Origin of the sequence: Micromonospora sp. MH33, assembly GCF_003013775.1 — a bacterium.
Taxonomy (GTDB): domain Bacteria; phylum Actinomycetota; class Actinomycetes; order Mycobacteriales; family Micromonosporaceae; genus Micromonospora; species Micromonospora fulviviridis.
Map to the genome: position 1 here is coordinate 1 of NZ_MUYZ01000004.1, position 94778 is coordinate 94778.

At 68.8% G+C, this 94778-nt stretch carries 71 protein-coding genes and 10 pseudogenes; 23 read left to right on the forward strand and 58 right to left on the reverse strand.

All coding sequences use genetic code 11. From position 1 onward, the window contains the following. Positions 1 to 2826 (reverse strand): annotated as a pseudogene (locus tag B0E53_RS01480) (helicase-related protein); the annotation flags it as partial. A 13-nt stretch (positions 2827 to 2839) separates the two neighbouring features. Here B0E53_RS01480 and B0E53_RS36815 point away from each other — a divergent pair. From B0E53_RS36815 to B0E53_RS01495, 3 genes are all read left to right on the forward strand, one after another. Next, positions 2840 to 3724 (forward strand): hypothetical protein, encoded by an 885-nt coding sequence (locus B0E53_RS36815; protein ID WP_146167544.1) that lies wholly within the window; start codon positions 2840 to 2842, stop codon positions 3722 to 3724. 215 nt (positions 3725 to 3939) lie between these two features. Further along, the gene (locus B0E53_RS01490) at positions 3940 to 4932 is read left to right on the forward strand and encodes a hypothetical protein (RefSeq protein ID WP_107074279.1); all 993 of its coding nucleotides are present in this window, start codon (positions 3940 to 3942) and stop codon (positions 4930 to 4932) included. A gap of 139 nt (positions 4933 to 5071) precedes the next feature. Next, a complete protein-coding gene (locus tag B0E53_RS01495; protein ID WP_210405853.1) occupies positions 5072 to 5890 on the forward strand; it encodes an SAM-dependent methyltransferase in 819 nt (272 codons plus the stop codon). Positions 5891 to 6248: 358 nt separating this feature from the next. Here the strand turns inward: B0E53_RS01495 and B0E53_RS39985 are convergent, their stop codons facing one another. Both B0E53_RS39985 and B0E53_RS01510 read right to left on the reverse strand, forming a co-directional pair. Further along, complete coding sequence (locus B0E53_RS39985; protein ID WP_107074281.1) at positions 6249 to 9077, reverse strand: LuxR family transcriptional regulator; 2829 nt, start codon at positions 9075 to 9077, stop codon at positions 6249 to 6251. A gap of 290 nt (positions 9078 to 9367) precedes the next feature. Then, on the reverse strand, positions 9368 to 9577 hold the full coding sequence (locus B0E53_RS01510; RefSeq protein WP_107074282.1) for a zf-HC2 domain-containing protein: 210 nt from the start codon (positions 9575 to 9577) through the stop codon (positions 9368 to 9370). 751 nt (positions 9578 to 10328) lie between these two features. On the opposite strand from B0E53_RS01510, the gene B0E53_RS01515 reads away from it, so the two are divergent. Next, on the forward strand, positions 10329 to 10880 hold the full coding sequence (locus B0E53_RS01515; protein ID WP_107074283.1) for a sigma-70 family RNA polymerase sigma factor: 552 nt from the start codon (positions 10329 to 10331) through the stop codon (positions 10878 to 10880). A gap of 664 nt (positions 10881 to 11544) precedes the next feature. Here B0E53_RS01515 and B0E53_RS38385 read toward each other — a convergent pair. Next, the gene (locus B0E53_RS38385; RefSeq protein ID WP_210405854.1) at positions 11545 to 11700 is read right to left on the reverse strand and encodes a hypothetical protein; all 156 of its coding nucleotides are present in this window, start codon (positions 11698 to 11700) and stop codon (positions 11545 to 11547) included. Positions 11701 to 11818: 118 nt separating this feature from the next. Further along, the gene (locus B0E53_RS37265) at positions 11819 to 11989 is read right to left on the reverse strand and encodes a hypothetical protein (RefSeq protein ID WP_168215173.1); all 171 of its coding nucleotides are present in this window, start codon (positions 11987 to 11989) and stop codon (positions 11819 to 11821) included. A 226-nt stretch (positions 11990 to 12215) separates the two neighbouring features. On the opposite strand from B0E53_RS37265, the gene B0E53_RS01525 reads away from it, so the two are divergent. Then, complete coding sequence (locus B0E53_RS01525) at positions 12216 to 12872, forward strand: alpha/beta fold hydrolase (protein WP_246835170.1); 657 nt, start codon at positions 12216 to 12218, stop codon at positions 12870 to 12872. Positions 12873 to 12989: 117 nt separating this feature from the next. On the opposite strand, the pseudogene B0E53_RS40325 reads toward B0E53_RS01525, so the two are convergent. The 6 genes and pseudogenes from B0E53_RS40325 to B0E53_RS40330 all read right to left on the reverse strand — a co-directional run. Then, a pseudogene (locus B0E53_RS40325) lies at positions 12990 to 14108 on the reverse strand (cytochrome P450); the annotation flags it as partial. Continuing rightward, positions 14101 to 16509, reverse strand: coding sequence for an SDR family NAD(P)-dependent oxidoreductase (locus B0E53_RS01535; RefSeq protein WP_168215174.1), 2409 nt, complete (start codon positions 16507 to 16509; stop codon positions 14101 to 14103). The gene B0E53_RS01535 and the pseudogene B0E53_RS40325, both read right to left, overlap by 8 nt. A 25-nt stretch (positions 16510 to 16534) precedes the next feature. Continuing rightward, on the reverse strand, positions 16535 to 18661 hold the full coding sequence (locus B0E53_RS01540; protein ID WP_146167545.1) for a beta-ketoacyl synthase N-terminal-like domain-containing protein: 2127 nt from the start codon (positions 18659 to 18661) through the stop codon (positions 16535 to 16537). A 147-nt stretch (positions 18662 to 18808) separates the two neighbouring features. Further along, complete coding sequence (locus tag B0E53_RS01545; RefSeq protein ID WP_107074287.1) at positions 18809 to 19069, reverse strand: phosphopantetheine-binding protein; 261 nt, start codon at positions 19067 to 19069, stop codon at positions 18809 to 18811. Between the two features lie 2 nt (positions 19070 to 19071). Then, entirely contained in the window at positions 19072 to 19995 is a 924-nt protein-coding gene (locus B0E53_RS01550; RefSeq protein WP_146167546.1) for an acyltransferase domain-containing protein, read from the reverse strand. A 949-nt stretch (positions 19996 to 20944) separates the two neighbouring features. Next, positions 20945 to 21656 (reverse strand): annotated as a pseudogene (locus tag B0E53_RS40330) (nitric oxide synthase oxygenase); the annotation flags it as partial. A gap of 2247 nt (positions 21657 to 23903) precedes the next feature. On the opposite strand from B0E53_RS40330, the gene B0E53_RS01570 reads away from it, so the two are divergent. Continuing rightward, entirely contained in the window at positions 23904 to 24545 is a 642-nt protein-coding gene (locus B0E53_RS01570; protein ID WP_107074290.1) for an N-acetyltransferase, read from the forward strand. Here the strand turns inward: B0E53_RS01570 and B0E53_RS01575 are convergent. Together B0E53_RS01575 and B0E53_RS39995 are read right to left on the reverse strand one after the other, a co-directional pair. Then, the gene (locus tag B0E53_RS01575) at positions 24496 to 25719 is read right to left on the reverse strand and encodes a transposase (RefSeq protein WP_246835164.1); all 1224 of its coding nucleotides are present in this window, start codon (positions 25717 to 25719) and stop codon (positions 24496 to 24498) included. The two genes, B0E53_RS01570 and B0E53_RS01575, sit on opposite strands and share 50 nt — an antisense overlap. Beyond that, positions 25671 to 25835, reverse strand: a pseudogene (locus tag B0E53_RS39995) (helix-turn-helix domain-containing protein); the annotation flags it as partial. The gene B0E53_RS01575 and the pseudogene B0E53_RS39995, both read right to left, overlap by 49 nt. Between B0E53_RS39995 and tnpA the strand changes: the two are divergent. After that, positions 25816 to 26236 (forward strand): annotated as a pseudogene (tnpA, locus tag B0E53_RS01585) (IS200/IS605 family transposase). The pseudogenes B0E53_RS39995 and tnpA sit on opposite strands and share 20 nt — an antisense overlap. Here tnpA and B0E53_RS01590 read toward each other — a convergent pair. The 8 genes from B0E53_RS01590 to B0E53_RS01630 form a co-directional block, all read right to left on the reverse strand. Continuing rightward, positions 26188 to 27498, reverse strand: coding sequence for a histidine decarboxylase (locus B0E53_RS01590; RefSeq protein ID WP_107074291.1), 1311 nt, complete (start codon positions 27496 to 27498; stop codon positions 26188 to 26190). The pseudogene tnpA and the gene B0E53_RS01590 sit on opposite strands and share 49 nt — an antisense overlap. Next, positions 27495 to 28151, reverse strand: coding sequence for a hypothetical protein (locus B0E53_RS01595; protein WP_246835165.1), 657 nt, complete (start codon positions 28149 to 28151; stop codon positions 27495 to 27497). The genes B0E53_RS01590 and B0E53_RS01595 overlap by 4 nt, the downstream gene beginning before the upstream one ends. Positions 28152 to 28596: 445 nt before the next feature. Next, on the reverse strand, positions 28597 to 30042 hold the full coding sequence (locus B0E53_RS01600) for an APC family permease (protein WP_107074292.1): 1446 nt from the start codon (positions 30040 to 30042) through the stop codon (positions 28597 to 28599). Positions 30043 to 30053: 11 nt separating this feature from the next. Continuing rightward, on the reverse strand, positions 30054 to 30341 hold the full coding sequence (locus tag B0E53_RS36820) for a hypothetical protein (protein WP_146167547.1): 288 nt from the start codon (positions 30339 to 30341) through the stop codon (positions 30054 to 30056). Positions 30342 to 30550: 209 nt separating this feature from the next. Continuing rightward, complete coding sequence (locus tag B0E53_RS37270) at positions 30551 to 30706, reverse strand: hypothetical protein (RefSeq protein WP_168215176.1); 156 nt, start codon at positions 30704 to 30706, stop codon at positions 30551 to 30553. A gap of 594 nt (positions 30707 to 31300) precedes the next feature. Next, entirely contained in the window at positions 31301 to 32755 is a 1455-nt protein-coding gene (locus tag B0E53_RS01610; RefSeq protein ID WP_107074294.1) for a cell wall anchor protein, read from the reverse strand. A gap of 428 nt (positions 32756 to 33183) precedes the next feature. After that, on the reverse strand, positions 33184 to 33798 hold the full coding sequence (locus B0E53_RS01620) for a GNAT family N-acetyltransferase (protein ID WP_348639639.1): 615 nt from the start codon (positions 33796 to 33798) through the stop codon (positions 33184 to 33186). A gap of 358 nt (positions 33799 to 34156) precedes the next feature. Then, complete coding sequence (locus B0E53_RS01630) at positions 34157 to 34450, reverse strand: acetylxylan esterase (RefSeq protein ID WP_246835166.1); 294 nt, start codon at positions 34448 to 34450, stop codon at positions 34157 to 34159. On the opposite strand from B0E53_RS01630, the pseudogene B0E53_RS38965 reads away from it, so the two are divergent. Both B0E53_RS38965 and B0E53_RS38970 read left to right on the forward strand, forming a co-directional pair. Beyond that, positions 34413 to 34508 (forward strand): annotated as a pseudogene (locus tag B0E53_RS38965) (IS5/IS1182 family transposase); the annotation flags it as partial. The gene B0E53_RS01630 and the pseudogene B0E53_RS38965 overlap by 38 nt on opposite strands. Beyond that, positions 34508 to 34615 (forward strand): annotated as a pseudogene (locus B0E53_RS38970) (IS5/IS1182 family transposase); the annotation flags it as partial. The pseudogenes B0E53_RS38965 and B0E53_RS38970, both read left to right, overlap by 1 nt. 9 nt (positions 34616 to 34624) lie before the next feature. Here the strand turns inward: B0E53_RS38970 and B0E53_RS01640 are convergent. The 3 genes and pseudogenes from B0E53_RS01640 to B0E53_RS01650 all read right to left on the reverse strand — a co-directional run. Continuing rightward, positions 34625 to 37432 carry a LuxR C-terminal-related transcriptional regulator gene (locus B0E53_RS01640; protein WP_107074297.1) on the reverse strand — a complete coding sequence of 936 codons (2808 nt, stop codon included), beginning with the start codon at positions 37430 to 37432 and terminating at the stop codon, positions 34625 to 34627. 471 nt (positions 37433 to 37903) lie between these two features. After that, positions 37904 to 38329: pseudogene (locus tag B0E53_RS01645) on the reverse strand (transposase); the annotation flags it as partial. 79 nt (positions 38330 to 38408) lie between these two features. After that, positions 38409 to 38535: pseudogene (locus B0E53_RS01650) on the reverse strand (IS5/IS1182 family transposase); the annotation flags it as partial. 337 nt (positions 38536 to 38872) lie between these two features. On the opposite strand from B0E53_RS01650, the gene B0E53_RS01655 reads away from it, so the two are divergent. After that, the gene (locus B0E53_RS01655) at positions 38873 to 39559 is read left to right on the forward strand and encodes a hypothetical protein (protein WP_107074298.1); all 687 of its coding nucleotides are present in this window, start codon (positions 38873 to 38875) and stop codon (positions 39557 to 39559) included. A 940-nt stretch (positions 39560 to 40499) separates the two neighbouring features. On the opposite strand, the gene B0E53_RS01660 is transcribed toward B0E53_RS01655, so the two are convergent. Both B0E53_RS01660 and B0E53_RS01665 read right to left on the reverse strand, forming a co-directional pair. Next, positions 40500 to 41732: a cytochrome P450 gene (locus tag B0E53_RS01660; protein ID WP_107074299.1), complete on the reverse strand. Its 1233-nt coding sequence runs from the start codon at positions 41730 to 41732 to the stop codon at positions 40500 to 40502. Between the two features lie 75 nt (positions 41733 to 41807). Further along, positions 41808 to 43313, reverse strand: a complete 1506-nt coding sequence (locus B0E53_RS01665) for a cytosine permease (RefSeq protein ID WP_107074300.1) — start codon at positions 43311 to 43313, stop codon at positions 41808 to 41810. A gap of 1415 nt (positions 43314 to 44728) precedes the next feature. On the opposite strand from B0E53_RS01665, the gene B0E53_RS01670 reads away from it, so the two are divergent. Then, positions 44729 to 46237, forward strand: a complete 1509-nt coding sequence (locus B0E53_RS01670) for an amidase (protein WP_168215177.1) — start codon at positions 44729 to 44731, stop codon at positions 46235 to 46237. A gap of 85 nt (positions 46238 to 46322) precedes the next feature. Here B0E53_RS01670 and B0E53_RS01675 read toward each other — a convergent pair whose 3' ends face one another. The 3 genes from B0E53_RS01675 to B0E53_RS01685 form a co-directional block, all read right to left on the reverse strand. Continuing rightward, positions 46323 to 47177, reverse strand: a complete 855-nt coding sequence (locus B0E53_RS01675; RefSeq protein ID WP_168215178.1) for an alpha/beta hydrolase — start codon at positions 47175 to 47177, stop codon at positions 46323 to 46325. Next, a complete protein-coding gene (locus tag B0E53_RS01680) occupies positions 47167 to 48162 on the reverse strand; it encodes a hypothetical protein (protein WP_146167548.1) in 996 nt (331 codons plus the stop codon). Before B0E53_RS01680 ends, B0E53_RS01675 begins: the two co-directional genes overlap by 11 nt. A gap of 191 nt (positions 48163 to 48353) precedes the next feature. Continuing rightward, the gene (locus B0E53_RS01685; protein ID WP_168215179.1) at positions 48354 to 49583 is read right to left on the reverse strand and encodes a cytochrome P450; all 1230 of its coding nucleotides are present in this window, start codon (positions 49581 to 49583) and stop codon (positions 48354 to 48356) included. Between the two features lie 60 nt (positions 49584 to 49643). Between B0E53_RS01685 and B0E53_RS37275 the strand changes: the two genes are divergently transcribed. Genes B0E53_RS37275 through B0E53_RS01705 form a run of 5 tightly spaced genes read left to right on the forward strand, consistent with a single transcriptional unit; the run spans position 49644 to position 54854 of the window. Beyond that, positions 49644 to 49985, forward strand: coding sequence for an acyl carrier protein (locus B0E53_RS37275; protein WP_168215180.1), 342 nt, complete (start codon positions 49644 to 49646; stop codon positions 49983 to 49985). Beyond that, the gene (locus tag B0E53_RS01690) at positions 49960 to 50826 is read left to right on the forward strand and encodes a methyltransferase domain-containing protein (RefSeq protein ID WP_107074305.1); all 867 of its coding nucleotides are present in this window, start codon (positions 49960 to 49962) and stop codon (positions 50824 to 50826) included. The genes B0E53_RS37275 and B0E53_RS01690 overlap by 26 nt, the downstream gene beginning before the upstream one ends. A gap of 38 nt (positions 50827 to 50864) precedes the next feature. Continuing rightward, entirely contained in the window at positions 50865 to 52016 is a 1152-nt protein-coding gene (locus tag B0E53_RS01695) for an acyl-CoA dehydrogenase family protein (RefSeq protein ID WP_107074306.1), read from the forward strand. After that, complete coding sequence (locus tag B0E53_RS01700) at positions 52006 to 53496, forward strand: amino acid adenylation domain-containing protein (RefSeq protein ID WP_107074307.1); 1491 nt, start codon at positions 52006 to 52008, stop codon at positions 53494 to 53496. Before B0E53_RS01695 ends, B0E53_RS01700 begins: the two co-directional genes overlap by 11 nt. Beyond that, positions 53493 to 54854, forward strand: coding sequence for an NAD(P)/FAD-dependent oxidoreductase (locus B0E53_RS01705; RefSeq protein ID WP_107074308.1), 1362 nt, complete (start codon positions 53493 to 53495; stop codon positions 54852 to 54854). Before B0E53_RS01700 ends, B0E53_RS01705 begins: the two co-directional genes overlap by 4 nt. A 92-nt stretch (positions 54855 to 54946) precedes the next feature. Here the strand turns inward: B0E53_RS01705 and B0E53_RS01710 are convergent, their stop codons facing one another. The 5 genes from B0E53_RS01710 to B0E53_RS01735 all read right to left on the reverse strand — a co-directional run bounded on the left by B0E53_RS01710 (position 54947) and on the right by B0E53_RS01735 (position 60948). Then, complete coding sequence (locus B0E53_RS01710) at positions 54947 to 55252, reverse strand: hypothetical protein (RefSeq protein ID WP_107074309.1); 306 nt, start codon at positions 55250 to 55252, stop codon at positions 54947 to 54949. A 113-nt stretch (positions 55253 to 55365) separates the two neighbouring features. Next, positions 55366 to 57816 carry an ATP-binding cassette domain-containing protein gene (locus B0E53_RS01720; RefSeq protein ID WP_210405857.1) on the reverse strand — a complete coding sequence of 817 codons (2451 nt, stop codon included), beginning with the start codon at positions 57814 to 57816 and terminating at the stop codon, positions 55366 to 55368. Positions 57817 to 57920: 104 nt separating this feature from the next. Continuing rightward, positions 57921 to 59081 carry a substrate-binding domain-containing protein gene (locus B0E53_RS01725; protein WP_107074311.1) on the reverse strand — a complete coding sequence of 387 codons (1161 nt, stop codon included), beginning with the start codon at positions 59079 to 59081 and terminating at the stop codon, positions 57921 to 57923. Between the two features lie 57 nt (positions 59082 to 59138). Then, complete coding sequence (locus B0E53_RS01730; protein ID WP_168215181.1) at positions 59139 to 60155, reverse strand: ABC transporter permease; 1017 nt, start codon at positions 60153 to 60155, stop codon at positions 59139 to 59141. Between the two features lie 37 nt (positions 60156 to 60192). Beyond that, on the reverse strand, positions 60193 to 60948 hold the full coding sequence (locus tag B0E53_RS01735; protein WP_107074313.1) for an SDR family oxidoreductase: 756 nt from the start codon (positions 60946 to 60948) through the stop codon (positions 60193 to 60195). 364 nt (positions 60949 to 61312) lie between these two features. Here B0E53_RS01735 and B0E53_RS01740 point away from each other — a divergent pair, with 364 nt between their 5' ends. From B0E53_RS01740 to B0E53_RS01755, 4 genes are all read left to right on the forward strand, one after another. Then, positions 61313 to 62164, forward strand: a complete 852-nt coding sequence (locus B0E53_RS01740) for a carbon-nitrogen hydrolase family protein (protein WP_210405858.1) — start codon at positions 61313 to 61315, stop codon at positions 62162 to 62164. Between the two features lie 39 nt (positions 62165 to 62203). Further along, complete coding sequence (locus B0E53_RS01745) at positions 62204 to 63178, forward strand: cyclase family protein (protein ID WP_107074314.1); 975 nt, start codon at positions 62204 to 62206, stop codon at positions 63176 to 63178. Between the two features lie 53 nt (positions 63179 to 63231). Next, the gene (locus tag B0E53_RS01750; protein WP_107074315.1) at positions 63232 to 64926 is read left to right on the forward strand and encodes a dihydroxy-acid dehydratase; all 1695 of its coding nucleotides are present in this window, start codon (positions 63232 to 63234) and stop codon (positions 64924 to 64926) included. A 103-nt stretch (positions 64927 to 65029) separates the two neighbouring features. Then, the gene (locus B0E53_RS01755) at positions 65030 to 65737 is read left to right on the forward strand and encodes a GntR family transcriptional regulator (RefSeq protein ID WP_107074316.1); all 708 of its coding nucleotides are present in this window, start codon (positions 65030 to 65032) and stop codon (positions 65735 to 65737) included. A gap of 151 nt (positions 65738 to 65888) precedes the next feature. On the opposite strand, the pseudogene B0E53_RS01760 reads toward B0E53_RS01755, so the two are convergent. The 17 genes and pseudogenes from B0E53_RS01760 to B0E53_RS01840 form a co-directional block, all read right to left on the reverse strand. Beyond that, positions 65889 to 66614: pseudogene (locus tag B0E53_RS01760) on the reverse strand (NmrA family NAD(P)-binding protein). A gap of 179 nt (positions 66615 to 66793) precedes the next feature. Further along, the gene (locus B0E53_RS01765) at positions 66794 to 68326 is read right to left on the reverse strand and encodes a GMC family oxidoreductase N-terminal domain-containing protein (RefSeq protein ID WP_210405861.1); all 1533 of its coding nucleotides are present in this window, start codon (positions 68324 to 68326) and stop codon (positions 66794 to 66796) included. Continuing rightward, complete coding sequence (locus B0E53_RS01770) at positions 68323 to 69834, reverse strand: aldehyde dehydrogenase family protein (RefSeq protein WP_107074317.1); 1512 nt, start codon at positions 69832 to 69834, stop codon at positions 68323 to 68325. Before B0E53_RS01770 ends, B0E53_RS01765 begins: the two co-directional genes overlap by 4 nt. Positions 69835 to 69963: 129 nt before the next feature. Beyond that, positions 69964 to 71397 carry an aldehyde dehydrogenase family protein gene (locus B0E53_RS01775; RefSeq protein ID WP_210405862.1) on the reverse strand — a complete coding sequence of 478 codons (1434 nt, stop codon included), beginning with the start codon at positions 71395 to 71397 and terminating at the stop codon, positions 69964 to 69966. Continuing rightward, the gene (locus tag B0E53_RS01780) at positions 71394 to 72272 is read right to left on the reverse strand and encodes an NAD(P)-dependent oxidoreductase (protein WP_107074341.1); all 879 of its coding nucleotides are present in this window, start codon (positions 72270 to 72272) and stop codon (positions 71394 to 71396) included. The genes B0E53_RS01775 and B0E53_RS01780 overlap by 4 nt, the downstream gene beginning before the upstream one ends. 5 nt (positions 72273 to 72277) lie before the next feature. Further along, positions 72278 to 72658 carry a carboxymuconolactone decarboxylase family protein gene (locus B0E53_RS01785; protein WP_246835167.1) on the reverse strand — a complete coding sequence of 127 codons (381 nt, stop codon included), beginning with the start codon at positions 72656 to 72658 and terminating at the stop codon, positions 72278 to 72280. 24 nt (positions 72659 to 72682) lie between these two features. Beyond that, on the reverse strand, positions 72683 to 73591 hold the full coding sequence (locus B0E53_RS01790) for an MBL fold metallo-hydrolase (protein WP_210405863.1): 909 nt from the start codon (positions 73589 to 73591) through the stop codon (positions 72683 to 72685). Continuing rightward, on the reverse strand, positions 73588 to 74763 hold the full coding sequence (locus B0E53_RS01795; protein WP_107074319.1) for an NAD(P)/FAD-dependent oxidoreductase: 1176 nt from the start codon (positions 74761 to 74763) through the stop codon (positions 73588 to 73590). The genes B0E53_RS01790 and B0E53_RS01795 overlap by 4 nt, the downstream gene beginning before the upstream one ends. Then, a complete protein-coding gene (locus B0E53_RS01800) occupies positions 74760 to 75293 on the reverse strand; it encodes a YbhB/YbcL family Raf kinase inhibitor-like protein (RefSeq protein WP_210405864.1) in 534 nt (177 codons plus the stop codon). Before B0E53_RS01800 ends, B0E53_RS01795 begins: the two co-directional genes overlap by 4 nt. A gap of 17 nt (positions 75294 to 75310) precedes the next feature. Continuing rightward, complete coding sequence (locus tag B0E53_RS01805; protein ID WP_107074320.1) at positions 75311 to 76063, reverse strand: cupin domain-containing protein; 753 nt, start codon at positions 76061 to 76063, stop codon at positions 75311 to 75313. 19 nt (positions 76064 to 76082) lie between these two features. Beyond that, positions 76083 to 76982, reverse strand: a complete 900-nt coding sequence (locus B0E53_RS01810; protein WP_168215182.1) for an amidohydrolase family protein — start codon at positions 76980 to 76982, stop codon at positions 76083 to 76085. Between the two features lie 2 nt (positions 76983 to 76984). After that, positions 76985 to 78085: an ABC transporter permease gene (locus B0E53_RS01815; protein WP_107074322.1), complete on the reverse strand. Its 1101-nt coding sequence runs from the start codon at positions 78083 to 78085 to the stop codon at positions 76985 to 76987. 1 nt (position 78086) lies between these two features. Next, positions 78087 to 79199: an ABC transporter permease gene (locus B0E53_RS01820; RefSeq protein WP_246835171.1), complete on the reverse strand. Its 1113-nt coding sequence runs from the start codon at positions 79197 to 79199 to the stop codon at positions 78087 to 78089. Next, positions 79199 to 80695 carry an ABC transporter ATP-binding protein gene (locus B0E53_RS01825; RefSeq protein WP_168215183.1) on the reverse strand — a complete coding sequence of 499 codons (1497 nt, stop codon included), beginning with the start codon at positions 80693 to 80695 and terminating at the stop codon, positions 79199 to 79201. Before B0E53_RS01825 ends, B0E53_RS01820 begins: the two co-directional genes overlap by 1 nt. Positions 80696 to 80780: 85 nt before the next feature. Beyond that, positions 80781 to 81791 (reverse strand): BMP family ABC transporter substrate-binding protein, encoded by a 1011-nt coding sequence (locus B0E53_RS01830; protein ID WP_168215184.1) that lies wholly within the window; start codon positions 81789 to 81791, stop codon positions 80781 to 80783. 305 nt (positions 81792 to 82096) lie between these two features. Beyond that, complete coding sequence (locus B0E53_RS01835; RefSeq protein WP_107074326.1) at positions 82097 to 82792, reverse strand: GntR family transcriptional regulator; 696 nt, start codon at positions 82790 to 82792, stop codon at positions 82097 to 82099. Between the two features lie 116 nt (positions 82793 to 82908). Continuing rightward, on the reverse strand, positions 82909 to 84543 hold the full coding sequence (locus tag B0E53_RS01840; protein WP_107074327.1) for a hypothetical protein: 1635 nt from the start codon (positions 84541 to 84543) through the stop codon (positions 82909 to 82911). 417 nt (positions 84544 to 84960) lie between these two features. Here B0E53_RS01840 and B0E53_RS01845 point away from each other — a divergent pair, with 417 nt between their 5' ends. Both B0E53_RS01845 and B0E53_RS36825 read left to right on the forward strand, forming a co-directional pair. After that, on the forward strand, positions 84961 to 85173 hold the full coding sequence (locus tag B0E53_RS01845) for a hypothetical protein (RefSeq protein WP_210405865.1): 213 nt from the start codon (positions 84961 to 84963) through the stop codon (positions 85171 to 85173). A gap of 160 nt (positions 85174 to 85333) precedes the next feature. Next, the gene (locus B0E53_RS36825) at positions 85334 to 85639 is read left to right on the forward strand and encodes a hypothetical protein (protein ID WP_146167551.1); all 306 of its coding nucleotides are present in this window, start codon (positions 85334 to 85336) and stop codon (positions 85637 to 85639) included. Positions 85640 to 85740: 101 nt separating this feature from the next. On the opposite strand, the gene B0E53_RS01850 is transcribed toward B0E53_RS36825, so the two are convergent. The 7 genes from B0E53_RS01850 to hutH all read right to left on the reverse strand — a co-directional run bounded on the left by B0E53_RS01850 (position 85741) and on the right by hutH (position 93415). Beyond that, positions 85741 to 86805 carry an ABC transporter permease gene (locus B0E53_RS01850; RefSeq protein WP_107074328.1) on the reverse strand — a complete coding sequence of 355 codons (1065 nt, stop codon included), beginning with the start codon at positions 86803 to 86805 and terminating at the stop codon, positions 85741 to 85743. Then, entirely contained in the window at positions 86802 to 87722 is a 921-nt protein-coding gene (locus B0E53_RS01855; protein ID WP_107074329.1) for an ABC transporter ATP-binding protein, read from the reverse strand. Before B0E53_RS01855 ends, B0E53_RS01850 begins: the two co-directional genes overlap by 4 nt. Next, entirely contained in the window at positions 87719 to 88180 is a 462-nt protein-coding gene (locus B0E53_RS01860) for a GntR family transcriptional regulator (protein WP_107074330.1), read from the reverse strand. Before B0E53_RS01860 ends, B0E53_RS01855 begins: the two co-directional genes overlap by 4 nt. Positions 88181 to 88580: 400 nt before the next feature. Further along, positions 88581 to 88886: a hypothetical protein gene (locus tag B0E53_RS38975; RefSeq protein ID WP_246835168.1), complete on the reverse strand. Its 306-nt coding sequence runs from the start codon at positions 88884 to 88886 to the stop codon at positions 88581 to 88583. Beyond that, positions 88883 to 90082, reverse strand: coding sequence for an allantoate amidohydrolase (locus tag B0E53_RS01870; protein WP_107074331.1), 1200 nt, complete (start codon positions 90080 to 90082; stop codon positions 88883 to 88885). Before B0E53_RS01870 ends, B0E53_RS38975 begins: the two co-directional genes overlap by 4 nt. Positions 90083 to 90091: 9 nt before the next feature. Continuing rightward, positions 90092 to 91747 carry a urocanate hydratase gene (gene hutU / locus B0E53_RS01875; RefSeq protein ID WP_107074332.1) on the reverse strand — a complete coding sequence of 552 codons (1656 nt, stop codon included), beginning with the start codon at positions 91745 to 91747 and terminating at the stop codon, positions 90092 to 90094. A gap of 102 nt (positions 91748 to 91849) precedes the next feature. After that, a complete protein-coding gene (gene hutH / locus B0E53_RS01880) occupies positions 91850 to 93415 on the reverse strand; it encodes a histidine ammonia-lyase (RefSeq protein ID WP_210405866.1) in 1566 nt (521 codons plus the stop codon). A gap of 82 nt (positions 93416 to 93497) precedes the next feature. On the opposite strand from hutH, the gene B0E53_RS01885 reads away from it, so the two are divergent. Beyond that, positions 93498 to 94259 (forward strand): IclR family transcriptional regulator, encoded by a 762-nt coding sequence (locus tag B0E53_RS01885; RefSeq protein ID WP_107074334.1) that lies wholly within the window; start codon positions 93498 to 93500, stop codon positions 94257 to 94259. The last annotated feature ends 519 nt before the right edge of the window (positions 94260 to 94778 follow it).

The following is a 94778-nucleotide window of genomic DNA, read 5'->3' on the forward strand; positions in this document are numbered from 1 at the left end:
CAGCGCCACCCGGCCGGGGCGGCGGTAGCGGGTGCGCGGGGCGGTCGGCCGGGACCGGTGCGCCCCGCCGCCGCCGAGCGCCGCCCGCAGCGGTGCGAGGGTGTCGTTGGTGAGGTGACCGGCCCAGACCAGGTCCCACACCGCCGCGGCCAGGGCGGTGTCGTCGGTGGAGCCGACCCGGTCGGAGAGCAACCGGAAGAAGAGTGCCTGCCCGTCGGCGAGCGCGTCGAGCACCGCCTCGTGCAGCGGGGTGACGGCCAGCGCCTCGTCCGGCGGGGCCAGCAGCAGCGGCGCGACGTCGGCGTACGCCAGGGTGACCCAGCCGTCGCCGCCGGAGATCGCCCCGGACCCGGCCCACACCACCTCGCCGCTGGCGCAGAGCTCGTCGAGCTGGGCGGGGGAGTAGTCGGCGATGCGGGCGGGCAGCACGAGGCGTTCCAGCGCGGACGCCGGCACGGCTACCCCCTGCAACTGCTCGACGGTGGCGGCGACCGCCTCGACGCCGCGGGCCGACGAGCCGACCTGCTGCCAGCGGGGCAGGAACGCGGCGAGCGCGCGGGGCGGCACCGGCTCGATCTCCCGGCGCAGCGCGGCGAGCGAGCGGCGGCGCAGCAGCCGCAGCACCTCGGCGTCGCACCACTGGGTGCCGACGCTGTCGGGGGCGAACTCGCCGGAGACCACCCGCCCGGTGGCGGCGAGCCGGCGCAGCGCCTGCTCGACGACGAACACTCCGAGCCCGAACCGGGCGGCGCAGGTGGCCGCCGCGAACGGGCCGTGGGTGCGGGCGTAGCGGGCCACGAGGTCGCCGAGCGGGTCGGCCACCGGTGCGAGGTAGGCCTCGGCGACGCCGACGGGCAGCGCCACGCCGAGCGCGTCGCGCAGCCGGGCGGCGTCCTCGACGACCACCCAGCGGTCCTCGCCGGCGACCCGCACCCGCAGCACCCGCCGGGCCGCCTCCAGCTCGCCCAGCCACCCGGCCGGTGCGCCCCGCTCGGCCAGCTCGGCGTCGCTCAGGTCGCCGACCACCCGGAGCAGCTCGACCACGTCCTCCGCGTCGCGGGGGCGGCGCTGCTCGGTGCGCCAGCGCAGTTGCCGTTCGGTCTCGGCCAGCACCGCGGGGTCGAGCAGTTCCCGCAGGTCGACCCGGCCGAGCAGTTCGCCGAGGAGCCCGGAGTCGAGGGCCAGGGCGGCGGCCCGCCGCTCGGCCAGCGGCGCGTCGCCCTCGTAGAGGAACGCGCCGACGTAGCCGAAGAGCAGCGAGCGGGCGAACGGCGACGGGCGCTCGGACTCCACCTCGACCAGGCGGACCTTGCGGGCGCCGAGGTCGCGCATCAGCTGGGCCAGCGCGGGCTGGTCGAAGACGTCCTGGAGGCACTCCCGGGCGGCCTCCAGGGTGACCGGGAAGTCGGCGTACTCGCGGGCCACGTCGAGGAGCTGGGCGGCGCGCTGGCGCTGCTGCCAGAGCGGCTGCCGGCGGCGCGGATCGCGGCGGGGCAGCAGCAGGGACCGGGCCGCGCACTCGCGGAACCGGGCGGCGAACAGCGCCGAGGTGCCCACGGACTCCTCGACCAGCTGGGCGATCTCCTCGGGGTCGAAGACCACCACGTCGGCGCCGGGCGGCTCCTCGGCCGTGTCGGGCAGCCGGACCACGATGCCGTCGTCGGAGGGCATGACCTGGGCGTCCACCCCGTAGCGCTCGGCGAGCCGGCGGCCGATGGCGAGCGCCCACGGGCCGTTGACCCGGGCGCCGAGCACCGAGTGCACGGCGAGCCGCCAGTCGCCCAGCTCGTCGCGGAACCGCTCGACCACCACCGTGCGGTCGTCGGGCAGCGACCGGGTGGCCTCCTTCTGCTCGCGCAGGTAGCTCATGAGGTTGCCGGCGGCCCAGTCGTCCAGCCCGCCGGCCCGCAGCGCGGCCACGGCGTCGGCGTCGGACTGGCGCAGCAGCGCCCGGATCCGGGCGCCGATGGCCCGGCCCAGCTCGACCGGGCGACCGAGCTGGTCGCCCTTCCAGAACGGCATCCGGGCGGCCTGGCCGGGGGCGGGGGAGACCAGCACCCGGTCGGGGGTGATCTCCTCGATCCGCCAGGACGACGAGCCGAGCAGGAAGACGTCGCCGACCCGGGACTCGTAGACCATCTCCTCGTCCAGCTCGCCGACCCGGGCGGCCCGCTCGGCGCCGGCCAGGAAGACCCCGAACAGGCCCCGGTCGGGGATGGTGCCGCCGCTGGTCACGGCGAGCCGCTGCGCGCCGGGCCGGCCGGTGAGCACGTCGGCCGCCCGGTCCCACACCAGTCGGGGCCGCAGCTCGGCGAAGGCGGTCGACGGGTAGCGCCCGGAGAGCATGTCGAGCACCGCGTGCAGCGCCGAGTCGGGCAGCTCGGCGAAGGGAGCCGCGCGGCGGACCAGCACGGCGAGGTCGCCGAGCCGCCACGGCTCCAGGGCCACCATCGCCACGATCTGCTGGGCCAGCACGTCCAGTGGGTTGCGCGGGTAGTGCAGCTCCTCGATGGCGCCCGTGCCCATCCGCTCGGCGACCACGGTGCAGGAGAGCAGGTCGCCGCGGTGCTTCGGGAAGACCACGCCCCGGGAGACCGCGCCGACCTGGTGCCCGGCCCGGCCGACCCGTTGCAGGCCGGCGGCGACGCTCGGCGGGGCCTCGATCTGCACGACCAGGTCGACCGCGCCCATGTCGATGCCCAGCTCCAGGCTGGAGGTGGCGACCACGGCCGGGAGCTGCCCGGACTTGAGCGCCTCCTCGATGTGCTTGCGCTCCTCGCGGGAGACGCTGCCGTGGTGGGCCCGGGCGATCACCGGCGGCGCGCCGGCCGCCGCAGCCGTGAGCACGGCGGCACCCAAGCTGGGGCGCGGCGCGAAGCACCGGGCGCAGCCGCCACCCAAGCCGGTACACCCGGTTAGCGGCCCTGCTGGAGACACCGGCCAGGCAACCGAGCCGCCACCGACACGGCGGCGGTGGTCACGGCTCACGGACGCGCGCTTTGTCGTCGCGCTGATCGTGTCCTTCAGCCTGCTGGGCGTAGCCTTCGCGTTCGGGGACGCCCCGAGCGACCAGCCGCAGACGCGCAGCGCAAACTCCGGGACCAACGCCCCGAGCGACCAGCCTCAGCTACCCAGCGCAACGCCTGAGACCAAGACTCCGAGCAACCAGCCGCCGAAGCCCAGCGCAACGGCCGCGACCAAGACCCCGAGCAACCAGAAGCCCAGCGCAACACCCGGGACCAAGGCCCCGAGCGGCCAGCCCGACCGGGTGGTGATCACACCACAGGACGTCCAGGTGCGCACACCGTCGAAGCTGGCAGCGGTTCGCCTCGCGAAACAAGGCGCCAAACACTACGTCGACCGGGGGTTCACCATCGCCAGCCTTCCCGACCCGCTCACCGGAGCAGTGCTGATCCCCGGCGCCAGCAACGACAAGCGACTAGGCGCCCCGGCGGACTACCTGGTCTTCGACCTCGCACACGGCGCCACCGGGTACGTCGCCTTCGACAGACGCGGAGCACCAGAGATGGACAACTGGTGGCCGGCGTGGCTGAACCAGCAGGGCTTCAAACGCACTGACATGACCATCAAGACCACGGACAAGGACCAGGGCTACCTCGTCGTGTTCACCAAGAAGATGTCCGCAGGACGTGTCACGCTCGGACCGAACGCGGCAACGACCGAATCATCAACGAGCTACATCACGCTCATAACCGCTGGATGATCACTTTGTGACAACGCACCTGCCTCGCTAATTCGTATTAGCATCTTGACGCCGCTGTGACGGCGCGAGCAGACTCGACAATCAACAAACCTGTTCCGCGGCGAGCGTCCACACCGTACGGCCGCTCGGCGAAGTGAGTTATATCCGCTGACTCGTCACGGCCGGTTCCGCTCCCACTGCCCCGGTCGGCCCGCCTCACGAACGGAAGAAGCGCGATGACGCATACCCCTGAAGGCTCCATCTCCCGCCGCACGCTGCTGCGTGGTACAGCGGCCGCCGGCGTCGCGATCACCGGCGCCGGCCTTGCCGCCACACCCACACCGGCGCTCGCCGCACCAGCCGGCTTCCCCAACTACCAATACGTACGCGACGCGTTCGCCGGGCCGCTGCGTTACAACCCGACCGGCGAGTTCATCTTCCCGTGCGTGCGCGGCGTCTACGACAAGATCAGCGGCTACCTCGGCCGCTACTACCTCTACTACGCGCCGCACGACGCGCCCGGCGGGATCTGCCTCGCCTACGCCGACCGGCTCGAAGGCCCCTACACCGAATACCCCAACAACCCCATCATCGACCGGTATCTACCCACCACCACCGTCAGCCACGTGTCATCACCACACGTCGTCTGGGACGCCCCGACCGCCCAGTTCTACCTGTACTTCCACGGCGAGAACTACACCACCCGCGTCGCCCGCTCAACCGACGGCATCCACTTCACCGACGAGACGCCGATCCTGTCTACCAGGCTCGTGCCCAACACGACCGAGACCTCCTACGCGCGGGTCTTCGAGCACTCGGTATCCGGCAAGGGCAACCGCTACGTCATGGTGTTCATGGGCCTGCACACAGGCGCCCGCAAGATCTTCTGGGGCTGGTCGCCGAACGGTTGGAGCGGCTGGCAGTTCGACCCGAACCCGCTGGTCTCACCATCCGGCGACGGACTCACCGACATTTCCGGAGCACACCTGCTGAAGCGCAACGGCACCGCGTACCTCGCCTACCACGGCAACAGCGGCAACATGTACCTCACGGAAGTTGGCAACAACTTCGACCGGGAAGTCCACCTCGGAGTATTTCACCGGCCGATCGCATCAGACAACGGCCGCGTCGCAGCCCCGGCATTCGGCACCGACGGCGGCGTCTCATACATGCTCTACGAAGCCGGCCCCCGCCTCGACGCCAGAATCTGCGTAGCGCGCGCAGTCTAGCTTGTACCGCATCAGGGGACGTTCGCCCTGTTGACTACCGCGCCATGCGGATGCTGATCCCGACGGCGCGGTAGTCAACAGGGCCACGTTGCCTGACGCGGCACCATGTGAACGCTCTTCAGGAAGGATTCGGAGACAGGTGACCACGGACAGCTCAGCCCAGTCGGGCGGCTTCGACCCCTCCGTCCCCACTGCCGCCGGCATGTACGACTACTATTTGGGCGGCAAGAACAACTCCGCAGCCGATCGCCGAGCCGCTAACAAGGTACTCGCAGCGGCTCCCGAGGTGATCCTCATGGCACGGGAGAACCGTGCGTTCATCCAGCGCGCAGTGCGATTTCTAGCCCGCGACGCGGGCATTCGCCAATTCCTCGACATCGGCAGCGGCCTGCCCACCCAAGGCAGCGTCCACGAGATCGCCCAAGCTGAGGCGCCAGACGCACGCGTGATCTACGTCGACAATGATCCGAAGGTGCTGGCTCGGTCGCGCGCCCTCAAGATCACCGAAGCCAAGACCACGAGCGTGATCACGGCGGACCTGCGCGACCCGGATGCCATCCTCAACCACCCCGACGTCCGGGCACAGATTGACTTCGACCAGCCAGTGGCCATCCTGCTTGTGGCCGTCCTGCACTTCATCGACGACGAAGCTGACCCGTACGCGATCGTCGCCCACCTGCGCGACGCTATGGCCCCGGGTAGCTACCTTGTCATTAATCACGCCACCGCCGATCCCAGGCCGGACAATGCTGGTGGCGCCGCAGAGGTCTACAAGAACACCAAATATCCGTCCACACACCGCACGCGTAGTCAAGTCGAGCGCTTCTTCGACGGCGTAGACCTCGTCGACCCCGGCCTGGTGTTCGTTTCCGAATGGCGGCCCGACACCGAGAACGACATCAGTCCGGAGGAGGTCTGGATCCTCGGCGGCGTAGGCCGAAAGCCGGCTGTGGACTAATCTCGGTCGTTCACGGATTTGGCGGATCTGCCTGACCCATCGCACTGCATCATTTCTATCGATGCTTGTGCCTGATTGATGGCGAGGTCCCGTGATGGCTTGCACAGCGACAGTTGCGCGCCTGGGCACGGACGCGCCCTGCGGACGATGACCGGCATGCCGGCCTGCCAGCCGGACAGTTCCAGCAGGGGTTCGTGCCGGTTGGGCTGGTGCGCGCCGGCCACAGCGCCTGCGTTTCCCACGTGGAGTCAGCGGTAACTGAACCGTAGCTGCCTGGAGCGCCGGACTCGTTCGAGATCACGTTGACGCTGCCGGCGCCCGCCCTCCGCTTGACGCTATGGACGTCGCTTGAGGTGTCCTACTGCGAAGTTGCCAGCTCACGAGCGATGTCGACGCGCGAATGTGCCCCGAGCTTCGCCAGGATGTGGGAGACGTGGGTTTCCACGGTGCGGCGGGACAGGAACAGTTGGGCCGCAATGTCCGGGTTCGACTGTCCCGCCGTGACGAGGTCGGCGATTTTCCGTTCCGTGGCGGTGAGGGCTTCCCGGCCGGTGGTGGGCCGGCGGCGCGGTCCGCGGCGCCCGCGGCGGATCCCGTGCGGCCGTAGGCGGGCGTCAGCGCGCATGATGTCCCAGGCCGCGTCGAGCGACGTGTAGACCTCGACCGCCCGCGCGTACGTGGCCCGCGCGGCAAGCTGGTCGCCGCGTTCGGCGTACAGCACGGCAGCGTTCTCCAGTGCTTGCGCCCCGAACAGGGGATAGCCGATGCGATGGAAGGTATCGGCGGCGGCGAGGATGCCGGCGGGGTCGGCCGCCAGCAGGCCCGCGCAGTATCCGGCCGCAGCGGTGGTGGCGGGAGACGCCTGCCCTTGGGCGGCGGCGTTTGCCCGGGCTGCGGCGGTGGCGGTGGCACGGTCGCCGCAGACCAGCGCGAGGCGGACCACCTCGGCCAACCACATCGGCGTATCCGGGGTCAGTTGCGGGAACTCCCGGTCCCCCTCGGGATCGAACACGGCCAGAAGGCGAGCCAGCGCCTCGGCGGACCGACCCTCGCGCTCGGCCGCCAACGCCCAGGCAACCAGCAGGAGGTCGGCGTACAAGCGCAAGCCGTTCCCGGGGCTTGTCAGCTCCTCGACGCCGAAGAACTCCCGCTCGGCCGCCGGCAGGTCGTCGCGGTGAACCGCGATCAACGCCCGCACCCCGCGGCCGGCCAGCCGATACGTCATGTCGACCGGGAGGTCGGCGGCAGCTTGCAACTCCGCCAGCGCCTCGTCCCACCGCCCCCGGTAGAAGCTGTAGTCTGCGATCTTCGCCCGCAGATGCCCCAGCCGGGGCGGAGTGCCGGCACGTTCGGCGAACACCGTGGCCTGGCCGAAAGCGTGGTCGGCCTCGGCGGGCCGTCCCAGGTTGTCCAGGCCACCCGCCCGGTTGATCATCAATAGCAGCCGCAGGTCGGCGACCGAGGGCTCGTCCCCCAACACCGCCAACGCGCGATCAATGAGCGCCACCTGCGCCGCCACGTCCCGCCGCTGGTTGTGCTCGATCAGGGCCAGGGTGTGCAGGGCGTATCCGACCGCCAGCCGGTCACCGGCCTGGCGCCCCTCGGCCTCCGCTCGCGCGGCGGCCGCCCGCGCCTCATCGAAACGCCCGACGCCGATGAGCGCAAGGGCGCGCAGCGCGTACAGCCGGGCGGCCCAGATCGCCGGAAGTTCCGGCCGCTCCAGCGTGTGCTCGGCGGCCTCAACGGCCTGCTCGTACCGCCCCATGCGCATCAGCGCGTACCCAAGTGTCCAGGCCACCCGAGCGGCCACCACGGGGTCGCGGCTGAAGGCCAGCACCGGACGCGCCAGCCGCTCGACCTGCTCGTTGTCCCCTAGCTGTGACAGCGCGACCGTCAGGTCGGCATCCAGCCGTTCCCGGCGCGGATCGTCGTCAACCGCGCCGCGGACCCGGGTCAACAACTCGACGGCCACTCGCGGCGCCCGGTAGGTCAACGCCGCGGCTTCCCGGGCCACCCAATCGACCATCCACTCGTCGGCCGCCGCCGGTCCGGCGAGCAACTGCTCGGCCACCCGCTCCACCGGCGCCCCCGCGCCGGCCAGCGCCCGAGCCGCCTGCCGATGCAACGCCGCCCGCAGGCTCGCCGGCATCGCCTCGTACAGCGCCTGCCGGATCAGCCCGTGCCGGAACACCAGCCGATCCCCCGACGCCGCCAACACCCCGCCCGCCACCGCCTCATCCACCCCGACCATCAACGCGGTCGCCGGCTGCCCGGAGACCACCCCCAGGTCATCGACCGTGAACGCGCAGCCCAACACCGCCGCCAGCCCCAGCACCGACCGGGTCCGCTCCGGCAAGAAGCCCAGTCGCCGCCCGATCGCCTCCGGCAACGACCCCGGCCACTCCCCCGCACCCGTCAACTCCGCCACTCCCGCCACCACAGTGATCCGCGACTCCCGGACCAACGCGTCGACCGCCTCGCGGGCATAAAGCGGATTTCCCCCCGCCTGCCCCGCCAGTTCACCCAAGGCCCCGCTCGGCACCGCGCCCACCAATTCGCCGACCACCTCGATCACCTGAGGTGCCGACAAGGCTCCCAGCGGCAGCACCGTCGCCCCACGCTCCACGAGGTCCCGCCGCGTTGCGGCCACCTCCGGCCGACGTGGCAGCGGCCGGCACGCCGTCACCAGCAGCAACGGCACCTGGGCGGCGGCCCGACCCAACCGCGACCACACCGACAGGCTCGCCTCGTCCGCCCACTGCGCGTCGTCGAGCACCAGCACCACCGGCGTCACCGAACACAACCGGTCCACCAACGCAAGGACCTGCTCGGCCAACAACGCCGCCACATCCCGCGGCGTCAGCAGCTCCGACCTTCCCTCCCCCCGCAACAATCCCGCCAACGGCGCCCGCAACGGATCCACCGAATCCCGCCCGACGCGCAGCGCGTCCAGCAGCACCTGCAACGGAAACGGCGGCAGCAACTCGGGCGCAGACCCGCCGTACACCGCACACCCCAACCGCGCCGCGTCAGCTATCGCCGTTGAGATCAGGGCCGACTTCCCGATCCCAGGTTCGCCGTCCAGCCACACCATCCCGCCTCGGCCCTCGGTCACCCCCACAATCAGCTCGCGCAAGACCGTCAACTCGACATCCCGACCAACCAACGCCGAGGCAGGTGAACCCATGCCGCCACGATAAGACGACCACCAGCGCAACGGGGACCCCCGCTGACGCTGGTCGCCAAGATTCGGACGCAGGCATCAGGTACGTCACCCGGCAGCTGCCCGCTGGTGGTCCGCACCGGACGGATGGACCGGACCTGACGCTCGCCCGCCGGCCATGGCGGTCGGCGAACGCTAACCGCCATCGAGTCCCGGACCTTCTACCCGCCACGCTCGTTGGAGGCGGCGCCGCTGGACCGGGGATTCATCGGAAATGAGCCGGCGTAGCGGCGCGCCACCCAGCACGGCGCTGTCTACTCGCCACCAAGTTGGCGTATGTCGTCCTCGGAGAGCAAGGCCAAGCCAGCAAGCACCTCCCGGAACCCGTCGTACTCCGCGCGGCACCGTCGGCATCGCGCGACATGAGCTTCTATGGCCCGATCCTCGTCGTCGGGCAGAGCGTCCAACGCGAAGACGCCGAGCGCCAGCTTGAACGGGTCATCCGAGCGCTCGGGCTGGCTCATTCGATCTCTTTCTGGCCGTTGACACGTGCTGGCTTTCCTCGGTCAGATTTACGCGCCGTCGCCGCGGACGGTTCAGCCATAAATGGTTTTGCCGGTCGTCCGCCGACTGATCCACCCTCGCCAGGCTTTCGGCTCCCGTCGTGATGTCCATGGACCAGCGAGCCCGTCCTGGGCCGTTCCGACGAGCACAACGATGGGCGTGCTCGCCCACGAGATCGCGCGGCGTATCACCGGCAGGTCGGAGTGATGGGCCGCGTTCACGAAGATGACCTCGACCGGTCCCGGTGACCGATTGTCGGCCAAGTCGTCGTACGACCGGACCAGCCTGATGCCCACCAGGGCGGCGGGTTCGCCCCATCGCTCACGACGGTGACGCCTGCTGCCCGCCGCCGCAGCGCCCGCGCAGCGGCGGCGACCGCCCTCACCAGGAACCCCGCACGGCCGGGGCCGGCCACCGGTTACGGATGGATGCACCCACATCACCCCAGCCACCCGACCCGGATCCGGTTCATCAGCCGGGGGCCAGGCCGCGACCGGGACCTCGGCGATCACGTCCAGGGACAGCGGGCCGCCCGGAAACGGCGGCGTGACCGGGCGAGCGGACCTGCTCGACCGGATGTAGCACCCCCGCGCCAGCGATCCAGTGCGGTACGGGTGTGACCCCAAACATACGTGAGCTGCCCGATGTCTCTCAGTGCACAACGAACGAGCCTTGCCTCAAAGAGAGAACCAGGTATGGAGGAGGGCAGCCATGGCGCTTGCGACCGGAACCGTCGCAGTCGGGGACCTAACCGCCGAGGAGCGGATGCAAGCCCTGTATGACGCCCACGCCAAGCCGGTCTACTCATTCCTCCTGCGGCTCACCTTCGGCGAGCGCCAAGCGGCCGAGGACCTGCTGCAGGAGACGATGATGCGGGCCTGGCGCAAAATCGATGCGTTGAACGCGGACATCGCAGCCCTCCGCCCCTGGTTGCTCACCGTCGCCCGAAGAGTGGCCATCGACGCCGGTCGAGCGAAGCGGGCTCGGCCGGAGGAAGTCGGGCTGGTCGACATGACGCTCCTCTCATCCGGCGATGACGCCATCGAACGGATGCTCGCCGTTCAAACCATCAAGCGGGCGATGGCTCGGCTGACTCCAGAGCACCGGAACGTGATCATCGAAATCTACTGCCGCGAGCGGTCGGCCGCCGAGGCGGCCGTGGTGCTCGGCATTCCGGAGGGGACGGTCAAGTCGCGCACCTACCACGCGCTCCGCTACTTGCGCGCTGCCATGGGCACCGCCCCGAAGCGGCGGCCCGAATAGCCCGAGGATTGGGCAGCCCTGCGGTCGCCTCGCTGGTCCGGTGCTTGAGTCGCTCGGCCGGCCTCACCGCCCGCGCCGACGTCCCCACCCCAGCGACGACCGGCATCCTCGCCGGCCGCCTCCTACCGGCCGTACGTCGCCAGGCTGACCCCGGTAATGGGATTCCTCTTCAGATCTACAGATCCTCGTCAGCTTCTCGGCCCTGAAGGGGGCGAGGTTGCAGATCCTGCTCGAAGTCGGCTGCATCGGTCAGGCCACGATCGGCGGATGACGGCGCCCAATCCATAGCACCGCGGGTGGCGATGTTGTGGGCTGCGCTCACGTCGGCGTGCCCAGCGAAGCGGCACGGCGTACATCGGTTGGGTCGGCATTGGTGATGTGCCACCAGGCGGAGCAGCCCTGCAAGGTATACGCCTGATCGACATAGGCGAATGTTGCCCCGGACCGTGTCGCTTCGGCGGGGGTGCGGCCGACGCGGCGGCTGGGCGGCGAGGCGACGGTCGGCGTGGACAAGGGCTTGGACCAAAGCCCACCGACTCCGACGACCAGCCCCACGGCGAACAGTTCGGTGACCTGCCGACCTGCGAGTCGGATCGCCTGCAGGATGTTATCCGGGCAGCCCGGACGGCATGCTTGTACTCGGTGAGGCGCTCCGCCGCGGTGGTCACGCCGGTATCCAGTTAGGCGAGCCGGTCCGGGTCGGCGATCGGTTCGGCATCGATGCGACCGGTCGGGTGTCGGCGATGCCCTGGTACGGCCGGTGCTCGTTGTAGAGGATCTCGAACTCGCGTAGTACCTGCAGCAGGTGGCGCTGATTCAAGATCAGCGTCCGGTCGAGCAGTCATCTTTTATCGGCTCGGACCTGGCACCATACTGTCTTCGCCGAACGCTGGTCGACACGTCTGCCACCACCGTTCACCCCCGAGATCAGGCGGCCGCTACTGGTGGGACATCTCCATCCGCCAGATCGAGGCGCCACGACTATCGTGTTCACCGCATCCCGCCACCCCGCCCGCGCCATCTTCGAAGCCCTCGCCGCCGACAACCTCGACATCGGCCGCCCCAACACCATGAAGATCATCTTCAAACCGGCAGATCCGCTCAGCCACCAAAGGCATGTTCCCGCACCGCGATCGACCGTGACAACGACGGCGCCGCACCGAGAGGTGACGGCTCACTCCGCCATCGTCAACCGCAATGAGCATTGTGACTACGGAGGCTTGCATGAGCAGCGGCGACAGAGGTTGGCTCCGGAACTACTGCCCGGGTCCACAGCTGGCGAGTCAGTTGGTCTGCTTTCCACACGCCGGCGGATCGGCAAGTTTCTTTCTGCCGATGTCACGTGCCCTCAGCGATGGCCTCCAGGTGCTCGCGGTCCAGTATCCCGGCCGGGGAGACCGCCGCAGCGAGCCGTGTGTCCAGACGATCGAGGCACTCGCCGACGCGGTGGCCGACGAACTGGCTCGGTGCCTAGACCGGCCCATCGCGTTGTTCGGCCATAGTATGGGTGGACTGGTCGCCTTCGAGGTCGCACGACGCCTGGAGGTGCGGGGCCACACTCCACTGGGACTTTTCGTCTCCGGGTGTCGCCCGCCGTCGCGCCACCGCGTACAAGTCGTGCGGCTGCGCGATGAGGAGGACGTCTACGCCGAGTTGGAGCGGCTGGGCGGTACAGACCGGCGACTCCTCGACAACAGTCAGGCACTCCGCACGGCCCTACCGGCGATGCGCAACGACTATGAAGCCATCAACGCCTATCGGCTCTCGTCTCACGCCCCGCCGTTGAGCACCCCGATCCACGCCTACATCGGTGACAGCGACCCGGAGGTCCTACTGGACGAGGCCGTTGCGTGGCGGCGGCACACCACAGGCTCCTTCGACCTTCGTACGTACCCGGGCGGCCACTTCTATCTCAGCTCGCCCAACGTTGATCTGGCCTCCGTGATCCGCGCCGCCATGGCCACCAGCCCTGCCAGCGGCTACCGAACCTGAGGGCGTTGTTGATCCGCCGCGGGCGCCCCTGGACACTTGGACCTCAAGCTTGCTGAATCTGCGGACCACCGTGCGGTTTTGCCGCTGCGGCGCGCTGACCGTGGCCAGCGCTTCGACTCTCCGGGCGAGTTGGCTGAAGGCAATCTCGGCTGTGACCAAGGCCAGTTCGGATCCGGCGCAGCGATGTGTCCCGAGGCCAAAAGACAAGACGTCTCTGGCATCTGCACCTGGCGCGATGAACCGGTCCGCGACGAAATCGCTCGGATTCGAGAATCGCCGGGGGTCCCGTCCGAGTGCGCCCAAGCACACGAGTATCAGGCTGTCGCGGGCGATGGGCAGGCCGCCTAGCTCGGTATCCTTGGCCGCGACCCTGGCGCCGTACTGAATCGGCGGGTCGTGGCGCAGGGTTTCGAGCACGAACGACCTTAGCAACGCGTCGTCCGTACGCAACTGGCGTAGCAGATCGTTGTCCCCTGCGAGCTGGAGCATTCCGCTGCCGAGAAGAGAACTCGTGGTCACCGTACCCGCGCTGAGCACGAATACCAGGTTGCTGATGATGTCCTGCTCGTCGAAGGCACCATCCCGGGCAAGCAATCCGGCTAGGCGAGCGTCGTCAGCCGCGCCCGCCGAGCAGTGTCTCCTGACGTAGGAGATCAGGTGGGATGCGGCTTCATCAGCATCCGGGAGCCTCTTGTCGGGTGGATGCAGCTCATTGCGTTCCAGGAACATGTCGAGCCAAGCCATCAACTGCTTCACATCGTTCTGAGGGATGTCGAGCAGCTCACCCATCACGGAGTTCGGGACGGCGGTGAACGATTGGGTCGCGTCAACGCTGCCGTCACTGGCGACAAGCCTGTCGATGTGCACGGCAACGTGACGTTCAATCATCGGACGCATCAGCTTAACTCGTCTGGGGTTGAAGAACCGAGAAACGATTCGGCGAGCAGGCTGATTTTCCGGCGGATTGAGAAAGAGTAGGCTGTTGTAGAGGAGCATCGTTGATGGATGCGCCTGCCAGCCCGGCCAGGAGCGATCGGCATAGCCACGATCGGGCACCGGAAACAGTTGCGTGTTCAACAAAACCTCGACGCTTTCCTGAAATCCCATGACTACCGCAAGATTTTTTCCGATTGGCAGGACGGGAGCCCGCTCCATCAGGTTGCTGTAGAAGGGATAAGGATTCGCGCGCCCCTCGGGGCTGAACAGGCGCAGCAGGACGTCCTGATGGTTATTCATGACCCTTACCACTTCGCCACGTTCGTCCGCTGACCGCGAGGCCGCTCATCGCAAGGAGCGTCTCGCCATTTCCTGATTCGAAGGCGACGCCTTCGGCAATCCCGTCTGAGTGGTCGACGTGCAGTTGAACGCCATACGTCACTTTCGACAACATGAAGTCGTTGTCCGTGGTGTGCAGTCTCAGTTCTTCGATTGAATGGGGCGTCGCGTACCGGTTCGGTGTTCCGGTGGAACAGGCCGTTTGCAACAAGGCGTCCGCCAATAGCCACGGAATTCGGTGTCGAGAGAAGAACTCGTCGTCGTTACCCCCGGGAAGGGGTGGCTCCCACCGGGCCGAGGTCACTCGCGCGCTAAGCCGCACATCTCGGACGTGGTCGAAGAGCCCGGACATCGACATCGTCGCGGATGCCCGCCTTGCAGTCGTCGCGACCCGCAGGTTGTGGCATTGGTCGGACGTGGCAACGCCACCAATCGGAATCAGAACGCCGAAATGCTGGACACGCCGGTCGTGGTTCCCGCCGAGAACCCGCGAGTGGATTCCGACCTGGACGACGCCGCAGTCGAACCCAGCCGGGGTGTATGAAGCGGTGAGCACGTACCTGACCACCTGCGGGTCTACTGCGATCGGAGCTTGGAAGCGGATGTTTCGGAAGGTGCTCACAGGCGCCGCGCCAACGAGGTAACCGGCCGCCTCCGCCGCGAGTTCCAGTGCCAGTGCTCCGGGCACGAGTGCCCGTGATTCTCGGATGTGCCCATAGAGGTGCACGTACCGACCAAGGTCGAGTTCCCAGACGAGTTGCCCGCCGTCCAGCCACGACGGAGTCCCGAGATAGGGAGTCGGCTGGGTAGCGTCCACCAGCGCAGGGAACTTCGTACACAACATTTGCAGTTCCTCATTGCCCAACGGCGTCGGCACTGCCCGTCGTTCCGACCGATGAGCCTCCACCTCGGTGTTGAACAGGCGTTGCCCTTCGGCGTCGCCGAGCAGGCCGAGTTGCCCCGCCCTCGCCGTGTACTCCGTGAAGCCGGTTCTTGGTCCGAGCCCTGACTCACCCCACAGACTCCAGCAGATGGAGTACTCAGCAGCCCCCGAATGTGCGGTCTCGTATCGGGCTGCGGAGTTCAGAAAATCATTGGCCGGACCGTAGTCACTTTCCCCGGCCAGGCCGAACGCCCCCGCGACGGAGCTGAAGTTGCACCACAGGCCAGGTGCGAGATCGCTGAAAGCCGCCTTGAGGTTGTGGTAACCGACTACTTTTGTGTCCCGCACTTTCCGGAAGGTCGTCAGGTCCTTGGCCGCCAACCGGCGCGCCCCGCTGATTCCAGCACCGTTGATGACCAGGCCGAGGAGAGGTGTCGTTTTGCGGATCATTGCCGCGACGCGGCGAACAGCGATCTCATCTGTGACGTCACAACCCACATAGCGGACTCGGGTAGCACCGAACCGCTGCCGCAGGACAGCGAGGTGCGACAGAGACTCGCGGGACTTACGACATCGGTCGTAAAAACTCCGCACCTGCGCTATGTGGACCTCGGGATCCGCTGCTCGGCGTTTCCGCGCATACTCTGTGCTGGTGGTTTCACCGATCTCGCGAGACTGCTCCACCATCGTCTCCGGATCGGTACTGCCAAGTAGCCAGAGCGCCGAGGGCCGCGTGCGCAGGCCTTCGAGGCATCGGGCGGTGATGCCGCGCGCCCCTCCCACGGCGAGGACGACCGGTCCTTCGCCGGTCGACCACCGATGAGCACCATCGTGTGCGCCGACGGTGGGCTCGTTGTCTGGCAGCAGCCGTTCTTCCAGCCGGGTGGCAGACGTTGACTGCCCGCGGTAGTAGGTTACGGGTAGGCCCCGGACGCAGGCGGACTCACGACGCAGCTGCGCCAGTGCCGTTGGCAGGGCGGCTGCGTCGGTCACCACGGCATGCACGTGGGTATGCGGCAACTCCCAGGCGATGGCCTTGATCAGGCCGGTGAGCAGCGCCCCGTGCGGATGAGGTGTCCCGCCCTTAAGGGGGTCCAGGACGAGAGCGGCCAATGAGGAATCCGGCGGGTTCGAATGAGCCAACTGTTTGGCAGCCAGAAAGGCCGCTTCTTGCAAGGCGAGCAACCGTGGCTGGGGCGCCGTCGGCCATCTGGTCAAGTGCAGCGAGGTGATGACGCGGATATGACTGGGCACTCTTTCCCCGACGGTCATGAGCTTAACGATCGCATCCTCCTCCCAGGTGGCCGCGTCGGCTGGAACGACCACGGTAGCGACGCTCGGGTCAGCTGAGATGGACAGCTGGTTTGCGATATCCCAATCATCGGTGAGCACAAGCGCACCTCGTGGCAGCGATTCGCGTTCCGCGAGCCCCGGCACCGCAGGGCAGGCAACGAGCTGAAGCGAGTACATCCGTGTCATCGCGAGTCTCCTGGGTTCAGTCGCCTCACGACGGCGGGAGTACGTTGATCGTCGGCCCTGCCATGCTCGAGAAGCAATGGGGCAGCTTGCCTTCGAAGATGGAACGCAGCACAGCGGCCAGTCCGTCCCCAGCCAGATAGCTGGGTTTCTCCCCCCAGTTCGCCGCGTCGGGATCCGCACTAAGTTCGGTGCGCACCCGCGCGAGCACCGGCCAGCCCCGTGCCCGGGCCGTTTCGGGGCGCGCGAGTGCGACCGCATAGGCACCTTCGGCGACCTCCTGCGGGGAGAGCCCGAGCGATTGCGCACTCTGCTCCAGTGGGCCGGCGCTCCACGCCATCACAAGGGCGAGGTCGATGTCCCCGCGTCGCAGGTAGCAGCTTGCCGCGTGCAACACCGCCAGTCCGGAAGCCGGGCCGGTGTCAACCATCATCGTGGGCCCGTGCAGGTCTCGACGGTTCGCCACCCAGCCGAGCGCGGTGGACGACATACGTCCCACCAGACTGTAGGGGCCGATCAGGTTGGTGCTCGATCGATGTTCCCGCAAGTAGTCGGCCGCCGCCCGGGCATCCGCTCCGTCCAGCGATCGAGCGATACCGCTGCCCAAACACCGTAGCGTCGAGTCGACCGCCGATTGGGTCAGACCGTAATGCGCGCCGAAGATGCCGGTGCGTTCTTCCAGTCCGTCCCAGAGCAAACCCCGGCCGGGCTCCGATGCGCCGAGGCGGTTCACGAGCTCAACCACCAGCAGTTGGCTCATGTCCAACTGAGCCGCCACCTTGGGTGGTATCAGAGACTTCTCGAAGGGCGGGACCGGGTAGGGACGCTCGAAGCGAAACGCCTCGGCACCCGCCTCGCCCCCGGACATCCGCGCAGCGACGACGTCGTCGTCCGGCCGTCCTGGTAGCAGGGCGCTCCAGCGGACGAGAACCAGCTCGTCACACAGCGACGATGGCGACGACCGCACCTTGTACTCACCTGCGTCCGGGGAGATCAGGAGCTGATATCCGTTGATACCCCCCAGGCCGCAGGCGAAGACACCAACAAACGGCGCCCGCCCGTCCGTCATCGACTTCTCGAGTCGCACCGGCGCCGAAGGGACCCGCACCGAGAGCGAGCGAGCGTAGTCGGGCAACGTCGTGTGATTAGGCTGCCGGGGAATGGTTGAGCGGTGCAACCCCAGTGCTGCTTGGATAAGGGAAACGGCCCCACACGCCATTCCGCTGTGACCGAGCATTGGCTTGTTGCCGGTCACCCATGGAGTGCCACCAGGATGCGCGGCGGCGATGGAACGCAATTCGGTGGCGTCACCCACGTGGGTAGCCGTGCCATGTCCCAATACCCACGCCACCTGGTCACCGGGCACGTCGTTGACGCTCCTCGCCCGGATCATCGCCCGGACCTGGCCCTCCTGGCTGGGCGCGAATATCGCCTTGCTCTTCCCGTCGGAAGCAGCACCGAACCCGGCGAGAACCGCGAGCACCGTGTCGTGGTCGCGGAGCGCGTCGCTGAGGCGTTTGAGCGTGACGAGTGCGGCGCCCTCTGAGAAGACAGTGCCGTCCGCCGCCGAGTCGAACGCCCGTACCTCGCCTGACGACGACAGCGTTCCCATCTCTGAGAAATAGATCTGTCGTAGTGGTCCGTGCGAACTCACCCCGCCGCAGAACGCCACGTCCACCGCACCGTCGAGCAGGTGCTTGACTCCGAGGTCCACGGAGTACAACGAGGACGGGCATATGTTGTCGACGATCAGGATCGGGGTGTCCTGCGGCAGGAGACCTCCGATCGCCCTCCGGGCTTGCTCATACGGGAAAAACTCACCATGACGCGAACCGGCACACGGGTCGGCCTGCGCCAACTGGTGCCGGATTCGCTCGCTGACCCGGGTGCCGTCCGGATCAGCCGGCAGGTGTCTCGCCGCACCGACGGCGAGCATGTCGGCGGTGAGAGCCATGTCGATCTCATAGCTGGTGTCGGTGGACGCGGCGAGAAAGAGCCCGGGCCTCGTCACATGCCCGGACGTCGCCGCGAGACACTGCCGCAAGGCGCGACGTAGCCAAGAAGCTTGGAGATCGCCATGCCCATCCTCGGGGGCCTCACGTACCTCACCGAAGCGGAGGTCGTGGACCCGGCCGGTCTCATCTTCGGTCGCCACGGCCAGCGCCTCATGCCCTCGGAACCTGTCAGGTCTTCCAAACAGGAGTGGCCCGTCCTGCGCTCGCTGCCATAGATCCTCGAGTCCCTCACACCCGGGAATCACCACACCTGCCCCAACCAGGCAGACCTGCTCGGCAGGCACTGCTTATGCCTTAGACGTGGAGCCGAGGCGCTGCAGCAAATCGGCCACGGAACGAAGCGTGAGCGTCGCTGGAGACTCGGAAGCTCCTGTGTCTACTGCCCACAACTCCGCGGCGCGCGCCAGCACGAGCCGGTGCTGCAGGGAATCCAGACCGAGTTCCGCTTCCAAGTCCACATCTGGCGTCACCACTTCGTCGGGGAGTTCCAGTACGGTGGCGTACATCTTCTGCAGGCTCTGCAGGAGGGCGTCGTTTTCGGGCAGCATGACTACTCCTTACGATATTTCTTGATATTGACATCGGTCGGGCGAGTTCTAAATGGAGTCAACACGCAGGTGTCGCCCCCTGCTACTTCGACGACAAATCGAGACAGGGTGTCCCTGAGGCCGCATTCCACAAACCGGTCGACCCCTGCCTTACGGAGCCCTATCACCGCCTGCGGGAAATCGAGTGGGTGCACCAACTGCGCTCCGACTACAGCGAGCAGGTCGTCATCCGGCGCAAGCCGTCGCCCAAGTATCGTCGAATACACGGCCGTCCGCAGGACTCCCGGATCGATTCCATGCAGCGATTTCAGATAATGCTGCAACACGGAATCGAGACAGGGATGATGCTGTGGGTACGGGCCAATGCGCAGCCTCGTCGCCGATATGCCGCGGGAATCGGCCATACGCAGCAAGCGCCGCACCTGCTCGGCCGGCCCGGAAAGAATCACCTGTGTCGGGCTGTTTGTCGCGGCGACGACGACATCCTTCTCCTGCCGAGCAAATTCCTCCGCTTCGTCCGGGGAGACCATGAACGCTGCAGTCGCCGCAGTCGGTTGCGCGTAAGATTCGAGAGAGCGAGCCCGCTCACACAGAAGGCGTGTCCCCTCTTCGGCAGTGAACCCCCCTGCGACGACCAGGGATGTTATCTCTCCAAGGCTGTGTCCGACGACTATGTCGGCCCGGAGCCCAAGTTCCTCTTCAAGAATTCGCCAACAACAAAGCTGGAGATGATAAGTTCGCAACTCACTCAACGGATCCCACGACTCTAGCTCCGACTCCGAGAGCACGGACGAGTAGCCATAAGCGACACTGACAGCATCGATCCGCTCGGCGACCTCCGTGGCGATACGCCGTCCCGGCGAGTAGCGCGCGAAGGGAGCCGAGAAATAGGAGCCCGCGCCAGGAAACATGAAAGCAGTGACCATGAACCTCTCGCTCAAATCCGGCCGGGATCGGGGCCTCCCCGTCTGCCAAACAGGGAACTGGGTGACACTCGACTAAGCCGAGCCCGGGGTGTATTGCGTAGAGCAATAGGCCCTCGGCTTGGGTCGCATTGGCACGCACAGTTGATGGGCCGCACCAAGGTGACCGGTCATGACCGCCGGTCCCCCATCGTCACCTCACCACCTTCTGCAGTACCACGACCAACGGTCAGCGGACACCAGCTCCCGATGCCATAGCCCGAGACGGACTGTCCAACTGGCACGGAGCTCGCGTGCTCAGCGCATCGACGGTAAGCGTGAACTTCCGGCTTAGCCAGGCCAGGAAAAGCAGCAACCGTTGGTCGCCTCAAGATACCTCCGAGGTCGACCGACGGGAAGGCCCATTCCGCCCTTGGCGGCGTGCAAATCGACATCGAGGTCGACCAGAACGTTGGATTCCTCCAGTGCGCTCATGCCGGCCGCCCGGCGAGCAGGTGCCCGGCGAGGATGCGGTGCAGCACGCCGAGCCGCGCCCACGCCGCGCGCAGCGTCTGATCGCCCTGCTGGGTGAGGTCGGCGTGCGGGTTGTACGGCCGCCGGCGGCGAAAGTCGAGGCTGCGGTTGCTGGTGATGCCGTCATCGCCAAGGCGTCGGTGCGGACCATGCGCAGCGCGGTGCCGTCGGTCAGCAGAACCAAACCCTGGCCGGACAGGTTGAACACCCGCTTGGGACGCGGCGTGTCCAGGGGCTGGTTACGCACCGAGTGGGCGACCGCGTGCCACGAGCCCTCGTCGCTGTCCAGGATGGTCACGCCCACGCCCACGTAGATCCCGCCGAGCGGCATGTCCCGGTCCCCGCCGTTGACCATCGACCTCTGCGGTCCGGGGGGATCCCACCGCCGCCCATGCTCGGTGGTGCGGCCGACGTTACCGGCGGCGGTGCGGGCCAGATCGTGCAGGACAGCTTGGTTGGTCACCAGGGCCGCGTGCTCGCGCCACAAGGTGGACTCCTCTGGTGTCCAGCCCGAGCCCCGCGGCCAGTGGTCCCAGCTGGTTGCTCGCACCAGCTCACGAGAGACGTGGACGAGCGTAGGGTCCTCGGTGGCGGTCTCGATCGCCCAGGGCAGCAGGTCGAATCTGCCGGGGGTGACGGGGGGCCGCCAGCCGAGCCGCAGCGCGGCGTTGGTCATGCCCACCTGGGCGGGATCGCCGAGCACCTGATCGTTCAGATGCCACCCGCAGTACGGGTCAGCTGGTCGTTCCAGACTCGCGCTCGTGGGCCTGTCAGCAGGGTGATCGGAGGGCGAACACTGTGATGACAGATTGGACCCGGCCGCCGTTGTCGGCTACGCGCAGGTGCTCGGCCAGCTCGCTGGCGATGCTGTCGGTGGTGGTGACGGTGCGGCGGTCACGGACCCTCAGACCGGCCCAGCGGACTCGGCCGATGCACCGCACGGACTGCCGCCACGCCACCCTGGCGCCGTACGTCAGCTCGCCCGGTGTCTGCCAGTAGGTGCCGGTGGTGGCGACCTCGTCGAGCACATCGGCGATTCGACCGGCGACGTTGGGGATCTGTCGCTCTCTGTAGTAGGCGGAGATGAACTTCGCGACCTCGATGGAGGGGACTCGGACTGGGCCAGTTGAGGGTGCGATGGTGTGGCACACGCGTCACCCGCCCGACTGTCACCGGCGGCAAGGCCGCCGGTCGTCGATGTTGGCTCGCTCCCGATCATGACGAAAGACCGGGACAGAGACGGCTTGGCAGGGCACTTGCGCGATGGAGCTGCTGCCCGTGGATCGGGTGGCTGGCCGTCCGAACAGAACCGCTGCTCAGCTGGTTCGACGTCGTCTGTGGCCGAGGCAGGCCGCGGGCGGGACCATCACGACCTGGCAGGCTCAGTCTGGCCAGCCGCGAAGACTTCGTGACCTGGCGGGCGGGACAGTCCCCAGCATGATGGCCGCCGGATGCGGCACCAACCCGGCTCGTCGTACGACGAATGACGCACTACCGCGTCATTTCTCACAGCGAATGAACCCGGTCGCCGTCGGTCCGTAGTTAACAGTGAGGCTGCCGCATGCCAACGGGGCTGCGGCCGCGGGCCCACGAGTTGCGCCGACCCGGATGGGTCGTTCCTGTGAGAGACGGTGGTCAGACGTGAGTCAGCAAGCAACGCCGAACTGGGCCGGCTGGTGGCGGTACGCCGCATGCGCCGACTGGGACACCGAATGGTGGACCGACAGTGGACCGGCCCGCACGCGAGCGGTAAACATATGCCTCGCGTGCCCCGTGCAGGAGCCCTGCCTGGCCGACGGGCTGGTCAACGGCGACACCGGGGTCATCCGCGGTGGCATGCTGCTCAAGCGGCGCCGACAGCGGACCGAGGTGGTGGGGCTGATCTGTGCCCAGTGCAAGTCCTCTCCCGTTCGATTCACTAGCACCACAACGAGCCGGTACTGCGGTCGTCGATGCGAGGCAAGTGCGCGACGGCAGGCCGCCGCAAGTAGGCCCAGCCTCACCGGCGACCCGCGAAGGGAGGTTCGTCCGGTCACCTGCGCCTCTCAAACCGCAGCCAAGGGCTAGGCACCTTGCCGCCGGCGTCACGCATAGGCATGGCCCCCGCACCGCATGATCACATATTGATCCGGTCGATGATGGGCACGATCCGGAGGCATCGATGCTGGCCAGATCACCGGTTCCAGTCCCACCGTCACGGAACGCGGCCGTCATCTCGGCCGGTTCTTGCCAATACGTGAAGCGGAACTTTGCGCCCGCCGGCATCCTCAAGCGGGCATTCTTCGTGTCAATGCCAGACTGATCGATGCCCGGCGATGGTCGCTCGTTTTTTCCTTGCCCGGGCCCGTGTGGCTGGTGGCTTCTCCTGGTGTGCGTCCCCGCCGGGCCCTGGGCCGGGCGTGGAAGGCGTGATCGTGGGCTGCCGATGCTCGATCAAGGCATGCCCCCTCGCCCGGCTCGCAGAGTCGCACCGCAGTGGCGAGGAACTGGCACGGCCGTGGTTGGAATCCACCCCAAAAACGCACGCACACCCTGATCGCGGTCGACCACCTGGGCCGCAAGCTCGCCGAACGGGCCGTCGCCGCGGCGAATGCCGGTGGACGTCGATCGGGGGGATCTGCCGCGCCATGAAGCCCATTCCACGGATCCCCGGTTTGGACTGCTCGGCGCGGCGATGATCCTCGGCGAGACCGCCGGCCTCACCCCGTTCCGGTTCAACGATGCCTATGCCCCGTTTAACGGCACCGCACCGCCAACACCGCGCTGCACTTGGCGGTCACCCAAGCGCGTGGGATGGGGCCGGGCAAGGAGCACGTCGACAAACTGCTTGGCAACGGAGAGACCAGGACGGAGGCACTGTACGAAGGGTCAGGCGCCCACGGAGGCCGTCCCAACACCCCGTGGCGGGGAGTCGCTCGCCCGACCGGCGAGGACAAACAATTCCCACCGAAGACCCGGTAAACGTCAGTGGACGCCGCACTAGAACACTGTGAACCAGGAGTTGCGTGCGTCCGTAGCTATTCGTGAACCTCGTTGACGTACTGCCAGAGGGGCTGCGGCGGCGAGTGAAACGGGGGGGTTGTGCCGGAGGCGGCCGGCACAACCCGCCTCCCTCGCACCTCTCCCGTCCCACGCCGCGACCTCGAGTTTCCGAGACAAATCCCCGGATTGGCGCAAGAGAGGCACACGATCGCCGGGGTCTGACAGGACGCCAAGACGAGGGCAGACAGATGTCGACGGTTAGCCCGACGGCCCGACCAGCTGGCATGCCCCTCGGATGGCGACCAGCGCCCACCGACCGGTGTGGAACACCACCGCCGCCATCGTCGCCGCGGTGACCTCGCCGCCGTCACCTACCGCAGGCAACCCCTGAAGGACATCAACCCGATGGAGACGCTGTGCATATCCACGCCGCCCGCTCGACGGAGAAGGACGAAATCGTCGCGCTGATCGCCGACGCCCTGCACCCCAGCCCGCTGGCCGCATGGCTTGTGCCCGACCCGGAGCAGCGCCAGAAGGTGCTCACCGACGTCGTCGCGATCTGGGTGGAACACGCCATGTTCTGCGGAGACATCCACCTGACCGACGACCTCACCGCCGCCACCGTCGGCTTCCACCGCTACCGGCCCATCCCACCACCGGCCAACTACCGGGTCCGGCTCACCGACGCCGCCGGCTCACACGCCGACCGCTTCACCACCCTTGAGGCACTCCTGGCGGACAGGCAACCCACCGAGCCGCACTACCACCTCGCGTTCCTCGCCGTCCGTCCGCACGCGCAGCGGGCCGGGCGGGCAACAGCGCTACTGGCCCACCACCGCAGCCGCCTCGACCGCATCGATCTGCCGTCCTGGAGCACCACCCCCGCCGGCGGGAAACCTTTGCTCGCCCGCTACGGCTACACGCCCCGACCACTCATCACCCTGCCCGACGGCCCGACCCTGCACCCGATGCGCCGCAACTCTCACCGCCGCAGCAGCGCCATGCCGATCAACTCCGCCCGCCTCGTCGACCACCGCTGGCAGGACTCACACACTTGACATCCTCTCCGCCCTGAAGGACGGAGATTCCCTCCACGCTGCGCGTGGAACACGCGGCGTCCGGGTGGGTTCCCGCTTCCCTGCGCGCCGCCGGCACGAGTGCCGGTCTTACGTGCGCTCCACGGGCGTTGAGGTCCGCCTGTCCAGCGGCCCTGACGTTCCTGGCGGCGTTCACGTCCCGGTCGTGGGCTACTCCGCACGGGCAGTCCCACGATCGGATGTTGAGCGCCATCTTCTCGTTGATCCGGCCACACGCCGAGCACATGCGGGTGGACGGGAAGAACCGGTCCACCCGGCCGAAGGTGCGTCCGTACCGGGCGGCCTTGTACTCCAGCATGCCCGTGAATAACGCCCAACCGGCATCGTGCACCGACTTGGCGAGCCGGGTCCGGCCGAGACCGACGACGCACAGATCCTCGACGTACACCGCTTGGTTCTCGCGGATGATCTGCGTCGAGAGCTTGTGCTGCCAGTCCCGCCGGGTGTCGGCCACCCGGGCGTGCGCCCGCGCGAGGTTGACGACGGCCGTCTTACGCCTGCTCGAGTCCTTCTGCTTGCGCGAGAGGTCCTGCTGCAACCGCTTGAGCTTGCGGGCGGCGCGGCGCAGGAACTTCGGCGCGGCCACCTTCGTGCCGTCCGACAGCACCGCGAAATGCGTCAGGCCCAGGTCGATGCCAACCTCGGAATCGACCGGCGGCAACGTCTCGTCCGCGCCGAGGGTGACGACGAACGAGGCGAAGTACCGCCCGGCCGCGTCCCGGATGATCGCCACGGACGAAGGGTCCGACGGCAGTGTCCGGGACCAGCGGACCGCGAGGTCGCCGATCTTCGGCAGCCGCAGCCGGCCTTCTCGCAGACCTTGAACCGGCTGTTCTTGGTGAACCGGATGCTCTGCCGGTTGTCCTTGCGGGACCGGAACCTGGGCGGGGCGACCTTGCGGCCCTTGCGCTTGCCCGTGACCGAGGCGAAGAAGTTGCGGTACGCGGTGTTCAGGTCCGCCAGGGCCTGTTGCAGCACGACCGCCGACACCTCGCCCAGCCAGGCGCGGGCCGCGGTCTTCTTCGCCTCCGTGATGACCCGTTTGGACAACTCGCCGTCGCAGACGTACGGCAGTCCGGCCTCGCGGGCTTCCTGCCGTGCGCGCAGCCCGTCGTTGAACACCACCCGCGCACACCCGAACGCCCGAGCCAGCTCAATCTGCTGGCCCGGCGTCGGATAGACGCGGAACTGGTAACGGAGCTGCACGAGAAGCATTGTGCCGTACTGGTTTATGGCAAAACGTGAAGGCATCCGCACTGGTAGACACTGTGTTCTTGCGATGCGCGTTCACTTGATCTTCGTGACGAAGGGGTCCGGCACAAGGTGTTCGGCGACCGGCACCTGTCCCGGATGGAACAGATCACGCGAGACGTGTGCCGCGACTTCGAGGCCGAGCTGATCGAGTTCAACGGCGAGAACAACCACGTGCACCTGCAGGTCAACTACCCGCCCAAAGTGGCCGTGGCCCGGCTGGTCAACAGCCTCAAGGGCGTGTCGTCGCGCCGCCTGCGGCAGGAGTTCCCCGACCTCATACGCCACTACTACCGCGCCAACAAATCTGGTCGGGCTCGTACTTCGCGGGCTCCGTCGCAGGGGCACCGTTTCAAGGTCGAGTGGGGTCGGATAGCGGTACGGGCGCTCGTGGACCGTAGGCGGTCCCGGCGTCGATTCCCTGGTGGGCGGCGCGTTGGGCGTGGTGTGTCGCGTGGCCGCAACCCGCGAGGGGCGTTGCACGTGGGCGTGGGATCGGTGCGGGTGGCGCGGAGCTGGCGGCGGCGATGTCGGCGACGAAGGAGTTGATCTGGCCTTCGCTGATACCGGGCATGCAGATGACGTGGCTCACGTCGCCGTCGGTGGCGATCAGCCACTTCTCCCGTACCTTGGCAGGTGGGGTCTGGAGCACGACGGTGAAGGCGTGGGGGTGCCGCCACGCCGGCCAGCGGACGGCGGTGAGCTGTTGGACGGCGTAGGCGGCGAGGTGCCGGGCCTCGCTGACGCGCCACCGGTGTCTCTCTCGACCGTAGGTGGCGATGGCGTGCCACAGCAGCGTGGCGGCGAGGCCGCATCGGGATCCGGTGATGGTGGTGTCGAGCGTGGCGGTGTAGGCGATGTGGCTGCCGCGCCTGCGGGCGCTGTCGCGGATGAGAACGATCCCGCATGGTGTCGGTGTGCCGAAGAACTTGTGGCCGGAGATGGCGATGCTGCTGATGCCGCTGGCGTTGTCGAGGCGGAGCCGGCCGTCGAGGGCGAGCGGGATGCCGGACAGCGCCGCGTCGACGTGCAGGTGCCAGTCGGCGGCGTGTTCGGCCACGGCGTCGCGGATGCGGCCGGTGTCGTCGACGGCCTCGGTCATGGTCGTGCCGGCCGTGGCCACCACGATCGCCGGCCGGCTACGGCGGATGCTCATCTGGGCGGCGAGGTCTTCGTAGTTCATCTCGCCGTCGTCGTTCGCGTTGATCACGACCGCTGGTGCGCCGATGATGCCGAGGACCTTGGGGATGGAGTAGTGTGCGGCGGCCGAGTAGTAGACGATCGCGCGGGGATGGCGACGGTAGGCGGTGTGGAGGGCGGCGAGGTTTCCCTCGGTGCCACCGGTGGTCACATATCCCCACCGATCATCGGCCGGCATGGCCAGTGTCTCGGCGACCCAGGCGATGACCGCCCGCTCCAGGATTTTGGTGTGGGCCGCCCCGCCCGGGTCGGTGGTCGGGTCGCCGATGTTGTTCCACAGCCGCCTGCCCATGCGGGCCATGACGTCGCTGTAGTCGATGTCTACGGCGCCGGGAAACCCGATGCTCAGCGGCGCTGCATCCTCGGCCTGGTTCACCTGGTGCTCGAGCACGGCGGTGACATCGATCGGCGCGTCGCTGAGGTCCGCGGCCTCGGCGAGCGCGACGGTAGGGCTGTCGGTCACGCCTGCTGCTCCCCGATCAGGTGGGCTGCGAGGGTGTGGTGCAACAGCCCGAGCTGACGCCACATTTTCCGGATCGCGTCGTCGCCCTGCTCGGTGAGGTTCGCGTGCGGGTTGTAGTAGGAGATCCGGTCGGGGTCGAGGGTCTTGTTGCATCGGATCCCGTCGACGCCCAGGGGCGCGTGGGGGTCGCGTTCCATATGCAGGGCCGTGCCGTCGGTCAGCAGGGCGTAGCACTGGCCCTTGAGGTCGAACATCGACCGGCGGCGGTGGTCGATCGGCTGGTCGCGCAGGGCCCGTGCGACCTGGTACCAGCTGCCTTGGTCGGTGTCGAGCGTGGTGACGCCGACCCCGACGTAGGTCGCCCCGTCGGGCAGGGTCATGTCGCCGCCGTTGACCATGGACCCGTCGGGCCCGAGAGGATTCCAGCGGCGCCTGGCGGCCGTCGCGTGGGCGATGTTGTCCGCCGCGACCTCGGCCAGGTCAGCGAGGAGTCGGGGCAGATCATTCGACTCCGGCGACGCCAGCCACAGCCGGTACGCCGTGAACAGCTGATAGCCGCGAGGCTCGGCCGGCGCCGCCGCGGCGTAGAACAGCATCACCCCGTGCGGGCCGATCGCGTTACGCTGCCCGAACCGCTCGTCGGCCGCATGCATGTGACCCATGTTGAGTCGCTTGCTCCGGAAGACGATCTGCATTCGCAGGTCAGCCCAGAAACGGGCATCCGGTGACACCCGGTCGTCGATGTGCTGCGGCGGATGCGACCACGCGGGCGGCGAGGCGATCGACGGTGCGATCGGGGCAGGCATCGGATCAGGCGGTCGCAGGTAGTCGCCTGGCGCTCGGGCCGAACCGTAGTCAGGCGGTGGCACGTGCGCTGCGGGCCCCGGGTAGCCGGTGGTGTAGTCAGGCGGTGGCACGTGCGCTGCGGGCCCCGGGTAGCCGGTGGTGTAGTCAGACGGTGACACGTGCGCTGCGGGCCCCGGGTAGCCGGCGGGTCGTTCCGCCGATGGCTGTTCCGGTCGCCAGTCGGAGTCCAGTGGATCGCCGTGGTGCCGGCTGCCTGGCGGCATCGCCGCGTGGGTTGTCATCGTCGGCCCCTCAGATCGAGACGTTGATGTCGTCAGGGATGGCGTGCGTCTTCGGCGTGCCACGGCCGATACCGTGGTAGACCTCCGGGCGGAACTGCCGCAGGTGCCTGGCCCACACGGCGCCGACGATGGCGGCGGCGACAACGATCGCGGGCAGCAGATACGGGTACAGCGACCCGGGGGTGGCACCGAGCAGGGGGCCAACGTTGAAGACCATCGCGCCCAGCACCACCACGCCGCCGGTCAGGCCCAGCAACGGTGCGACCTTCCACGACCACACCCCGGCCCCGATGCCGCGCACACCGGCCGGAGCCTTCATCGCGGCGAACGACGCGGCGAGCAGCAGGCACAGCAACCCCAACGCGCCCAGCGTCGACAACCAGGTGAACAATGCGGCGACGGGATCGACGCCGGCGAGAGCGAACGCGCCCACCACCGCCACCGCGATGCCGGTCTGCAACAGAGATCCGCCACGCGGAGCGTTGACCCGCGCAGATCTGCTGCTACGTGCGAGACCGGATGGCAGGACTCCCTCGCGCGACATGGCGAACACGTACCGGGCCACGACGTTGTGGAACGCCAGCATCGACGTGACGATCGCGAAGATCAGCATCATCTCGCCCAGCAGGGCCCAGACACCGCCGACGCGTTCCAGGACCGAGAACGGCAACCCCGCCGCAGGGTCCGCGGCGACCGTGGCGACCTTGTCCGGCCCGACCGCCTCCCCCATCGCCCACGCGGCGATCGAGTAGACCACTCCGAGGGCGACCACGACGGCGATCGTGGCCCGGGTGATCGCCCGCCGGTCAACGACCTCCTCAGCGAAGGAGGCCGGCGCGTCGATCCCCATCAACGCGGCCATACACAGGGCAAACGCTCCACCGATGCCGCTGACCGCCATACCCCCTGGGACGAAACCCTCCCAGGACAGGTCGCCGGCTGCGGGCTGCGCCAACGCTCGGGCCACGAACACCGCCACGACGAGCAGCGAGGCGGCCAGCACGACGGCGAGCACCCGGGTCGACAACACGATCGCCCGCACACCCAGGACCCCGACGATGGTCAGGGCGATGCCCGCCCACACCCACCAGGTGCCGCCGAGCTGCGCGGCCATCGTGGCACCGACCAGCCCGTACAGGCTGATCTGGATGGCGTTGTAGGCCACCAGGGCAATCACACCGGCGGCGACCCCCCATGTACGGCCCAGGCCGTGTGCGAGGATCGCGTAATAGGCCGCCGAGTGCCCGACCTGACGCGCCATCGTCGTGTAGCCGACCGCCAACAGCGCCACGACGCCACCGACCAGCAGGAACACCAGCGGCAGACTCGTAACCTGTGTGGTCGCGTAGGTGGCGGGGATACCGCCGGCGAGCACCACCATCGGCGCCGACGCCGCCGCCCCGAACACCCACAACCCGGTGGGCGTCATTGTCCGTCGGGCCAGGGCCACCTGCACGTGCGCTGACCTCACCACCGCTCACCCCGCTTCGGTGAGTCCAGGCACGACACATTTCGGCAGCCGTCCGCCGGGTGCCGTCGCACATCGCCTGCGTTGGCGGGCACGGCGTACACCCCGGCCGGCGGCACCGGGCCGGCGCGCCAAAAACGTTCGTCGCGGTCGAGCCTCCGTTTGCCGATGGCGGCATCGGGGGTGAACCCGAACAGGTCGTCGCGACCATCAGGCCATTCTCGCCGGATCGCGGCGGTCAACAGGGTTCGGCGGTTGGGGGCGGATGCAGTCCGGCCGTTGACCATCGATGCCTCCTATGCGGACGGAAGGTGGTGGGGACGACGCCCGAGCGATGAGCAGGGGGCGAGGTACGCGGTGGCGGGATGTCGCAGGGACAACACGGCGGCATCACTGACAGATGCAGCAGGAGCCGACTGTGGCAGTCCGACCACGGTGAGTGTGGTTCGGGGTGTGGGGCGGCGTCAAGGTGCTAATACGAATTAGCATCCCTGCCTCACGCGCACTCCACTGTCGGCCGCCGAATGACCATGCCGTGGTAGCAACCGAGGATCTGCCGCGCGAAGAGCTGCTCGAGTACCGGCCAGAGCGGCGTGAGCCGTCCGACTTCGACGAGCTCCGGGCAACCACGCTCGACGAGGCCGGGCAGCACGTTCTCGAAGTGACCTTCGGCCCGTTCCGGCTCGCCGACCCTGGCCGGACTCCGACGTCCACAACCGACGTGCCTGGCGTGCCGCTCGCCGTCGCAGTCGCGAGCCGACCCGCCTCCTCCTTGCGCTCCCCGGCAGCCACCGTCGTTTTCACTCCCCCTATTACGCCGACCTCGGGGCAGGAGTTCACCGCTCCACCCGGGAGATTGCAAAGCTGTGATGCTCCGCCCCGGTAGACATGCCAGCCGTATTCGACGGTTCGCCCGGCGTCGTCGTACCCCCGGCGCGCGCAGTTCGTAGAGTCCGGCTCGGAGAGCCGTTCGGCGGGTTTGTGTTCTTGGCCCTTGGCTCGGATGCGGCCATCGTAGGCCCTGCTGATGGGGGCCGTTGGTCATCACGCACCGTCGGGACTGGCCGACACCTACCCCCGGTGCCGGCCAGTCCCGACGTCACCCCCGCCGCCCACCACGAGCGATTCAAGGAGCAGTCGGTCCGTGGAGGCTCGCCTCGCCAGTACCAGTGGAAGCCGGTCGCCCTCAAAGCGACGATCCCCGGCCACCATTGGCCACCCGGCGAACGTGGTGGACACGCACTGACTAGAGCTCCGTCGACGCCCTTCTGCGGCGCACGAAGACGATCAGGGCCGCACCGACGGCAACCATCAGGACTCCGACGGAACCGATCCGTGCGGTCATCGAACCCGTTGTCGGCAGCTTGTCGCAGGTGCCCGGGTCCTCGTACTCACCGATCAGCTTGTAGTCGTAGCCGGAAAACACCACATTGACAACGCGGCCTCGTCCGGCGGCGAAGACGACCGTTTCCGATCCCCCGTCGGAGGGCGTGACCTTCTTTTCCTGCGTTCCGTAGGTGGCGACCGCCTCCATCGGCGGCATCCCCTTACCCGGATGTTTGACGGTCACCTTGAGTTCCGAGCAGGTCGACTCGGTGGACATCGTGGGCAGTCCGCAGGTCGACGGCCGCGACCAAAGATAACGAGCCACTTCCTTGCCCCGCTCCGTCACGACGATCAGGCCCGCGCCCGCCCGCATCGGCAACTCCACCGACTTTCCCGCGGGCACCCCGACGGCACGGTCCACACCGGTCGCGGTGACCCGGAACCTCACCGGATAGTTGCCTCCGCTGAGATGGACGACGACCGACCCGTCACAGGCCGGCGCGAAAGTGGCCTTCGGCTGCGCGCAGGACGCGGCACCGCCGTTGTAGGCGCCGAGCGGGCCGGCGGAGCGCTTGCCGGGCTTGCCCTTGCTGCCCAGCTTCTTGTCGCCGTAGCGCTTGCCCTTTTCCACCATCGGCGTGATCAGCTCGCCCTTGCCACCCCAGACGAGGTCCACCTGGGTGTAGCACTTCGGCACGTCGGCCTTCAGCTCAACCTTGCGATGCTTAGCGTCGATCGCAGCGACATCGTGGTCGTACGCGTACTGGGGCCAACCCACCTTGGCGCTCGGTGCGAAGTAGGAGACAAGGAGGAACTCCTGCTTCTGGTCCTTGCACAGGGGCAGGTCACCGGCGAGCTCGACTGTCGCCCGACCCTTCGCACCGTCGAACGTATGCTTGTACGTGGCCTGTGCCATGTCGACGCATTGCGGTGTCTCCTTGCACGTCCCCTTGAGGCCGGCGGCGTGGCCGACGTCGGTGCTGGAGATGCCGATCCGGTCGCCGTTGCGCTCGAACCAGGTCGCCGACACCGTCAGGGTGGCACTCGTCGTCGTGCCCGGGACCCGCTGCACACCGGTCACCACGCCCTTCGGACCGTCGCCGTCGGTGTCGGCGCTGATCGCGCTGCCCACCTTGATCCCATCGATCGGCTCCTGCGGCCGCGCGACGAGCTTGGTGATCTGAGCGTATCTGTTCTCCCAACTACCGTTGTTTACCTGCCAGGTGATCTCATAGGCGCCGTCCGGCTGACACACCGCGGCCCCGCTGACCCGGGTGTGATGCGCTGCGGCGGGGCTCGCCGCAACCAGCGCCGCGAGCATGCCGAGCAGCATGACGCCCGCCAGGGAGAGCAGCCTTCGGAAGGGCTTGTTCACGTCAGTCACTCCACGGATGGAAGGGATGGTTTCGAGGTCCGCGCCTCTGTGGCGGCGCCACATATTTCGCGTCCCTGTTTGCACGTACGTAGAGGCGCGCGTGGGTCAATCCGTGGCGAAGTTGATCTGAAAATTTCTGTCGATGATCGGCCGCGCGGTCCGCGGCCGCGGAGCACCGCCAGCCGCGCGTAGCCCCAGTCACCGCAGTCGGCAACCGACCGCAGCGCCCACCGCAAGCGCTCTGCGGCTTCTTCCGGATGCTCACCGAACTCGCACGCGACCTCGGCTACGCAGCCGGAGACCCGCGGCGCACGAGTTCGCCAGCGATTGCCCGGCGCACCTGCTGGCGATCGGGATGCTGCGAAGGCCTCAGCGCCGACGCGAACAGAGCTTCGGCGAGCACCACCGTCCGGTACCTCAGCACTGCGTTACCTACTCAATGCCGGCCACGCCCCGCGATCCCCGGTACGCCCCACCGAACCGTCCCGCCCCGGCAGATCACGGCCGAAGATGGCGAACGCACGCGGATCGCCGGGATAGCTCAGCCCGCGGCGCAGGTCACGGAATCCCATGCGCCGATACAGCCGCCACGCCCGTGACCGCGCCTCGACCGTTTCCGGCGTCGACAGCACCGCCGTCCGCGTCCCGGCCGATGACAGCATGCCGCGCAGCATTGCCTCACCCAGCCCTCTGCCCTGGCAGGCCGGGCGGAGCTGTAGCTCCGATACGGTGCAGGCTTCGTCGAGCCACCGCCTGCGATCGGCGACGACCGGCATCGCACCGGCCACCCAGTCCCGCCACCACTGGCCGGGCCGACACAGATAGCCGTAGCCGAACCCGACGATGTCGGCCAGCGGCCCCAGAATGACCACCGCCCGGAACCCGGGCATCGCCAGGTGCTCGAGCAGATGCCGACGGCTGCCTTCCCGCATCGCCGGGCCATAGCCCATCGCCTCGGCAAGGACATCGATCGCCTCGTCCGCCCGGGTGGCGAGCTGCTCGGGCGTCCACATGACCAGGCAGGCCCTCATCGCATCTGGCACCGTTACCTCCGACAGGTCGGGCAGTGGCGGCTGACCGTCGACTGGGTGAAGGCCACCGGGCGGCTGCCGCACGCCTCGCAGATCAACGACAGGATCTGCCGGCCACGCTTACCGTCGGTGAACCAGGACGCGCCCCGGACCACGCCGACGTCACCAGAGCGGATGGCATCCTCGAGGCATTGATCGCGCACGGGGCAGGCCATGCAGCAGTGCACGGCGTTCTGCCACATCAGGCGTGACTCGAACCACCACGACGGGTCCAGCCCCCTGCATTCGGCCTGCTCCCACCACCACTGGTGGGGCTTCGTGATTTGAACTGTCCTCATACTCCCAATAACGGGCAGGCCCGGCCCGTGGGTCAGTTCATTTCGGTCCGGGCAGCGCCGGCGTCCAGACCTCGGCCGAAGGGGCCCCCGGACCAGTGCGTATTGGCGATCGCCGCCTTGCGCTCAGTCCGGCCCGGAGGCTCGTGCCAGCATCTCGGCCAAAAACCGCAGTCGAACCTGATCCTGGAACGCCTCGCCTCCTCGTGCCCGCTGAAGGGATACACCTCGATTCGACGGGGCCCGCGGTAGTGGTGGTAGGCGCCGAAGACTGTGGAGGGCGGGCAGCTGAGATTGCAGGCCCACGCCGACGCCGCTGGGTTGATCACGTGGGATGTCAGCGTCGACTCCACCATCGCTCGGGCCCATCAGCACGCCGCCGGCGCAACCGGCTCAAACGCCACCGTGGCCTGGCCGCTCGATGCGACAAGCTGGCCGTCCGCTACGAAGCCACCATCCGCGTCGCCGCCATCAACGAGTGGCTACACGCACTTCGAGACGACCTAGATCTGAGCGAGCCGGTTTTGCGCCTCCCGTGCGATTTCCACCCGGTTGCGGACGTTGAGCTTTCTCAAGATGTGGGCGACGTGCGTCTCAACGGTGCGCCGCGACAGCACCAGTTGCTGAGCGATCTCCGGGTTGGACAACCCCTGCGCCAGCCGGCGGACCACCTCGCGCTCGGCCGGCGTCAGCGCCTCCCAACCCGTGGTGACCTTGCGGTGAGTCGACCGAGGTCCCCGGCGTACGCCAAACTGCCGCAGCCTGGACTCCAGCCGACGTAGGTCCAGCCAAGCGCCCAACTCCTGATAGATCGCCACCGCCCGAGCGAACGCGTCCCTGGCGTGCGACAGGTCGCCTCGGTGCCCCAACCGGACGGCGGCCTCCTGCAGCGCGAACGCCACCCGTGGCAGAGCATGGATGCTGTCGAAATACTCCGCCGCCGCCAGCAGTGGCTGCGGATCATCCGACACAAGTGCCTGGCAGACGCTTGCTGCCGCCACAACCTGTGGCGCATCACTGTTCTTGGCATCCTGGTCGGCGGCCCGGGCAGCCGCTGCGGCGAGATCGGTGCGGCCGGCGGCCAAGGCCAACCGCACGAACTCCATCAGTGTCTCCCAACGACTGTATTGGGTGCGCTGGGAGTACTGCTCCTCCAGCCACGGGACCATCAGCGCCACCGCCGCGGGGAGGTCACCGTCGGCTTCAAGCAACAGTGCCTGCGCCTCAATCAACGACTGGGCGTTCAGGCGCAGCACTCCGCTCGCGTACTGGACGTGCGCCACCGCGGCCAGATCGGCCTCGGCCTCCTCTCGCTGCCCCCGCCGCGCATGGATCAATGCCGCCGCCCCGCGCACCCGCAACAGATGCTGAATATGCCCGACGTCGCCCATCGCGTCCACATACAACAGCGACTGGTCCCAATCACCCGCGGCCAGGAACACCTCGGCCGCGACAAGCTGCGTTTGAAGGACCCGTGTGGTCGCACCAGCGCTCTCGGCGAGCGCCGACGTGGCCGACAGCGCCGTGGCGAACTCCCCATACCGGTAAAGGTTGGCGAGCAGCGCCACCCGGTTAACCATGAGGAGAAGCCGAACGTCCATTGACTCCATGTCGCCCCCGACAACCACGGAAAGACCGCGCTCGGCGAGCTCCAGCGCCTCGCTGTAGCCGGCCGCGTCAACCATCAGGGCTACCAACGCCCACCCGACCGAGACTGGGTCGTCGCAGGACTCCCCCTCGCTGATCGCCAACTGGGCATGGACCCTCCCGTCCTCCCGGTTGTCGCTGAAGAGAAGATCGGAGGCGAGCAGGGCACGCAGTCGACTGCGCCACGGCGGCACCAGGTCAGGTCGATCCAGCACCTCTGAGATGAGGGACCAGTCCCGCTCAGATTGACCAGACATACCGAATCCCCGGGCCAGATTCCAGGCCACTTCGCCGACAAGGGCCGGGTCCGACACGGTTCGAAGGGCCTCCGTGCCCAGAGCCACCAGGTCGTCTAGACGATGCTGCAACCGAAGCACGGTGGTAAGCCGGGCGAGGTAAAAATCACGCCGTGGGTCACCAGGGTGAACAGCCGTCAGCGCTCGCTGGAGGAGATCCGCGGCGATGAGGGGCGCCGCGTGCAACGCGGCCGCGGGCAGGTCGACCAGCCAATCCAGCATCCATCCTTCGGGCCTTTCCGACGTGGCCAGGAGGTGTCTCGCGACCCGATCCCATGGGGCGCCCGCTTCCGCGAGGACCTTGGCCGCATAGCCGTGCATGCCGTCGCGAATCGCCGTTGGCGTTTCGTTTTTCAGCACCTCTGCGATGAGCGGATGACGAAACGACAGCCCGGCATCGGAGTCGGCGAGCATGCCAGCCTCAACGGCTTCGCTCACCGCGTCGACCAGGGTGGGGACGGGGCGGTTCGACACCAATGCGAGGTCGCTCATCGAGAAATGGGTCCCGAGTAGGGCACCGCTGCGCAGGATTGCTCGCGTCGGCCGGGGAAGGAAGTCCAGTCTCCGGCTGATGGCGGCCGCCACCGACGCCGGCGGCTCGCCCTTCGGCGAGTCGAGCTCGGCGACATCGCGGGACACATGCACCTGCCCATCCCGAACGAGGGCATTGAGCATCTCCCGCACATACAAGGGGTTCCCGCCGGCCTTGGCAAGTGCCTCGGTCAATCCCGAACCCGGCGGCGCGGACAGCAGCGAGGTGACCATCGTGGTCACGTCAGGTGGCGCCAGCGGGCCAAGTCGGATCAACGGCGCGGCCAGCCGATCGGTCACGATCTCACGTAGGCGGTCTACCTCCTCGCGCCGCGGAACGGGGCGGCACGCGCTGATGAGCACGAGGGGCGCTTGGCTCGCGATGCTCGTCAATTTGTGCCACACCCCGAGGCTGGCGGCATCGGCCCATTGGAGATCATCGATAGCAAGCGCCACCGGCGCGTGGGTCGCCTCACGGTCGATCAACGCGAGTACCCGCTCGCTCGCCGCCAGCACCGCGTTTGTTCCCGAGCCGCGCCCTGCCAACAGCTCCGCGATCTCCGACCGATACTCGTCCATCGTGTGCCCACCGAGGTCAAGACACTCTGCTATTACCTGCAGCGCAAACAACTGGGTCAGGCTGTCGGCCGTCCCATGGAAGACGCGCATGCCGAGGAAACGCGCATGCGCGAGCCCGGCGTTGAGCACCGCGGACTTGCCGATCCCGGGCTCGCCCTCGATCCACACCCCTCCGCCGCGGCCCTCGGCAGCGGCCAGGACAACACCGCGCAGAACATCGAGCTCCGCCTCGCGCCCGATGACCTCATCGCCACTCATCACGGCATCGTACGCAGAACGGCTATGGACAGCCGTCCGCCGCAGGTGCAGGTGTAGGCGGCATCCGGCCGGGGACACGAACCGGGCAGTGTTCAAACCGAACCTCTCTTCCACTGGCCCTGGTCAACCCCGCTACTGCCCGGGCTGTCTCTTGGTGCTCGCCGCGCTCGCCGGTGTCGCGACTGTGGTCAGCCCTGCCAGGACCAGGGCGCCGATCAAGACCGGCCGCCGCGCCTTGCGCAGAGAAGGAAGGAGAACGCGATGGCCGCTTCCGAGAGGTGAGCCCTGTTGACCTGCTACGCGAGCAGGTCGAGGGTGCATCGCCTGATTTGTTGCAGGCGATGATCAAAAAGCTCGCGCAGGCGTTGATGTCCGTTGAAGCAGACCCGTCTGCGGCGAGGCGCGCACCATCACCACCCCATCCCCAGCAAGCGACCACATGAGGAACTGAGCAAGCTGCGCCGAGGGCCAGGCACGCCAGCGCACCAGAGGCGCCGCGTCGGCGCCGTGGGCGAGGGTGAGGTTCTTCAGGCTGCGGGCAGGGTGGGGGTACTTCGGTGTGGGGTACTTGCTGACGCCGGCGCAGGGAACCTGCACGGGTTGGGCGTCACCGGGTTGAGCGGTGGTGGACGACGTGGTCGCCACGATGTAGGGAATGCCGCGTTCGGTCAGGCCCTGACGAAACTCGGCGACCTGGCCGTAACCGACGTCGGCGGTCAGCAGCGGCGGGCGCAGGCCCCACTCGGCCAGCTCGTCGAGCATTTCCAGGGCCATCAGCCACTTCGGCTGGTACCGCTCGGTATCGGGGACCTTCAACGCCGAGCGCCGCCGGCGGATCAGGTCGATTTGTACCTCGCGCGGCAACTGCACACGGGTGTGTGGTTGCTTCGACCCGGCCCGTTTCCCGCGCCTGTTGGTCAGCCCTCGCCCCGCAGCGTGACCCACGATCGGCCGTACGAGATAGGACCCCGCTCGCATGCAGGAGTGCGATGCCGGAAGCGGCGTCGGTCAATGTACCGGCTGCGTGGCGGGTAGTCGCGCAGGATCTTCCGGTTCCTCATCCTGGCCAGGGTGTGTTCGACCTGCGCTCGGACCGTGCGGTGCTGGGCATATGCGAGCAGGGATGGCGTGGCTGGCGGTCGACTCCGGTAGTGCCAGCACCACTGGGGTGGTGGCGCGGCCGGACGGCACGCTGCTGTTCCACGGCGAGTTTGGAGTTGCCCACCAAGGCGGCAGCGGTCCGGTGCGTGATGCCCGGGCAACGGTGTGGAGGCCCGGGCCGGGCATTCAGAATGAGGGCACTGAGTGCCCGTTCACTGGCATACGATAGCTTTCCTTCGGTTCCCCGATAGCTGCATCGGGGAGATTCAAAGTTCCTTGTCACGTTTCCAGGGTGGTTCGAGCGAGAGGTGACAAGGCGTTGCTTTTTGGAGGTATGCCTTGAGTTCCTACACCATCACCATCGCTGCGGACGATCGGAGTCGAGCGACCACGATACTGACGGTCGAGTTGGAAGGTACGACCGCGCGGATCGTTGAACTGCTGGTACGCGCCGGTGAGGGGGACGGGTTGACTGCGGGCCAGATTCCCGCGGTTGATGTGGATCTACTGCTGAAGGCGGTCACACCGGCCGTCGGCGGGCAGCAGGCCCTAACCGTGTCCCCTGCTGCCACGGCCGACGCCCCTGCCGATCCAGAGCGCCTGGCCGTTGGCGACGAGGAACCCGTCGCCGACACGAACCCAACCCAGGCTGTCGGCGCCACCACGTCCATCGCTGAGGAGCCGACAACGGCCATCCCCGCGAACGACCGGGCCGAGGTCGCTGTTCCGAAGCAGCCGGCACGGGCGAAGGCATCGGCCGCTGCCGAGACCCGGGCAGGTGGACGGAAAGCCGCGAGGGGCCTCAAGGCCGCGGTCTCGGGGCGGAATGCCAACAAACAAAAACCGAAGGGTGAGGCGTCCAAGGAGAAGGGTCGCGTGTACCGGCGGTCACCGGACGATCTCGAGTCGGTATATCAGCAGGCCGGTAGCGTGGCGGCTGTCGCCGATCACTACGACGTGCCCCGGCACACCGCTCAAGGGTGGATCCGCACGCTGCGGCGTCGGCAGGGCAGCCCGGTCGAGTGACTCATCGTGCGTCCAGCCATCGGCGGCGTCGATCGCCCCTGTGCGTTTCTGCGCAAGTAGGAACGCCGCGCTGTTTCCGCTGGGATGTAAGAGGACGAGTCTGAGCCCCGGATCTTCCTTCCAGTGCGTCATCAGGGCGACGGTGCGGAGATCCTGCAGGTCAGCTGACCTGCCGTCGGCCAGGTAGCCGCGGCTCCATCGTCGGCTGACCAGCAGGACAAGCAGGTAGTAGAGCAGCGCGGCCAGCGTGAGAACCGTGGGGCATGGGCAACGGCTCGTCCGCGGCAAAACCCGACCCGGTATCCCTGCTACAGCGCCCGACATCTCCGGACCTCGGCGGCTGCCGGTCGACTGCCAGCGCCAGCTAACCGTCGTCGGCCAACAGCCCGCGAGAGTTGATCGGCAGACGTACGTGGTTCATGCCTTTGCGGGCGATACGGTGCCCTCGATGGAAAGCGTGGTGGCGGCAACGGCGAGACCGACATCGCCAGAGCCACCTGACGCGCCAACCGCCGCTCCAACGACCTCATCACCACCGTGACCAGCAGCTACCCACATACGCAGTGACCCTCCAGGACGGCCGGAACGGCCATCGTGGGTACGCCTGATGGCCATACGGGCACCTCGCCGGCGGCCCACTTCACTCTGTGGGGCCCGGGGGTGAGATTCCCCCGGGCCACCCGACCCCGTGCGTCGATTCGGCTGCCCGACGATCCGGTCGTGGTGGACTGGACCGGCCCACAACCCAGCGTGGATGACACCATCACCTGGTCCCGCAGCGGCGACCAGATCTCGTCACCATGCGCGTACTCCGCCTGCACCGCAACCGCCCACCTCCCCCACCACCCCCGTACGACCCGGCACGCACCCCGCCGCCGTTCACGTCCCAACGTGAAGGGATGGCTGCGAGCGGGTCCTATCTCGTACGGCCGATCGTGGGTCACGATGCGCGACGAGGGCTCACCAGCAGGCGCGGGATCGTCCACGAGATGCCCGCGGTCTCGCGGAGCACCTGCCCGTCGTGGTCGAGTTGAACGTCGTCCGGCAACTGGGCAAGCATTGCCACCAACACATCCTCTACGAACTGCTCGGCGCCCACCTCGCCTTGACAGCGATGCGGCCCTAGGCCAAACGCGAGGTGCGTAGGCCGCGAGGGCCGCGGGTCAAAACGACTCGCCGAGACGCCGAAGCGGATCGGATCCATGTTTGCCGCCGCGTAGGACACAAGCACCGGCTCTCCGGCGGGCAGCTTTTGGCCGTCTATGGTTACCGGTCTCGACGGCGTCATCAGGTTCGTGGGGAACGAGAGGCCACGCCGGCTACCCTCGGCGACGATTCGCCGCATGAGTTCGGGATGCGCGACGGCCTGGCGGGCGTACCCGTACAGGTCGTGCTCGAGGAGCATGCCGATCAGGCTCGCGGCCGAGGCGGCCTGCGTTTCGTAGCTCACGACCAGCATCCCCAGCTGGCTCATGAGCTGGCTGTCGGTCATGGCACCGGAGTCCCGCACGTCGACCAGGTGACGGGCCAGCCCATCGGGCAGGTCGTGGTGTTCCTCGGTCACGAGCTGCAGGATCGCTTCGAACTCGGGCTGACGTGCCATGCCGAAGTACCCGTCGCTGGCGGCGCCCGCCTCGTGCCACAGCTGCCGAAGCCGCACCGCGTGGACCAGGAGAGGCGGTGCCTGCAGGGTGCACTCGATGATGACCCGCATGGACACGTCATCGATGACCCGGGAGAGGTTCCACGGCGGCGGCTCGTTCATCAACCTGGCGAGCAACTTTTTGGTGAGCGTTCGGGTGAACCTACGCGCTTCGTCAGTGGAGCCGCGGTTGATCTGTCGCAGCGTTCGGCGCAGCCGCTTGTGTATCTCACCGTCCAACATCCAGGACGCGCCCATGATGCAATGACGATCATCGAGCGGGAAGAGCGCTGGTGGTATCTCACGGCGCCAGATGCCCTCGGGATCGAGCATCACCGCGAGCACGTCGTCGTACCGGCTGATGATCGCCGGGGTGGTTCTGCTGTCGAAAGGCCTGGGCTGGAAATAGGGATCGGCCTCGGTAGGCCACTCCGACGGTCGCAGCCATCTGGCTCCGGATGTGTACTCCGGCTCGACGAGACTGGCGCTCTCCGGAAGACCGATGTTTTCGGGAACATCCGATGCTGCCATGTTCCGCGGACTCCTTTGACTGGCGGGTTCGGCGGGCGGCGTACCCGACGTCCTCGAATACGCCGCCGCCATTGCTCACGGGGTGGTGTGCTGAGTGACCGGGGTGCTCGGGGCGACCGGCGCGGGGGATGTGGTTCCGGCGCCAAGATGCAAGGTCTCCAGGAGGAGATACAGCGCCCCGGCGAGGAGGAATGAGCCCACAAAGCTCACATCGACGCCGCTGGCTATGTTTGCCAACGGGCCGATGTAGAGCGTAGTCCGCACGGTGAGCAGTCCGAATCCGCACCCCACCGCCCAGGCGATAACGGCAGGCAGGTTCCAGCCGTTCGTGTACCAATAGGCGCCACCGCGTTGCCGCCGGTTGAACACCTGAAGATCGTCGGGGAGGTATTGTCCACCGCAACGCAGATAACCAAGGCCGATGACCGCGGCCCATGGTGCGCTCGCCGCAAGCAGGATGAGTGAGATCGCGGACAGCGAATCGCCAGCGTTCCACACGAGCGAGCCGGCGAGGACCAGACCCACACTGACGACGCTCACGATCGTGGTCGCGTTCGCCCGTGTCAGCCGGCTGACGATGGCGCTGAGGTCGAGCCCCGAACTGTAGAGGTTCGACGCCGTCCAACCCAGGCCACCGAAGAGAGCCATCGGGATGAGCAGGATGGCATACCAACCGGGCGCCGCGGTCACCAAGCTCTGCGGAAACGGTGCCGACGGGTCGACGAACGCCGTGCTCACGAGCGCGCCAATCCCCATGGGCACGATGTAGCTCAAGACCACGGCCAGCAGGCCGGTGGGCAGCAGCCTGGAAGTCGGATAGCGCCGGGACGATATGTAGCGGGTCCAGTCGCCGGCGATCGTACTCATCGTCATGACGCCACCGACGCCGACGGCGAACACCGACAGCAGCCAGGTGCTGGTGAAACTGCCGAGCACGTACTGGCCGCCCCGATACCCCACGTTGACCTGGCGGGCGAAGGCCGCCACCAGTAGCAGTGTGGTGACCACGCCGAAGATCATCAGAATCAGCGTGGTCCGAACGAGCAGGTGGTACCCATATACCGCGATCAGCACAGACAGGAGGCCGAGAACCGTGTAGGTCAACGCAAGGGCGCCGTTCCCCGTTGGCGTATGGAAGAGCCTGGCCGCGCCCGCGACCAGTACACCGCCGCTGGACCAGATAGCGATGGCTGTGCCCAGCAACATCAGACCCAGCCCGATGACGGACCCGATCAATCGGCCTCGTACACCGAAATGTGCCCCACTCGAGGTGGAATTGTTGGTGGCGGTACGTGAGCCGATGACGATGAGCGGTCCGAGTGGAACGAGCCCGATGAGGGTGCCCACTGCCATTGAGGTGAGCGACGCCCAGAAGCTGAGCCCGAACGAGATCGGGAGCCAGCCGAACGCCACGCTCCCGAGGGTGAAGCTGGCGCCGCTACAAACGATGAAGAACGTCCAAGGCGTGCTCTTCCGCTCCTCTTCCGGGATACGGTCCACGCCATGCTGTTCGAAGGTAAGCGGTTGACGTAGCTCGGTTTCGTCTCGAAGGTTGTCGACGAGTGTCTCTTGTTGTTCCATGCCGGGCGCCTTTCCTGTGGGTCCGCACTAAGCGAGACGTGCAGTTCCTTTGGGCGAGCGGAGATGTCGACGTTCGTTAAAGCGCCCCATCCCCTGCCGCGGGGCCATGTATTAAAATGGCGAGTCCCGAACTCCTGCTCGGCGTCCGCGAGGGTGGCCGGACGCACGAGGGATTCAGTGGATGGAATCGCAGGTTCGGTCAGCAACGACCATTTCAGTCCTTGTGTTCGTCCAGTCCGGTCGGCTCGTGGCCGAAACTTTGTCTGTGAGAGCTCGCCTGGCTCGTGGCGCGCCGGCTCTGTCGACCGCAACAACCGGTCGTCTCTGGGGTCACCCACCAAGCGGATCACCGCCCTGGCCAGCGATCCCCGATCCACCGGGGATGATTGGGATGGATCGCGTAGGAACCTGTCGAGCTGATGTCCATCAGGCCTGGTGTGCTGATAGCGCCTCAACTCAGCCATGATCAGGGCCATGATTGTGACAGCGGCGCCCGGATTCCGCCAGCCCCTATCGGTAGGGTTGACCTCGACCCGTCATTGGGTTTTATCACCGGTCGTCCGTTCCGGCTTGACCGTTCAGTCCCTTGTGGTTGAGGGCGGGGTGCCGCGGGTCGCTGCGGGTAGGTCGGGCCGCCTGTCGCCGGGTAGGGGTCTTTCCGCTGGTAGGGACGCTGACGGTGGGCCAGGTGGATCGAGGGCCGTCAGGCTGAGGCCTCGCCAGCACAAGCTGACAGTGGAGCATCGCGTAAACCAACGGTGATTATTCGTATTAGCCTCTTGACGCCGCCCACATCACGGACGAAACTCGGCGCTCAGCGGTCCCCGCCGCATCCGCCACTGTCTTGTACCGCGCCGGCTAACCCACCGCCCTGCGTCCTCCCACCCACCAGCCGGCGTCCGATAGCTTCAGTTCAGTCATAACCCATCGTCAATGTTAGGTCCGCAAGCGGCGTCAGATCTTCACGCGCGCACAGGTTTCGCCCGACCGCCCCGGTAGGAACGTTCGACAGCGGAAGAGGTCGGACTCGGGACGTCGGTCGACGCCTCAGCCGGAGGCTGTGGATCCAAGTCCCGCTTCAGAAGTGGCTCTGGTGGATGGCGTCGTTCGTGCATGTCGTTGATCGATAGTGAAGAGGTCTCCGGCAGGTAGTTCATCGACCACGAAGAACTGAAGACCGGAATCCTCTGACAGCTCCAACAAGAGCTCCTTCAGACGGGATTCTATTGATGCGGTTGACCCGTAGGCACACAATTGCGCTGGCAAGCTCGGTGGCTGCTCTCGCTGGCTCGGGGTTGGTGTCCCAGCCCGCAGCCGCTGCGTCTGCATCTGACAACTGGAGCTGGCTGCTGCAGCAGTTCGCTCAGTACGGAAACGCTAGGAAGGCACTACCGGCAGCTGACGAACTAGTATTCTTGCCCGCCTATGAGCAGCTGGCGCTGCTTAAGCTGAAGCGCGTCTCTGCGGTGGATCTGACCGAGGCGCACTTGCGCCGCCTGCGGCTGGTAAACCCGCGACTGAACGCCTTTGTGCACGTTACGGAGCAGTTGGCGCGTGAAGCCGCGGTGCAGTCCGACGAACGGTACCGGCTGGGCAGGCCGCGTACGCTGGAGGGGCTGACCTTCGGCGTCAAAGCGCTGTTCGACTTCCTTGCGGGCGTCCCCAACGACTTTGGCTCCAAGCCGATGGCTGACGTGGGGTTCGTGCCGCCCTTCACCTCGGTGTACATCCAGCGCGCACTCGATGCGGGCGTGGTGGTGCCGGGCAAGACAAATACTCCCGAGTTCGGCCATAAGGGCACTACCGACAACAAGATCCACGGCCCGACAAGCACCCCGTTCGACCCTCGGTTCAACGCCGGTGGTTCCAGCGGCGGTTCGGCTGCGGCCGTGGCGTCGTTCATGACGGCCCTTACTCAGGGCTCCGACGCGGGCGGCAGTGTTCGTATCCCGGCGGCCATGTGCAACATCGCGGCACTCAAGCCAAGTATTGGTCGCTGGCCGCAGGATGCTCCGCCGATTGCTACGGCGCCGTTCTTCACCCCAGGGCCCATGGCACGGACGGTGGCAGACGTGGCCATGCTGATGCAGGCCATCAGCGGCCCGCACGAGGGTGATCCGTTGAGTATGGACGGTTCGCTGGACTACATCGGTGCGTTTCGTGGCGGCGCGGAAGGCAAGCGTCCGCTCGCGGGTAAGCGCATCGCCTACTCTCCGGACATGAATCTGTTCCCGGTGGAGGCGCCAGTTGAGCGCGTCGTCCGCCAAGCCCTCCAGGCTTTCGAGAAGGCTGGGGCAGTGGTTGACCAGGTGAATCTGGGGCTCAATGAGATCCAGGTCACCGATCTGGGCGGCAGAAATCGGCGGCCACTGACCAGCCAGTACTTCGCCGACACCTGGGGGCTCATGCAGGCTGGCTTGTACGGCCACGCCCGGGACCTGTTCCTGGAGTTCGGCGTTCCGGTGGATCTGCGCGAGCACATGGAGCAATTGACGCCACAGTTTGCTGCCATGCTCAATCGGTCGGAGAGCCTTTTGGCCGAAGAATATCGTCACCTGGACTTCCTGCGCGCCGACGTGCTGCACAAACTGAACATCGTCCTGGGAACCTACAGCTACATAGTCACGCCGACGGTTGCCGTCGTGGGCGTCCAGAACGGGAACAATGGCAATACCCTCGGCCCGTCGGCCATCAACGGTGTCGCCGTCGATCCACTGATTGGTTGGTGCCTGACCTATCCGGTCAACTTCAGCGGCCATCCCGCGATGAGTCTGCCGGCTGGCTTCGCGCCGAACCCCCTGGAGGGCCCGGAACTACCGGTTGGTCTCCAGGTCATCGGCCGCATGAAGCGGGATGACGAGGTCATTACCGCTGCCGCTGCCTACGAACAGTACAACCCCTGGTACCAACGCTACCCGCGGTAGCCAGCGATAGCGTTTTGTCGTTACGTTCGTGCCGGCGTCGTAGCCGCGGTTGCGACGCCGGCACGATCATCTGGCCGTCGGAGCGTCACCCGGTGGGCCGGCGCGAAGTGAGCAGAGCATGCAGCGCCGCGCCGAACGCCGCGGGGTGTGTCCGGTACCCCTCGTGGCCACCTGGCAGGTCGGCCAGGTGTTCGCCGAGCACGGCCGCGAGCCTGGCCGCGCAACGGCTGGGGAATGTGTCGGTCGTCCGGCCGGTGGCGGGCACGATCGTCGTGGCGCCCGCGCGCAACGCCGCCCAGCCAGCGGCGTTGACCCGGTATTCCCATGTCGCGCGCGCCTCGCCGGTGAGGAAGGCGTTGATGTTCGCGACGGTCCGGCTGCTGGGCGGCTCCCACATCACCTCGTCCTCGTGGTCGCGTGGATCGTGGGAGGGGTCTCCGAAGCCGGCTCGCATGACTTTGAGCGCCGCCTGCCAGCCCGACTCCGCGTGGACGCGGCGAGCGTAGCGGTGCAACCTGTCGTACCTGGCGCGCTCGGACGCGGTGGCGAGCGACCGCAGCGGGGGTTCGTGGGCGATGAGGACACTCACCCGCCGCGGCCGGCGCCACGCGAGTTCCAGGCCGATGACGGCGCCGGTGCTGCACCCGAACACGCTGACGGGGGCCTCGCCGAAGATGTGGTCGGCCAGCACGGCCGCGTCCTCGGCATGCCGCTCGAGTGACACCGGGCGCCCCGGGTCGTCCACCGCGGTGCGGGTCTGGCCCCGCCGGTCATAGGTCAGAACGGCGTAGGTCTCGGCGAGCCGGGTGGCGAGCAGATCGGCGCAGTGCGCGTCACCGCCACCGCTGGCCAGCAGCATGAGGGGCGGGCCGGCACCGCGCACGACGTAGTAGAAGTCCGCGCCGTCGCCCCGAAACGTCCCGATCCGGTCAGCGGCCACCGTCATCCCCGCCGTGGCTCTGGAACTGCCCCGCCCGCGCGAGATCACCATTGGTGAGGCCGTGCCGTCGGAAGTACATCCGTGGGTTGAAGTACACCGCTATCCGCGCGGGCCCGTGTGGGGAGCGCTGTGCGCTGAGGAACGAGTGCGCGTACATCTCCTTGTCCGCCTCGCCGCCCATGAAGAACCGCGCGCAGCGCTCGTAGGCGTCGCGGCTGCGCGCCGACACGTCGTAGGCGTCGAGGACCTCGCGGATCATCCACTGCGCCTCCGCGTCGGAACGGCAGCGCGGGGTCAGCCCGAACTGGTGCATCACCGACTCGATCGGACGCGGGCCGCCGGGTACGAGCGACACGTAGGTGCCGTACGACCAGAAGCGGCGGTGGTTGGAGCGCCATTCGAGCCGGGTCCGCGACGGTATCCCCGGGGCCCACGCGGATCGCGCCCAGGCGCGGCCTGCGATCGCGGCCATCGTGGGGCCGTCTCCGAGGTCGGCGCGTGACCCCAACCGGTCCCATCGGGCGAGGCGTTCCGCGGTGAGGACCCCGCGGTGCTGCACGTACAGCTTCGTCCTGGCCGACGGTCCTGTCGCGAGGTCGAGGCACAGGTAGGACACCATGTCGTCGTCGTGCATCGCGCCGGCGATCACCTGCCACTGGCCGGGGAAGCCGAGCGCGGACAGTGCCGCGTCGACGCGCGCGGCCGTGTCGGCGGGGTTGGGGCCGCCGAGCCACAGGTGGATCTTGCCGCTCGGCGGTCGGCCGGGAACCCAGCCCATGGTGTGGAACGCCGCCATGGGTGGACGGTCGGCCGGTCGGGGGGCCACGAGGTGCTCGATCCGCCGCAGCCTGCTCAGGTCGAGGCCGTGGGTGGCACTCAGGCGCGCGTTCAACCGGCGCGCGCTTTCCCAGTACGACACCGGGTTCGCGGGTTCGGCGTGCGCTTCGACCGAAGCTCGCAGACCGAGCGGCTCGTCGCCGAGCACGACGGAGAGTTCGAGCGGTGTGCTGTCCGCGGTGAGCGTCGACCACGCGGGAGGGGCGCCGAGCGGGCGATGTCGCCACGTTTCACCCATGAGCCGGACGTCCGCCGCCGCCTGGTCGGCGAGTTGGTCGAGGCCGGCCGCGTGGCACAGCCCTCGCACGGCGGCCTCCGCGTGCTCGCCGCAGGTCGCGGTCATGGCGTGAACCTTATCGGCAGGCTGGCGATCCCGTTCACCACGGCCGACACGAGGTGGCGCGGAGGGCCGGCGAGAGCGAAGCGGACGCCGCTGTCGGCGAGTTCGTCGACGAGGGCGGCGAGCAGCGTGCGTGCCGCCGCCGCGCCGACACAGAAGTGGGGACCGAGCCCGAACGCGAGGTGCGGGTTGGGCGCGCGGTGGGGATCGAACCGGTAGGGCGACGAGAACACGGACTCGTCCCGGTTCGCCGACGCGATCCAGGCCACCACCCAGTCGCCCGCGCGCAGCCGTACGCCGCCGAGTTCGACGTCCGCGGTGGCCCGACGCACCAACTGCTGTGCGGGGGTGGTCCAGCGTGCCGCTTCGTCGACCAGCCCGGGAATCACCGACCGGTCGTCGACGACCGCCCGCCACAGCTCGGGGGTGCGCGCGAGGTGCAGCAGCAGGTGTAGCGCGACGTTCACCGTGGCGGTGTTGCCGCCGACCAGCGCGCTGTGGACGTTCAGCATGATCCGGCGGCGGGTCAGCGCGGTGCCGTCGACGGAGGTCGCCGACAACGCGCCGATGAGCGTTTCCGGTCGGGACAGCGAGGTGGCCAACGAGGCCCTGATCGACCCGAAGAGCCGTGAACTCGCGCGTAGGACGGTCTCGTCCTCGTCCCCTTCCTGATAGGACGGGTCGCTCGGCGCGATGGTGGCGAGGGCGGCCGCGACCGCGTTGTCCCAATGTTCCTCGGGTATCCCGAGCAGGGGACCGGCGGCGATCATCGGGAGCTGCCGCAGCGTGGTGGCCAGGTCGTGGACGCCTCCGGCGAGGATCGGGCGTAGCAACCGGCGCACGCGCACGCGGATCTCGGCCTCGTGCGCCCGGACGGCCGCAGGCCCCACCGCGCGGGTGGACGGCCGGCGCAGCGCCGTGTGCTGGGGTGGGTCCGTGAGCGCCAGAGCCTGGCCGCCGGCCGGGTCGGGTGCGCCGACACAGGTGAGCAGGGCGCCCGATGTGGAGCTGAACACGGACGTATCGCGCAGAATCGTGTGGCATTCCGCGTAGCGGAAAAACGACCAGAATTCCGTCCCGTTGGGGGCGGCGTCCTTACGCACCGGCTCGGTCCGCCGCAGCGCGCGCCACGCCGCGTGCGCTCCACCCTTTGTGGAGGTAGTGGCGTCAAACGGATCAAAGATGGACATTATTTGTGGCGTTTGTAACCGACCGAATTCAGCGTCCACGTCGCACCACCGCCCTGTGTCGATGATAACTATGATTAGCAGCTTGCCAGACTCTTGCACATGCCCGCAAAGGCATGGATCATGACAGAACCCCCTCGTCAGGGAAGGCAAGGCAAGGTAATGGACGATATCGAACGGGCAATCCACGACTTCATCGCGGACGTGCTGCTGGAGGGCGAGGACATCTCGTTCGACGAGCGCACCCCGCTCCTGGAGCATCGGCTGATCGACTCGCTCAATGTCGAAGAACTCATCGCATTCGTCGAGAGCACCTATTCGATTACGTTGAGCGACTGGCCGCACTCGAAGTGGGAAACCATCCAGAACATGGCTGGACTTATCCGTGCTCATTCCCCCACGATTTCCGGAGGTCGCCATGCGCAGAACAGACGTCACGCCTGAGGCAATCGTCACCGACTACGAGAAGTCGGTAGCTCATTACTGGAATAAAAAACTGAACGACCCGATCAACCTTTTGCTCGGCGCCGAGGACGGGCTGGTCCACCACCACTACGGCCTCGGGGACTACGACCCTGCCGTGCTGTCCGGCAGCGGCGCCGACCGCGAAACCGCCATCATCCGGGAACTGCACCGGCTGGAGTGCGCACAGACCGACGTCGTGCTCGACGCGCTCGGCGGCATGGAGCCGGACGACCGGTTGCTCGACGCCGGATCGGGCAGGGGCGGTGGCTCGTTCAGCGCGCACCGCAGGTTCGGCTGCTGGGTCGACGGCATCACGCTGTCGGAGTACCAGGTCGACTTCGCCACGAAGCAGGCAGCTCGACACGGCTGCACGGACAAGGTCGCCTTCCACCTGCAGAACATGACCCGAACGCTGTTCCCGGACGGCCACTTCGACCGCGTCCTCACCAACGAGACCACCATGTACGTCGACCTGGCTGCCGCGTTCGGCGAGTTCGCCCGGCTGCTGCGTCCCGGCGGTCGCTACGTCTGCGTCACCTACTGCGTCAACGACACGCTCGCGCCGACGAGCGTGGACTGCGAGGCGGTGGACGCGCACTACGGCACCCGGATGCACAAGCGCAGCGAATACCTCGCCGCGTTGTCCGCCGCCGGGTTCTCGCCCAGTCAGGTCACCGTCCTCAACGCCCAGACGATCCCGTACTGGGAGCTGCGCAGCCACTCCGAGCACCGAACCGGCGTCGAACGGGCGTTCCTCGACGGATACCGGTCCAACGTGCTGCAGTACGTGCTGATCGCGGCCGACCGCCTGCCGTCCTGACCACCGGACAGCGGACACGTACACCCCGCCGAGGACACATGGACTTCGCACCGGGCCCCGACCAACGTCTACTCGCGGACAGCATCCACGCACTCGGCGTCGCGCTCAACGCACCGGACGAGCACGACCGCAGCGGCGGATCGTACTTCAGCCGGCAGAAGTGGCGACGGTGCGGAGAATTCGGCCTGCTCGGGCTCAGCCTCCCCGAACGCTGGGGTGGGCTTGGGCTCGACTCGCTGAGCACGGCTCTCGCGATCGAGGCATTCGCCCGCGGACACGAGGACATGGGGCTGGTGTTCTCAGCCTGCGCCCACCTGTTCGCGTGCGCGATGCCGATCGCGGTGCACGGCACCGACTCCGTACGCGACCAGGTGCTGCCGAGGCTCGGGTCAGGCGAGTGGATCGCGGCCAACGCGATAACCGAGGCCGAGGCGGGGTCCGATGTCTACGCCATGCGCGCCACGGCCGTACGCGACGGCGACCGGTACGTGCTCGACGGCGTGAAGAACTACGTGACCAACGCTCCGCTGGCCGACGTGTTCGTGGTGTACGCGAGCACCGATCCCCGCAGCGGCTACCTGGGCATCAGCGCGTTCGTCGTGCACCGCGACACACCAGGGGTGACGGTCGGCTCACCGCTGCCGAAGACCGGGCTCGCGTCCTCGCCGCTCGCCCCGGTCTACCTCGACGGTGTGGTGGTACCGGTGGCGAACCGGCTCGGCGGCGAGGGCGACGGACGCGACGTCTTCACCGCATCGATGGAATGGGAACGCACCTGCCTGTTCGCCGCCTACGTCGGTGCCATGGACCGCCAACTCGGCAGGACCGTCGCGTACACCGGCGAGCGCCGCCAGTTCCGTAAACCGCTCGCCAGGCACCAGGCCGTCGCACACCGACTCGCCGACATGAAACTACGTCTGGAGAGCGCGCGTCTGCTGCTGTACCGCGCCTGCTGGGCGCGCGACCAGGGAACGGCCCGTCCGCTCGACGTGTCGCTCGCGAAGCTCGGCATCAGCGAGGCCGCCACCCTCAACGCGCTCGACGCCGTGCACCTGCACGGCGGTGCGGGCATCATGGCAGGTTCCGGCGTGGAGCAGGCGATCGCGGACGCGGTGCCCGCGTCGCTGTTCTCCGGCACCTCCGAGATCCACCGGGACGTCATCGCGGCGGAGCTACGGCGTGAGACTTGAGGAGCACGTCCTCCGCGCCGCCGCAGCGACACCCGACGCGGTGGCCGTGTGCGGTCCGGACGCATGCCTGACCTATCGCGAGCTGAACGCTCGCGCGGACGAGCTCGCCGCCGGACTACGCACGCTCGGTGTCGATGCCGGCGACCGCGTGGCCCTGTGGTTGCCGAAGTCCACGTTCGGCGTCGCGGTCACCCAGGCGGTGCTGCGGCTGGGCGCGGCCTACGTCCCGCTGGACCCGCGCGCCCCCGCACCGCGGACGGCGGCCCTGATCAGCGACTGCACACCGGCCGCCGTGGTGACGACGGACGGGAGGGCCACCGACGTCGCCGGGCAGACGGCGCTACCGCCCGCGCTGATCGGCCACGACGACCTCGCCGGGTGGGAGGTCAGGTCGGCGCCACGACCGCCACGGCCGTCGACACGTGACGCCGACCTCGCCTACGTGCTCTACACCTCGGGCTCGACCGGCACACCCAAAGGCGTACGCGTGAGCCATTCCGCGGCAGCGGCGTTCGTCGACTGGGCAGCGGACGAAATCGGCGTCACCGGCGGCGACCGCCTCGCCAACCACGCGCCGTTGCAGTTCGACCTCTCGGTGTTCGACCTCTACGCGGCGTTCCGAGCGGGCGCTTCCGTACACCTGATCCCGGAGTCCACCCCCGCGCGGAACCTCGTGCGGTTCATCGACGACCACGCCATCACCATCTGGTACTCGGTACCGTCCGCGCTGACGATGATGATGGAATTCGGACATCTGCTCGACCAGCCCCGTCTGCCCCTGCGCGCCGTCGTGTTCGCGGGCGAGACCTTCCCCATCGAGTACCTCAGAGCGCTGCGCGAACGTTGGCCCTCGTTGGACCTCTACAACTTCTACGGTCCCACCGAGACCAACGTCTGCGCCTACCACCGCGTCGGGGCGATCCCGGCCGACCATACCGCTGCGGCGCCGATCGGCACCGCAGCAGCGGGCGACGAGATCTGGGCCGTCCGCCAGGACGGAACGATCGCCGAACCCGGCGAGGAAGGCGAACTGATGGTCGCCGGGCCGACGCTGATGACCGGCTACCTCAACGCCGAGCCGCTGCACGGCCCGTACGCCACCGGCGACGTCGTGCGCCGACTCCCCGACGGCGCCTTCGAGTACGTCGGCCGTCGCGACCACATGATGAAGATTCGGGGCTACCGCGTCGAACCGGCCGAGATCGAGGCGGCGCTGCACGCTCACCCGGATGTCGTCGAGGCCGCGGTCGTGGCCGTCGGATCCGGTCACCGGGCCCGCCTGCGCGCGTGGGTGCGCACCCGCTCGGGGAACACCCTGCCGCTGGGCGAGGTCAAACCGTTCCTCGCGCGGCGACTGGCCCCGCACCTCATACCCGACAGCGTCCGTACGGTCGACCGGCTGCCGCGGACGACCAACGGCAAGCTCGACCGCCGTGCGTTGGTTGAGGACCGCACGATTGCAAGGAGGGACGGATCGTGACTGCCGAAACCTACGACGTCTGCGTCATCGGAGGTGGCCCCGCTGGCTCGACCACGGCGTCGTACCTGGCGAAGGCCGGTCTGCGGTGCATCGTGTTGGAGGGCGACCGCTTTCCCCGCCCCCACGTGGGCGAGTCGCTGGTGCCGAGAGCGACGGTCGCCCTCCAGGAGATCGGCGTGCTGGACAAGATCGACCGAGCCGGATTCGCGCGGAAGTACGGCGCGGCGTGGACGGCCGCGGCGGACGACGCCCCGACGGCCGACGGCGTGGTACGCCACCGCCGTCACTTCACGATCCCGCAGGTCGCCGTCCGGTTCGCCGAACGCGCACAAACAGGGGTATCCCACGAATACACCTACCACGTCGACCGGGCCCGATTCGACACGTTGCTGCTGGAACATGCCGCCGAACTGGGCGCCACCGTGCTCCAGGAGGCCCGGGTCGGGCGGGTGGACCTCGACGGCCCGATCAAGCGCGTGACCTTCCGACGGCATGGGGTGACTTCCGAGGTCCACGCGCCGATGGTGGTCGACGCGAGCGGCCGTGGCACCCTGCTCGGCCGCCAGCTCAAACTCAAGGTCGCCGATCCGGAGTTCAAGCAGTACGCCGTGCACTCCTGGTTCGAGGGTCTCGACCGGGAGGCGGCGAGCGGTACCACCGGCATCGGCGACTACACGATCATCCACTTCCTTCCCTTCGCCGGATCCTGGATGTGGCAGATCCCGATCTCGGACACCGTGACCAGCGTCGGCGTCGTCACGGAGAAGGCCCGCCTGCGCGAGGCGAGCGGTGACCTGGAGAAGTTCTTCGACGCGTGGGTGAGCACCCGGCCGCCGCTGGCACAGGCACTGCGCGCCGCGCGACGACTGCGCCCGTACACCGCGGAGGGCGACTACAGCTACTCGATGCGCGAGCTGTCCGGCGACGGATGGGTGCTCGTCGGCGACGCCGCGCGGTTCGTGGACCCGATCTTCTCCAGCGGCGTCGGCATCGCCCTCAGCAGCGCGCGGCTCGCCGCGAGCAACATCATCGCCGCAGCACCACTCGGCTTCGCCAAGTCCGCGTTCGCCGAGTTCGAGCGCAAGTCGCGCAACGCCACCCAGTGGTGGCGCAACTTCATCACTGTCTACTACCGGCTGAACGTGTTGTTCAGCTCCTACATCCGTAACCCCGAGTATCGGCTCGATCTGATCAGGCTCCTCCAAGGCGACTTCTTCGACGACGACGAAGAGCCGCCAGTGCTCGGCAAGATGAGAGAAAAGTTGGCGTTGGTGGAAAGCAACCCGAACCATCCCTGGCACAGCCGCCTCCGGTCGTTGCAACCGCAGTCATGGCGGGACGGCCCCGCGGAGCGCTGACCCGACACTGGCCGCTCGGCTCGGGCGAGGCGACCATCGCCCCGAACACCGCCGCGACCGCCAGCACGAAGACCAGCACCGTCCACCACGGCTCACGGCCCCGGTAACGGGGGCACCAACGCCACCAGCAGCACCGTGCCAGCGACCGCGACCCACACCCCCAGCGCGATCAGCGGACCGAGCCCCTGCGAATAGGCCCGCCCCCAAGCGGCCATCTTCGTGTCGTACACGGCGAGCCAGCCACCCAACTCCAGATAGCGCACCGGCACGTAGGCGAAATCCTGAGGCGGGCTGTCCACCCCGACGTACGGCAGCACCAGGAAGCCGAGCACCAGGAACACCGCCACGATGCCGAGGAGCAGGCATCGCACCACCAGCGACCCGACCGCAACCTGCAACTGGCCCAGCTCCGCTACACCGTGTCGTCGGTCGCCGCCGCGACCAGCCTGGCCGAGAACTACGTGGGCCTGCCGTACGACCTCTCCTGAGGCAGGCCCACGACAAGGCACCACTAGGCGCGACTCCGGCGCTGAGCCTGGGCGAACAGTCCGGTCGCCGCGAGCGCCATCAGGCCGGGAAGCCAGTACTGCCACGCCTGGGAGAGCCCGGCGAACACGGCGACGTTCTGGGTCACCTGAAGCAGCACGACTCCGCAGAGAACGCCGATGAAGCTGCCGCGCCCGCCGAAGATGGAGGCGCCACCGAGTACGACCGCGGTGATGCTGGCGAGCGTGTAGGACGTCCCGGCTGTCGGGTCGCCTACCCCGATCTGGGCCGCGAGCAGGAACGCGCCGAACAGTGTGCATACCGAACTGGCGACGTAGGCCAGTACCTGGACCCGGGCCACCGGGATGCCCAGCTTGTGTGCGGCGTGTTCGTTCGAACCGGTGCCCCGCAGGTACAAGCCCGGCATGGTCCGCCGCGACGCGAGTTCGAGGCCGAGCAGGAGTGCCACGCCCACGAGCACCGGCCAGGGGACCGGGCCGATCCCTGCCTTCAGCAGTGCGGTAACCGGATCGGCGATCGAGCCGCCGGGTATGTCGCGCATGACCAGTGACAGCCCCTGCAGCGCCATGTACGTCACCAGCGTCGCCACCACGGGGGCGGCCCCCGCGAACCGGACGAGTGCTCCGTTCGCCCCGCCGACGGCGACGGCGAGCAGGGTCATCAGCCCGACCCCCACGATCCACCAGACGACCGCGTAGTCGTCGCTGACATAGAACGACGCCACCACGACGAGGGCGCCGCTGAGCGGGCCGACGGAGAGGTCGATCCCGCCGGTCAACATCACGATCAACTGCCCGGCGGACAGGAACAGCAGGGGTGCGAGCAGTTCCAGCATGCTGCCGATGTTGAAGCTGGAGAGGAACCGCTCGTTCTCCGTGGCGCCGACCAGCCCGAGGGCGAGCACGGCCGTGAGGAGAAAGACACTCGGCCCCTGCTCGCCGCTGAGAAGCCGGCGCCACCGGCTCCCCCGGGCCCGGCCGCCGGACGTGGCCTGCTCCACGTCCTTCGTGACCGTGCCGGTCAGCGACGCCGCCGTGATGGCGTCGTCGGATATGTCGTCACCGACGAGTTCGGCCACGACCCGGCCGCCGCGGAAGACCAGAACCCGGTCGCACAGGCCGGCGAGCTCCACGTTGTCCGAGCTGAGCACCACGACGGGTACTCCGTCGTCGGCGGTCCGCCGGAGCCGGTGGTAGATGTCGGAGCGGACACCCACGTCGATGCCCTGGGTGGGCTCGTCGCAGAGCAGGACCTTGGGGTCGGAGAGCAGCGAGCGGCCCAGCACCACCTTCTGCTGGTTACCGCCGGAGAGCGTCTCGACCGCCACGTCAGGCGAGGCGAGCCGCACACCCAGGTCCGCGATCTCCCGTCGGACGATCCGCTCCTCGGACTGCGGGGCGATGACGCCGGCGCGGGACGTCCGGTGGGTCGCGGCGACGGCCAGGTTCTCCCGGACGGAGTGGATGGTGGCCACTCCCTCGATGTGGCGTTCCTGGGGCATGAGCACGATGCCCGACGCGCGGGCACGGCGTGGGCTCGACACGTCGACCGGGCGATCGTCGACCGTCACCTCGCCGCTGCTGCGCGTCGCGCCGCCGAGGGCCCTGATGAACTCCCGTTGGCCGTTGCCCTCGACGCCGGCCAGGCCGACGATCTCGTGCCGCGCCACGTCCACACTCACACCGGCGAACCGGTCGGACGTCAGGTTCCGTACCCGGAGCACGGGTTCCCCCAGATCGTCGGCGCGATCGGGGAACAGCGCCGTGACCTCGCGTCCGGCGACTCGGGTGATGATTTCCCGCTCGCTGACGTCGGACCGGTTGAATGTGCCGCGGATCTGCCCGTCCCGCAGCACAGTGATGCGGTCAGCCAGCGCGAACACGTCGGGTAGCCGGTGGCTGATGTACACGACCGCGACACCACGGGCCGCAAGCCCGCGGATGCCCTCGAACAGTCGGTTGGTCTCGGCGGCCATGAACGGTTCGGTGGGTTCGTCGAAGATGACGACCTCCGGGTCGCAGGCGAGCGCGCCGCAGATCTCGACCGCCTGTTTCTCGGCGAGAGTCAGGGTGCGGACCGACGAGGTGGGATCGATCGGCATTCCCATCGCCGCCAGCTTGTCCCTCGCCCACCGGGTGGCCTCGGCGAACCTGGGCCGCTTCGCCTCCGGGACCGACAGCATGAGGTTCTCAGCCACCGTCAGGTCGGCCAGCAGCGCTGGATGCTGGAAGGCGATCGCCAAACCCTGCCTGCGCGCGGCGGTCGGCGAGACTTCGGCTATCGGCCTCCCGCCGATCTCGACGCTGCCGGTGTCCGGCTTCAGTGCCCCGGATGCGATCGCCATCAGGGTGGACTTTCCCGCGCCGTTGCCACCGACGAGTGCGTGGATCTCGCCTGCGTGGACCTCGAAGTCGACCCGATCGAGGGCGAGGACGCCGGGGAAGCGTTTTGTCACACCGCGCATCACAAGGCGGGCGTTGGATCCAGCCATGGTTGGTGTCCCTTCGGATGCTTGGCCGTTGACCGGGGTGTCGGCCAACGGCCAAGCATGGAGGTGGATCAGTTGTAGATGCTCTTGAGCTGTTCGGGGCCGAGCTCCGCGGAGAGGATGGCGTTGCTGGGCAGGGCCGGGTCGCACCTGGGCTGCTTGGCCTTGTCGAAGCTGTCCTCGTAGATCGGGATGTTGATGATCTCGGGCTCGCCGTCGGTGATCCCCTGCTTCGCCGCGACCGCCTTGCGCAGGGCGAGTCGGACGATCCAGGTCCGGCTGGAGACAGTCACGATGTTGTAGTCCGGCTGTTGGGCACTACGTTTTTTCCACTCGCAGGCGAAGCCGTTGAGGTCGTTGGCCGTCCAGAGGGGCAGCTTCCGGTTGGCCGCCTCGAAGGCACGAAGGCCGCCGAGGGATCCGTCACCGGAGTCTGAGATGATCGCGTCGATCTTCGGGTATTTGGTCAGCAGGCCGGCAACGACCCGCTGGGTCTGCGCGGGGTTCCAGTTCGTGTCGATCGGCTTGCCCGGCTCGTTCAGCAACTTGGCGTTTCGGCAGGCGGGGTTCGCGGCGAACTCCTCCTCGACACCCTTGATCTCGGTGGTGCTCTGGGTGTTGCCGGGCGTACCGCCGAGGAACAGCACGTTTCCGCCGGTGTCGCCCAGGTGCTCACAGGTCCACCGCGCCCAGGTGCGGCCGTCGTTGATGGTGTTGTGGCCGACGAAGGTGGTGTAGTCCTTGCCGGGGGTACCGCCCGGGTTGGCGGTCCACGGGACGATGGCGACACCGGCTTTGAACGCCTCCCGCAGGGTGGGCAGCAGCGCCTCTCCGGCGTCGGGGAAGACGACGATGGCGTCGGCGCCCTGTGCGACGAGGGCCTTGATGTCGCTGATCGCCTTCTGCGGGTTGTTCTGCGCGTCGGAGTACGGCATGACGGTGAGGTTCGAACACTTGCGTGCCTCGTCCTCGAACTCCGCCCGGGCCGTCTTGCGCCAGGCGTTGTCACCCGTCCCGTCAGCCAGCGCGACCTTCAACGGCTTGCTGCCGCAGAACTCCTGGATCGACTTCAGCTGGTTGACCTCGCCGACCCGGGTCTGGTCGCTGTAGACGGCCTCGACGTCCGCGGCGTTCGGCGAGTCGTTCTTCTTGGCGGCGCATCCGGTGACGGCGAGCATCGCCGTGATCACCACCGCTCCGGCCGCCGGCGCGCGGCGTTGTTTGTCGATCACTGTTCCTCCAGTTCGAGGGCTACTAGGGGAAAAACGGGCGAGATGAGGTGGAAGGGGTCACCGGGATCTGGGCACGCCGAGCCGGCGTAGGACCCCGGTCAGTGGAAGTCGGCGCAGGACGACGGCCACCGCGAGCACGACCGCCTGGACGAGCAACTGGATCGAGGTGGTGGCACCGGCGGCCAGGACGACCTGGTTCAGCTGGGTCAGGAACAGCGCGGCGACGCCGGTGGCGAGGGCGTTGCTCATGCCGCCGGTCAGTACGCTCCCGCCGAGGACCACAGCGGCGATGGACGACAGCTGGTACGTGTTACCGAGCAGGATGTCGGGCGTACGCAGATATCCCGCGAGAAGCAGCCCGGCCACGGCGTACAGAGCCCCGGCCGCGGCATAGGCGGAGACCTGGTATGCCCCGGTCCGGATACCCAGCAGCCGCGCGGCTGCGGAGTTGGCGCCCGCCGCCATGAACCGGCGACCCAGCACCGACCGGCGGCGCAGCCACTGGGTGGCCACGACCAGTACCACCGCGATGATCAGGAGGTTTGGCACCACCCACACCGAGCCGGTCGCGAAGCCGCTGAGGCTCGGATCCGCCGAGCCGGGGAATCCGCCGGACACCTGTAGGACCACGCCGATGAGGATCGCGTTCATGGCCAGGGTCACCACGAACGCCGCTATCCCGAACCGCACCACGGCGATGCCGGTGACGAGTCCACCGGCCGCGCCCACGAGGAGTCCGAGGGCGGCCGCGATCGGGACCGGGATGCCGGCGAGCTCCGGCACCTTGGTGACGAACACCGCGGCCAGGGCCATCGCGCCGGGCACCGAGAGGTCGATGCCGCCCTGGCTGACGACGAAGGCCTGCCCGAGTGCGGCGACCGCCAGGACCGCAGCGAATGGGAACATCGAGTTCAACGCGGAACCGGAGAGGCTGCCCGGCGCGATCAGCGGGCTGGCCGCGAAGAGCAGCGCGGTCATCACCCACACCGGCGTGAACGGCCCCCGGGGCCGCCGCAACCGTGACGCGGGGATCTGCCTGGATTGCTGTTCGGGTTCGCTTACGTCGAGGGACATCCCGCGTGTCCTTTCTGTCAGACCAGGGTGCGGGTGGTCATACGGCGGTGTAGCCGCCATCGACCGGAATGTCGGCACCGGTGATGAAGCTCGACCTGGGACCGAGCAGGAACACGATCACCGCGGCGACCTCGGAGGCGTCCGCGATCCGGTGCAGCGGATGGGAGTCGACGAGCTGCCGTTCGGCAGCGATCGGATCGGGTTGTGCCGCGAGGTACGTCCGAAGCTGGTCCGTACGGACCGAGCCTGGGCTCACGGCGTTGCAGCGGATGTTGTGGCCGGCGTAGTCGGCGGCGATCTGACGGGTCAGCTGGAGCACCGCCCCCTTTGAGGCGCAGTACGCCGGCTGGTTGGGCAGGCCGACTCTCCCCGAGATCGACGAGAGGTTGACGATGGAGCCGCCCAGCCCTTGACCGACCATGGCTCGGACGACGTGCTTGCACGTGAGGAAGGTGCCGGTCGCGTTCACGGTGAGCACCCGCGTCCAGTCCGCGAGCGTGGTCTCGGTGAGCGGCGTGGAGATCATCATGGCGGCGCAGTTGACCAGCCCGTCGATCCTGTCCCATGCGTCGAGTGCCGCGCCGACGGTGTCGTGGACCGCGTCCTCGTCGGCGATGTCGGCTACGTGGGCCAACGCCCGCCGCCCCTCGGAGCGCAGCTCCTCCGCCAGCCGTTCGATCCCCTCCGCTCGGTGGTCGACCAGCAGAACGGCGTCGCCCGCGGCGGCGACGGCACGTGCCACGGCGGCACCGATGCCACCGCTCGCGCCGGTGATCATGACGGCGTTCCCCATGATCAGGTCCTTTGGCTCGTAGGGTCAGCGGTTTGCCGGACGGGCCGGCCGATCGGTGGGGGCCGAGGCGCTGAACCTCCACCGGTCCCACCTCGAATGCATCCCACCGCTTGGGTGGAGGCGGGATATCCGAGCGTTGTTCGATGGGCGACACGTCGCTGCGTTGGCACGCGGGTGGTACCGCCGATTATGGAGATGAGCTGCGGGAACAGCTCTAAGCTGGGGACGAGGCTGGCATGCTGCATGCAGCATGTCAAGGGCTTGACGGCGACTTGGACGGTTGGCATGCTGCATGCAGCGTGCCGGTGACGGCGGTTCGGAGCAGAGGCGGTGAGTGCTGGAGATGCCCGGGACGAAGGAAACGGTGAGGGTCGCGGTCGCCCAACTGCCATCAGCTCAGGGAAACCCGGATGCGAACGTCGAACGCACGGCCGCGACGATCAGACGCGCCGGCGCGGAGGGCAACCACCTGGTGGTGTTCCCGGAGTGCACGCTCAGTGGATACATGTTCGACTCGCACGAGGAGACGGCGCGCGCCGCCATCGGCGTCGGCGATCCCCGGATCGGGCACCTCGTCCGGGCATGCCGGGAAGCATCGACCATCGCCGTGGTCGGCTTCCTCGAAACCGACGGCACCCTGCTGTACAACTCGGCGGTGACGCTCGGCCCGCACGGGGTGCTCGGGATCTACCGCAAGCAGCATCTGCCGCACCTCGGCGCCGACCGGTTCGTGACGCCCGGTCGCGGCGACACCCCGCCGGTGGTGGAGACGCCGGCCGGAAAGATCGGCACGATGATCTGCTTCGACCTGCGCTTCCCGGAGGCGGCTCGGGTGCTCGCCCTGCAAGGTGCGGACATCATCGCGGTGCCGACCAACTGGCCGCGGAACGCGAACATGCTCTCCGACCACGTCACCCGGGTCCGGGCCCTGGAGAACCTCGTCTACCTCGCCGTCGCCGACCGCGCCGACCAGGAGAACGGCACTCCCTTCCACGGCCGGAGCCAGGTGGTCTCTCCGGACGGGGAGGTTCTGGTCGACGCCGGCACGGACGAAGGACTCTTCGGCGCCGAGGTGGAACTCGCCCAGGCCCGCAACAAGAAGCTGGTGATCGTCCCGGGCGAGTACGAACTTGAGATCTTCGCCGGACGCAGGCCGGACCAGTACACCGAGATCACCGGTCCGGTCCGGGCCGAGCGGGACGCGGACCTCGACTGAGGTCAGACGAAGACATGCGACCAGAGAAGGAGGGCGGCCGTGTGCGGACCTGAGTTCATCACCGAGGCGACCCGACAGAAGATCGCGGCCTACGCCGCCCAGTTCCGGAAGGTGACCAGGAGTCCCTTCGGCCCCGACGACGAGATCGGCATGCTCAACCTGCTGTCGGCTGAATCCGCCCGCGAGGTCATGCGACGCGCCGACGGCGGTGCCGCGATCGACCTGTCGGTGGACATGTTCGTGGGCATGCCCTCCTGGATCAAGGCCGGTGACCCGCCCTTCCAGCAGTGGATGACCCACACCCCCGCCGGCACGGTTCTCGACGACCTGACCGGCGCCGGGCAGGCCCAGAACGAACTGGTCGCCTACTCCGGCGACGCGGTGTCGATGTACACCCACACCGGGACGCATATCGACACGCTCAACCACTTCGGCTACAACGGCGAGATCTGGAACGGATTCTCCACCGCGCAGCACCTGAGTTCCCGGCACTGGACCAGATGCGGAGCCGACAGGATCCCCCCGATCATCGGTCGCGGCGTGCTCTTCGACGTGGCCGCGCTGCACGGTGTCGACATGCTGCCGGACAACTACGGCATCGGCGCCGATGACCTACGGAACGCACTGAAACGACAGCGGACCACCTTCCTGCCCGGGGACATCGCACTGGTCCGTACGGGGCGAATGACCCAGTGGCCCGATCCACGGCACTACATCGACAACAGCCCTGGGCTGAACCTCGACGGCGCGCGGTTCCTCGCCCTGGCCGGAGCAGCGGTGATCGGCGGCGACAACTCGGCTCTCGAACAGATGCCGGCCAACGACCCGGAGAACTGGCAGGTGGTCCACACCTACCTGCTCGGTGAGGCCGGTGTGCCCATCATGGAGATCGTCGACTGTGAGCACCTCGCCGCGGAATCCCTCTACGAATTCGCCTTCGTCGGCGCCTGCCTGAAAATCCGCGGCGCCACCGGCGCGCCGATGCGCCCCCTTGCCCTGCCACTGATCCGCTGAGCAACACGATCAGCCGGATTCCACCGTCACCATTCAAGTAAGGCGACCCTGTCATGCCCAACGAAGAGTTCACCTCTGCGATCGACCGCAGCCGGACCGCCTACGGAGACGACGGTTTCAGCCGGTACCTGCGGCGAGCGTTCCTGGCTTCCCGCGGGTACGACGACGTCGACCTCGACCGGCCCGTGGTCGGGATCGCGGTGACCGCCTCCGACTACAACACCTGCCACCGGGACATGCCGGCCCTGCTGGCGGCCGTACGGCGGGGAATCCTCGAGGCCGGCGGTCTCCCGATGGACTTCCCCACCATCTCCCTCGGCGAGATCCTCACCTCGCCCACCTCCATGCTGTTCCGGAACCTGATGGCGATGGACACCGAGGAGATGATCCGCGCTCTGCCGATGGACGCCGCCGTACTGCTCGGCGGCTGCGACAAGACCGTCCCGGCCCAGCTGATGGCCGCCGCGTCGTCGGACAAGCCGGTCATGCTCGAAGTGGTCGGACCGATGATGACGGGCAGCTGGCGCGGGCAGCGGATGGGCGCCTGCACCGACTGCCGCCGGGTGTGGGGAGAGCATCGGGCGGGAAACCTGACGTCCGCCGACGTGACCGAGGCGCGAAGCGAGCTGGTCACGACAGCTGGCACATGTGCCGTCATGGGCACGGCCTCCACGATGGCCTGCATGGCGGAAACGCTCGGCATGATGCTGCCCGGTGGAGCCACCCCGGGGGCGTCGACCGGCGAGCGGCTTCGCCACGGCGTCGCCACCGGACGACGCGCCGTCGAACTGGCCCGCCAGGGGGCACCCGCGCCGCGACAGGTCCTCACCAGGGACGCATTCGAGAACGCCGTAAAGGTTCTCGCCGCGCTCGGCGGCTCCACCAACGTCCTGGTGCACATGATCGCCGTGGCCCGCCGGGCCGGGGTGGACCTGTCCCTCGCCGACTTCGACACCATCGGCGCCAAGGTACCGCTGCTGGTGGACTGCAAGCCGTCGGGCGCGAACTACATGGAGGATTTCCACCGCTCCGGTGGGCTTCCCGCCCTGCTCAAAGAGCTGGAACCACACCTGGAGACGTCGACGGTCGGGGTCAGCGGGCATGCCCTGGCCGACCTGCTCGCCGACACCGACGCGCGTGCCGACTGGCAGCACGTCATCCGACCGCTCGACGACCCCCTCGGGCCACCCGGCGCTCTGGCGGTGCTGACCGGATCACTCGCCCCGAACGGCGCGGTGATCAAGACCTCGGCGGCGAGCCCGTCCCTGATGCAGCACACCGGCCCGGCCTTCGTCGTCGACGCCGACCAGGACATCGCCTCGATCCTCGACGACCCCGACCTCGACGTCACTCCCGACCACATTCTCGTGCTGCGCTACGCCGGGCCGATCGCCGCTGGAATGCCGGAGGCCGGGGCACTGCCGATCCCGGCCAAACTGGCGCGAAATGGAACACGCGACATGGTCAGGATCTCCGACGCGAGGATGAGCGGGACCTCGTACGGGACGGTTGTCCTGCACTGCGACCCCGAGGCCGCCGCCGGCGGGCCGCTCGCCGCCGTCCGAAACGGCGACCTCATCCGACTCGACATCCCAGCACGACGGCTCGACCTTCTGGTGGATGAGGCGGAGGTCCGGCGGCGCCTGGCCGGTTTCACTCCCCCTCCGCTGCCGGAACGTGGCTGGCGACGGCTCTACGCGACAACGGTCCTGCCCCCTAGCCAGGGCGCTGACCTTTCATTCTTGTAGGCTCCGGGCGAGAAATGCGGGGAACGATGGGACCGGCGACATACCTGCGGACAACGGGCCGCGAGGCTGTTGCACACCGTGCCGGCGGAAAGGGTGGGCGGGCGTGAAGCCGCTGTCCGAGGATGCCTCACTGACCGAACGGGTCTTCGAGCAGATCCGGGCCGCGATCATCTCTGGGGAGCTAACGCCTGGTTCGTTGTACTCGGTGGTGGAGATCGCGAGTCAGCTTGGGGTGTCGCGCACACCGGTACGCGAGGCGCTGTTGCAGTTCGCGGCCAACGGCATGGTCAGGTTCGAGCGCAGTCGTGGCGTACGAATCCTGGAACTCTCGGTCAAGGACATCGAGGAGATCTACTCGCTCCGGCTGCTGCTCGAGGCACCGTCGGCCTATCGTGCGGCGACCGAGATGAGCGAACGCGATCGCGCCGCCCTCAAGAAGGCGTTCGACGGCATGCGGAAAGCGTGTGACGCGGGCGACGAAAGTCTCTTCCAGAGACACGACCTGGTGTTCCACGAAACGATCGTCCGGGCGGCGGGCAACGAGCGGGTCGTCCAGGTCGTGGCGAACACTCGCTCCCAGATGCACGCGCTGGGCCTGTCGACGACGAAGACCCGAACCCTCGCCGACATCCTGGCCGTCCACGAAAAGATCTATACCAATATCATGGCCCGCGATCCGGCTGGTGCCAGCGATGCGGTCCAGGACCACCTGATCGGTACGTTGCAGATGCTGGTGCAGCAGTCGACCGACGACCCGGCGGCGGTCGAGAACTACCAGCCACCCGTCAGACCGCTGAGGATGACCCCCTAGCGGGCGCCGACGTCGCCGCCGCGCTGTGGACCGCCTTCGAACCCGAACGCGTACGCGTCCGCCAACTCGCACGCCCCTGAACCGGCCGGCACTGGGCAGGAAGCCTGGCACAACTCCCAGGCCCAACTGATGTGATCCCAGGTTGCGGTGCTCACGGAACAGAGCCGAACGTGTGGTGGGCCCAGTCGGCGAAGCTGGTCCAACCCACCTCGGGGTAGGCGGCATGCAGCGCGGCCGCCATCTGGGCGGGGGTAGGGGCATCGCTGGCCAGTTCGATGCGCCGCCCGACGTAGGGAGCGGGGTCGAGAAGCACCTGCGCGGCGAAGGCGCCGAGGTCGGCGCGGGCAAGCTGCTGCAGCGGCCGATCCGCCGGCAGCGGCAGATCGAGCACCCCACCGCGAATGCGGTCCGCCCCACCGAGGGCGTTCTCGAAGAAGTACGTCGGCCCCAAGATCGTGTACGGGACGTCACCAGCAGCCAGCTCGGTTTCGATGCGCGCCTTGCTGTCGAAGTGCGGCACACCGCTGCCCTGGTCGGCGCCAGCCACCGAACTGAACACCAGATGCGGCACTCGGGATTCGCCGGCGGCTGCCAGGATCGCCCGTCCTTGGGCGACCTCGGCATCCACGCCCGCCTCGAAGGGCGTCGTGAGCGCGAAGGTAGCCCCCGCGCCCGCCGTCGCCGCGGCCAGCGAACCGCGATCATCCAGCGATCCCGCGACCACCTCGACACCCCGGTCGGCCTACCGGCGAGCCGCCGCCCGCTCCGGGTCGCGTACCAGTGCCCGCACCCGGGCCCCGCGGCCCAACAACGCCTCGGTGACGGCGCTGCCCTGCCCGCCGGTCGCCCCGAACACCAAGACCGGCGCATCGGCCATCAAAGACACCTTTTCCCGGCGAGCGGACGCGGCGACCGATCGCCGCCGCGCACCACCCTATCGCCCTCGTCGGCCGTCACCCTGTCCTTGCGCAGCCGGCTTCCGTCTTCAGAGTCGTACCGGCCGGTCGACGCCGAACTGCCCGGCGGCCTCCGCGCTGCCGGCCGGTATCCGGCGGGTCAGACTGCGGCGGTGATCCCCTGCGCGAGGTCTGCGGCCTTCTCGGCGATCATCACCGTCGCCGCGTTGGTGTTCGTCGACACGATGGTCGGCATGACCGAGGCGTCGGCGATCCGCAGTCCGTGCAAACCTCTCACTCGCAGCTGCGGGTCCACGACCGCGTGCGAGTCCACGCCCATCCGGCACGAGCCGGCCGCATGCCCGTAGGACTGCACCGCCTCGCGAACGAACGCCGTGACCGTGGCGTCGTCGGCGGTCAGGAGCGGGTGCGATCTCGCCTTCCAGTCGTCGAAGGCCGGCATCTCGCTGATCCGCAGGGCGTGTCTGACACCGGACACCAGGGTCCGGATGTCGGCAGGCTCGTCGAGGTAGCGGAAGTCGATGCGGGGCGGCACCGCCGGGTCGGGGCTGGCCAGTTCCAGCACCCCTCGGCTGGCGGGACGCATGTGCCCGATGCCGAAGGTGTAGCCATGCTCGGGCGCCGACTGCCAGGGGTTGGTGAAGGGGACGTGGATGAACACGATCTGCAGGTCGATCGACGCCCGCCCGGGCTCGCTGTCCAGCAGCAGCGTCGTCTCACCGAGATTGCCGCTGGCGGGCGGGAGCGGGCGGCCGGCCTCGACGGTGAGGCCGGCCAGGATGACGTGGTCCTGGAGGCTCTGCCCCACGCCCGGCAGGTCGTGGAGCACCTTGACGCCGACGCGCTCCAGGGTCTGGACGGGGCCGACCCCCGAGGTGAGCAGGAGGTGCGGGGTTCCGATGGCGCCGGCACCGAGGATCGTGTCGTTCCCTGCCGCGTAGTGGCGCCGCTCGCCGTCGACGACCACGTCGACGCCGAGGCACCGGTCACCGTCGACGACCACCCGCTCCACGAACGCCCCGGTCACCAGGTCGAGGTTCGCCCGGCCGAGCGCCGGTTCGAGGTACGCCGTCGCGGTGCTCTGCCGCCGCCCGTCGACGATGAGCAGGTCGTGGCTGCTGGCGCCGCGTAGCTCGGGGCCGTTCAGGTCGTCGACGACCGGATGGCCGGCCTGGGCGGCGGCGGCCAGGTAGGCCCGGGACAGCGGGTGCGGCTGCGCGGCCGGTGCCGGGCGGAGCGGACCGGTCCGCCCCCGGTACGCCGGGTCGCCGTGGGCGGACGTCTCGGACCGCTTGAAGTACGGCAGGACGGAGGCGTAGTCCCATCCCGTACAGCCGAGGTAGGCCCAGGTGTCGAAGTCGCTACGGTCGCCGCGCAGGAAGGCCATCGCGTTGATGCTGCCGGTGCCGCCGACGGTACGTCCGCGCGGGATGTCGTGGACCTTGCCGGTGCCGGCCTGCGGGACGGTCTGGAAGGCCCAGTCCACCTCCGTCCGCCGCAGCGCCGGCCAGGTGGACGTGGTCATGATCCGTTCGCTGACCTCGGCCCGGCCCGCCTCGATCAGCAGCACCCGGACCGCCGGGTTCTCGCTGAGCCGGGCGGCGAGAACGCAGCCGGCCGTACCGGCTCCGACCACGATGTAGTCGTAGCCGATGGGCGTCGACGCCCTCACAGGGACACCACGACCGTCTTGGTCTCGAGGTACTCCTCCAGCGACTCCCGGCAGGTCTCCCGGCCCCAGCCGGATTCCTTGGTGCCGCCGAACGGGAGCGCCGAGTCGGCCGCCTGGTAGCAGTTGACCCACACCTGGCCGGACTCGATCGCGGCGGCCATCCGGTGTGCCCGCGAGACGTCCCGGGTCCACACGGCGGCGCCGAGGCCGAAGCGGGTGTTGTTGGCCAGTGCCAGCACCTCCTCCTCGGTGTCGAACGGTACGGCCGAGACGACCGGCCCGAAGATCTCCTCGTGCATGATCCGCGAGTCGGGACGGGCGTTGACGAGGACGGTGGGCTCGACGAAGTAGCCGCCGGCGTACTCGTCCCCCTGCGGCGCGCGGCCACCCGTGACCACCTCGGCGCCCTCGCCGACGCCGATCTCGACGTACCCGAGAACCCTGTCGCGGTGCTCTGCCGAGATCAACGGCCCCATCTGCGTGGCGGGGTGGGTACCCCGACCGAGCGTGATCGAGGCGGCGTGCCTCGCGAGCCGCTGGACGACCTCGTCGAAGACGCCGCGCTGCACGTAGAGGCGGGAGCCGGCGATGCAGCTCTCGCCCTGGGTGGCGAAGGCCGCGGCGGCCGCGCCGGCGATCACGGCGTCGAGGTCGGCGTCGTCGAAGACGATGTTGGGGGACTTTCCGCCCAGTTCGAGCGAGACGCGCTTGAGGTTGCCGGTGGCGGCTCGCACGATCGCCTTGCCGGTGCGCACCGAGCCGGTGAAGGTCACCTTGTCCACGCCGGGGTGCTCGACGAGGGCCACGCCGGCGGTCTCACCGAACCCGGTCACGTAGTTCACCACCCCGGCCGGGATGCCGGCCTCGGCCGTGAGCTGCGCGAGCAGCGCGATGGAGATCGGGGCCTGCTCGGCCGGCTTGAGCACGACGGTGCAGCCGGTGGCGAGGGCGGGCGCGAGCTTCTTGATGGCCATGAGCAGCGGCAGGTTCCACGGCACGATCGCGGCGACCACACCGACCGGCTCCTTGAGGGTGTACGCGTGGAACCTCCCGCCGTGGCTGGCCGGGTAGGAGATCGGGATCGTCTCACCGGTGATCTTCGTCGTCCAGCCGGCGTAGTAGCGCAGTACGTCCACGGAGAACGGAATGTCGAAGTACCGCATCTCGTTGATCGGCTTTCCGCTGTCGATCGAGTCGAGTACGGCCAGCCGCTCGGCGTTCTCCTCGATCAGGTCGGCAAGCCGCCAGATCAGCCTGCCGCGGGTCTGGGGGGTGAGCGACCGCCACGCGCCGCCCGGCGCGAAGGCGGCGCGAGCGGCCGCGACCGCCCGGTCGACGTCGCTCGCGTCACCGGCGGGCACCTCGACGACCAGGCTGCCGTCGGCAGGGTCGTAGACCGGCAAAGTCTGACCGCTGCCGGCCGCCACCCACTCGCCGCCGATGAACATCTTCTCGGCGAGCCTGATGTCAGCCCCGACCGACGAGGTGGTCTGGAGCGTGCTCGTCATCCCGCAACCTCCTGAGAGTTCTGCCATACCAATAGGGACCGTGGTGGTCGTGTCTCTTGCGCCGGGGGCGACGGTGCCGGTGCTCCAGCAGTTCCGGTGTGGCGCCCCCGCCGTGCAGGCGTGCCGACCTCAGCGGCGGGGAGCCAGCCGGACGCTGACGCTCTTGATGTGCGAGTAGTGGTGCAAGGCCTCGATCCCCTTCTCCCGCCCGTAGCCGCTCTGCTTGTGCCCGCCGAACGGCATCTGGACCGACTGGGTCGACCATGAGTTGATGTAGACCTGCCCCGCCTCGATCGATTCGGCGACGCGGAAGGCACGGGAGATGTCCTCGGTGAAGACCCCCCCGACCAGGCCGAACTCCGAGTCGTTGGCGAGGGCGATGGCCTCCTGCTCGGTGTCGAACGGAATGACCACCAGGACGGGTCCGAAGATCTCCTCCCGGGCGATCCGCATCTCGTTGGTGACGCCGGAGTAGATCGTGGGCTCGACATAGAAGCCGCCGTCCAGCTCGGGATCGCTGACCACGGCGCCGCCGAGCTCGGTTCGGGCGCCCTCCTCGGCGGCGATCGCGAAGTACCGCTGCACGGTGTCGTACTGGCCTCGGGTGATCATCGGACCCACGTCCTGGCCGGGACGCAGCCGCCGGGCGGCCGCCACCAGCGCCTCGACGAGCCGCTCCTGGACCGACCGCTCCACCAGAAGCCGGGTTCCGGAGGAGCAGACCTGGCCGGCGTTGGTCGTGAAGGCTCGGACGGCCTCGGCGGCGGCGAACTCGAGATCGGCGTCGGCGAACACGATGTTGGCCGACTTGCCGCCGAGTTCGAGAGTCAGCGGGAGGATTCGGTCCGCCGCGATCCGCCCGATGTCCTGCCCGACCCGCACCGAACCGGTGAAGGCCACCTTACGCACGAGCGGGTGCCGCACGATCGCGGTCCCGACCTCGTCGCCGCGGCCGAGCACCACGTTGAACACCCCCGGCGGCAGCCCTTCCTCGCTGGCGATCCGTGCCAGCGCAACGGTCGTCTGGGAGGTGGTTTCCGCGGGCTTCGCGACGATCGTGTTGCCGGCGGCGAGCGCCGGGGCGCAGGCCCGGGCCGCCTGGTTGAGCGGCAGGTTCCACGGCGTGATCACCCCGACCACCCCGAACGGTTCGCGCAGCGTGTAGACGTGCAGGTCGGGCTGGATGTCGAGCACGTCGCCCGCCGGCAGGTTCACCAGTGCCGCGTAGAACTCGAAGTACTCCGCGGCGCCGCGGATCTCGGCCGTGGCGAGGGCGAGCGGCTTGCCGGTGTCGAGGCTCTCCAATTCGGCAAGGGCGTCCAGGTCCGCCAGCAGCCGCCGGCCGATGGCCGCCAGGATCCGGCCGCGTTCCAGCGAGGCGATCCGACGCCACCCGGGCGCCGCGGCGTGGGCCGCCCGCACGGCGAGGTCGACATCGGCCGCCGTGCCCTGCGCGACCTGTGCTCCGGCACCGCCGGTCGCCGGATTGGTGCCGGAGCGGAAGTTCCCGGTGGTCGGCGGGACGGCCTCGCCGCCGATCCAGTGCAGCAGCGGGGCGGTCACCGGTCACGGCCGATCAGCTCGTACATCGCGGTGTGGTCGGTCTGCGGCGTGACTTCCCCGGCGATGCGCCGCCACTGTCGGGCCACGCCGTCGGCAACCTCGGTGGCCTGGCCGAGTTCGCGTGCCAGGTCGACGGCGATCCCGACGTCCTTGGCCATCAGCTGCAGCGCGAACCCCGAGTCGTGGCTGCCGCTGATCATGAACTGGGCGACCTTGTTCTCGCTGGTGTTCGAGCGCCCGGACGAGCTGTTGAGCACCTCGGTCATCGTCGCCGGCGGGATGCCGAACCGCTCCCCCAGCCGCAGCGCCTCCACGGTCACCGAGATGGTGGTAGCCGAGACGAGGTTGTTCAGGGCCTTCGCCGCGTGCCCGGACCCGATGGGGCCGACCGGGATGACGGTACGGGCCAGTCGTTGCAGGGCCGGGCGCACCTCGGCCAGATCGGTCTCCTCCCCGCCGACCAGTACCGCCAGCGTTCCTGCGACCGCGCCGCGTACCCCGCCGGAGACGGGAGCGTCGAGCATCCGCAAACCCCGGGCGGCCAGCCGCTCGGCCAGCGCACGGGTGCGCAGCGGCTCGGAGGAGCTCATGTCGACGACCAGGGTGCCGGCTCGCAGGGCGCCCGCGACCGCGTCGCCCTCGAGCACCGATTCGACAACCGCCGAGTTCGGCAGCATCAGGACCAGGGCGTCCACAGCGCGGTACCCGTCGACGCTGTGGGCGGTGACCGCCTTCGGGTGGTCGGTCACGAATCCCTCGGCGACGTCCGGTGCGGCGTCGGCCACGGTGAGTCGGTAGCCCGCGTCGTACAGTCGCGAGGCCATCGGTCGGCCCATCTTGCCGAGGCCGATGAACCCGATGTGCTCGATCCCCATCCCGGTCACTCGGCATCCACCGCGGCGAACACCTCGGCTGCGAGGCGGAAACTCTCCAACGCCGCGGGCCCGCCGCAGTAGAAGGCGGTCTGCATGAGGACCTCCTTGATCTTTTCCCGGGAGACCCCGTTGTTCAGCGCACCGCGGACGTGCGCCTTGAACTCGTGGCCCCGGTTGAGGGCGGTGATCATGGCGAGGTTGATCAGGCTGCGCTCCTCCAGGCTGAGCCCGGGGCGGTTCCAGATGTCGCCCCAGCAGTACTTCGTCACGTACTCCTGCAGGTCGATCGAGAAGTCGGTGGCGGCAGCCAGCGACGTGTCGACGTGGGCGTCGCCGAGCACCCGGCGGCGCATCGCCAGGCCGGCCTCGTACAGGTCTTCGGTCACGGTGGGTTCCTTCCGAGCGGTGGTTCAGATCCGGGCCAGGTCGGCCCAGTCGCGGATGACGAACACGTCGTCGGCGGCGGCGACGTGACAGGCGGAGTGCCCGCCGAAGTGGGCCGGGAAGACCAGCAACGAGCGGTCCGCGGCCTCGGCGAGGAGGCGGCGGCGGGACGCCCGGGCCAGCGCCGGGTCCTCGCAGAAGCAGCTGTTGACGTCCGGGTTCGCTATCTGCACGGGTGAGTGGATGATGTCGCCGACGAAGAGCGCGCCGGCGTTCCCGGACTCCAGCCGCAGCACCGCGGAGCCGGGGGTGTGCCCGGGCGTGGCCTGCAACACCAGGTCGGAATCGATCCGGTACTCGCCGCTCCAGAGCTCGACGAGTCCCGCGCGGTGCACCGGGACGACGCTGTCCTCGAAGACGTTCTGGTTGCCGTCGGCCGGCGGCCGCGGGTTCCGCACCGGGTCCCAGAACTCGAAGTCCTCCTGGGTGATGAGGTAGCGCGCGTTCGGGAAGGTGGGCACCCAGCCACGGCCCTCCAGACGGGTGTTCCATCCGACGTGGTCGACGTGGAGGTGGGTGTTGACGACGACGTCCACGTCCTCCGGTGCGACCCCCACCGCGGCCAGGTTCGCCAGGTACGCCGTGTCGTGGTGGGCGTAGACCGGGGCGTAGGGGCGTTCCTTGCCGTTGCCGGCGCCGGTGTCGACCAGGATCACCGCCCCCTGGCTGCCGATCAGCCAGGTGTGCAGCACCGAGCGGAGCTGCCCTTGGCCGGCGTCGAAGAAGTCCGGGTCGAGCCATCCGGCGTTGTCCCGCCAGTACGCCGGGTCGCTGTCGGGGAACAGGAAGCCGGGGGTCGCCGGGCTGGGGCCGGCGTACTCCTGGATCCGGGTGATCTCGACGTCGCCGATGACGACCGTCTGCGGCCCGCTCACCACGACCGGTTCACCTCCGGAACCGGGTACGCCGCCTCGATCTCGGGCGTGGCCGAGGAGAGCACGAAGTTCGCCGTCTCCATGACCTCGGGGGTGAAGCCGTTGCCCTTGGCCAGGGTGCGGGTCTCGGCCATGTAGGCGCTGCGCGCCTGGGCGGCGTCGGTCATGCTCCGCTCACGCTGCTCCCACACCGCGAGCGCCTCGCCGATCTCGTCGTACTGGTCGAGGGTGTGGGCGAGTTCGACCGCGTTGACGAGGCCGACGCTGGCCCCCTGCCCGAGCGCGGGACACATGGCGTGGGCCGCGTCCCCGACGAGCACCGCCCGACCGGTCGACCAGGGCGTCACCCGGTTGGTCTGGTAGCTGTCGTGTCGGCCGCCCTCGGCCCTGCCGGCCAGCTCCACCGCCGTGGCCAGGTGCGGGAAGCGCTCCGACCAGACCTCGACGTCGATCGGGATTCGCGAGGCCCGTTCGTTGGTGGTGGTCGCCATCATGCCCATGTAGATCGTGTCGGGCCCGGTGGGGATGAAGAGGATGCGCATCGGGTCCGGCTCCAGCGTCCAGAAGTCGATGACCCGGTCCCACCCGGGGCCCTGGAACTCCTCGGGCCGCGGGATCAGGACCCGGCAGACGCCGTCCTGGTACTTCTTACGTTCCTGGGTGAGCTCGCACAGCGAGTTACGTACGGCCGAGCCGGCGCCGTCGGCACCGACCACCAGGTCGGCCGCCAGCCGGGCCCCGTCCGCCAGGAGCAGTGCGCCCGACGGGTCGGCGCCCACCGCTTGGGAACCGGTAACGATCTCGACCCCGGCCTCACGGGCAGCCGAGACGAGCAGCGCGTGCAGCTTTGGCCGGGTTATCGCCCAGTAGGGATAGCCGGCCAGCTCCGACGAGACCGGGTCGCCGTTCAGGCTGGTGTCGTAGGTGCCGGGCTGTACGCCGTTCGCCCGGATTGCCCCGGCTACCCCGATGACCTCGAGGGCCAGCATCGCGTTGCGCCACAGCAGGATGCCGGCGCCGAAGTCGCGCACCTGGTCGTTCTGCTCGTGCAGGCGGACGGTCCAGCCACGGCGGGCGAGCGCGATGCTCACGGTGAGACCGGCGAACCCGGCGCCCGCGACCTCGGCGTGGCGGGTACCGCCGGTGGGGCTTGTCGGGCGGATTCCTGTCATCTCAGTGCCTCCGCGTCCACCCACACGGTCATGCTCCCTCGCGCCAGCGTGTGAAAGTGCAGGTTGAAGCCCAGGACGACCGGGGTCAGCTCGGGATCGATCTCGAGCGCGGGGACGTCGACCGCGTGGACGATGAACACGTAGCGGTGGCGGCCCGAGCCGTTCGGCGGGTTGGGGCCGATGTACTGGCGCATCCGCAGGTCGTTGGGGAGGGTAAGGGACCCCGGCGGCATCGGTCCGTCCGGCGCACCGGCGCCGGCGGGCAGCGAGGTCACGGAGGCGGGAATGTTCGCGACGGCCCAGTGCATGAAACCGACCCCGGTGGGAGCGTCCGGGTCGTAGCAGGTGATCGCGAAGCTCTTGGTCTCGGCCGGGAAGTCCGCCCAGGCCAGGTGGGGTGAGGCGTTCGTGCCGCCGATGTCCGGATCGCGGTAGGGCAGCGGCATCTCCGTGCCGTCGACGAGGTCGTTGCTGAATACCCGCAGCGGTGGCGCCGGGGTCACGGCCGCGTAGGGGTCGTCGTTGATCACAGTTTCTCCTGTCCCGATCACTTGTCGGCGATCGGTGCGGTGTCGACGTGGACTGTGCGGATCGTGGTGCGGATGTCCCAGGTGCCGGCCCAGCCGTCCGGCAGGGCGACGGCGCTGCCGGGGGTCAACTCGTGCGAGGTGCCGTCCTCGTCCGCGACGGTGGCCTCGCCGGAGATGACGTACAGGTAGGAGGCCCCCTCGGCCGCCGCCCGCCGGTACACCCCCGGTCCGCGTTCCTGGACGGCGCACCGGCCGTCGGGGCCGTCGAACACGACGGTCTCGGCGACCGGCGGCGCCCAGGAGGCCCCTCCCGCCACCAGCGGGAGCTGCAGGTCACCTCCGAGCACGTCGGCCGCGCCCAGGAAGGCGGACGGCTGCACGCCCTCGCGGTACGGCGGCACCGGGGTCGTGTGCAGGTAGACCTTCCGGATGGTCTCGCGGATGTCCCAGGCGCCGACCCAGCCGTACGGCAGCACGATCACGCTGCCGGCGGTCAGCTCGTGGGTGGTGCCGTCCTCGTCCGTGATGGTGGCCTCGCCGGAGATGATGTACATGAACGAGCCCCGCCTGTCCTTCACGCGGGGATAGACACCGGCGTCGCACGCCCAGACGGCGAAGAACGAGCCCGCAGCGTCGTACAGGACTCTCTCGTAGGCGAACGGCGCGCCCCGGAGGATCGGCTCCATCGAGATCTCGACGGGGAGCTGGCCTTCCAGGACGGCCTCAGCGTCCAGGAACACCGAGGGATGAGTGGTCTGGTTCGTCGTCATGGCTCTTTCCGTAGAACAGTCAGTGGGCGGTTCGGGCCAGTTCGGTCGCGTTCGGCGGGGGCGCCGCGGGTGCCTCGATGCCGAGCAGGTCGAACGAGGGGCGGTGCAGGATCCCGTGCAGTTCCTCGTCGGTGATGGGCGTGTGCGCGATCTGCCGCATCCGCGCGACGATCCGTTCGAGGGCGGTGGTCGCGCTGGCGGCGGACACCATCGGGGAGTCGCTGCCGAAGAGCACCTTGGAGAGGACGCCGTACTCCTTGGCGGCCGAGAAGGCGTTCGCCAGCACCGTCGGACGGCTCGCGATCGCGGACGTGTCGGCGAAGACGTTGGGGTGCCGGCGCATCACGACGACGGTCTCGTAGATCCACGGGTGACCCATGTGTGCGACCACGATCCGCAGGTCGGGGAAGGTGCACGCCACGTCGTCGAGCAGCAGCGGGTTGGCGTCGGGCAGCCGGCCGGCGTTCGCGAAGATCGCGCCCTGGTGGATCATCACGGGCAGGCCGAGCCGCTCCGCGGTCTTGAAGACCCGCATCGTCATGGGGTGCAGCGGCGAGGTTCCCTGGTAGATCGGCCCCATCTTGATGCCGACCAGCCCAAGTTCCGCGTGGCAGCGCTCCACTTCGTCGACGGCGTCGTGGCGGGTCGGGTCGACCGACATGAAGCCGACGGTCTGCCCGCCGACTTCTCGTACGAATGCGGCGACGGCATCGTTGGGGACCATGATCCCAGAGGCCTGCGCCTGGAGCCCGAAGACGATCGTCCGCTCGGCGGGCGCGACGCCCCGACGGTAGGACTCCACCGTGACCAGGTCGATCTCGTCGGAGGCCAGCGTCTTCGAGACCCGCCCCAGCCCGTCCGTCCAGGGAGAGCACTGGTGCTCCCGAGTCCAGAAGTGCGTGTGCACGTCGGTGATCAAAGTCAGACCTCACTTCGCAGATAGGGAACGGCGAGCGCCTCCGGCGCCTTGTGCCGCCGTTTGCCCTCGACGGCGAGGGCGACGAGTGCCAGCACGTACGGCATGGCGAGCCACAGGGACACCGGCAACGTCACGGCCGGTCGGACAACGGCGAGCACGACCAGCGCCGCGACCACGGCCAGGCCGGCGAGCTCGACGGCACCGGCCCGCCGCCGGTCGGGACGGGAGGCCGCAGCCGCACGCCGGACGCGCCCGGCGCCGATGGCCACCAGGATGAGTAGGGCCGCGGCAATCCACACCTCACGAGGGATGTCGCCGACGGCCTGCAGCCGCAACTGGGTGGCATCGGTGACCGCGAAGATCGCGACGGCAAGGCCCAGACCGCTCAGCCGCCAGCCGCCGAACAGGACGGCGGCGATCGCCAGGTAACCACGCCCGCCGGTCATCGCCTCACGGAAGACACCGACGTCGCCGATGGAGATGTACGCTCCCGCCGCTCCGGCGCAGGCCCCGGAGAGAAGGACACCGGCCCAGCGCAGCCCGCGGACGCTGACGCCGGCGGCGTCGACGGACACCGGGCTCTCACCGGTCGCCTTCAGGTTGATGCCCCAGGTCGTCCGAGTCAACGCCAGGCCCACGAGGACGACGACTACGGCCGTGGCATAGATGAAGGCGTCCTGGGTGAACAGGGCGGGCCCGAGGACAGGCACGTCCGAGAGCAGCGGGATCGCGAGTCGGGGCAGCGGGTCGAAGGCGCGTGGCTTGCTGAAGAGGTCGTCGTTGAGGAACGCCGTCAGGCCGTAGCCGAGCAGGGTCAGCGCGATGCCGGAGATGATCTGGTCGACCTTGGTCTCGATCGCGAGCACGCCCATCAGCGCCCCGAACAGCAGGCCGCCGACGATGCCGCCGAGGAAACCGACCGCGATGTTCCCGGTGCCGGCCATCACGAGGTAGCCGCCGAAGGCGCCGACGAGTAGCACACCTTCGAGCCCGACGTTCAGTACGCCGGCCCGCTCGGAGACGAGTTCCCCGGTGGCGGCGAGCAGGATCGGAGCGGCGATCGTGATCGCCGAGACGAGGAACGCGACGTCGAACATGCCCATGTCAGGCCTCCTCGGTTCGGGCACCGCCGCGGGCGACGACGCCGGCCCGGCGACGGGCGGGGGCGGGCCTGGCCACGGACGGCGCCCTCCTGCCCCTCAGGACGACGGCCGCCACCAGGACCAGCACGATGACGGCGCCCTGGAGCACCGACGCCAGCGAGGACGGCACATCCAGCTGGGCCTGCATGGCGGTCCCACCAACGTTCAGCGCGGAGAACACGACGGCGGCGGCGACCGCGCCGACCGGTGAGTTGCGCGCCAGCAGGGCGACCGCGATGCCGTTGAAGCCGACGCCGGCTTCGAATCCGTCGCTCATCCAGGGCGCGGAACCGGCGAAGAGCAGCGCGGCGCCCGCGAGACCGGCGAACCCACCGGAGATCACGATGGCCGAGACCCCTTCGCGGACCGGATCGATGCCCGACCACCGAGCGGCCTCCTGGTTGCCGCCGGCTACCCGCAGGCGGAAGCCGAACGCGGTGCGCGACAGCAGCAGCACCACGGCGACGGCGCACACCGGGAGGAGCACCACGTCGTACGAGAGCGTGCGCCCGGGGATCGACTCGACGCTCGGCCACAGTGCCGCGGCCGGGAAGTTCGCCGACTGCGGTTGACCGTCCAGGGAGCCCTGCAGCGGCCCCCGGACCAACCAGTTCGCGACCTGGATCGCGACCAGGTTGAGCAGGAGCGACGACACGATCTCAAGGACCCCGCGCGAGGCCCACAACCAGGCGGTCAGGCCCGCCCAAAGTGCCCCGCCGACGATGCCGGCGACGGCGGTGAGCCCCACCGCGACCGGGCCCGGCAGGCTTCCGCACTGCAGCCCGACCGCCGTGGCCAGGGATCCACCGGCGAGGATCTGACCGGGAAATCCGACGTGCAGACGTCCGGCCCGGGTGGTCAGGATCCAGCCGAGCGCGACGAGGAGCAGCGGCACGGCCTGGGTCAGGGTCGTACCGGCGTTGGCCGGCGTCCCGAATGTGCCGCTCCAGAAGGCGTGGAACGCGTCGGGCGGCGCCACCCCGATCGCCACCAGCAGGAACGCGCCGACGACCAGCGCCGCCAAGGCCACCCCCACCTGCACGAGCAGCCGCATGACCAGGTCTTTCGACAGCATCACAGGGCCTCTCCCGACGACGTCATGAGGGCGCCGAGGCTGGCGCGGGTGGCCTTCGCGGCGTCGACGACGCCCTGGATGCGGCCGTGAGCGAGCACCGCGATCCGGTCGGACATCGAGATGACCTCGTCGAGGTCCATGGAGATCAGCAGCACGGCACCACCGCGTTCGCGGTGCGCGACGAGGCTCCGGTAGACGAAGTCCGCCGCTCGTACGTCGAGACCCCGCACCGGCTGCGCGGCGATCAGCAGGGCCGGATTCCCCGACAGTTCCCGGGCGAGGACGGCCTTCTGCTGGTTTCCGCCGGAGAGCCGCCCGATCGGCAGGTTCTCGCTGTCGGCGCGCACGTCGAACTCGTCCATCAGCCGGCGGGCCTCGGCGCACGCCGCCCGGATGTCGAGCAGTCCCCGCCTGTTCAGCGGCGCGCGGCGCAGCGACCGTAGGGTGATGTTCTCCCACAGGGCCATCCCGGGGACGATCGCCGCGTGGTGCCGGTCCTCCGGAATCACGGCTCCGCCGGCTCGGAAGAACGCTCGCGGCGATCGGTGGGTGAATGGCCGCCCCGCCAGCTCGATGGTGCCCGACAGCGTCCGCCGGATGCCCACGAGCACCTCGACGAGTTCGGACTGACCGCTACCGGCGACACCGGCGATCCCCAGGATCTCGCCTCGGCGCACCTCGAGGTCGATGCCCTGGAGTGCCTTCGGCCCGGCCGGCTGGCTGTCGTCCCGAGCGACGTCGAGGCCGCGGATGGTGAGGACGGCGGGACCCGGCGTGCCGGCGGGGAGCGGCGGACGGTCGGCCACGCGATCGCCGACCATCAGGGTCACCAGGTGGTCGGGGGTCGCCTCCGCGATGGTTCCCGAGCCGCTCACCGCGCCTCGGCGCAGCACGGTGTACCGGTCCGCGACGCTGAAGACCTCTGAAAGTTTGTGCGAGATCAGGATGACCGCGTGACCGTCGGCGGCGAGCCGCCGCATCAGGTTGGCGAGTTCGTCCCACTCGCCCGGGCTCAGCGCGGCGCTCGGCTCGTCGAAGATCAGGATCCGGGCGCCGCGGCACAGCAGCTTGACGATCTCCAGTCGCTGCCGCTCCCCCACCGACGCGTCGGCGACCAGCCGGTCGGGCGTGATCCGCAGGCCGGTCGCCGAAGCGACCTCCTGTGATCGGTGGCGCGCCTCGGCCAGACCGTTGCGCCATGGGACGGCGGCGGGTGCGATGGCGAGGTTCTCCAGCTCGGTCAGGGTCGGTACCAGCGTGAAGTGCTGGTGGACCATCCCGATTCCGGCCCGCAGTGCGTGCTCGGGCTTGCGGAAGCGCACCGGCTCTCCGTCGAGCTCGATGCCACCCTCATCGGGGGTGTAGAGGCCGGTGACGATCCGCATGAGCGTCGTCTTGCCCGCACCGTTCTCGCCGAGGAGGGCGTGGATCTCACCCCAGGCGATGTCGAGGTCAACGGCGTCGTTGGCGACGAAGGAGCCGAACCTCTTGGTCACTCCGGTGAGCCGGAGAGCGGGGGCTCTGGTGTCCGCGCCGCGGAGGGCGGGGCCGGAATCGGGACGAGTCTTCATCGACGGCGGCCTAACGCTGCTCGAAGTGGTAGGCCGGCTTGGGAAGGAGAACACCCTTGTCGGCAACGATCTTGCCGTCGGTGATGTCCTTGGTGATCCGCTCGACGAGCGCCTTCTCCTCCGCCGTCCCCTTGCCCGGGCAGAACTCGAACCGCAGCGCGCCGGTGCCAAGGCCGTAGCTGATGGCGCCAGCCGGCAGCTTGTCGGCGGCGGCGTCGGCGACAGCGTTCTTCAGGATGTCGGACCAGCTCACTACACCGGAGCCGATGATGTGGGGACTCGAGTCGCAGTGCAGGGCGAAGACGTCGTACACGTCGGCGGGGCTGGCGGACCCGCCGGCGGCCTGGTAGACGCCCCCGGAGCCGCTGTCGAGGTCGGAGAGGATCGAGTCGACGCCACTGGCGATCATGGCTTCGGCGGCCTGCTTCGCCTTGCCGACATCGTTGTAGTCGCCGGTGTAGGTCTGCACGACCTTGGTGTTCGGGTTCTCCAGCGCGGCTCCCTGAGCCATGCCGTAGTACCACGCGCCCGAAGCGGGAACCTGGAGGCCGGCGATCATCCCGAGTTTCTTGGTCCGGGAATGCGCCGAGGCGACGGCCCCGACGACGATGGCGTTGTAGCCGACGGCGGCGCTGACCGAGGTCACGTTCTCGGCGTAGGCGTCGAGGTCGGCGGCCACCAGGATAAAGCGCACCTTCGGATACTTCGGCGCCACGACCGCGACGGACTTGTTGAACGAGGCGCCGTCGGCGACCACGATCTGGTTCTTCGCGGCCAGCGACTCAAGGCCCTGGATCTGCTCCTGGGAGTTGGCGGCGTTGTCGACGATGGAGGACAGCTTGAGGTTCTTGTCAGCCTCGATCGCCGCGTTGACGCCGGCCAGGCCGAACTGGGTGAACCCGCCGTCGTTGCGGGGAGCCTGGGAGATGAAACCGATGCTCTTGGTCCCGTCGGCGGCCGCTACGTCGCCCGAGGGCCCACACGCCGAGAGCGCGAGGGGTATGGCGGTAACGGCTGACAAGACCCTGATCTTGGTACGCATGCGAGCCCTTTCGTCGGCTGCTGCCCGTTTAGGTAACAGGGGGGTGAAACGGACCGTTGAAGAGACTGGTATGGCAGATGCAGGCACGTAGACTGCGGAAACGCGGTGACGTGAACCAGATACTGCTGATCTGCCATACCAGTTGTCAAGAGGTTGATCGGACCTGAACCTCGGATGACCTGCCGCAGGCCGGGCCGACTCGGCGTCGGCACAGGCGATGGTGGAAGGAGGGCCGGTCAGGCCGCGCCCGGGAACAGGCGCCGGACCGGCCGGCGACCGACCGGTCAGTGACCGAACTTCGCCGTGACCTCGTCCTGGAGTTCGAGGCGACCGCGTTGCACGTGGGCACGCATGGCCTCTTCCGCCGCATCGGCGTCCCGCGCGCGGATGGCGTACACGACGGCGCGGTGCTCAGCGAGCGACCGCCGCATCCGCCCCTCTCGCCTGGTCACGATCGACGACAGCAGGCCGCGGTTCAGATGCTGGACCAGCAACCGGTAGTGGTCGCTCAACCGATCGTTGCCAGCACCCTCGGTAATGAGCTCGTGCAACCGCGCGTCCGTGGCGCTGTAGCCGTCGGTGTCGCCAGCGTCGACGCAGTCCTGCATCGACGCCATCACCTCGTCGATCCGCGCGATGAGCTCGTTGCTGGCGCGGTTCGCGCACAGCCGGGCGGTCATCCCCTCGACCGCCTCACGCACCTCGAACAGATCGAGGATCTCGTGCCGGCTGAGGCTCTTGACGAACGTGCCACGGCGACGCTCGATCGAGACGAATCCGGCGCCTTCGAGCTCCTTGAACGCCTCACGCACCGGCATCCGACTGACCCCGAACCGCTCGGCGAGGCGCGCCTCCGAGAGCTTCTCCCCGGGCGCGATGACGCCGGACACGATCTCCTCACGAAGCCTCTGGACGATCACGTCCTTCTTCGAGACGTCGTTGTCGGCGACCCCAGCGGATGCCCTGTGCGCCGCCGACATAGCTCCAAACTTCCGCTAGACCACTGCCCGGACTCCCCCTGAGCTTGATGCATGATACCCGTTGCGGTGGCCGTGCCAGGGGCGCCGCATCCCAGGAACCGGCCGTCGGTTGTCGCTCACCGGGGCGTACGGCAGATCCGGGCCGATGAGAACGCTGCTCCGGGTGGCGCCTTGGACCGCCACACCGGGTTCGCGTTGACCGTCAGAAGGGGCGCTTGCCAGGCTGCCCCGAGCCGCTGGAGCAGGCCGTACTCGCTACGGACGTGGCCGACGTTCGCTCCGGCGAGAAAGTCGATCACCTCGTCGTGAACCATCTGCCGGCCGAGTAACTCGACGTGGAGGGACGGCACCTCGACCACGGGGATCTTGGTGAACGGACCTGGCGTGGACTCCGCCGCGGTGACGGTCGGCAGGAAGGCGATCACCCGCACGCCCGGAATCGGGCACATGGTCTGGAAGCGGTAGAACGGCGCGCCTTCCAGCAGTGAGCGGATGAACGGCTCATCTGGGTGGTCGTCGGATGCGGAGCCGACGCCCGCGAGCGTGTACATGACGCGTAGCAGCCAGCCGGTGGCCACTCCGTAGCCGGAGTCGGCGGTCGGTGGCGGGTAGTACGCGCGGCCGGTGCGGACCAGCGGGCTGAGCATCACCAGCGCCGTCACCGGTGATTTCGGCGGGTTTCGTAGGTAGGTACGGGCCACCATCGCCCCCTCGCTCTCCCCGACCAGGGCGATCGGCCGGCCGGTGCGCCGGTGTACCGCCTCGACCTGCGCGGCGAGCAGCTGCGCGCTGGACTCCAGCGACCGGTGGGTGGCGGTCGACCGGTACGGCAGCGGACGGCCACCCGAGTCCAGGCCGTTGTACGAGTACCGCTCCACATTCGGATCCGCGGCGGGTCGGCCGTCGTACGCGGAATTGTGGCCGGCGAGCAGGATCACCGCGGAGGGCACCCGCTGGGGTAGCGGCCGGTTGAAGATCGGTGGCGAGAAACTGCTCGTCTCGCTGTGGCGCTGGGTGAGCGCCTGCCCCACCAGCGGGATGACCAGCACCAGCACCACGACGATCGGTACCACCGGCAGCCGCCGCAACCGCACGTGGGAGGGCAGCACGGCCGCCCGCACGGTCCGGTTCCAGAGCAGGCCGTTGACCACCCCGACGGCCACGGCGACGACCGGCGTCCACTCCTCAGGAGCGCTCCACACCAGGCCACCGGCAGCGGTGATGACCACAAAGCTCAACGACGACCAGCCGAACAGCTCCGCCGTCGGCAGGCCACGCCACCAGCTCACCCCCACCGCCATCCGCTGCAGGAACGGGGCGAGTATCACCATGGGGATCAGCGAGGCGAACAGAACCCAGGACAGGGACACCACCGAAGCGGCCACCGCGAGCGCAGCGAACGGCGCGACGATGGCGGCCGTCAACGCCGCCAGGCCGAGATTGCGCAGCAGCAGGGTCCGCCGTAATGGCCGTGGCCTCCCGGCCGGCCAGGACAGGCCGACCAGCAGCGCGGACAGCGCACCGCGCACCGCGATCGCCCCGACCAGGCCCAGCCCGAACACCCACCAGGAGTTGTGGTAGACCAACAGCCAGCGCATGTCGTGGTAGGAGTCGTACGGCCAGACCGCCGAAGCCTGCCCGATCATTCCCTCCGCTTGCCGGAACCCGATCGGCACCAGCACGAGGGACTCGGCCAGCGAAACGACGGCGGCGACCGCGAGCAGTGCCAACAAGCGCCAACGGCTCGGCACCCCTCCTCCTTCACGCGGGTGAGGCTTTGCAGCAACTCTCCCGCGTTCCCGATCTCGAGGGGGACGTTTCGGTCGAACCCGTCAGTTGCGCTGCAGTGCGGTAGAGCGGCGTCACGGCCGGCTTGATCAGAACGGCGGAGACGGCGGGCAGACACCAGCAGCTACCGACGACCGTGGAGGTCGCCCGGCATCCACTGGCTGACTCTTACCACCATGCCGGCACCAGACGGCGGATCTACGACGCGCCGCACCAGCACGACGATTCACGGTGCGGGCCGAGTACTGGGCAGCCCGCTGACCGGCAGGTCCGGCCGAGATTAACGCCTCACCGTTGGGCCGCGCCGGACCCGAGGTCGAGCAGGGCAACTAGACACGCGCGCCGAGCCCCGAGACTTCCTGGACATCGACGCGGCCCTCATGACCGGCCGCTACACCCGGACGCGGCTGTGCGAGCTGGCCGAACAATCCGACGCGGGGTTCGACCGGCGCATCCTGGCGGACCTGTTCGGCATGCTGGAGCGCTACCCGGACCGCCGTTTCGCCGCCTACGGTGCCGACCCGCCCACATCAGTGAGATGCGCAAACGCTTCGCGGCAATGGCGCGAAGAACTCACCGCCAACCTGCCGTAGCGTTCGCCTGAAACGTGCGGGGCACGTGTCCTGGTGGCGGCACGGCTCCCCTATATCAAGAGGAGGCGTGACGCCGACATCGACCGGTCAAGCGACCGCTGCTCGCTCGTGCGATAAATGAGACAGAGCGAATGGTCAGCGGCGGGACGGGCACACCGCCGTGGGCCGCACCGCGGCGAACCGCTGGCTGTTCCCCGGTGCCGCACCAGGCCAGCCGCTCAGCGCGCAACAACTCGGCGCGCGGCTACGACGCCTCGGCGTCCCCGCCCGCGTGAGCCACAACACCACCCTCATGGACCTCACCGGACAGCTACCCGCCGCAGTGCTCAGCCAGCTCCTCGGCCTGCACCTACAGACCGCGACGAACTGGACCCAGGAAGCCGGCAACACCCGACCGCGCTACGCCGCAGCCATCACGACCCGCACAGCACCCGCGCGACACTCCTCCAGCCCAGACCTGCGGTGAACCGAGTGAAGCCGCGGCCGGAGCGATGAGTCAGCAGCAGTCGGCCGCCGCAGCCGCCGGCTCGCACCTGCGCGGAGGGTGCGACACCTCGGCGGCTGGGGTCAGCCCGCGCTGAGGTTGGTGCGGCGGACGATCCACCAGACGGCGGCGAGCGCCACCGCGGTCAGGCCCAGGTAGCCGGTCGCGACGATCAGGTGGAAGTCGGGAATTCGGCTGCCGGGCTGGTACTGCAGGTGGTGCAGAAGATGGTTGTCGAACTCGCAGGAGAGGATCTTGCCGCCATCGTTGTCGGGCGGGCAGAGGCGTTGCAGCTCGACGCCGCTGAGCTGGCGCCCGGAGGCGTCGAACGCGCCGGACGGCCCGTCCCTGCCGTAGTCGATCATGCCGCCCTTGACGACCAGGGCGTTGTCGCGCAACAGACCACCGTCCGGGCCGCCCACTCGTAGCTGCGCGGACAGCGGCTTCATCAGGGTGGGGTAGCGCCACTGGACGAGGTAGGTCAGGCCGATGAATCCCGCGATCACGCCGAACACGGCGGGGAGCGTGCGTTTGATCGCGGCGCCGAGTGCGACGCCGACCGCGAACCAGCAGATGCTGATCGCGACCGGCAGCATCCCGGTGTTCAGGAACGGCACGTAGTCGAACAGGGTTCCCGGAGCGACCAGAGTCCTCATTCGCTCCAGGTGGTCGCTGACCCCGGCGACGGCCGCGGTCACCGCCGCCACGAACAGGCCGAGCATGCCCAGCTTGGTCCACAGCCAGCGCTGAGGGGACACGTCCTGGCTCCAGGCCAGCAGCAGGGTTCGCTGCTCGTGCTCCCTGGTCAGCACCGGGATGCCGATGAACACGCCGATCAGCAGCGGCATGTACTGCACCAGCCGTGACAGGGCGCCCAAGGTCAGGACCAGGCGCGAGGACCCGGCGAGCCGCTCGCCTTGTGGGGAGTTCTCCGGGCAGTACGCGTTGCCGCACTGGTGCCACAGGTCTGTCAGTTCCATGGATAGGTAGGTCATCCAGCCCACCAGGACCGCAGCCAGGACGAGCATGCCGATCAGGGTCCAGCGGTGCTGACGCCAGGTCAGCCACAGCAGACCGCGGACGCCCTCGGCGGACCCGAGATCAGCCTGGCGGTTCGTGGGGGCGGGCGCTCGGGTGACTGGGCTCATGCTGCTGTCTCCAGATCAAGGTGTGCCTTGGGCGATGCCTTGAGGTAGGTCAGGATCAGCTCGTCCAGCGTGATGGGCTGGGCGGTCCAGCCGGGGGCGACGACGGCGTGCGCCGTCGGTAGCGCTGGCTGCCGGAGGACGAACGTGGACTGGCGGTCAGTGTGCTGCGCCTGGACGATCGCGCCCGGACCAGGTGGCTGGTCCGCGCGTGGCCCGGTCAACCGAACGTGGCTATCGAGCAACTCCTCGACATCGCCGGTGAGCACAGGCCGGCCCGCGTCGAGCAGCAGCAGATGGTCACCGACCCCACTGAGCTCGGCGATGATGTGAGTCGACAGCATGACCGTCATGTCGCCGTCGGCGGCCTCCGCCATGAGTTCACCGGTCACCTCAGTACGGGCCACCGGGTCCAGGTTCGCGAGGGGCTCGTCCAACAACAGCACCGCCGGGCGTGAGCCCAGGGCGACCGCCAGCGCGACCTGCGCCCGCTGCCCGCCGGACAGCTTGCCGCAGCGGCGGTCCAGGGGGATATCGAAGCGCTGAAGCCACGACAGCGCCCGCCGCTGGTCCCACACTTGGTTCATCGACCGTCCGAAACGGAGCATGTCCGACACACTGAAGTCCCGGTACAGCGGCTTGTCCTGGGCCAGGATCGCGACCCGGCTCCCGGCAGAACCACCCCCGTTGGTGGACCTGCCCTTCACCACCGGTCGGCCATGGACCAGCAGCGAGCCGCTGCTGGCCGCCAACGTACCGGCGATGATGCTCATCAGCGTCGACTTGCCCGCGCCGTTCGCGCCGACCAGCGCGATGATTCGGCTGGCGGGCAGTTGGAAGCTGCACTCCCGCAGCGCCCAGACGGCGCCGTAGCGTCTGCCCACGTCGCGGGCTTCCACGGCGATGGACTCCTCACTCATGCGGCGCCTTCCTTCTTCTGGAACCCGGCGCCCGATGCCGGTTCTCCCTGCGTCCGGTCGCCGCCAGCCTGGGCCCTGCGCGCCGAGTTCTCCACGATCACCGAGGCGAGCAGCGCCTGGACGTCCTCGTCCTCCAGACCGGCCTCGCGGGCCTGGCCGAGCCACCGGGCCAGGCTGCCGCGTAGGCGGGCCATGACATGGGGATCCGCGTGGCCGAGCGTTCCGCTGACGAAGGTGCCCGCCCCCTGCCGCGCCTCCACCAGGCCGGACAGCTCCAGTTCCCGGTAGGCCTTGAGCACCGTGGTCGGGTTGACCGTGCACGAGGTCACCACGCTGCGCACGGTGGGGAGTTGGTCCCCGGGCCGCAGCGTCCCGATCCGTAGCCCTTCACGCACCTGCCGCACCAGTTGGGCGTAGGCGGGGACGCTGCTGGACCGGTCGACATGGAAGTTGATCACCTAGTGCTCCTCCTTGTCCGCTCCGGGCATCGCGGATTGTTCTAGTGAAGTAGAACACCAGTTAACCAACATGGCAAGGATGTGCCCGAGCGGCTGGCGGCATCGAACGGTTCGCCCCATTGCCTGCCCGGCCGCGAGGCCACCCCCGAAGTGATGGGCACCCACCCGTCTACCGCCGGTCGGGTGGCCCCCACAACTCGACGGTCGATTGGCTGGCTGGCCAGGCGTCCCCCAATTCAGGAGCTGGGCGCCGGCAGCGTCGCAGGGCAGGCGCAGCGAAGGGCACCGTCCGTCACGGCCGCGCACGTATCACGCCGCCGGGATGGCCTCGGCCCGGCAGCCGCAGACCTTGCGACCGAGTGGGTCCCAACCCCGCAGTCAGGACCCACTCGAACCGATGTCACGCGAGCGGATGCGGCTCACTAGTGAGTGCGGCCAGCGCGCTGCTACCTCGTGGATCGCTGCCCGAATAGGTAGCGGTGGTGCCGGCGTCACCGCCGCTGCCTGAGTGTCCGGCGTAGGCGCGGGCGATGGCGTAGCCGAAGTTGCGCTCCACCCAGGTCAGCGCCCCCGGGAGCACCCGCGCGTCTCCGGGGGCCGAGCCCGGGCGGACGGCGGTGAACCGGCCGTAGCTGACCTCGAAGGTCACGTCCCGGGCAGGCCCGGACGGCAGCAGCGCGTACGCGGCTTGCCACCGCTCGCTCATGCGGCGAGCTCCGCCACGACGCGGGCCAGCGCGGCCACGCCGGCGTGGCAGTCCTCGCGTTCGGCGAACTCCTCCGGCGAGTGCGAGACTCCGGTGGGGTTGCGGACGAAGAGCATGGCGGTGGGGACGCCCGCGGCGGCGAGGATGCCCGCGTCGTGCCCCGCCCCGGTGCCCAGGCGTGGCACGTCCCCGAGCAGGCCCGCGAGCCGGTCGACGAGTCCGGTGTCGAACGCGGTGGTCGGGGTCCAGGACCTTTCGGTCACCGTCGCCCCGTGCTCCGCCGCCACCGCCGTCACGTCGGCCACCGTCCGGCGTACCCCGGACTCGGCCGGCCCGCGCGCGTCGAGCCAGCCGGTCACGTGGCTCGGGATCGCGTTGACCCCGTTGGGCTGGACCGTCACCTTGCCGATGGTGGCGACACACCCATACGCGCTGGCGGCGGCGCGGGCCGCGCGGACCGCGTCCGCGAAGCCCAGCATCGCGTCCCGCCGGTCCTCAAGCCGGGTGGTCCCGGCGTGGTTGGCGACGCCCGGGAAGTCGATCCGCCAGCGGCCGTGCGGCCAGATGTCGGTGGCGACGGCGACCGGGTGGCCCAGGTCGACCAGCCCGCGGCCCTGCTCCACGTGCAGTTCGACGAACGCGCCGAGCCGGCGGAGCGTCTCCGCGTCGGGTCCCAGCGTCGCCGGGTCCCGGCCGGCCGTCCGCATCGCCTCGGCCATCGTCACCCCGTCGGCGTCCCGCAGACCGCGCGCCCGGTCTGAGTCGAGGACGCCGGTGATGACCCGCGACCCGGCGCAGGCGACCCCGAAGCGGGCACCCTCCTCGTCGACGAAGTTGACCACGCCGATGGGCCGGGCGGGCTGGAATCCCCGCGCCCGCAGCGCGTCCACCGCGGCCAGCGAGCTGACCACGCCGAGCGGGCCGTCGAACGCGCCGCCGTCGGGCACCGAATCCAGGTGCGAGCCGACGACGACGCCGGGGTCACCGGCGGAGACGGCGGCATCCGGGTCGCCCCACCAGGCCCACTGGTTGCCCATCCGGTCGGTGGTGAGGTCCAACCCGCGGGCCCGGCACTCCTGCGCGAACCACTCGCGCAGGTCGTGGTCCTCCCGGGTCCAGGCGAACCGCCGGTAGCCGCCGGTGCGGCGTTCACGCCCGATCGGCTCGATCGCCGCCCACATGCTGTCGAAGGTCATCGTGGCGGCTCAGCTCTCCCGCATCGGGATCCGGACGCCCCGCTCGGCGGCGACCTGCTCGGCGCGTTCGTAGCCGGCGTCGACGTGGCGGATGACGCCCATACCGGGGTCGTTGGTCAGCACGCGGGCCAGCTTCTCGGCCGCCAGGGCGGTCCCGTCGGCGACCGACACCTGCCCGGCGTGGATCGACCGGCCGATGCCAACGCCGCCGCCGTGGTGGATCGACACCCAGGACGCCCCGGATGCGGTGTTGATCAGCGCGTTCAGCAGTGGCCAGTCGGCGATGGCGTCCGAGCCGTCGAGCATGGCCTCGGTCTCCCGGTACGGCGAGGCGACCGAGCCAGCGTCCAGGTGGTCCCGCCCGATGACGATCGGCGCGGCGAGCTCGCCGGCGGCGACCATCTCGTTGAACCGCAGGCCGGCCTTGTCCCGCTCGCCGTAGCCCAGCCAGCAGATGCGCGCCGGCAGGCCCTGGAACGCGATCTTCTCCTGGGCGCCGCGCAGCCACTTCTGGAGCCGGTCGTTGTCGGGGAACAGGTCCATCACGGCCCGGTCCGTGGCGTGGATGTCCTTCGGGTTGCCGGAGAGGGCAGCCCAGCGGAACGGGCCCTTGCCCTCGCAGAACAGCGGCCGGATGTACGCGGGGACGAACCCGGGGAACTCGAACGCGCGGTCGTACCCGCCGAGCCGCGCCTCGTCGCGGATGGAGTTGCCGTAGTCGAAGACCTCGGCGCCGGCGTCCTGGAACTCCACCATCGCCTGGACGTGCCGGGCCATCGAGGCGCGGGCGCGGGCGGTGAACTCCTCCGGCTTGCGCTCCGCGTAGTCCGGCCAGTCCTCGACCGAGACGCCCTCCGGCAGGTACGACAGCGGGTCGTGGGCGCTGGTCTGATCGGTGACGACGTCGATCGGGACACCGCGACGCAGCAGTTCGGGGAAGACCTCGGCGCAGTTGCCGACCAGCCCGACGGAGAGCGCCCGGCGCTCACCCTTGGCCCGCAGCACCCGCTCGATCGCGTCGTCCAGGTCGGTGGCGATCTCGTCCAGGTAGCGGTGCTGCACCCGGCGATCGAGGCGGGCCTTGTTCACATCGACGATCAGGCAGACACCGTCGTTCAGGGTCACCGCGAGCGGTTGCGCTCCACCCATGCCGCCGCAGCCGCCGGTGAGGGTGAGCGTGCCGGCCAGGGTGCCGTTGAACCGGTTCTCCGCCACGGCCGCGAACGTCTCGTACGTGCCCTGCACGATGCCCTGCGTGCCGATGTAGATCCACGAGCCGGCCGTCATCTGGCCGTACATCGTCAGGCCCAGCCGCTCCAGCCGCCGGAACTCCGGCCAGGTGGCCCAGTCGCCGACCAGGTTCGAGTTGGCCAGGATCACCCGCGGCGCCCACTCGTGCGTCCGCAGCACCCCGACCGGGCGGCCCGACTGCACCAGCATCGTCTCGTCCCGCTCCAGCGTGGTCAGGATGCGGACCATCGCGTCGAAGGACTTCCAGTCACGGGCCGCCCGACCCGTGCCGCCGTACACCACCAGGTCGTCGGGTCGCTCGGCGACCTCCGGGTCCAGGTTGTTCATCAGCATCCGCAGCGGGGCCTCAGCGGCCCACGACTTCGCGGTCAGGGTCGTGCCGCGCGGGGCACGGACCGGACGGGCACCTTCCATGGCGAATCTCCTCGCATCGGAGGCGCGTCGACCGCGACGCCCGGTGACGACGGGACGCCGCGACGACGCGTACGGCAGGTCGGGGGGGACGGGTGGAAACGGTCAGTTGAACGGGCCGGTGACCGACTCGGCGGCGCGGACCGCGGCTCCGCTGGCCACGAACCGCACGGCGGCCTCGATCTCGGGCGCGAGGAACCGGTCCACGCCGGGGCCGGGCGTCACCTCGCGCAGGGCGTCGATGACCGCGCCGGTGGCCGGGGCGGGCTGCAGGGGCGCCCGCAGCTGGATGCCGCGCGCGGCGGTCAGCAGTTCGATGGCGAGGACCCGGGTGAGCCCGTCGACCGCCCGGCGCAGCTTACGAGCCCCCGACCAGCCCATGGAGACGTGGTCCTCCTGCATCGCCGAGCTCGGGATCGAGTCGACGCTGGCGGGGACCGCGAGGCGCTTGAGCTCGGAGACGATGGCGGCCTGGGTGTACTGCGCGATCATGTAGCCCGAGTCGACGCCCGGGTCGTCAGCGAGGAAGGCATTGAGCCCGTGGCTGCGGGCCACGTCGAGGAAGCGGTCGGTGCGGCGTTCGGCCATCGAGGCGACGTCCGCGGTGACGACAGCGAGGAAGTCGAGCACGTACGCCAGCGGGGCGCCGTGGAAGTTGCCATTCGAGGAGACCCGCCCGTCGAGGGTGACCACCGGGTTGTCCACCGCGGCGGCGAGCTCGCGGGAGGCGACCAGCGCCGCGTGGTCGACGGTGTCCCTTGCACCCCCGGTGACCTGCGGCGCGCAGCGCAGCGAGTAGGCGTCCTGCACCCGGGTGCAGTCCGGGCTGCGGTGGCTGGCCACGATCGGGCTGTCGGCGAGCACGGCCCGGATGTTCGCGGCCGAGGCGGCCTGGCCCGGGTGCGGGCGCAGCGCCTGGAGTTCGGCGGCGAACACGGCGTCGGTGCCGAGCAGCCCCTCCACGCTCATCGCGGCGGTCAAGTCGGCGACCCTGAGCAGGTGGCGCAGGTCGGTGATCGCCAGCACCAGCATGCCGAGCATGCCGTCGGTGCCGTTGATCAGGGCGAGGCCCTCCTTCTCGGTCAGGGCCACCGGGCTGATGCCCGCCTCGCGCAGCGCGTCGGCGGCGTCGCGCAGCTCACCGGCGGCGTCGCGGACCTGCCCCTCGCCCATTAGGGCGAGCGCGCAGTGGGCCAGCGGCGCGAGGTCGCCGGAGCAGCCGAGGCTGCCGTACTCGTGCACCACGGGGGTGATCCGGGCGTTCAGGAGGCGGGCGTACGCCAGGGCGGTCTCGGCCCGTACGCCGGTGCGGCCGGTCGACAGCGTCGACAGCCGCAGCAGCATGAGGGCGCGGACGACCTCCCGCTCTACCTCGGGGCCGGACCCGGCCGCGTGGCTGCGGACCAGGCTGGACTGGAGCCGGGCGCGCAGCTCGACCGGAATGTGCCGGGTCGCCAGCGCCCCGAATCCGGTGGACACGCCATAGTGCGGCTCGACGTCGTCGGCAAGCGCCTCGACGACCTCACGGCTCTTGCGGATCTCGGCCACCGCGTCCGTGGAGAGTTCGACCGGGGCGTCGTGCCGGGCGACCGCCACGACCTCGTCGAAGCTCAGGGCGCCGACTCCGACGGTGACGACGCCGGTGGGCCGGAGGGGTTGGGCTGTGCTCATGCCCTCCATTTGAGCGGACGACCAGGCAGCCCGGATACCGCCGCTGTTCGGGTTTCGTCTCGCATCTGAGACACTTCGGCGCATGGCCAACGTCCCCGCCGCAGCCCACGCCATCAGCCTGCTCAAGCTGCTGGCCCGGCGCGCCGAGCCCCTTCCCGCCGTGTCGATCGCCCGGGAGCTCGGCCTGCCGCGGTCCACCGTCTATCACCTGCTGGCGGTGCTGCGGGACGAGGGATTTGTCATGCACCTGGCCGAGGAACGGCGCTACGGGCTGGGCGTGGAGGCGTTCGCGCTCGGGTCGGCGTATTCCCGTCAGGCACCGCTGCAGCGGGTGGCCCGGCCGCTGCTCACCCGGCTGGTCGAGACCAGCTCGCACAACGCCCATCTGGCCGTGCTGCACGGCCGCGAGGTGTTCTATGTGATCGAGGAGCGGGCGCCCGGTCGGCCCCCGCTCGTCACCGACGTCGGTGTACGGCTGCCGGCCACGCTCACCGCGAGCGGCCTGGCCATGCTCGCCGTGCTGCCCCCCGCCCAGGTACGCGCCCTGTTCCCGAGCCGGGACGCGTTCGTACGGCGGCACGATGTCGGGGTCACCAACCTGACCCAGCTGCGCGCCGAGCTGATCCGGGTCCGGCAACGCACGTACGCCATCGAGGAGGGGCTGGTCACGCCCGAGTTCTCCTCGGTGGCCGCGGCGGTACGCGACCACACCGGACACCCGGTCGCCGCCGTGGCGGTGACCTACCCGGCCGTCGACGTGGGCGTGGAACGCCGGCGCGAGCTGGCCCAGCAGGTCACCCTGACCGCCACCGAACTGACTCGGCGCATCGGCGGCCGGGGCTGAGAAGGGAGGACGGTCAGGAGGGCAGCGCGGTCCGCTGCGCCGGCGGCCCGTACACCGGCCGCGGTTGCGGGCCGGCACGGCGCACCAGCCCGGGTCCCTCCCGGTGCAGCTCGTGGATTGGCCCCGGTCCAGCTTGATCCAGGTGGCATCACCCGCACTGCTCGACCGTCGAGGCGTGCTCCATGGTCTTCTCCTCACTCGGGTCTGCCCCGTTCTCGGCCGGACATGTGAGCGGCACACGTGCCGGATCCCCAAGACCGGGCCGGGCGGTTGTGCACGGCGAACGAGCAGCGCCCTGGCCCAGAACGGCAACGGCGTCCGGAGCTACCGCTCCGGACGCCGTTGCCGTCGGGTCTCCGCGCTGATGATCACTACGGACGCGATGGCGACCTACCATCGAACGTCAACGGTCATCATGCTCATGCCAGAGGCGTGCCTCTTATCACTTGCGCTTGCGGATCTCCTCGGCGGCCTGCGGGACGACCTTGAACAGGTCGCCGACCACGCCGAAGTCGGCCA

Bases quoted from the DNA above. Each gene is read 5' to 3' on its own strand.
- B0E53_RS01490 (WP_107074279.1), top strand. From the start codon at position 3,940: ATGACGCATACCCCTGAAGGCTCCATCTCCCGCCGCACGCTGCTGCGT.
- B0E53_RS39985 (WP_107074281.1), bottom strand. From the start codon at position 9,077: ATGGGTTCACCTGCCTCGGCGTTGGTTGGTCGGGATGTCGAGTTGACG.
- B0E53_RS01510 (WP_107074282.1), bottom strand. From the start codon at position 9,577: ATGAGCCAGCCCGAGCGCTCGGATGACCCGTTCAAGCTGGCGCTCGGC.
- B0E53_RS01515 (WP_107074283.1), top strand. From the start codon at position 10,329: ATGGCGCTTGCGACCGGAACCGTCGCAGTCGGGGACCTAACCGCCGAG.
- B0E53_RS01525 (WP_246835170.1), top strand. From the start codon at position 12,216: ATGTCACGTGCCCTCAGCGATGGCCTCCAGGTGCTCGCGGTCCAGTAT.
- B0E53_RS01535 (WP_168215174.1), bottom strand. From the start codon at position 16,509: ATGACACGGATGTACTCGCTTCAGCTCGTTGCCTGCCCTGCGGTGCCG.
- B0E53_RS01545 (WP_107074287.1), bottom strand. From the start codon at position 19,069: ATGCTGCCCGAAAACGACGCCCTCCTGCAGAGCCTGCAGAAGATGTAC.
- B0E53_RS01550 (WP_146167546.1), bottom strand. From the start codon at position 19,995: ATGGTCACTGCTTTCATGTTTCCTGGCGCGGGCTCCTATTTCTCGGCT.
- B0E53_RS01595 (WP_246835165.1), bottom strand. From the start codon at position 28,151: ATGCATGCGGCCGACGAGCGGTTCGGGCAGCGTAACGCGATCGGCCCG.
- B0E53_RS36820 (WP_146167547.1), bottom strand. From the start codon at position 30,341: ATGGTCAACGGCCGGACTGCATCCGCCCCCAACCGCCGAACCCTGTTG.
- B0E53_RS01640 (WP_107074297.1), bottom strand. From the start codon at position 37,432: ATGAGTGGCGATGAGGTCATCGGGCGCGAGGCGGAGCTCGATGTTCTG.
- B0E53_RS01660 (WP_107074299.1), bottom strand. From the start codon at position 41,732: ATGGCAGCATCGGATGTTCCCGAAAACATCGGTCTTCCGGAGAGCGCC.
- B0E53_RS01665 (WP_107074300.1), bottom strand. From the start codon at position 43,313: ATGGAACAACAAGAGACACTCGTCGACAACCTTCGAGACGAAACCGAG.
- B0E53_RS37275 (WP_168215180.1), top strand. From the start codon at position 49,644: ATGCCCGCAAAGGCATGGATCATGACAGAACCCCCTCGTCAGGGAAGG.
- B0E53_RS01690 (WP_107074305.1), top strand. From the start codon at position 49,960: ATGCGCAGAACAGACGTCACGCCTGAGGCAATCGTCACCGACTACGAG.
- B0E53_RS01695 (WP_107074306.1), top strand. From the start codon at position 50,865: ATGGACTTCGCACCGGGCCCCGACCAACGTCTACTCGCGGACAGCATC.
- B0E53_RS01730 (WP_168215181.1), bottom strand. From the start codon at position 60,155: ATGTCCCTCGACGTAAGCGAACCCGAACAGCAATCCAGGCAGATCCCC.
- B0E53_RS01735 (WP_107074313.1), bottom strand. From the start codon at position 60,948: ATGGGGAACGCCGTCATGATCACCGGCGCGAGCGGTGGCATCGGTGCC.
- B0E53_RS01750 (WP_107074315.1), top strand. From the start codon at position 63,232: ATGCCCAACGAAGAGTTCACCTCTGCGATCGACCGCAGCCGGACCGCC.
- B0E53_RS01770 (WP_107074317.1), bottom strand. From the start codon at position 69,834: ATGACGAGCACGCTCCAGACCACCTCGTCGGTCGGGGCTGACATCAGG.
- B0E53_RS01780 (WP_107074341.1), bottom strand. From the start codon at position 72,272: ATGGGGATCGAGCACATCGGGTTCATCGGCCTCGGCAAGATGGGCCGA.
- B0E53_RS01795 (WP_107074319.1), bottom strand. From the start codon at position 74,763: ATGACAGGAATCCGCCCGACAAGCCCCACCGGCGGTACCCGCCACGCC.
- B0E53_RS01805 (WP_107074320.1), bottom strand. From the start codon at position 76,063: ATGACGACGAACCAGACCACTCATCCCTCGGTGTTCCTGGACGCTGAG.
- B0E53_RS01815 (WP_107074322.1), bottom strand. From the start codon at position 78,085: ATGGGCATGTTCGACGTCGCGTTCCTCGTCTCGGCGATCACGATCGCC.
- B0E53_RS01820 (WP_246835171.1), bottom strand. From the start codon at position 79,199: ATGCTGTCGAAAGACCTGGTCATGCGGCTGCTCGTGCAGGTGGGGGTG.
- B0E53_RS01835 (WP_107074326.1), bottom strand. From the start codon at position 82,792: ATGTCGGCGGCGCACAGGGCATCCGCTGGGGTCGCCGACAACGACGTC.
- B0E53_RS01845 (WP_210405865.1), top strand. From the start codon at position 84,961: ATGACCGGCCGCTACACCCGGACGCGGCTGTGCGAGCTGGCCGAACAA.
- B0E53_RS01850 (WP_107074328.1), bottom strand. From the start codon at position 86,805: ATGAGCCCAGTCACCCGAGCGCCCGCCCCCACGAACCGCCAGGCTGAT.
- B0E53_RS01855 (WP_107074329.1), bottom strand. From the start codon at position 87,722: ATGAGTGAGGAGTCCATCGCCGTGGAAGCCCGCGACGTGGGCAGACGC.
- B0E53_RS38975 (WP_246835168.1), bottom strand. From the start codon at position 88,886: ATGAGCGAGCGGTGGCAAGCCGCGTACGCGCTGCTGCCGTCCGGGCCT.
- B0E53_RS01870 (WP_107074331.1), bottom strand. From the start codon at position 90,082: ATGACCTTCGACAGCATGTGGGCGGCGATCGAGCCGATCGGGCGTGAA.
- hutU (WP_107074332.1), bottom strand. From the start codon at position 91,747: ATGGAAGGTGCCCGTCCGGTCCGTGCCCCGCGCGGCACGACCCTGACC.
- hutH (WP_210405866.1), bottom strand. From the start codon at position 93,415: ATGAGCACAGCCCAACCCCTCCGGCCCACCGGCGTCGTCACCGTCGGA.
- B0E53_RS01885 (WP_107074334.1), top strand. From the start codon at position 93,498: ATGGCCAACGTCCCCGCCGCAGCCCACGCCATCAGCCTGCTCAAGCTG.